General features: G+C 68.4%; 94 protein-coding genes and 3 pseudogenes. 39 read left to right on the top strand and 58 right to left on the bottom strand.

The features are described from left to right. Positions 1–217, bottom strand: a pseudogene (locus tag NLI01S_RS25710) (hypothetical protein); the annotation flags it as partial. A 98-nt stretch (positions 218–315) separates the two neighbouring features. On the opposite strand from NLI01S_RS25710, the gene NLI01S_RS12360 reads away from it, so the two are divergent. Further along, positions 316–1,077: a Scr1 family TA system antitoxin-like transcriptional regulator gene (locus tag NLI01S_RS12360; protein WP_084392528.1), complete on the top strand. Its 762-nt coding sequence runs from the start codon at positions 316–318 to the stop codon at positions 1,075–1,077. After that, positions 1,074–1,259 (top strand): DUF397 domain-containing protein, encoded by a 186-nt coding sequence (locus NLI01S_RS12355; protein ID WP_067603829.1) that lies wholly within the window; start codon positions 1,074–1,076, stop codon positions 1,257–1,259. Before NLI01S_RS12360 ends, NLI01S_RS12355 begins: the two co-directional genes overlap by 4 nt. A gap of 188 nt (positions 1,260–1,447) precedes the next feature. On the opposite strand, the pseudogene NLI01S_RS26375 reads toward NLI01S_RS12355, so the two are convergent. Beyond that, positions 1,448–1,666, bottom strand: a pseudogene (locus NLI01S_RS26375) (Uma2 family endonuclease); the annotation flags it as partial. A gap of 312 nt (positions 1,667–1,978) precedes the next feature. Beyond that, complete coding sequence (locus NLI01S_RS12345) at positions 1,979–3,268, bottom strand: ISL3 family transposase (RefSeq protein ID WP_067603827.1); 1,290 nt, start codon at positions 3,266–3,268, stop codon at positions 1,979–1,981. Between the two features lie 279 nt (positions 3,269–3,547). Here NLI01S_RS12345 and NLI01S_RS12340 point away from each other — a divergent pair, with 279 nt between their 5' ends. Then, positions 3,548–5,053 (top strand): hypothetical protein, encoded by a 1,506-nt coding sequence (locus NLI01S_RS12340; protein ID WP_067603825.1) that lies wholly within the window; start codon positions 3,548–3,550, stop codon positions 5,051–5,053. Between the two features lie 149 nt (positions 5,054–5,202). Here NLI01S_RS12340 and NLI01S_RS12335 read toward each other — a convergent pair whose 3' ends face one another. The 3 genes from NLI01S_RS12335 to NLI01S_RS12325 all read right to left on the bottom strand — a co-directional run bounded on the left by NLI01S_RS12335 (position 5,203) and on the right by NLI01S_RS12325 (position 9,520). Then, complete coding sequence (locus tag NLI01S_RS12335; protein WP_067603823.1) at positions 5,203–7,803, bottom strand: ABC transporter permease; 2,601 nt, start codon at positions 7,801–7,803, stop codon at positions 5,203–5,205. A gap of 6 nt (positions 7,804–7,809) precedes the next feature. Next, positions 7,810–8,568, bottom strand: a complete 759-nt coding sequence (locus NLI01S_RS12330; protein ID WP_067603849.1) for an ABC transporter ATP-binding protein — start codon at positions 8,566–8,568, stop codon at positions 7,810–7,812. 289 nt (positions 8,569–8,857) lie between these two features. After that, the gene (locus tag NLI01S_RS12325; RefSeq protein ID WP_067603821.1) at positions 8,858–9,520 is read right to left on the bottom strand and encodes a TetR/AcrR family transcriptional regulator; all 663 of its coding nucleotides are present in this window, start codon (positions 9,518–9,520) and stop codon (positions 8,858–8,860) included. Between the two features lie 212 nt (positions 9,521–9,732). Here NLI01S_RS12325 and NLI01S_RS12320 point away from each other — a divergent pair, with 212 nt between their 5' ends. Next, positions 9,733–10,188: a DUF6653 family protein gene (locus tag NLI01S_RS12320; protein ID WP_223809214.1), complete on the top strand. Its 456-nt coding sequence runs from the start codon at positions 9,733–9,735 to the stop codon at positions 10,186–10,188. Between the two features lie 21 nt (positions 10,189–10,209). Here the strand turns inward: NLI01S_RS12320 and NLI01S_RS12315 are convergent, their stop codons facing one another. After that, positions 10,210–10,836: a TetR/AcrR family transcriptional regulator gene (locus tag NLI01S_RS12315; protein ID WP_190318446.1), complete on the bottom strand. Its 627-nt coding sequence runs from the start codon at positions 10,834–10,836 to the stop codon at positions 10,210–10,212. Between the two features lie 62 nt (positions 10,837–10,898). On the opposite strand from NLI01S_RS12315, the gene NLI01S_RS12310 reads away from it, so the two are divergent. Then, positions 10,899–12,308, top strand: coding sequence for an aldehyde dehydrogenase family protein (locus NLI01S_RS12310; protein ID WP_190318445.1), 1,410 nt, complete (start codon positions 10,899–10,901; stop codon positions 12,306–12,308). Between the two features lie 101 nt (positions 12,309–12,409). Here the strand turns inward: NLI01S_RS12310 and NLI01S_RS12305 are convergent, their stop codons facing one another. The 3 genes from NLI01S_RS12305 to NLI01S_RS12295 form a co-directional block, all read right to left on the bottom strand. Further along, positions 12,410–13,132 carry a polysaccharide deacetylase family protein gene (locus tag NLI01S_RS12305; RefSeq protein ID WP_307601356.1) on the bottom strand — a complete coding sequence of 241 codons (723 nt, stop codon included), beginning with the start codon at positions 13,130–13,132 and terminating at the stop codon, positions 12,410–12,412. A 195-nt stretch (positions 13,133–13,327) separates the two neighbouring features. Further along, positions 13,328–14,953 carry a polysaccharide deacetylase family protein gene (locus tag NLI01S_RS12300; RefSeq protein ID WP_067603815.1) on the bottom strand — a complete coding sequence of 542 codons (1,626 nt, stop codon included), beginning with the start codon at positions 14,951–14,953 and terminating at the stop codon, positions 13,328–13,330. 150 nt (positions 14,954–15,103) lie between these two features. Then, a complete protein-coding gene (locus NLI01S_RS12295; protein ID WP_067603813.1) occupies positions 15,104–16,174 on the bottom strand; it encodes a pyroglutamyl peptidase in 1,071 nt (356 codons plus the stop codon). A 175-nt stretch (positions 16,175–16,349) separates the two neighbouring features. Between NLI01S_RS12295 and amaB the strand changes: the two genes are divergently transcribed. The 3 genes from amaB to NLI01S_RS12280 all read left to right on the top strand — a co-directional run bounded on the left by amaB (position 16,350) and on the right by NLI01S_RS12280 (position 19,001). Continuing rightward, a complete protein-coding gene (gene amaB, locus NLI01S_RS12290; protein ID WP_067603811.1) occupies positions 16,350–17,897 on the top strand; it encodes an L-piperidine-6-carboxylate dehydrogenase in 1,548 nt (515 codons plus the stop codon). A gap of 166 nt (positions 17,898–18,063) precedes the next feature. Further along, positions 18,064–18,561 (top strand): MarR family winged helix-turn-helix transcriptional regulator, encoded by a 498-nt coding sequence (locus tag NLI01S_RS12285; protein WP_067603809.1) that lies wholly within the window; start codon positions 18,064–18,066, stop codon positions 18,559–18,561. 14 nt (positions 18,562–18,575) lie between these two features. Next, positions 18,576–19,001, top strand: a complete 426-nt coding sequence (locus NLI01S_RS12280) for an organic hydroperoxide resistance protein (RefSeq protein ID WP_067603807.1) — start codon at positions 18,576–18,578, stop codon at positions 18,999–19,001. A 277-nt stretch (positions 19,002–19,278) separates the two neighbouring features. Here NLI01S_RS12280 and NLI01S_RS12275 read toward each other — a convergent pair whose 3' ends face one another. Further along, the gene (locus tag NLI01S_RS12275; RefSeq protein ID WP_067603805.1) at positions 19,279–19,875 is read right to left on the bottom strand and encodes a helix-turn-helix domain-containing protein; all 597 of its coding nucleotides are present in this window, start codon (positions 19,873–19,875) and stop codon (positions 19,279–19,281) included. 81 nt (positions 19,876–19,956) lie between these two features. On the opposite strand from NLI01S_RS12275, the gene NLI01S_RS12270 reads away from it, so the two are divergent. Further along, positions 19,957–20,961, top strand: a complete 1,005-nt coding sequence (locus NLI01S_RS12270; RefSeq protein ID WP_223809213.1) for an NAD(P)/FAD-dependent oxidoreductase — start codon at positions 19,957–19,959, stop codon at positions 20,959–20,961. Then, positions 20,958–21,632, top strand: a complete 675-nt coding sequence (locus NLI01S_RS12265) for a class I SAM-dependent methyltransferase (protein ID WP_223809212.1) — start codon at positions 20,958–20,960, stop codon at positions 21,630–21,632. The genes NLI01S_RS12270 and NLI01S_RS12265 overlap by 4 nt, the downstream gene beginning before the upstream one ends. A 54-nt stretch (positions 21,633–21,686) precedes the next feature. Here NLI01S_RS12265 and NLI01S_RS12260 read toward each other — a convergent pair whose 3' ends face one another. The 8 genes from NLI01S_RS12260 to NLI01S_RS12230 all read right to left on the bottom strand — a co-directional run bounded on the left by NLI01S_RS12260 (position 21,687) and on the right by NLI01S_RS12230 (position 27,552). Further along, positions 21,687–22,130 carry a DUF6292 family protein gene (locus NLI01S_RS12260; RefSeq protein WP_067603801.1) on the bottom strand — a complete coding sequence of 148 codons (444 nt, stop codon included), beginning with the start codon at positions 22,128–22,130 and terminating at the stop codon, positions 21,687–21,689. 2 nt (positions 22,131–22,132) lie between these two features. After that, positions 22,133–22,462: a hypothetical protein gene (locus NLI01S_RS12255; RefSeq protein WP_067603799.1), complete on the bottom strand. Its 330-nt coding sequence runs from the start codon at positions 22,460–22,462 to the stop codon at positions 22,133–22,135. Positions 22,463–22,572: 110 nt separating this feature from the next. Continuing rightward, on the bottom strand, positions 22,573–22,842 hold the full coding sequence (locus NLI01S_RS25240) for a helix-turn-helix domain-containing protein (RefSeq protein ID WP_084392524.1): 270 nt from the start codon (positions 22,840–22,842) through the stop codon (positions 22,573–22,575). Between the two features lie 283 nt (positions 22,843–23,125). Next, positions 23,126–23,389: a hypothetical protein gene (locus tag NLI01S_RS12250; RefSeq protein WP_067603797.1), complete on the bottom strand. Its 264-nt coding sequence runs from the start codon at positions 23,387–23,389 to the stop codon at positions 23,126–23,128. 180 nt (positions 23,390–23,569) lie between these two features. Further along, complete coding sequence (locus NLI01S_RS12245; protein ID WP_067603795.1) at positions 23,570–24,580, bottom strand: hemolysin family protein; 1,011 nt, start codon at positions 24,578–24,580, stop codon at positions 23,570–23,572. Then, positions 24,577–25,956 carry a hemolysin family protein gene (locus NLI01S_RS12240; RefSeq protein WP_067603794.1) on the bottom strand — a complete coding sequence of 460 codons (1,380 nt, stop codon included), beginning with the start codon at positions 25,954–25,956 and terminating at the stop codon, positions 24,577–24,579. Before NLI01S_RS12240 ends, NLI01S_RS12245 begins: the two co-directional genes overlap by 4 nt. 249 nt (positions 25,957–26,205) lie before the next feature. Beyond that, positions 26,206–26,766, bottom strand: a complete 561-nt coding sequence (locus tag NLI01S_RS12235) for a TrmH family RNA methyltransferase (RefSeq protein ID WP_067603792.1) — start codon at positions 26,764–26,766, stop codon at positions 26,206–26,208. A gap of 126 nt (positions 26,767–26,892) precedes the next feature. Continuing rightward, positions 26,893–27,552, bottom strand: a complete 660-nt coding sequence (locus tag NLI01S_RS12230; protein ID WP_067603790.1) for a class I SAM-dependent methyltransferase — start codon at positions 27,550–27,552, stop codon at positions 26,893–26,895. A 208-nt stretch (positions 27,553–27,760) separates the two neighbouring features. Here NLI01S_RS12230 and NLI01S_RS12225 point away from each other — a divergent pair, with 208 nt between their 5' ends. Continuing rightward, entirely contained in the window at positions 27,761–28,039 is a 279-nt protein-coding gene (locus NLI01S_RS12225; protein WP_067603788.1) for a DUF1876 domain-containing protein, read from the top strand. A gap of 221 nt (positions 28,040–28,260) precedes the next feature. Continuing rightward, entirely contained in the window at positions 28,261–29,526 is a 1,266-nt protein-coding gene (locus NLI01S_RS12220) for an APC family permease (protein WP_067603786.1), read from the top strand. A 60-nt stretch (positions 29,527–29,586) separates the two neighbouring features. On the opposite strand, the gene NLI01S_RS12215 is transcribed toward NLI01S_RS12220, so the two are convergent. The 5 genes from NLI01S_RS12215 to NLI01S_RS12195 form a co-directional block, all read right to left on the bottom strand. Continuing rightward, positions 29,587–30,363 carry an NUDIX hydrolase gene (locus tag NLI01S_RS12215; protein ID WP_067603784.1) on the bottom strand — a complete coding sequence of 259 codons (777 nt, stop codon included), beginning with the start codon at positions 30,361–30,363 and terminating at the stop codon, positions 29,587–29,589. Then, the gene (locus tag NLI01S_RS12210) at positions 30,363–31,088 is read right to left on the bottom strand and encodes an HAD family hydrolase (RefSeq protein ID WP_067603782.1); all 726 of its coding nucleotides are present in this window, start codon (positions 31,086–31,088) and stop codon (positions 30,363–30,365) included. Before NLI01S_RS12210 ends, NLI01S_RS12215 begins: the two co-directional genes overlap by 1 nt. Positions 31,089–31,216: 128 nt before the next feature. Then, complete coding sequence (locus NLI01S_RS12205; RefSeq protein ID WP_067603780.1) at positions 31,217–32,164, bottom strand: VWA domain-containing protein; 948 nt, start codon at positions 32,162–32,164, stop codon at positions 31,217–31,219. 69 nt (positions 32,165–32,233) lie between these two features. Continuing rightward, a complete protein-coding gene (locus NLI01S_RS12200; protein ID WP_067603778.1) occupies positions 32,234–33,202 on the bottom strand; it encodes a DUF58 domain-containing protein in 969 nt (322 codons plus the stop codon). Between the two features lie 13 nt (positions 33,203–33,215). Next, positions 33,216–34,280, bottom strand: a complete 1,065-nt coding sequence (locus NLI01S_RS12195; RefSeq protein ID WP_067603776.1) for an AAA family ATPase — start codon at positions 34,278–34,280, stop codon at positions 33,216–33,218. A gap of 172 nt (positions 34,281–34,452) precedes the next feature. Between NLI01S_RS12195 and NLI01S_RS12190 the strand changes: the two genes are divergently transcribed. The 5 genes from NLI01S_RS12190 to NLI01S_RS12170 all read left to right on the top strand — a co-directional run bounded on the left by NLI01S_RS12190 (position 34,453) and on the right by NLI01S_RS12170 (position 40,358). Further along, positions 34,453–35,157, top strand: a complete 705-nt coding sequence (locus NLI01S_RS12190) for a hypothetical protein (RefSeq protein WP_067603774.1) — start codon at positions 34,453–34,455, stop codon at positions 35,155–35,157. A gap of 466 nt (positions 35,158–35,623) precedes the next feature. Beyond that, complete coding sequence (locus NLI01S_RS12185) at positions 35,624–36,391, top strand: HipA family kinase (RefSeq protein WP_067603772.1); 768 nt, start codon at positions 35,624–35,626, stop codon at positions 36,389–36,391. After that, on the top strand, positions 36,388–36,834 hold the full coding sequence (locus NLI01S_RS12180; protein ID WP_067603770.1) for a DUF3037 domain-containing protein: 447 nt from the start codon (positions 36,388–36,390) through the stop codon (positions 36,832–36,834). The genes NLI01S_RS12185 and NLI01S_RS12180 overlap by 4 nt, the downstream gene beginning before the upstream one ends. 211 nt (positions 36,835–37,045) lie before the next feature. Then, positions 37,046–38,212, top strand: coding sequence for a multidrug effflux MFS transporter (locus NLI01S_RS12175; RefSeq protein WP_371850612.1), 1,167 nt, complete (start codon positions 37,046–37,048; stop codon positions 38,210–38,212). Between the two features lie 130 nt (positions 38,213–38,342). Beyond that, positions 38,343–40,358, top strand: a complete 2,016-nt coding sequence (locus NLI01S_RS12170) for an AMP-binding protein (protein ID WP_067603766.1) — start codon at positions 38,343–38,345, stop codon at positions 40,356–40,358. Between the two features lie 100 nt (positions 40,359–40,458). Here the strand turns inward: NLI01S_RS12170 and NLI01S_RS12165 are convergent, their stop codons facing one another. Both NLI01S_RS12165 and NLI01S_RS12160 read right to left on the bottom strand, forming a co-directional pair. Next, a complete protein-coding gene (locus NLI01S_RS12165) occupies positions 40,459–41,118 on the bottom strand; it encodes a LuxR C-terminal-related transcriptional regulator (protein ID WP_067603764.1) in 660 nt (219 codons plus the stop codon). Then, positions 41,067–42,335, bottom strand: a complete 1,269-nt coding sequence (locus NLI01S_RS12160; protein ID WP_067603762.1) for a sensor histidine kinase — start codon at positions 42,333–42,335, stop codon at positions 41,067–41,069. Before NLI01S_RS12160 ends, NLI01S_RS12165 begins: the two co-directional genes overlap by 52 nt. A gap of 226 nt (positions 42,336–42,561) precedes the next feature. On the opposite strand from NLI01S_RS12160, the gene NLI01S_RS12155 reads away from it, so the two are divergent. After that, the gene (locus tag NLI01S_RS12155) at positions 42,562–43,005 is read left to right on the top strand and encodes an SMI1/KNR4 family protein (protein WP_067603760.1); all 444 of its coding nucleotides are present in this window, start codon (positions 42,562–42,564) and stop codon (positions 43,003–43,005) included. Positions 43,006–43,110: 105 nt separating this feature from the next. Then, positions 43,111–43,776 carry a peptide deformylase gene (gene def, locus NLI01S_RS12150; RefSeq protein ID WP_067603758.1) on the top strand — a complete coding sequence of 222 codons (666 nt, stop codon included), beginning with the start codon at positions 43,111–43,113 and terminating at the stop codon, positions 43,774–43,776. 200 nt (positions 43,777–43,976) lie between these two features. Here the strand turns inward: def and NLI01S_RS12145 are convergent, their stop codons facing one another. Then, entirely contained in the window at positions 43,977–44,192 is a 216-nt protein-coding gene (locus NLI01S_RS12145; RefSeq protein ID WP_157091019.1) for a hypothetical protein, read from the bottom strand. Beyond that, complete coding sequence (locus tag NLI01S_RS12140; protein ID WP_067603754.1) at positions 44,189–44,785, bottom strand: short chain dehydrogenase; 597 nt, start codon at positions 44,783–44,785, stop codon at positions 44,189–44,191. Before NLI01S_RS12140 ends, NLI01S_RS12145 begins: the two co-directional genes overlap by 4 nt. Positions 44,786–44,854: 69 nt before the next feature. Between NLI01S_RS12140 and NLI01S_RS12135 the strand changes: the two genes are divergently transcribed. Together NLI01S_RS12135 and rnhA are read left to right on the top strand one after the other, a co-directional pair. Continuing rightward, a complete protein-coding gene (locus NLI01S_RS12135) occupies positions 44,855–45,763 on the top strand; it encodes a LysR family transcriptional regulator (RefSeq protein WP_067603752.1) in 909 nt (302 codons plus the stop codon). 628 nt (positions 45,764–46,391) lie between these two features. Next, positions 46,392–46,865, top strand: coding sequence for a ribonuclease HI (gene rnhA / locus NLI01S_RS12130; RefSeq protein ID WP_067603750.1), 474 nt, complete (start codon positions 46,392–46,394; stop codon positions 46,863–46,865). Between the two features lie 267 nt (positions 46,866–47,132). On the opposite strand, the gene soxR is transcribed toward rnhA, so the two are convergent. Both soxR and NLI01S_RS12120 read right to left on the bottom strand, forming a co-directional pair. Then, positions 47,133–47,600 carry a redox-sensitive transcriptional activator SoxR gene (soxR, locus tag NLI01S_RS12125; RefSeq protein WP_067603748.1) on the bottom strand — a complete coding sequence of 156 codons (468 nt, stop codon included), beginning with the start codon at positions 47,598–47,600 and terminating at the stop codon, positions 47,133–47,135. Between the two features lie 9 nt (positions 47,601–47,609). After that, on the bottom strand, positions 47,610–48,290 hold the full coding sequence (locus tag NLI01S_RS12120) for a bacteriocin/lantibiotic ABC transporter (protein ID WP_067603746.1): 681 nt from the start codon (positions 48,288–48,290) through the stop codon (positions 47,610–47,612). A gap of 203 nt (positions 48,291–48,493) precedes the next feature. On the opposite strand from NLI01S_RS12120, the gene NLI01S_RS12115 reads away from it, so the two are divergent. Together NLI01S_RS12115 and NLI01S_RS12110 are read left to right on the top strand one after the other, a co-directional pair. Then, positions 48,494–49,483 carry a GlxA family transcriptional regulator gene (locus tag NLI01S_RS12115; protein ID WP_067603842.1) on the top strand — a complete coding sequence of 330 codons (990 nt, stop codon included), beginning with the start codon at positions 48,494–48,496 and terminating at the stop codon, positions 49,481–49,483. Positions 49,484–49,564: 81 nt separating this feature from the next. Beyond that, a complete protein-coding gene (locus tag NLI01S_RS12110; RefSeq protein WP_067603840.1) occupies positions 49,565–50,482 on the top strand; it encodes a DUF2332 domain-containing protein in 918 nt (305 codons plus the stop codon). 60 nt (positions 50,483–50,542) lie between these two features. Here NLI01S_RS12110 and NLI01S_RS12105 read toward each other — a convergent pair whose 3' ends face one another. After that, entirely contained in the window at positions 50,543–51,529 is a 987-nt protein-coding gene (locus NLI01S_RS12105; protein ID WP_067603744.1) for an adenosine deaminase, read from the bottom strand. A 162-nt stretch (positions 51,530–51,691) separates the two neighbouring features. Beyond that, positions 51,692–51,994, bottom strand: a complete 303-nt coding sequence (locus NLI01S_RS12100) for an SHOCT domain-containing protein (protein ID WP_067603742.1) — start codon at positions 51,992–51,994, stop codon at positions 51,692–51,694. Positions 51,995–52,129: 135 nt separating this feature from the next. Here NLI01S_RS12100 and NLI01S_RS26595 point away from each other — a divergent pair, with 135 nt between their 5' ends. Both NLI01S_RS26595 and NLI01S_RS12090 read left to right on the top strand, forming a co-directional pair. Then, positions 52,130–53,323: a sensor histidine kinase gene (locus NLI01S_RS26595; protein WP_263363312.1), complete on the top strand. Its 1,194-nt coding sequence runs from the start codon at positions 52,130–52,132 to the stop codon at positions 53,321–53,323. Then, a complete protein-coding gene (locus NLI01S_RS12090) occupies positions 53,323–53,976 on the top strand; it encodes a response regulator (RefSeq protein ID WP_067603740.1) in 654 nt (217 codons plus the stop codon). Before NLI01S_RS26595 ends, NLI01S_RS12090 begins: the two co-directional genes overlap by 1 nt. A 30-nt stretch (positions 53,977–54,006) precedes the next feature. Here NLI01S_RS12090 and pip read toward each other — a convergent pair whose 3' ends face one another. The 6 genes from pip to NLI01S_RS26010 all read right to left on the bottom strand — a co-directional run bounded on the left by pip (position 54,007) and on the right by NLI01S_RS26010 (position 59,510). Then, entirely contained in the window at positions 54,007–54,957 is a 951-nt protein-coding gene (gene pip / locus NLI01S_RS12085; RefSeq protein WP_067603739.1) for a prolyl aminopeptidase, read from the bottom strand. 400 nt (positions 54,958–55,357) lie between these two features. Beyond that, complete coding sequence (locus NLI01S_RS26590) at positions 55,358–55,492, bottom strand: hypothetical protein (protein WP_263363310.1); 135 nt, start codon at positions 55,490–55,492, stop codon at positions 55,358–55,360. A gap of 100 nt (positions 55,493–55,592) precedes the next feature. Then, positions 55,593–56,351 (bottom strand): SAM-dependent methyltransferase, encoded by a 759-nt coding sequence (locus NLI01S_RS12075; RefSeq protein WP_067603736.1) that lies wholly within the window; start codon positions 56,349–56,351, stop codon positions 55,593–55,595. 840 nt (positions 56,352–57,191) lie between these two features. Then, positions 57,192–58,247: a DUF6924 domain-containing protein gene (locus tag NLI01S_RS12070; protein ID WP_067603734.1), complete on the bottom strand. Its 1,056-nt coding sequence runs from the start codon at positions 58,245–58,247 to the stop codon at positions 57,192–57,194. A gap of 500 nt (positions 58,248–58,747) precedes the next feature. Then, positions 58,748–59,290, bottom strand: a complete 543-nt coding sequence (locus NLI01S_RS12065; protein WP_067603732.1) for a GNAT family N-acetyltransferase — start codon at positions 59,288–59,290, stop codon at positions 58,748–58,750. A 76-nt stretch (positions 59,291–59,366) separates the two neighbouring features. Then, positions 59,367–59,510 (bottom strand): hypothetical protein, encoded by a 144-nt coding sequence (locus NLI01S_RS26010; RefSeq protein ID WP_190318447.1) that lies wholly within the window; start codon positions 59,508–59,510, stop codon positions 59,367–59,369. Between NLI01S_RS26010 and NLI01S_RS12055 the strand changes: the two genes are divergently transcribed. Next, positions 59,487–59,807 (top strand): tyrosine-type recombinase/integrase, encoded by a 321-nt coding sequence (locus NLI01S_RS12055; RefSeq protein WP_084392521.1) that lies wholly within the window; start codon positions 59,487–59,489, stop codon positions 59,805–59,807. The two genes, NLI01S_RS26010 and NLI01S_RS12055, sit on opposite strands and share 24 nt — an antisense overlap. A 555-nt stretch (positions 59,808–60,362) precedes the next feature. Further along, positions 60,363–60,626, top strand: a complete 264-nt coding sequence (locus NLI01S_RS26740) for a TIGR02391 family protein (RefSeq protein WP_223809215.1) — start codon at positions 60,363–60,365, stop codon at positions 60,624–60,626. A 148-nt stretch (positions 60,627–60,774) separates the two neighbouring features. On the opposite strand, the gene NLI01S_RS12050 is transcribed toward NLI01S_RS26740, so the two are convergent. Then, positions 60,775–61,149, bottom strand: a complete 375-nt coding sequence (locus NLI01S_RS12050; RefSeq protein WP_067603728.1) for a MerR family transcriptional regulator — start codon at positions 61,147–61,149, stop codon at positions 60,775–60,777. A 61-nt stretch (positions 61,150–61,210) separates the two neighbouring features. Here NLI01S_RS12050 and NLI01S_RS12045 point away from each other — a divergent pair, with 61 nt between their 5' ends. Next, the gene (locus tag NLI01S_RS12045; RefSeq protein WP_067603834.1) at positions 61,211–62,314 is read left to right on the top strand and encodes an oxidoreductase; all 1,104 of its coding nucleotides are present in this window, start codon (positions 61,211–61,213) and stop codon (positions 62,312–62,314) included. An 89-nt stretch (positions 62,315–62,403) separates the two neighbouring features. Here NLI01S_RS12045 and NLI01S_RS12040 read toward each other — a convergent pair whose 3' ends face one another. Both NLI01S_RS12040 and NLI01S_RS12035 read right to left on the bottom strand, forming a co-directional pair. Next, positions 62,404–63,180, bottom strand: coding sequence for a tyrosine-protein phosphatase (locus NLI01S_RS12040; protein WP_067603726.1), 777 nt, complete (start codon positions 63,178–63,180; stop codon positions 62,404–62,406). Between the two features lie 336 nt (positions 63,181–63,516). Then, positions 63,517–64,002: a MarR family winged helix-turn-helix transcriptional regulator gene (locus NLI01S_RS12035; protein WP_067603724.1), complete on the bottom strand. Its 486-nt coding sequence runs from the start codon at positions 64,000–64,002 to the stop codon at positions 63,517–63,519. A gap of 59 nt (positions 64,003–64,061) precedes the next feature. Here NLI01S_RS12035 and NLI01S_RS12030 point away from each other — a divergent pair, with 59 nt between their 5' ends. Beyond that, positions 64,062–65,666, top strand: coding sequence for an FUSC family protein (locus NLI01S_RS12030; RefSeq protein ID WP_223809211.1), 1,605 nt, complete (start codon positions 64,062–64,064; stop codon positions 65,664–65,666). 116 nt (positions 65,667–65,782) lie between these two features. Here the strand turns inward: NLI01S_RS12030 and NLI01S_RS12025 are convergent, their stop codons facing one another. From NLI01S_RS12025 to NLI01S_RS26355, 4 genes are all read right to left on the bottom strand, one after another. After that, on the bottom strand, positions 65,783–66,637 hold the full coding sequence (locus tag NLI01S_RS12025; protein WP_223809210.1) for an aminoglycoside phosphotransferase family protein: 855 nt from the start codon (positions 66,635–66,637) through the stop codon (positions 65,783–65,785). A 14-nt stretch (positions 66,638–66,651) separates the two neighbouring features. Next, complete coding sequence (locus NLI01S_RS12020; protein ID WP_067603718.1) at positions 66,652–67,167, bottom strand: GNAT family N-acetyltransferase; 516 nt, start codon at positions 67,165–67,167, stop codon at positions 66,652–66,654. Positions 67,168–67,254: 87 nt separating this feature from the next. Beyond that, positions 67,255–67,965 carry a class I SAM-dependent methyltransferase gene (locus tag NLI01S_RS12015; RefSeq protein WP_223809209.1) on the bottom strand — a complete coding sequence of 237 codons (711 nt, stop codon included), beginning with the start codon at positions 67,963–67,965 and terminating at the stop codon, positions 67,255–67,257. Positions 67,966–68,114: 149 nt separating this feature from the next. After that, on the bottom strand, positions 68,115–68,552 hold the full coding sequence (locus NLI01S_RS26355; protein WP_084392518.1) for a helix-turn-helix domain-containing protein: 438 nt from the start codon (positions 68,550–68,552) through the stop codon (positions 68,115–68,117). Between the two features lie 138 nt (positions 68,553–68,690). Here NLI01S_RS26355 and NLI01S_RS12010 point away from each other — a divergent pair, with 138 nt between their 5' ends. Then, positions 68,691–68,909 carry an SbtR family transcriptional regulator gene (locus NLI01S_RS12010; RefSeq protein ID WP_157091017.1) on the top strand — a complete coding sequence of 73 codons (219 nt, stop codon included), beginning with the start codon at positions 68,691–68,693 and terminating at the stop codon, positions 68,907–68,909. A 142-nt stretch (positions 68,910–69,051) separates the two neighbouring features. On the opposite strand, the gene NLI01S_RS12005 is transcribed toward NLI01S_RS12010, so the two are convergent. Beyond that, positions 69,052–70,059 (bottom strand): helix-turn-helix domain-containing protein, encoded by a 1,008-nt coding sequence (locus NLI01S_RS12005; RefSeq protein WP_067603712.1) that lies wholly within the window; start codon positions 70,057–70,059, stop codon positions 69,052–69,054. A gap of 174 nt (positions 70,060–70,233) precedes the next feature. On the opposite strand from NLI01S_RS12005, the gene NLI01S_RS12000 reads away from it, so the two are divergent. Further along, a complete protein-coding gene (locus tag NLI01S_RS12000) occupies positions 70,234–70,647 on the top strand; it encodes a GNAT family N-acetyltransferase (protein WP_223809208.1) in 414 nt (137 codons plus the stop codon). A 273-nt stretch (positions 70,648–70,920) separates the two neighbouring features. Then, a complete protein-coding gene (locus NLI01S_RS11995; RefSeq protein WP_067603708.1) occupies positions 70,921–71,460 on the top strand; it encodes an MOSC domain-containing protein in 540 nt (179 codons plus the stop codon). 180 nt (positions 71,461–71,640) lie between these two features. On the opposite strand, the gene NLI01S_RS11990 is transcribed toward NLI01S_RS11995, so the two are convergent. Continuing rightward, a complete protein-coding gene (locus NLI01S_RS11990; RefSeq protein WP_067603706.1) occupies positions 71,641–72,498 on the bottom strand; it encodes a hypothetical protein in 858 nt (285 codons plus the stop codon). 626 nt (positions 72,499–73,124) lie between these two features. Between NLI01S_RS11990 and NLI01S_RS11985 the strand changes: the two genes are divergently transcribed. Beyond that, positions 73,125–73,571 (top strand): hypothetical protein, encoded by a 447-nt coding sequence (locus NLI01S_RS11985; protein ID WP_067603704.1) that lies wholly within the window; start codon positions 73,125–73,127, stop codon positions 73,569–73,571. A 95-nt stretch (positions 73,572–73,666) separates the two neighbouring features. On the opposite strand, the gene NLI01S_RS11980 is transcribed toward NLI01S_RS11985, so the two are convergent. Together NLI01S_RS11980 and NLI01S_RS26350 are read right to left on the bottom strand one after the other, a co-directional pair. Next, complete coding sequence (locus NLI01S_RS11980; protein ID WP_067603702.1) at positions 73,667–74,077, bottom strand: VOC family protein; 411 nt, start codon at positions 74,075–74,077, stop codon at positions 73,667–73,669. Between the two features lie 9 nt (positions 74,078–74,086). After that, positions 74,087–74,353, bottom strand: a pseudogene (locus NLI01S_RS26350) (helix-turn-helix transcriptional regulator); the annotation flags it as partial. A gap of 177 nt (positions 74,354–74,530) precedes the next feature. Between NLI01S_RS26350 and NLI01S_RS11970 the strand changes: the two are divergent. Continuing rightward, positions 74,531–77,557 carry a Tn3 family transposase gene (locus tag NLI01S_RS11970; protein WP_067603701.1) on the top strand — a complete coding sequence of 1,009 codons (3,027 nt, stop codon included), beginning with the start codon at positions 74,531–74,533 and terminating at the stop codon, positions 77,555–77,557. A 13-nt stretch (positions 77,558–77,570) separates the two neighbouring features. On the opposite strand, the gene NLI01S_RS11965 is transcribed toward NLI01S_RS11970, so the two are convergent. Further along, positions 77,571–78,179 carry a methyltransferase family protein gene (locus NLI01S_RS11965; RefSeq protein ID WP_067603699.1) on the bottom strand — a complete coding sequence of 203 codons (609 nt, stop codon included), beginning with the start codon at positions 78,177–78,179 and terminating at the stop codon, positions 77,571–77,573. Between the two features lie 99 nt (positions 78,180–78,278). On the opposite strand from NLI01S_RS11965, the gene NLI01S_RS11960 reads away from it, so the two are divergent. Beyond that, on the top strand, positions 78,279–78,662 hold the full coding sequence (locus NLI01S_RS11960) for an ArsR/SmtB family transcription factor (protein ID WP_067603697.1): 384 nt from the start codon (positions 78,279–78,281) through the stop codon (positions 78,660–78,662). Beyond that, positions 78,655–80,622 (top strand): heavy metal translocating P-type ATPase, encoded by a 1,968-nt coding sequence (locus NLI01S_RS11955; protein ID WP_067603695.1) that lies wholly within the window; start codon positions 78,655–78,657, stop codon positions 80,620–80,622. The genes NLI01S_RS11960 and NLI01S_RS11955 overlap by 8 nt, the downstream gene beginning before the upstream one ends. Before the next feature lie 99 nt (positions 80,623–80,721). Here the strand turns inward: NLI01S_RS11955 and NLI01S_RS11950 are convergent, their stop codons facing one another. The 8 genes from NLI01S_RS11950 to NLI01S_RS11920 form a co-directional block, all read right to left on the bottom strand. Next, entirely contained in the window at positions 80,722–81,366 is a 645-nt protein-coding gene (locus NLI01S_RS11950; protein WP_067603693.1) for a recombinase family protein, read from the bottom strand. A 325-nt stretch (positions 81,367–81,691) separates the two neighbouring features. Beyond that, complete coding sequence (locus tag NLI01S_RS25700) at positions 81,692–82,270, bottom strand: hypothetical protein (protein ID WP_157091016.1); 579 nt, start codon at positions 82,268–82,270, stop codon at positions 81,692–81,694. A gap of 117 nt (positions 82,271–82,387) precedes the next feature. Then, positions 82,388–83,014 (bottom strand): recombinase family protein, encoded by a 627-nt coding sequence (locus tag NLI01S_RS11945; RefSeq protein WP_067603691.1) that lies wholly within the window; start codon positions 83,012–83,014, stop codon positions 82,388–82,390. Between the two features lie 156 nt (positions 83,015–83,170). Next, complete coding sequence (locus NLI01S_RS11940) at positions 83,171–84,376, bottom strand: TniQ family protein (RefSeq protein ID WP_067603689.1); 1,206 nt, start codon at positions 84,374–84,376, stop codon at positions 83,171–83,173. Beyond that, a complete protein-coding gene (locus tag NLI01S_RS11935; RefSeq protein ID WP_067603832.1) occupies positions 84,373–85,281 on the bottom strand; it encodes a TniB family NTP-binding protein in 909 nt (302 codons plus the stop codon). Before NLI01S_RS11935 ends, NLI01S_RS11940 begins: the two co-directional genes overlap by 4 nt. Continuing rightward, complete coding sequence (locus NLI01S_RS11930; protein WP_067603687.1) at positions 85,278–86,930, bottom strand: Mu transposase C-terminal domain-containing protein; 1,653 nt, start codon at positions 86,928–86,930, stop codon at positions 85,278–85,280. Before NLI01S_RS11930 ends, NLI01S_RS11935 begins: the two co-directional genes overlap by 4 nt. A 233-nt stretch (positions 86,931–87,163) precedes the next feature. Then, positions 87,164–87,427, bottom strand: coding sequence for a hypothetical protein (locus tag NLI01S_RS11925; RefSeq protein WP_157091013.1), 264 nt, complete (start codon positions 87,425–87,427; stop codon positions 87,164–87,166). 40 nt (positions 87,428–87,467) lie between these two features. Further along, complete coding sequence (locus tag NLI01S_RS11920) at positions 87,468–87,650, bottom strand: hypothetical protein (RefSeq protein WP_067603683.1); 183 nt, start codon at positions 87,648–87,650, stop codon at positions 87,468–87,470. 397 nt (positions 87,651–88,047) lie between these two features. Here NLI01S_RS11920 and NLI01S_RS11915 point away from each other — a divergent pair, with 397 nt between their 5' ends. The 3 genes from NLI01S_RS11915 to NLI01S_RS11905 are packed head-to-tail and all read left to right on the top strand — an operon-like array spanning position 88,048 to position 90,982. Continuing rightward, positions 88,048–89,202, top strand: coding sequence for a tyrosine-type recombinase/integrase (locus NLI01S_RS11915; protein ID WP_067603681.1), 1,155 nt, complete (start codon positions 88,048–88,050; stop codon positions 89,200–89,202). Further along, positions 89,199–89,534, top strand: coding sequence for a helix-turn-helix domain-containing protein (locus NLI01S_RS11910; protein ID WP_067603678.1), 336 nt, complete (start codon positions 89,199–89,201; stop codon positions 89,532–89,534). The genes NLI01S_RS11915 and NLI01S_RS11910 overlap by 4 nt, the downstream gene beginning before the upstream one ends. Continuing rightward, entirely contained in the window at positions 89,531–90,982 is a 1,452-nt protein-coding gene (locus tag NLI01S_RS11905; RefSeq protein WP_223809207.1) for a site-specific integrase, read from the top strand. The genes NLI01S_RS11910 and NLI01S_RS11905 overlap by 4 nt, the downstream gene beginning before the upstream one ends. Positions 90,983–91,048: the final 66 nt, after the last annotated feature.

The following is a 91,048-nucleotide window of genomic DNA, read 5'->3' as shown; positions in this document are numbered from 1 at the left end:
CCGCCAAGCGGACGGCGGAGCCGGGACGTTCGGGAAGGTGTCGCACCCAGCCGTCATCGGTGAGGTGGACGGTGACCCGGCGGTAGCCGAACTCCACGGTCACCGATCCGTCGTCGGGATTCTCCCAGGGTGCGAGCCCGCGTCGCCGCAAGGCGGAGAGCAGCGCACACAGCGCGATTTCTTCTGAGTCTGTTACGGGGTCTTTACGAGGAGTCATGGTCCGATGGTGTGCACTCCAAGAGGCATCTCACAGGGTTTCGATCAAACTTGGGATTTGCTGTGCGAGGTTGGAGTCTTGAGGGTAAAAATGAAGACGTGGCCCCCAATGATTTCGCCGAAGCCCTCGCTCGATTGCGTGAAGTCGCAGGTCTCACCCAGTTGCAGTTGGCCAAGAGATCTCAGACGGCGCACTCATCCGTGAACCGTTGGGAAAAGGGTGGCTCCCTCCCAAAACGGGACAACGTTGAAGCCTTGGATGAAGCCCTACAAGCAGACGGGACACTGCTGGCGGCTTGGCGTGCCGTGACCACGGGCAACGGATTGCCTGAGTGGGCCAGGAACCTTGACGCCATAGAGAGAGCGGCAAGACAGGTGACGATCGTGGCTCCCGCGCTCGTGCCCGGCCTGCTTCAGTGCTCCGAGGTGGCTCGGGGGGTGTTCCGGGCGGCGCATCCGCTCGCCACCTCGGACGACCTCGACCGATTGGTCGCGCTGCGTACCGGCAGGTTGAAGGAACTCCCCGAACTGGAAGTGACCGCTGTCTTTCCGGTGACGGCCGTCTCCGCTCTCACCGAGCCGCTCCGTCGGGCCCAGGCGCTTCATCTCATTGAGTGGGTCGAAACCGGGCGTGTGGGCGTCCATCTCGTACCAGAGGGGACAACGCTGCTGGCGCCTTCCGCTCCACTGATGCTGTTCCGTCTCGCTTCGGGGGAACTGGCGGTCGTGAGCGATCACGCTGACGGTAACGTGATCCACGAAGACGGTTCGCATGACAGGCTGTCCAGTCAGGCCACCGCAGCGCTGGCAGCGTCTTTGCCACTCACATTCTCACTCGAAGTACTGAGGACGCTCACATGAACACCACCTCCGAATGGCACAAGTCCAGCTACAGCGCTAATGGTGGAAACTGTGTCGAGCTGCGCGAGGGTGTTGACGGAGCGGACGTGCGTGACACCCAGAACCGCGAGGCCGGGCACCTGACCTTTGCCCGCGATGAATGGGTGGCATTGCTGTCCGGGGTGCGCTCCGACTTGCGCTGACTCATAAACCACAACGGCCCTTCGCTCCGGCGAGGGGCCGTTTCCGTGTTGGAGGTCCTCAATCCATTCCTGGATCCGGTGCTGTCTTCGTGGAGCCTCGCCTATCGCTGGTGGCCGGCCCGTGAGGAGTTGTCGAAGTGCCTCACTTAGCCGTCTCGCCGCAGGCCCCCGCAACGGCCCTTCGGTGATCAGCGGGCGAAACGCTTGAGAGACTCGGTGTCCAGGGCGACCCCGAGGCCCGGAATGGGGACGGCCTCGCCATGGAAATGGGTGCTGCGTTCCAGGTACTGACCGTGGGCGGGGCGGCTGTGGACTACGACGGTGTTGGTGTCGCGATCCACCAGCAGGTAGACGCCGATGCCTGTCGCCGCGTAAGCGGCCGGCTTCTCGACACGGTTCCGGTCGTGGGCCTGCCCTTCAGGGCAGGCGTATGCGAGGGGTCCCGCAGAACCTACCCGGGCCGATCGCCGGGCTCTGTGGAATGGCCTCGCCGAGCGTGTTACGCGAAGGGTCGAAGGTGGCCTTGAAGCGGGTCGGGGCTTTCCAAGGCCCATCTTGGAAAGGGGTTTGGGTAGGAATCCCAGCTCTCACTGCGGTCAATAAGCTGGCATATCGATCCAAATCGAACCAATCGGGAAATGCCGACATTGTGAACCGGTGGGGCCAAACTCCACTCTCGGGCAAGTGTGGATTTGAGGCTCTCCTGACTGTTCCGTGGGTCAGCTTCGGCCGGGCAGGTCGGGACGGTAACCACCGAGATTGAGCATGGCCAGAGCGATCAGAGGCTCGGGACCATGGAACCCGAACGCGACACGCGTCAGGAGCCGGATCTTGGTATTGACCGACTCCACCAATCCATTGGACAGCCCTTCCTCCAACGACGCATGGATCGCCCCGAGATGGCGACGGATCTTGCGCCCCAAAGCCACGAAGACATCCAACCGACTCCGACTCGCCCAGGCCAGCCACCGATCCAGCGCCCTCTTGCCTTCCTCACCCTTGACCCTGAAGACGAAACGCAGACCTTCCTTGAGTAGATAGGCCCGATACAGGTGAGGGCTGCTCGCCTCGATCCACGCAAGCTTGGTCCGCTGGTTCTCGGTCAGGTCCTCGGGGTTCTTCCACAGCGCGTAACGCGAGCGCTGGATCTTCCTGGCCTCGCCCTGGGAGAGGTTGTAGCGCAACCCCACATGACTGCCGGCTGCTTTCATCCCGCCCGGCTTACGGCGGGCCTGGTTCCACACCTGGCGACGGACCTCGTCCAGACACTGGGTAGCCCAGGCAACGATGTGGAAGGGGTCGGCGCAGACCACCGCTTGCGGGGCACGCACGGCAACGGTCTTACTGATCCAGCTGGCCGTGTCGGCCGAGACATGGGTGAGCTGGGCGCTACGCTCAGCGCCCAGCTCGTCGAAGAACGCGCTCAACGTGGCACGGTCCCGGCCGGGCCGGGCCCACACCAACCTGCCGGTGTCGTGATCGACGACCACGGTCAGGTACTTGTGTCCCTTGCGGTAGCTGACCTCGTCGATACCGATGCGGGTGAGCTGGGCCAACCGGTCCACACGCGCGTCGATATCGGCGCAGACCCGGGTGATGATGCCGCCCACGGTGCGCCAGGCGATGCGCATCAGCTGGGTGATGGCGCTCTTGGAGCACTGGGTGGCCAGCCAGGCCACCTGCTGATCGAAGGCATGGGTGTGTCCGGCGCTGTGGCGGGCCCAGGGCACCTGGCGCACGGTGGGGCCATGGGTGGGGCAGGCCACGCGTGGGGCGTCGGCTTCCAGAAAGACCTGGGTGGTTCCCAGGTCCAGGGCCCGCCACCGTCGACGGCCCTGGCCACGGTCGTACCAGGGCGCGCGGTGCGCGCACACTCCACAGCGTCCCTTGGTGGGTCGTCGTGGCCGGATATGAGCGACCACGGCGGTGGTGTCCTCGTTGAACTCGACGCTCTCGATGACGATGTTGTTCACGCCCAGCAGGGCACGCCATAGGGTGGTCTCACGCACGCCGTTTCTCCGCTTTGTGGTTCGGTTCTAGACAAGCCAGAACCTAAGCGGGAGACGGCGTGCGCTTGTTCAGGCGCGCTTGGCCACCCACACATCAGTCACAAGAGCCGGATTTGAGAGAAAGACCCACGAACTCGGTTTAGTTCGGCTAGCTTGAATGTCGACAAGAAAAAACCCGACCGGGTGCAATCAACACCAGGTCGGGTTTTGGTCGACGCCTGCGCAAACAGGTGTGTCGGCCGTGCCACCTACCTGTACGCACCAGGAAGGCGACTCGCCGTGAACTCTACCGCCTCGGCCCCCGCCACCACAGCCCAATCGCCGAATCCGCCCGGTCTTTCTCCGGCCCGCAAGCGTCGCAAGGGTGAGTTCGAGGGCATCGGCTTCATCCTCTCCCTGTGGGTTCAGCGGCTGTACCGCAAGGGGCGGCTGCCCACGGCCCGCTCGTTCCTGTTCCTGGTGGCCCTGGCCGAACTGGTGGACGTCGACGGCCGCTGGAGCTTCTGTTACCTGGAGAACCTGCCCGAACGCTGCAATGGGTTCCTCAGCGTCAGCAGCATCAAGCGGGCCATCGAGGACCTGATTGAGGCGGGTCTGATCCGCAAGTTGAGCCGTTCGGAGACGCTGGACTTCTTCGCCGCCGACATCGCCCGTGGCCGTTCCATCTACCGGCTGCCGTGCGTGCTGGAGGTCCTGGTCCCGGCCGAGGTCTACCCCGAGCCGGTTTTGGCCGAGATCAACGCCTGCCGGGAGAGCCTGGGGGAGGAGCCGCTCACCCCGCACAATCGTCCCCCTTTGAAGCGGATACCGAAGGCCGGGACCCGAGCTCAGAATGGGCTGGGCCCCAGCTCAGATCGAGCTACAGACTCTTTTGATGGCGACTGTTCGGGGAATGGGGTGGGTGGTTCCGTCCGTGGCAGCGAAACCACAGAGGAAGAAAATCGGCAAAGGCGGCAAAAGTCGGAAAACGGACCGCACGGAATCATCGATCGCATTCATGATCGGTTCCTGTCCGATCCGCAAGCCGACCGACAACAGCTCGGCGAAGCGGTGGACCACCTCCTGAGTCAAGGCCTGAGCGTGGGGCAGACGCGAGCCCTACTTTCGGGGCTCGACGGGGTGCGGCGGCCCTTCCCGGCCCTGATGATCCGAATGCGCAGTCTGCAAGCCGCCCACGCGTTCCTGGCCGGAACCCTGGGCAGGGGCATGGACGCTTCGGGGCCCTCGTGGGCGGGACCGCCCACGATTTGGCCGACCACCGGCGAGCCCGAACCCTTCGCCCTACCCGAACGGTTCCTGCTGGACAGCCAGGGCAAGGCCGACCAGACCTGCCCGGTGCACCAGAGCACCCGTAACGAACCCGGTGGCACCTGTGCGATCTGTGGCCGGCGGTGTCGGTCGGTGCCGAACGAACTCATGCACGATCCTCTGCCGGAAACGACCGCTCCATCCGAGGACCGGAGGTCCGCTCCCATCGCACTGAAAGCGGTACCGGAACTCCCCGCCGTCCCCGAGGAAGGGCTGGATCCGGCACTTCGAGCGCTCATCGCCGCCTCCTTGGAGAGGGCGGGCGGATCGGCTCCGCCGCCGCCCTCGGTACCCGACGCCGGCCCATGGAAGACCCTGGGCTCGGGCATCTCGCCCACGAGCCGGACCGTCCTCGACGGACTGCGCACGGAACTCGGCAAGGGGCGCGCCGAGGGCCTGGTCCCGCCACCACGAACGGCCCTGGATCTGACGACTGCGCGGGCGATGTGGGTTGTTCCGGAGTCGTCCGGGACATGATTGGTCCTCCACGATGACACCCGATGTAATCTACGAGGTAAAGGTGCCGGGTCGGTGGCGTCGCACGATCGTCCCCGGACATGCGAAGACCGGGGTGGCCACCTGGACGGTGGGGCCACCCCGGTCGGGTCACACGCTCCCGGTTCGGATCACTGCGAGGCGAGCGCCCCGGTGATGGAGGTACGCGCCGCCCGGCGAGCGGGCAGCAGGGAGGCGACCAAACCGGCCACGATCGCGATGGCCAAGAACGTGGCCACCTGACCGATGGGGAACCCGAAGACGATGTTGGGCAGGGTCGCGGAGATGGCAGCCCAACCGAATACCACGCCGAGCAGGACACCGATGCCGGCACCGATCAGGCACAGCAGCACCGCCTCGACCCCCAACATGCGGCGCATTTGTGCCTTGTTCAAGCCCAGGGCCCGCAGGATCGCGGACTCGCGGGTGCGCTCCAGCACCGACAGCGCCATGGTGTTGGAGATACCGAACACCGCGATGATGATGGCCAGACCGAGCATCGCCGCGATCGCGTAGAAGGCGATGTCCAACATGTCCTCGAACTGCTGGCGCATCTCGCCCATGGACATGACGTTCAGAGTCGGGTGGTCGTCCACCGCGGAGTAGACGGCCTCGCGCAGCTCCGAGGACGAAGCGGAGTCACTGCCCCGGACCATGACGCTGGAGTCACCCGTGATCTCGGGAACCACCTGCTCGTAGTCGGCCGGGTCCAGGTTGACGCCGTAGAACATCCCGGTGCCCGCGACCACGGCCGCGATCTCGAACTCGTGTTCGGGATCGCCCAGGGAGATGGTGTCGCCGGCTTCGAGGGACTCCGCGCGCCCCTCGGTGATCAGCACGCTGCCCGGGCCGAAGTCGGTGAGGTCGCCCTTGACCACGTCGACCTCGACCTCCTCGCCCACGGTGGCGCCCACGTAGGTCGATACCGGGACGGTTCCGTCGTCGTTGGCGATCCTGTCGTCACCGCTGTCCACGGAGTCGGAGCGCTGAGCGAAGACCTGATCGATCTCCGAGCGCGACGACAAGTCCGATCGCACCGACTCGGGGATGGTGCTCAGGTCGGTGCCGCCGACCTCCTCGGGGGTCTCCTCCGTGCCTTCCCCTTCGGCGTCCGGGCTCTCCAGGTCCAGCATCGGCGAGAGCTGGTAGTCCACGGGGTACTTACCGTCCAACTCCTGGGCGATGCTCTCCTGCATGGTCGCGTTGATCACCGAGTATCCGGTGATCAGGGTGGCGCCCACGGTCAGGGCGATCATGGCGGTGGCGGCGCGGCGCGGGCTGCGGGTGGAGTTGTCCACCGCCAGCCTGCTCGGCACACCGACGTGACGCAGCGGGACACCGATCAGACCCACGATGGCGCGCACCAGCAGGGGGCCGAGCACGACCACGCCCAGGAAGGCGACGATGGCGCCGACGGCCACGATCCACATCGCCGAGCTGTCGGGGTCGCCCTGCAGCCCCAGCACCACGATCCCGCCGGAGACCAGGAACAACAGGATCCCCATGACCGCGCGCAGCTTGCCGGTGCCCTTCTCCATGCCGGCCGCGGTGGCGCTGGTGCTCAGCGCGGCCAACGGGGGTACTCGGGTGGCGCGCATGGCCGGGACCATCGCGGAGAACACGGTGATGGTCACGCCCACGGTCAGACCGATGATCACGGCGGTCGGGCTGATCACGGTGGCGACGTCCATGTCCTCACCCATGAGTGGGCCGACGAAGCGGAACCCCACCATCCCGAGGCCGACTCCGGCCAGTACGCCCAAGGTCGAGGCCACCAGGCCGACCACGAAGGACTCGGTCAGCATGGAACGGAAGACCTGGCCGCGCTTGGCTCCTACGCAGCGCAGCAGGGCCATCTCTCGCTGGCGCTGGGCGACGAGGATCGCGAAGGTGTTGTAGATGACGATGCCCGCGACGAAGACGGCGATGAGCGCGAACAGCATCAGGCCGGTGCGGATCATATCGGCGCTCGCGCCGGCCTGAGCGGCCATCTCATCACCGAACTCGGTGGAGGTCTTCACGTCGGCGCCCTCGCCGAGCACCCCGGCCACGGCGGTAGCGAGGTCCTCTTCGGAGGTCCCGTCGGCGGCCAGGGCGTCGATCTCGTGGTAGCCCTCGGCGCCGGTCACCGACGCGAAGGCCTCGGGGGTCAGGATGAAGGCCCCACGGTAGCTCAGCTCGGAGCCCACCTCCACGTCGAGCAGGCCGGTGACGGTGAACTCCTGCTCCTGCTGCTCGGCGTCGAGCACGGTGACCGAATCGCCCACCTCGAAACCGGTCTGGTCACTGATGGTGGTGGCCAGAACCATCTCGTCGTAGCTGTCGGGAAGTTCCCCCTCGGTGATCTCGTAGCGGGTCACCTCTTCCACGGCCATGGCCTCGGGAGGAACATGACTGAAGGCGCGTCCCTCGGAGTCCAGAAGCAGGCCGGGGCCTTGCCGAACCCCGTCGGCATCGGCGACCTCGGGCAGGTCCCGGATCTGGTCGAGCTGTTCTTGGGTGAAGGGCTCCGGGTCCTCCCAGGTCCCGTCCTGGGGCTCCGGGATCTCGGGGGTGGCGATGGTGTCAACGCTGGAAGCCGAGCCCATCACGGACTTCTCGTAGCTGGCCTTGAGGGTGTCGGCGAAGACCATGGTGCCGGAGATGAACATGACTCCGAGCAGGATGGCCAGGGTGGTGGTGACGTAGCGGGCCTTGTGCAGTCGAAGGCCGGCCAGGGTGGTGCGCAACATGGTGGCTCAGGCCTCCAGCTTCAGCAGGCGCTCGGAGACCAGCTCGGCGGTGGGGTCGCTGACCTCGTCCACCAGACGCCCATCGCGCAGGAACACGACACGGTCGGCGTAGGAGGCGGCGACGGGGTCATGGGTGACCATGACGATGGTCTGGTTCAGATCACGAGCCGAATCGCGCAGGAAGGCGAGGATCTCGGCGCCGGAGCGGGAGTCGAGGTTACCGGTGGGCTCGTCGGCGTAGACCACCTCGGGGGCGTTGAGCAGGGCCCGGGCCACGGCCACGCGCTGTTGCTGACCACCGGAGAGCTTGGTGGGCAGGTGCCCGAGGCGATCGCGCAGCCCCACCACGTCGACGATGTGGTCGAAACGGGCGGGGTCGACCTTGCGCTTGGCGATCTGCGAGGGCAACAGGATGTTCTGCTCGGCGGTCAGCATCGGCAGCAGGTTGAAGGACTGGAAGATGAACCCGATCCGGTCCCGACGCAGCAGGGTGAGGTCGCCGTCTCGCATGCCGGTGATCTGGGTACGACCCAGGTGCACGCTGCCTGAGGTGGGCACGTCCAGTCCGGCCAGACAGTGCATGAGGGTGGATTTACCGGACCCGGAGGGGCCCATGATCGCGGTGAAGGCACCGCGGTGGAAGTCGACGTCGACGCCGGCCAGGGCGTGGACCTGGGTGCCGCCGGTGTCGTAGGTCTTGGTCAGGGCCCGGGCCACCACGACCGGAGGGGCCTGGATGGGGGACTGGGATCGTGCTGACGGCATGCTCACGGCGGGTGACTCCTGGATGGGGCGGTGACTGGTCGGCGCCGGTCGGGAGATGCCTCGACCGGGCGTGTCCACCACGCTAGGTCCGTGAGGGCGCCCGACACCTCCGCCCACGGGTCGAATCGGGGGGCGGCCAAAGGCATGGTGCCGGGCGGGTTCGCGACGCCTAAGTGGGGGAGCACCCCCTACTTTCGTCGGGGGTTCCACCGAGGATGCGTGCCGGCATGGGTGTGCACGGGAGCGAGGAGCCGGTTACCTCAGGTTCTTCGATTGTGAATCTACGTCGTCAAGGTGCCGGTTCGAATGTATGCGAATCTTCGACCGCAACGTGCCGTCGAGTCAGTCCGGCCAGGAGTTCGGCGAACCGTTCGAGGTTGGCGTGGGTGGCCGCGTCGTCACGGTGGGCGAGCCACGACCACGCCACACCGTCGAGGTGGGTGGTCACGAGTTCGGCGATCGCGCGTTCCTCGCACAGGTACTCCAGGCCGGCTTCGTCCCTCAGGCGCGTGATGTACTCGGTGGCCCTGTGGAGGGAGGCCCGGTGCTGCCACGCGGGTAGTTCCTGGAGTTCGGGGTCGCGGAGCACGAAGCTTCCGAGGTCGTACAGGACCAACTGTGCGTCGGGGTCGGATTCGATTTGGGCCCAGTAGGCGAGCAGCAGTTCGCGGATGTTCTCTCGTGGACTCGCCGCAGGGGAGATCTTCGGCCAGGTGTCGTCCAGGTCGATCTCCATGTCGCCGGCGAGCAGGGCCGCGTAGAGCTCTCTTTTGGAACGGAAGCAGTAGTGGAAGGCCCCGTGCGGCATGCCTGCCTCCGCGCAGATGGCGCGGGTGCTCGTGCCGGCGATCCCCTCCCGTTTCATCACGTTCAGCGAAGCGGTGAGTAGTCGCCGACGGCGTTCCTCCGCGCTGAGTCGCCGGTGGGGTTTGTGCTTCTCCTGCTCACTCATGGGTCGAGAATATCAGTTGGCCACGTGACTTGGTCAAGTGGCCAAGTCGCGTGGGTCCGGTTGGTCGCTCCGATGGGCGGCGCACGGGAGGGGATGGTGCTCGACGGGGCTCGCGGCTCGGTCGTGCTCGTGCGGGGGCGGTGCCCTCGAACGTGGAACCACATCCGCTTCGGGGGTAGCGTCCGGGGTTCGCGACAAGGAGCGGAGCACACATGACCAAGACTTCCCCGGGTGGCGGGTTCGCTCGGATCAGGCGGGCGGTGTTCGTCCGCCACTCGAATCCGTGGAGCGCATGGAGCAGGTGGGCCACCATTCCGCTGGTCCTGCTCCCCGTTTGGACGCGTGGTCGAAGGCAGGCCGTCGCGGTGGCCGTCTGGTTCGTTCTCAACCCGGTGATGTTTCCTCGACCCGCCCATGAGCGGGCGTGGTCGACGCGGGCGATGCTCGGTGAGGAGCGGTGGATGCTGGAGCGGCCCAGGGACGCGGCCCTGGCCGTCAACGTCGCGGCCACGGCCGCCGCCGTGGTCGCGTTGATCGGGGCGAGGTACCGTCGCCCGTTGCCCACTGCGGTGGCCTGTGCGGCGCAGATGGCGCTCACGCTCGTGTACTGGGAGCAGATGGCCCGCTACCACGATCGTTGCCTGGAACGGGGAGAGCCCGCGCGGTGACGACCTCGAAGAGTCCTCGACTCAGGGGCGGTGGCCCAGGGCGCGCAGGAGATAGGGCAGCAGGCGGTCGGCTATGTCGTCGCCGTGGTCGCGGCCGCCGTCGTCCGGTAGGAGGAAGGTGTGGCTGACCATGGGGCCGATGACCATCTCGGCCACGACCAGGGGATCCTCCACCGGCGGGATCTCCTCGCGCAGCACACCGCGCTCCAACAGGGACAGGACCCGTCCCTGTAGGGGCAGGACGAACGCGTCGAACAGGACGTCGGCCAGGGCCCGGTTGTGGGCGGCCTCGCCCAGGATGGCGCGCAACAGCAGCCCGGAGGGGCCCTGGAGCGCGGCGGCCTTGTCGTGCAGCAGGGCGCCGAGGTCGCCGGGCAGGGTGCCGGTGTCGTGGTCGGGCCCCAGGTTCTCGGCCCAGGCCTGTGCGGCCCCCACGACCAGGTCCTGTTTGGAACTCCAGCGCCGGTAGAGGGTGGCGGTGGAGACACCGGCGCGTCGTGCGACGGCGGCGGTGGTCAGTCCGCTGTAGCCGTTGAGGCGGAGTTCGGTGAGGGTGGCGTCCATCAGCGCGCGGTCCCGGCCGGCGTCGCGGGGTCTTCCTCGTGGGGCGGCCGGTGCGGTCGTGCCGGGCGGATGGTCCGTCGTCATGGGATGAATCCTAGCGGCCGACACCTGGTGAAAACGAAACGTTTTCGTTTAGTATCCGTGGCATGGTTAACACCGACTCCTCCCAACCCCTGACATTGGCCACCGAGATCCCGCCCGTGGTCGCGCGTCTTCGGTCCACCTTCGACAACGGCCGGACAAAGCCGATCTCCTGGCGAAGGGCCCAGCTGCGGGCGTTGCGCCGGATGCTCACCGAGGAACGTCCCGCCTGGGACAAGGCCTTGAAGGACGACTTGGGCAAGCCCTCCCTGGAAGCCCACATCACCGAGATCGGGTACGTGGTCAACGAGATCGACCACATGCTGAAGAACCTGGCATCGTGGCTGCGGCCCAAGCGGGTGGGGGTGCCGATGGCACTGGCACCGGCCAAGGCGCGATGGGTGCGCGAGCCGTTGGGCACGGTGCTGATCATCAGCCCGTGGAACTACCCGCTGAACCTGGCGTTGGCGCCGTTGGCCGGCGCCATCGCGGCGGGTAACAGCGCGGTGATCAAACCCAGCGAGCTGGCCCCGGCCATCTCCAGCGCGCTGGCCGAGTTGGTGCCGCGCTACCTGGACACCGAGGCCGTGGCCGTGGTCGAGGGCGGGGTGCCCGAGAGCACCGCCCTGCTGGAGGAGCGGTTCGACCACATCTTCTACACCGGCAACGCGGCGGTGGCACGGATCGTGATGGCGGCCGCGGTCAAGCACCTGACACCGGTGACGTTGGAGCTCGGCGGCAAGAGCCCGGCGGTGGTGGAGCCGGGCGTGGACCTGACCACCACGGCTCGGCGCCTGGTCTGGGGCAAGTTCACCAACGCGGGACAGACCTGTGTGGCCCCGGACTACGTGTTGGCCATCGGCGACACCGCTCGGGGGCTCCAGCGTGAGTTGGCGAGGGCGATCACCGAGATGTTCGGGTCCGACCCCAAGACGAGCCCCGACTACGGGCGCATCGTCAACGAGCGGCACTTCGACCGGCTCAGCGCGTTGTTGGAGAGCGGCGAGGTCGTCGCCGGTGGGCGCACCGATCGTGGGTCGCTGTACATGGAACCCACGGTGTTGGGTGGAGTGGACCCCGACAGCCCGGTGATGGCCGAGGAGATCTTCGGTCCGATCCTGCCGGTGATCACGGTCCCGGACCTGGACGCGGCGATCCGGTTCGTCAATGAGCGGGACAAGCCCTTGGCGCTGTACGGGTTCACCGACTCAGAGGCCACCAAGCGACGGTTGACCACCGAAACGTCCTCGGGCGGGCTCGCGTTCGGGCTGCCGATCGCGCACCTGGCGGTGCCGGACCTGCCCTTCGGTGGCGTGGGCGAGAGCGGGATGGGCGCCTACCACGCGGAGACCTCCATCGACACGTTCTCACACGTCAAGTCGGTGTTGGACAAGTCGTTGGCGCTGGACACGATGAAGCCGGCCTACGCCCCGATCACGGCGTTCAAGGAGAAGCTGATGCGTCGGATGGTGTGAGGCGCCGCTCTCGCAAAGGGCGGCCGGGCGGTCCGAACGCCAGGGGGATCCCCGCGTGCTCGGACCGCCGTGCGTTACCCCGACCGTTCGGCCCCGCTCGGTCAGTCCAGGGAACGGGCGTCGGAGTAGGCGGTGCCGGCCTCGACCTCGGAGCCCATCATCTCGTCGACGGTCACGAACTCGTAGCCGTCCTCGGTGAGGGTCTCCAACACGTCGGGGATGGCCTCGACGGTGGTCTCGTGGATGTCGTGGAAGAGCAGGACGCTGCCCTCGTCGGTCTCCTCGGCGGCGATGTCCACGGTGGTCTCGGGGTCGCGGTGCTGCCAATCCAGGGTGTCGACGTCCCACAGGAGCATGGGCTTGTCGATGGTCTCGCGGGCGGTGTCGCTGAGGGAACCGTAGGGCGGACGCATGGTGGTGGGCATCCGACCGGTGACGTCCTTGATGGCCATGTCGGTGCGCTGGAGGTCGTCCTTGATCTCGCTCGCCGACAGGGTGGCCAGGTCGGCGTGGTCCCAGGTGTGGTTGCCGACCTGGTGCTCCTCCTCGACCATGCGCTCGACCTCCTCGGGGTGGGAGGCGAGCTTGGAGCCCAGGACGTAGAAGGTGGCCTTGGCGTCGTTCTCGTGGAGGACGTCGAGGAGTTCGTCGGTGTGCTCACCGGGGCCGTCGTCGAAGGTCAGGGCCACGCACTTGACGTCGGCGCAGTCGGGTCGGGTGCGTTCGGTGTCCGCGACCGCGGGAAGGGTGGTCAGGGTCAAGAGCCCGGTCGTGGCCAATACCCCGCCAGTGGCGGCCTTACGCATCAAAGAGGTAACGTTCACGCGTCGAAATGTATGTGAAGTTTCGCGTGGGGGCAAAGGTAAGCCCAGCTCAGAGCATCGAAGTGAGCAAGGACTCCCCGCCCCGCCGGGGAAATGGGACGAAGATCCCGCCGTGTCCCCAGAGGCGCGGGATCCGGACGGCGCACGAAGAAGGGGCCGGGGCGTGGTCCACGCCCCGGCCCCTTCGACCCCCGGTCAATTCAGTCGGGCGTCGGTGACGACCTCGCCCGCCTCCATACCGTCCAACCCGAACAGGTCCTTGACCGTCACGAAGTGGTAGCCCTCCTCGTGCAGGCCCGCCAGGACCTTCGGGATGGCGTCCACGCTGGACTTGTGGATGTCGTGGAAGAGCACCACGCTGCCCGCCCGGGTCTCGGCCAGGGCGTGCTCGGACACGGCCTTGGTGTCGCGGCTCTGCCAGTCCAGGGTGTCCACGTCCCACAGGATGAGCGGATGGCCGGTGGCGCTGCGCACGGTGGCGTTGAGTGAGCCATAGGGCGGGCGCATGGTCACCGGTGCCTCACCGGTGATCTCCTCGATGGCGTCGTCGGTGCGCTGTAGGTCCTTTCGGATGGCGTCGTCGGACATGGTGGCCAGATCGTCGTGCTTCCAGGTGTGGTTGGCGACCTCGTGCCCCTCGGCGGCGGTGCGCTCGACCACGTCGGGGAACTCGCCCACCAATGAGCCCAGGACGTAGAAGGTGGCCTTGGCCTGGTAGTCGTCCAGGCTGTCCAGTAGCGCCTCGGTGTGCTCACCGGGGCCGTCGTCGAAGGTCAGGGCCACACATTTGGCCTGGGCACAGTCCAAGGTGGTGCCTTCGGTGGTGGCCTCGGGCCCCAGATCCAGGCTCTCGGCCGAGGCGTTGCCGTGGACGGCGGCGTCACGGGCCTGGTAGCCCAGTTCGGACAGTGTCTCCTCGGCCATCTCGGGTTCGATGGGAACCAAGGCCTCGTCGTCGTTGTCGGACCCGGGCACCTGGTCGGGGTCCATGCGTACGGCCAGGCCGCCGGCGGTGCTGAAGGCCAGGTCGGCCAGTGGCGAGTCGGCCCAGGCATCGGCCACTTCTTGGGCCTGTTCGGGGTCGGTGAGGTCGGCCTCTCCCGGAGGCAGGGCCGCACGTTCGTCCCCGTCGGAATCGTCGGAGCCGTCGTCCTCGGAGTCCTTGGAATCGTTGGAGGAGTCGGCCGGGGCCGGCTGCTTCTTGGTGTCGCGTCCCTCTTCCTCTTGGGTCTGCTCTTCGGCGGCCAGGGACTCGGCGTAGGCGGCGACCTCGCCGAGCGGGTCGGGCAGTTCCTCGTCGGTCAGTTCGTATTCGTCCCGCAGGACATCGACCAGGTTCACGTGTGCCTGGGCCAGGGCCTGTTCGTCACGGAACAGGGAGGTCCAGGGCAGCACCTGCTCGCCATGGGCGTCGTACCACAGCGTGGAGGACCGGGGGCCCTGAGCGGTGGAGTCGACGACGTTGAGGCGTAGGCCGATGACGTCGGCGGAAGCGGCCAACAGTTCGGTGTCCTGGGTCAGTTCGGGGGAGCCCCCCTCGGGTGCCTCTTCCAGGAAGGCGGTCTGGCGTTCGGCCATGGTGGTGCGCACCTGGATCGAAAGCGGGTGCGACTCACCCAGGACCGGATACCGGTAGCTCACCGTGTTGTGGTCGGTTTCCACGGACACGGTGCGCGTGTGCAGGTCCGGTAGGTCGGCGGAGATGAATCCGATGGCTTCGGCGTAGGGCTCGGTCGTGTCCGCCGCCTGGCAGCCGGGGAGTAGAAGCAGCCCCAGGGCGCTACAGACGGTGACTTTTCGTTGCAGTGAGGTGGCAATCACGGGTGGACCATATCGAAGGAGAGGGTCCCCGAGTGGGACGCAGAGCAACCTTACTGTTTCAAAGAGTAATAAATCGCCCCATCGCGGGTGGAATGCGAAGTTCGGTGGCCCGACACGCGACCGGGCGTGTCGGGCCACCGGCGGTACGCCCTACTCCGCCACCGCCGCGGCCACGAGCAGGCGCAGCTGTTCCACCATCGGCACGTGCTCCTCCGGTCGTGTGGTCAGCGGCAGGTGCACGTGGCCCGAGCGCGCACCGGCGCCGGTCCGATCACGCAACACGGTGTTGCGGTAGGCGATCTCGTTGGACAGGTAGTCCCCGCCACCTCCGGCCCGGGCCCGAGAGCCCTCGCTCGGGCCCCGGGGGCTCCTCACCTCTTGGTCCTCGTGGGCCGGTACCTCGACGACCTCGGTGTTGGCCACCACGGTGAAGGGACCGGAGGCCGCCTCCACCATGCGCTCCACCGGCAGGGACGAACGCGTCCACTGGGGACCCGGGCCATCGGGCAGCGGGATCTCTCCGCTGCGACCCACACCGACGTTGTCCGGGCCGCCCCCACGCCAGGCGCCGTTGAACACCTCCAGGTCGAAGCGGCCGGGGCGACCACGGCTCAGGGTCAGCGCGGCGTCGACGACACCGTGCCGGGTGGCCAGGGCGTCCTCCACCAGGCCGTGGGCGAAGTCGTCCCAACGCACCGGGAACAGCGCCGAGCGCACCACCGCGGTGCGCTCTCCCACGGGGAAGGTCCAGCCGTGCAGGGCCAGGGCGGCGGCACCGGAGGGGTTGGAACACTCCAGGTCCTCCTCCAACCCGAAGGGGTCGAAGCCGGTCACGACCACGCGCACCCACCGGTCTCCCGGTGGGAACTCCAGGTCGGTGATACCGCGGGAGGCGCGTTCCCACAGGCGCAGGAGTGCGGCGTGCTCGTTCGGGTCGAGCTCGAAGGTCGGGTTCCATGCGCGCAGACGCGCCGAGAGGGTGAGCCTGGCCCAGTACAGGGGGCGGTCGTCCACGGGGCCGTTGGCGGAGGTGCGGGTGGCCTCGGTCCACAGGCGGGAGGCGTGGGAGGTGACCACCTCCCGAGCCTGTTCGTAGGTGGTGGAGTCGCGCAGGTCGGCGTTGAAGAGAGGATCGGCGGCGTCGAATCCGGACCGGGCCAGCGACCTTCGGGGGAAGGGCAGGTGGGCACGGTCCTCTTCGAGGGTGGTGGCAGGGTGCACGGGGTGGTCTGTCTGAGTCGGGGACGGGCCCGCCGAGTCTAACGTTCACCGGTGACGAAAAAACCGTGAAGGCCCGTGGGGTGGGGCGAGAGTGACGATGGGTCTGGTTTGTGGGGCGTGGAGTTGGCAAGGTGTGAGGTGTCCGTCGTCCCTCTCAACGGAGAGAGCAAAACTGATGACCAACGGTTCTCTACCCGACACGCAGGTCCTCGCCGAACGCGCGCGGACCGCTTTGGAACGGTGCGGTGTGACCCATCTGCCCGAGCCGGTCGGGGCGAGCGGGCGTGCCCGCACACCGATCACCGGGCAGGATCTGTTCGACGTGGAGTTCGATACCCGCGAAAGCGCCGAACGGGCCGTGACCGAGGCCGCCGAGACCTTCACCTCCACCTGGCGTGAGACCCCCGCGCCCGAACGCGGAAAACTGGTGCACCGTCTGGGCGAGTTGCTGCGCGAACACAAGGAGGACCTGGCCGAGCTGGTGACCATCGAGGCGGGCAAGATCCGCTCCGAGGCGCTGGGCGAGGTGCAGGAGATGATCGACATCTGCGACTTCGCGGTGGGGTTGTCGCGCCAGTTGTACGGGCGGACCATGCCCTCGGAGCGTCCCGGACACCGGCTGATGGAGACCTGGCACCCCTTGGGGGTGGTCGGGGTGATCACCGCCTTCAACTTCCCGGTGGCGGTGTGGTCGTGGAACACCTGTGTGGCCCTGGTGTGTGGTGACACGGTGGTGTGGAAGCCCTCGGAGACGACTCCGCTGACGGGGTCGGCCTGCCACGGGTTGTTGATGCGCGCGGCCGCGGACGTGGGCGCCCCGGCGGGGGTGCACCGGGTGGTGTTGGGCGGAGCCGAGGTGGGTTCGGTACTGGTGGAGGATGCCCGGGTGGCGTTGGTGTCGGCGACCGGCTCCACGGCGATGGGTCGTGCGGTGGCACCGAAGGTGGCGGCTCGGATGGGCCGGTACCTGCTGGAACTGGGTGGTAACAATGCCGCGGTGGTGGCGCCCTCGGCCGACCTGGACCTGGTGGTGCGCGGCAGTGTGTTCTCCGCCGCGGGTACGGCCGGTCAAAGGTGTACGACGCTGCGCCGGTTGATCGTGCACGAGGACGTGGTGGAGGCGGTGTGCGAGCGGGTGGTGGACGCCTACGCCCAGCTGCGTGATCGGATCGGTGACCCGTATCAGGATTCGACCCTGGTGGGGCCGTTGGTGGGTGAGCACGGCCACAAGGCGATGGTCTCGGCGTTGGAGCGGGCCCGGGGCGATGGTGGGCGGGTGTTGGTGGGTGGTGGACGCCGGCTGGAGGAGGAGGCCGGTGACGCCTTCTATGTGGAGCCTGCCGTGGTGCGTATGCCGGCCCAGACCGAGGTGGTGCGGGAGGAGACCTTCGCGCCGATCCTGTACGTGATGTCCTACCGCACCTTCGAGGAGGCGGTGGAGTTGCACAACGGGGTGCCGCAAGGGTTGAGCTCGGCGATCTTCACCCAGGACCAGGCCGAGGCCGAGCGTTTCCTGTCGGCGGCCGGATCGGACTGCGGGATCGTCAACGTCAACATCGGTACCTCGGGGGCCGAGATCGGTGGGGCCTTCGGTGGGGAGAAGGACACCGGCGGGGGACGAGAGTCGGGTTCGGACTCGTGGAAGGCGTACATGAGGCGGGCCACCAACACCGTCAACTACGGCGGTGAGCTGCCCTTGGCCCAGGGTGTGGAGTTCTTGTGAGGTGATCGGCGGGGCCCGTCCCCGAGGGGCGCGGGCCCGGTCGGGTCGCTCGTTCTCGGCCGGGCGACGACACCGACCAAAATAGACGTGCCCAATAGTGTTGCGCACAATCGAATTCTGTTAGCGTGGCCGAAGAACACCGAGACGCGCACCGTGGGGAGGGAACATGGCGGGCACCGAGGAGGGGGACCCCCTCGCTCTGGACAACCAGCTGTGCTTCGCCCTCTACACCGCATCCCGGGCCCTGACCGGGCTCTACCGGGAGATCCTGACCGACCTGGAACTGACCTACCCGCAGTACCTGGTGATGCTGGTGCTGTGGGAACGGGGAACGTTGCCGGTCAAGGAACTGGGGCTGGCGTTGAGCCTGGACACCGGTACGCTCTCGCCCCTGCTGCGCAGGATGGAGAGGGCGGGGCTGCTCACCCGCAGACGCGGACCCGAGGACGAGCGCATCGTCCACGTGGCCCTCACCGATGAGGGCGAGCGCCTACGAGAGCGCGCCGAGGGGATTCCTCCCCGTGTCCTGTGCGCCACGGACCTGCCCGAGGGCAAGGTCGAGGACCTGCGTGCGCTGCTCGAGCACGTCACCCGTTCGGTGACCGCCCGGGCGGGACACCGAACCACACCGCGAACGGGGCCGGGCGAGCGGCTCGACCCCTGAGGAAGGGACAAGTCATGGCTTTCCAGAAGATGTACACCGCCAAGGCCACCGTCACCGGCGAAGGCCGCAAGGGCTCGGGCAAGACCGACGACGGCCGCCTGTCGGTGGACCTGTCGGTGCCCAAGGGCATGGGCGGCGACGACGGCCCGGGCACCAACCCCGAGCAGCTCTTCGCGATCGGTTACGCGGCCTGCTTCCACGGTGCCCTGAAGAAGGTCGCCGGTCAGAGCAAGGCCGACGTGTCCGGATCCAGCATCGACTCCCAGGTCACCCTGGGCAAGGACGAGGGTCTGGACCTGGTGGTCGACCTGACCGTGACCCTGCCGAACCTGTCGCAGGAGGAGGCCGACAAGCTGGTCGAGGACGCTCACCAGGTGTGCCCCTACTCGCGCGCCACGCGCGGCAACATCGAGGTCAACCTGACCGCGAAGACCGCCTGAGCGTAGCCGCTCGACCGCGGGGCCGTACCCACCATCGGTGGGTGCGGCCCCGCTCGTGCGTATCGGGTTCCAGGCGTGGCCGTACCGCCGGGGAAGGCACAGGCCGGCACGGCCGCGCCACCGGCCAGGACGGGCCCGCTCGGGAGGGGGCTCGCCCGGCAGCAGGGCGGCCCGTGTGATGGCCATGACCGGTCGGGCGGGTCGGACCTGACCGACGCGGGCGGTCTCGTCGAGGGCGCCCGTCTGCTGGACCGGATGCCGCCCCTGGGGCGGGTCTTCAGACGGTCCGGTCACCCTGCTTGGGACGGGCACGCAGGTGGGCCTTCTCCCCCTGGGCACCGAAGAGGCTGAGGAACTCCACGGTCTGTTCGTCGGCGGCGCCGAACCAGTGGGGGACCCGGGTGTCGAATTCGGCCGCCTCACCGGCGCCCAGGACGAGATCGTGCTCACCCAGGAGCACGCGCAGGCGTCCGTTGAGGACGTAGAGCCACTCGTAGCCCTCGTGGGCCTGGGGGTCGGGTTCCTGGCGTCCGGGGCCCGCGGACAGGACGATCTTGTAGGCCTGGATGCCGCCGGGGCGACGGGTCAGGGGGATCATCGTCATCCCGCCACGGGTGGTGGGGCGCAGGTGCACGCGCGGGTCGCCGGTGGGTGGCGCGTCGACGAGTTCGTCGAGGGTGACCCCATAGGCGCGTGCCAGGGGCAGGAGGAGTTCGAGGGTGGGTCTGCGCTCGCCGGTCTCCAACCGTGACAGGGTGCTGACCGAGATGGCGGTGGTGGTGGCCAGGTCGGACAGGGTGATGTCGCGTTGGGTGCGCAGGGTGCGCAGGCGTGGCCCGACGGAGTTCAGGGCCTGGTCGAGGTCGTGGTCCATCCCCACATTTTGCCATAGCGGCAACAGGACTTGTCGTATTTCGGGGGTGGGATGCATCGTGGTCCGTGGAGGTGGTCCACAGTGGACGATCAGGTCGAGGACTTCTACGAGGTGTTGGTGATCGGCGGCGGTGCGGCGGGGCTGAGCGGGGCGCTCACCCTGGCCAGGGCCCGACGGTCGGTGCTGGTGGTGGACGCGGGTGAGCCGCGCAACGCCCCGGCGGCCGGGGTGCACGGTCTGCTGGGTCTGGAGGGAACACCCCCGGGTGAACTGTTGGAGAGGGGTCGTGCCGAGGTCCGCTCCTACGGGGCCCACGTCACGCGGGGCCGGGTGCGTTCGGTCGAGGGTGAGGCGGGCGCGTTCGTGGCCTCGTTGGAGGACGGGCGCGCGGTGAGAGCGGCCCGGGTGCTGGTGGCCACCGGGCTGGTCGACGAACTGCCCGACATCCCCGGACTGGCCGAGCGCTGGGGCCGGGACGTGCTGCACTGCCCCTACTGCCACGGATGGGAGGTACGTGACGAACCCATCGGTGTGCTGGCCACCGGGCCGATGTCGGTGCACCAGGCGCTGATGTTCAGCCAGTGGAGCGCGGACGTGCTCTTCTTCGCGAACGGGACGACGGTGGAGGCCGAACAGGCCGAGCGGCTGGCCGTGCGCGGCATCAAGGTGATCGAGGGCCGGGTGGTCGGGGTGGAGACGGTCGCGGACGCCTTGGCGGGGGTACGTCTGACCGGGGGAGAACTGGTGGAGCGCGGAGTACTGGTCGTGGCCGGCCGGATGGTGGCCAGGGTGGACTTCCTGGCCCCACTGGGCCTGACTCCGGTGCCCCATCCCATGGGAGTGGGTGAGCACCTGGCGGTGGAGGCCATGGGCCGCAGCGCGGTGGAGGGGGTGTGGGTGGCGGGTAACGCCACCGACGTGTCCGCCCAGGTGGGGGCCGCCGGGGCGGCCGGAACCCTCGTCGCGGCGCAGATCAACGCCGACCTCGTCAACGCCGAGATCGACCGGGCCCTGGCCGCGCCGCGCGCCTTCTCGGCCGAGGCCGAGCGTGAGGTGGCCGCGCGTGCGGAGCAAGGGAAGTTGTGAGCAACGACGACGGGGGGACGCACGTGAGGGGCGAATTCGACCGGGAGTTCTGGGAGGAGCGCTACCGGGACGGCCACGGGCACGGCGAACATGGGCAGAACGGGCCGGGGGAGCCCAACCCGCAGCTGGTGGCCGCCGCCCGCGACCTGGCTCCGGGTCGGGTGTTGGAGGTCGGTGCGGGGCTGGGCGCCGACAGCCTGTGGCTGGCCCGGCACGGCTGGGAGGTCACCGCGGTGGATATCTCCGCCAACGCGTTGGATCGGGCCCGGGCATCGGTGGGGCGGGTCGACGCCGAGGCGGCCGCACGTATCCGGTGGGTGCGGGCCGACGCCACCGCACTCGAGCCGCACTTGAGCGGATTCGACCTGGTCACCAGCCACTACGCCCACCCCGAGGGCCCCTTCGCGAAGCTGGTGGAGCACCTGGCCGATCGGGTCGCGCCGGACGGGCGGCTGCTCATCGTGGGCCACGACCCCTCCGACGCCCACGGGCACGCCCCGCACGCCGGCCACGGACGCGCCCACGTGGCGCCCGAGGAGGTGACGGCGGTACTGGGAACCGACCGGTGGCGGGTGCTGGCGGCGGAGCCGCGCTCGCGCACGCGCCGTCGTGGTGACGGCACCGAGGTGACCATGACCGACGCGGTGGTGCTGGCCCACAGGGTCCGCTGAGGGGTGTGGGGTCCTCCTTCCCTCCCGTTTCGAAGGAGGACTCCCCCCAAGGGGTCACAGGTCCCGGTAGGCCGCCAGCCGGCGTTCGAAGACCACGTCCACCGGATGGGCGAACAGGCGGGAACGGTCCAGGACCATCACCAGCTGTCGGGTCCCCGGCCTCAACAGGGCGGTGACGGCGTGGGCGAAGGACTCCGGTTCCAGTAGGGGATCGGCGCCGAGGACCAAGGGACGACGGACGGACTGCTCCAGCCGGGCCCAGCCGCGCTGTTCGTCCCAGGTCAGCAGGACGTCGTCGTGGTCGGGTCCGTCCAGACGCACCAGCGCTCCGCGGGTGTCGTTTCGTTGCAGGTGGCTCTCGGGGAAGTGGACCCGCGGGGCGTGGTCGACCTCCTTGCGCAACCGTTCGGCGCACGCGTGCACGTAGGCGTGGTGGTTGAGCGGCCAAGGAGTGGTGTTGACGTCCACGTACAGCAGACGGGACGAGGATGGGGGCATGCTCACCTGTCGGACTCCTGTTCGGGAGTATCCCCGTCGGGGGCACGGGTGCCGGACAGGACGGTGAAGAGTACCGTGACGGCGTATCCGGAGTGGTGGCCGCGCAGGGTCACCACACGTTCGCGGCCCTGGGAGCGTTCGCGCCTGGCCTCGGTGGGCGCGTGCAGGCGGGCGCGCCAGCGGGAGACGACCCCATCGGGGCCGAACAGCGAAGAGGCCGGACCGCCGCCGTGCACGGCGGCGTAGTGGACAGTGGTCAACCCGTTGGTGTCGGTGACACACGTGGTCAGGGCCGGCCACAGCCCGGGGTCCCCCTCGATCAGGGCGGCCACGTCGCGAGCGCACGCGGTCAGTCTGCGAGGTCCGGAGACGCAGGGCTCGATCGGTCGGGTCGGTTCGCGTCCGGGAAGGGCCGGAATTTTTTCGGTTATGGGTAGTGTATTCACGGGGCACCACCTTTCAACGGTGTCTGTGATCCGTGCTCGTGGTCGATTCGGGATTCGCGTACGGCGTTGTCGACGTACTTGTTGAGTGATTCGCACGTGATTCTACGAATCCATTTCTTGGGTCCGATCTTCACCGACTCGAGTTCTTCGCTGTAGCAGAGGTCATAGACCACACGCTCTGATACATCGAGTATTTGGGCGGCTTTGCGGACACTGACCAGGAGCTTTTTCTGCTCGATGACGCGGAGTTCCCGCGGTGGGGTCATAACGTGAACCTAGCAATCGCAGTGAAGCGTGTACAGGGGCGGGTCTTGAGTGAACAGGGCCTGGTAATTCCAAAATGTCAGGGATCGGGACCAGGGTCCCTACGGTTCTTCCCTCCCGAAGACCTCTTCATACTCTGCGAGCCCTTGCACCCTTCGAGTAGGGGGTTGACACGACCGGAGTTTAAAATGGAGGAAGATTTTTTCGGTCGACGAACGCACGATGATGACGGCCGGGCGAGTATGACACGAGCGGGGGCGCACGTCCGAAGACGCTCGCCCCCGCTCACGGTGTGGTTCGGGCTGCCTTGCGCAGAGGAAGCAGCCGATCCAGCAGGTCCTCCAACGTCACCGGACCCACCAAGACGCCTTGCCGGTCGCGGACCGGGCACAGGTGGGAGCGGCCCTCGCGTCCGTGCGGTTCGCCCACGGGTTCACCGTGGTCGGTGATCACCGGGCGCGGATGCCCGCTCTCTCGACCCACCACGATGATCCGCCTCAGCACGGTGTCCAGGGTCGACAGCACCACCCACGGCACCGTCCAGGGCATCGGTCACGAGTACGTGGGTGTGCTCCAACGAGCGGACGGCCACGACCACACCTGGAAGGGGAGGGGCGTTTCCTCCCGGACCTGAAGGACCGGGTTCCCGGGCCCGACGAACAGATGAAACGGGGAGGGCCCAAGAGCCCTCCCCGTGGTGCCCGTGCGCGCCGCGCGACGGCGCGCACGTCAGGCGGCGGTGTCCAGCAGCAACAACCGCTCCAGGATGTCCTGCAGGGTCACCAGCCCCACCAGGCCGTCCTCGTTCTCGACCAGGGCCAGGTGGTTGCGGCTCTCCCGCATGATGCCCATGGCCGCGTACATGGGTGTGGTCGGATCCAGGGTCAGGACCGGACGCATCAGGTCCTCGGCGGTGGTGTCGGCAGCGCCGGTCAGGGCCTCGCGTACGTGCACGACCCCTATGGGCTGCTCGTCCTCCATCACGACCAGGCGCAGGTGCGTGGTCTGTCGGGAGACGCGCTTGATCTCCTCCACACCGGCGTCGGGTCCCACCCAGGCGATGTCCTCGCGCGGGGTGATGTGCTCGCTGATGGGCTGGGAGTTGACCTCCAAAGCGGTGGCCAGCTGGTCACGACGCTCGGAGTCCAAGGCACCGGCCTTGGCCGAGTGCTCGACCAACTCGCGCACGTCCTCGGGGTTGTGCCCGCTGGCCATCTCGTCCACGGCCTCCACACCGAAACGGTGCAGCACGGCGTTGGCCATGGCGTTGAGCATGACGATGATCGGGCGGGTCAGCCACATGAACGCCCGCATGGGGACGGCCAACATGGTGGCGGACTTCTCCGGGTGGGAGATCGCCCAGGACTTGGGCGCCATCTCACCCACGATCAGGTGCAGGAACGTCACGATGATCAGGGAGAAGACGAAGGAGAGCACGTATCCCACCGATCCCGGCAGGGAACCGAAGAGCGGCTCCAGCAGGTGGTGGAAGGCCGGCTTGGAGATGGCACCCAGGGCCAGGGTGGCCAGGGTGATGCCCAGCTGAGAACCGGCCAACAGCAGCGACAGGTCGCGGGCGCTCTTGAGAGCGGCCCGGGCCGAGGCACTGGTGTGCGCGGCTTCCTCCAACCGGTAACGACGAGCCGCCACCAAAGCGAACTCGATCGCCACGAAGAACGCGCTCAACGCGATGAAGACCACGGTCAGCGCCATGGCCAACCACACGTTCATCTCACTCATGCCCGCACCTCCCGTGCGTCCTCGCCCTGGATCTCACGCAACCTGACCTCGATGCTGGAGGGCACGTGCCGTTGGACCGCGTGGACGGTCATGGTCAGCGCCATGTCGGGATCGTCGTCATGGGCGCTGGAGGGCCGGGGCAGTGACAGGTCGACACGGTCGCCGGCCTTGGGCAGTCGGTGCAGCTCGTGGATGACCAGACCGCCCAGGGTTTCGTAGTCGCCATCGGGCAGGTCGTGGCCGATGAGCCGCTCGACCTCGTCGATGTGCAACCCACCAGGGACCAAGTAGCCGTTGTCCCCACCGAGCCGGGCGGGCGACTCCTCCTCGGGGGTGTGCTCGTCGGCGATCTCGCCCACGAGTTCCTCGGCCAGGTCCTCTGTGGTGATGACACCGGCCAGACCGCCGTACTCGTCGACCACGCAGGCGAACTCCTCGTCGACCTCGCGCAGTTGGCCGAGCACCCCGGGCAGGGGCAGGGACGCCGGGACCATCACGGTGGGCCGGGCGATTTCGCTGACGCGCACGCCGGCCAGGTCACGGTCGCCCAGGGCGAGCACGTCGCGCAGGCAGATGACACCGACGATGTCGTCCACGCCCTCTCCCAGGACGGGGAAACGCGAGTGTCCGGAGGACATGTGCTCCACGACCAGGCTGACCGGGTCGTTCTCCTCCACCGTGGTGACCTCCGGACGGGGGATCATCGCGTGCTCGGCGGTCTGGTCGTGGAAGTCCAGGGTGCGGTCCAACAGGGTGGACACCTCGGCGGGCAGGTCCCCGCTCTCCCTGGACTCGGCGATGATGCGTTCCAGGTCGCGCGGGGTCGCCGCGTGCTGGACGTCCTCGACCGGAGTGATGCCGACAGCCTTGAGCAGCAGGTTGGAGGCCTGGTCGAACAACCAGATGACGGGCCCGAAGACCTTGAGGTAGATACCGGTGGACATCGCCAACCAGCGGGCCACGGGTTCGGGTCGGGCGATGGCCAGGTTCTTGGCGAACAATTCACCGAAGACCATCTGCACGACGGTGGAGAAGATCAGGGCCAGGGCGGTGCCGATGGCCAGGCCGGTGCCGTTCGGTACGCCGGCCTCACCGAGCAGCTCTCCGACCCCGGTGCCGATCATCGGTTCGGCCACGTAACCGACCAACAGAGTGGTCACCGTGATGCCCAGCTGGGCGCCGGAGAGCATGAACGAAGTGCGATTGGTGATCGCCAGGGCCCGTTTGGCCCCGTTGTCACCGGCCGAGGCCCGCGCCTTCAGGCGTGAGCGGTCCACGGCCATGTAGCCGAATTCCTGGGCGACGAAGTATCCGGTCGCCACGGTGATCAAGAAGACCACCAGCGCACCGAAGGCGATACTGAGGACGGTGCTCATCGGGCACACACCGCCTGGGTCCGTCTAAGGGCCGAGTTCTTTCGAAGGTGCGTGCCCCGCCAAGAAGGGGGCTCGTCTGTGTCGGAGTCACAGCATCCACGGGGGATGCTGCTGGTACTTCGGGACGAATCCACTGTTCCTCTCTCCGCGCCGTAGCGCCTCGGATGATGTGATGGTTGTGGAATTTGGGGTCGAAGAGGATACGTCCGGGGACGGTGAAAGATTCCCGCCCCGTGACGCTTCTTCGTTTCAGGAACCGATGGGGTCGTCGACTTCGTCGCCGAAGCCGACCCACTCCCTGCGGCGGGCCTCGGTCAGGGCGATGGCGGTGGCCACGGCCACGTTGAGCGAGCCGACCCGACCGATCTGGGGAATGTAGGTGATGGCGTCGGCGCCGTTGAGCAGTGCGGGAGAGCACCCGTGGTCCTCGGCGCCCACGGCCAGACACACGTCGGGTTCAAGGGGCGCTGCGTGCAGGGGGACTGCGCCCTTGGCCAGCTCCAGGGCCACGACCTTGTAGCCGTCGGCGCGGGCGGCGGCCAGGGCATCCGCGGTGGTGGACAGGCGCTCGTGGGGGACCTTGGCTCCGGTGCCCAGGGCGGTCTTGCCGACCTTGGGATCATCGGGGTCGGCGCTGTTGCCGGTGAGCCAGAGCCGGTCCACGCCCAGGGTGGCGCAGGTGCGCAGGATCGAACCCAGGTTGAAGGGTTGGGTGACCGACTCGACCATCAGGGACAGGCGTCCTTCGGTGCGCCTGCGCCACTGGCGGTTCAGGCGTTTGACGTCCGTGGGACGCAACTGCGTGCTCAACTGCGGTGTGTTCCTCGTCGATGGGGGCCGGGTGGTCCGGCGCTGGCCGCTCAAGCGTACCGTTCCGTGCGCCGACCTGCACGTGTGGGGACGGGCATGGTGTCCGAAAGGGGGATTTTCCCGGGTTCAGATGGTGGGCGCGGGGTGCACGGTCAGGACCCGGAAGCCGGCGCGCGAGGTGAGCCGTTCGGTGGGGTGGCCCTGGGCCTCCAGCCACCTCTGTAGGGAGTCCGAACCCAGGTGGCGCTGGACGACCAGGTGGGCGACCCCGTCGGGGGCCAGGCGGGACAGCCAGGTGAGCAGCAGACCGTGCAGGACGTCCTTGCCCACACGGATGGGCGGGTTGGACCAGATGACGTCGAAGGGCCCCTGAAGGTCGCCGGCCCCGGGCGGGGTGTCGGTGCCCTTCCCCTGTTCCAGGGCCAGGCCGCCCTCGGGGGTGACCGTGGCGAAGCGCGTGTGGTCCATCCCGTGTTCGGCGGCGTTGCGGCGGGCCAGGGACACCGCGCGGGAGTTGACGTCCACGCCCAGGACGCGGGCGTTCGGCGCCCGGTGGGCCAGGGTCAGGGCGATGGGACCGTAGCCGCACCCCACGTCGAGCAGGTCGCCCTGGGGTGGCGGCGCGGGAACGCTCTCCAGCAGGACCCGGGTGCCCAGGTCGATCTTGTCCGGGGAGAAGACGCCGCGGTCGGTGTGCAGACGCAGGTGCATGTCGGGCAGGACCAGGTCGGCCGTGGAGGGCCGGCTGGCGGCGTCGGGATCGGAGTCGAAGTAGTGCTGGGCCACGCCGTGACGTTACCAGGGGTGGAGAGATGGTCCGGTGGCCAAAAACCTCGCCAACGGGCGGGAACGAAAAGGTCAACCCTCGACGGGGTCGCGGGTCCGGGCGCGATGATGGAGGTGGGCGAGTTTCGTGGGGGACCCGGCCGGCCCTGGTCGGCTCAAGGGTTCGACGCGAACATCGAACACTCACCGCACACGAGGGGAGATCGCCATGCAGACGACGAAGCGGTGGAACGTCGACGTGGTCGTGGCCGAGGAGAGCGAGGGGGAGACCGCTCGTACCTGGGCCGAGGTGGGGCTGGAGGCACAGGACGGTACCGCTTTGCGCGGTCACGGCATGGCCCGCAAACACCCTTGGGACGTGGACATGCCCGAGATCGGCGAGGAGTTGGCGGTCTCGCGCGCCCTGTCGGACCTGTCCCGACAGCTGCGACAGGTGGCCGCCGAGGACATCAACGACAACACCGGTTCGCCCTGGCGACCCACGTGAGCGGACTCCCATCGGTCGGCGCCCATAGCGGCCGACCGGCGGGGGATGGTGTGAGCAGGCCCTCGGCGTGTGCCGGGGGCCTCCTCCTGTGTCCGCCTCCGTGACCGGATCGGGCCCCTCACCGATCTGGAACGGTCCAAGGTCCAGAGCGTGCCCGGGCCCAAAGGTCGGTCACATCATGCACACTCGAAAAGTCGGATCAGTCGACCAAGGAGAGCTTGTTGGCCACCTCTTCCGGACCGCAGGCCGGACCGGCCCGGGTTTTGAGCACTGTCGACGCGGCCGCCATCGGCGTCGCGGCGATGCTCGGTGCCGGTGTTTTCGCGGTCTTCGCACCGGCGGCACTGGGCGCCGGTGCCTGGCTTCCGGTCGCCATCGTCATCGCCGGGGCGGTCGCCTATTGCAACGCCATCTCCTCGGCCCGGTTGGCCGCCCGTCACCCCGAGAACGGCGGCACCTATGTGTACGGGCGCGAACGCCTCGGTGAAATGTGGGGGTACCTGGCCGGTTGGTCCTTCGTGGTCGGCAAGGTCGCCTCCTGCGCGGCGATGGCGTTGACGTTGGCCACCTACGTGTTGCCCGGGTGGGAGAAACCCCTGGCGGTGGCCGTGGTGGTGGCGTTGGCCACGCTGAACCTCCAAGGGGTGCGGCGTTCGACGGTGGTGGTCAAGACCCTGGTGGTCCTGGTACTGGCGGTGCTCGCCGCGGTGTTCGTGGCGATGGTGCTCAGCGGACGCCTCGCCGCGGTCGCCGAGGTCGACGGCATGGGCCCTTGGCCCGGGTCCTTCGGCGTTCTGGGCTCGGCCGGGATGATCTTCTTCGCGTTCGCGGGATACGCGCGCATCACCACGCTCGGCGGGGAGGTGCGCGATCCGCGTACCACCATCCCGCGGGCCGTCACCTTGGCGCTGGGCGGGGTTTCGGTGCTGTACCTGGCCATCGGCACGGGGCTGCTGATCGTGCTGGGGCGCGAGCGCTTGACCACCTCGACCGCGCCGATGGTGGACGCGGTACGGGTGGCCGGGTTCCCGATGTTGGTGCCGTTCGTGGTGGCCGGCGCGGTGCTGGCGTGTACCGGGGCCCTGCTGTCGTTGTTGTTGGGGGTCTCACGCACCGTGGCGGCCATGGCCTCGGACGGCCATCTGCCCCGCTGGTTGGGGGCCTCCCACACCCGGTTGGGGGTCCCCCACCGTGCGGAGATCACCGTGGCGGCGGTCGTGATCGTCCTGGTGATGGTGGTCGATCTGGCCGGGGCGATCGCCTTCTCGGCCTTCGGTGTACTGGTCTACTACGCCATAGCCAACGCCTCGGCGCTGCGGTTGGGCCCGCACGAGGACCGGCCGCCGTTGATCGCCCCGGTGGGTGGCCTGGCGGGGTGCGTGGTGCTGGCCACCAGCCTGCCGTTGCCGGTGGTGGCCATCGGTATGGCGGTATTGGGCGCGGGCGCCGGCGTGTGGTGGCTGCTCCACCGGACGTCCTCCTGCTGAGGAGCGTCCGGCGGTGACCCGCCCGCGAGCGGGCCGGAGTGCGAGGAGTGTCGAGGTGGGTCAGCGGTCCGGACGGGAGACCAGGAGGCCCATCCCGACCCGGGCGGTGGTGGACAGGCGCAGACCGGGGAGTTCCTCGGGGGTGAACCAAGCGCAGTCGCAGGTGGAGCCGTTCTCCTCGGTGACGTGGGCCCGGGTCGGCGCGCCCACGTGCACGTGGGAGAAGACCCAGACCGCGTAGATGTCCAGGGCCGCGGCGGGTGGCCTGCGGTGGTGGGCGCGGACCGAGACGAGTTCGCCGACCACCCCGTGTTGTCCTGTCTCCTCCAACACCTCGCGGCGCAGCGCCGCGCGCACGTCCTCGCCGGGGTCCACGCCACCGCCGGGCAGGTGCCAGGTGCCGGCGCCGGGGAAGCCCTCGGCGATCTTGCTGAGCAGGATGCGCCCGGCCGGGTCGGTGACGATGCCGTAGGAGGCGAATCGGCGTAGCCGGGGCAGGTCGTTCGGCCCGGGACCGGGTTCGTCCTCGGCCAGCTCGGGCGCGGTGGGCGTCAGACCCTGGACGGGCACCACCGAGGGCCAGGCCGAGCGCAGCTCGGGTCTGGTGTAGACGATGCGGTCCACGTGCAGGGCCCGGCTGCGGGAGAGGCTGACGGTCTCGGTGACCACGTCCAGGGCCACCAAGGGGACGTCGGCGGCCAACGCGCCCAGTTCTCGAGCGAGCTCCTCGGGATCTTGACCGAAGCGTACGCGCGCGCCCCGAAGCTCCGGGCCGTGAGGCCCGGAGGTGATCAGGTGGACGGTGACCCGACGGGCCAACACGTCGTCGGGAAGCATCAGATGCCGCCGGCGGGAGCGGCCAGTCCGAGCATGCGCGGCAGGCTGTCCAGGTCGGTGATGGTGGTCAGACCCTCCAAGGGCGGGCGCCCGGTGCGGTCGATGATGACCGGGTGCATGCGCGCGGCGGTGGCGCCCACGGCGTCGGCCTGGATCTGGTCGCCCACGTGCCAGCAGGCGGAAGGGTCCACGCCCAACCGCTGGGCGGCGAAGTGGAAGATGCGCGGGTCGGGCTTTCCCGCCCCGGCGGTGTCGGCGCACACCACGGTGTGGAAGTAGCCGGTCAGTTCCAGGGCTTGGAGCTTGGCGTGCTGGAGGACCTCGATGCCGTTGGTGACCACGGCCAGTCGGTAGCCGGCCCGGCCCAGCGCGGCCAGGGTGGTGTGGGTGTCGGGGTAGACCTGCCAGGCGGAGCGGTGGGCGTCCAGGTAGAGGCGGTAGAGCTCGTCGCAGTGTTGGTCGGCGATGTCGCCGTGGCCGGCCTGGACCGCCAGGGCGCGGATGCGTTGGCGTCGCTGTTCGTCCAGGGACAGGTGCCCACGCAGGTAGGCGCCGAAGGAGATCTCGGTCTGGGTGTCCCACAGGGCGCGGGCGGAGCCGAAGTGGGTGTGTCCGATCCGCTCCATGACCGTGCGCAATCCGGTGGAGGATGCGGCGACGTCGTCGATGAGGGTGTCGTCCAGATCGAAACAGAGCGCGGTCGGGGGTGCGGGTGTGTTCGGCATCGTTCCTCGTTGTGGCTGGGCATGGCAAACATGCCAACGCTAACCGGTTACATCAGAGGAATTGGTGTAAAGGGCGCCTAAAGGGATGTGACCAAAGTCACCATCCCTTCGGGTGGGTCTCGGATCGATCAGGGAAGGCGCTGGAACCACAGCAGGGACGTCAAAGCGGTGGCCATCGACAACAGGAGCGCGACCATGACGAAGCGCGTGACGATCTCCTCATGGACGTACTCGGTGCCCAACGAGGAGCCGATGTCCTCGTAGACCTCGTCCAGCTCGGTCTCGCTCTCGGCCTCGTAGAAGTGACCGTCGGTGTCCTGGGCCAGACCCCGCAGGGCCTCCTTGTCGATGTCGGCAGGCACCTGGTAGCCGTCGATCTCGATCATCGCCGCACCACTGCCGAAGGCGATCGTGGAGACGGGCACCTCCTGCTCGGCGGCGGCCGCGGAGGCCTGGGCGATGTCGCGGCCGCTGGTGTTCTCGCCGTCGGAGAGCAGCACGATGGCCGAGGGCGGAGGGTCCTCCTGCGCCTCCTCGTCGAAACCGCGGATGGCCTCCATCGAGGCGAAGACCCCCTCGCCGATCGCGGTGCCCGGGCCCAGCCGCAACCCCTCGATGGAACCGGTGACCGCGGAGTGGTCCTGGGTGGGCGGGGAGACCACTGTGGCGGTGGAGGAGAAGGAGACCAACCCGACGTTGAACCGGTCGGGCAGGGTCTCCACGAACCCGCGCGCCGACTCCTTCGCCGCGTGCAACCGGTCGGGTTCGATGTCGGTGGCGGCCATGGACAACGACACGTCCACCGCCACGATGATCGTGGCCCGCTCACGCGGGGCCTCCACCGGCATCGCCGGGACCGCCATGGCCGCGATCAGGACCGCGACCGTCATGGCGAACAGACCGGCCGGGACGTGCCGACGGACGTCGGGCCGGTGCGGGGCGACCTGGTCCAGCAGTTCCAGGTTGGTGAAGCGCAACGTGTAGTCGCGCCGCTGACGTTGGGCGAACACGTAGGCGGCCACCAACACCACGATGAGCAGCAGCCACCAGAGCCGCTGGGGTTCCAGGAAGGTCATGGCGGCCTCAGTCCCCCGTCAACGTCGGCGGCGTGGGGCCCTCCCACGCCTTGTGCGCGTCGGCGCGCCTCACCGGGGAACCCCCGGGGTGTGGCGGGCCATGTGGTGCGCGGTACGTCGTTGTCCGATCACGAACCGCGCGATGTCCAATACCCAGTCCCGGTCGGTGCGCAACACCAGGTGCTGAACGCCGCAGCGGCGCAGTGCCGCGCGGATGGCCTCACGTTGGGTCGTGGCGGCCTCACGGTACCGCTCGCGCACTGCCCGGGTCAGACGCACGTCGCGTACCCGACCGGTGGTCGGATCGCGCAGGGCCACGTCGCCCACCTCGGGCACGTCCAGTTCACGGGGGTCCAGGACCTCGACCACCAGTACCTGGTGGCGCGCGGACAACTGACGTAGAGGACGTTCCCAGGTGACGGTGCCACCGAAGGCGGGGGTGTCCAGGAAGTCGGAGACGACCACGCGCAGGCCGCGTCTGCGCCGGGTGTGCACCAGATCGGTGACGGCGTCGGCCAGGGTGGCGCCCTCGGGGTCGATGGCGCGCTGGTCGCCGGTCGGGGCGGCCGCGATGGTGGCCAGCAACGCCAAGAGGGCCTCCTTGCCCGAGCGGGCGGGCCAACGGCGCACTCGACCCTGGTGCAGGAAGTGGGCACCGAAGCGGTCGCCCACTCGTTGGGTGAGCAGGTTGGCGGCCACCAGCGCACCCACGGCCACCTCGCGTTTGGAGTACATACCGGTGCCGAAGTCCATGCTGGGGGACATGTCCAGCAGGGTCCAGCTCTCCAGTTCGCGGTCGGCGACCAGGTCGCGCACGTGAGGGACGTCGGTCCGGGCGGTGACGGCCCAGTCCATGTGACGCACGTCGTCCTCGCCGGGCTGGTACAGGCGCGCCTCGGCGGCCTCCGAACCCGGCCCCAGGCGCAGCCCCAGGTGTTCGCCGTGCAGCAGGCCGTCCAGGCGTTGCACGATACGCAGGTCCAGGCGGCGCAGGGCGGCCCGGAGCCGGGGGTCGGTGCCGATGGCGGGTGCGTTCACGGTCGGCCTCCCCTCATCGGTGCGAGGCGAAGGACGCGGTCTCGCCGGAGGGCGGTTCGTCCCAGATGACCCTGGGCGCCGGGACGGTGGACAGGATGCGGTCCACGACCTGGCCGGTGGTGATGCCGTCGGCCAGGGCGTCGAAGGTCAGTACCAGACGGTGGGCGATGACGTCGCGGGCCAATACGCGCACGTCGTCGGGCAGCACGTAGTCGCGTCCGCGCAGCAGCGCCAGGGCGCGTGCGGCGGCCACCAACCCCAGGGTGGCGCGTGGGCTGGCGCCCACCTCCAGGGCCTGGCGCAGGTCGGGCATCTGGTGGTTCTCGGGTTCGCGGGTGGCCATGACCAGGCGCACGACGTAGTCGGCGATGAGCTGGTGAACGTGCACGCGTTCGGCGTCGGCCTGGAGCTCGCTCAGGGTGACCGGGTCCAGGACCTGGTGCGCGGTGGGCGGCTCGGAGCTCATCCGCCGTAGGATCTCCATCTCCTCATGGGCCTTGGGGTGGTACACGTCGACCTTCATCAGGAACCGGTCGCGCTGGGCCTCGGGCAACGGGTAGACGCCCTCGGACTCCACGGGGTTCTGGGTGGCGATGACGATGAAGGGCGAGGGCAGCGGGTAGGTGGTGCCACCGATGGAGACCTGGCGTTCGGCCATCACCTCCAGCAGGGCCGACTGGACCTTGGCGGGCGCGCGGTTGATCTCGTCGGCCAGCACGAAGTTGGCGAAGACCGGACCCAGTTCGACGTCGAAGCTCTCGGTGGAGGGATGGTAGATGCGGGTGCCGACGATGTCGGAGGGCACCAGGTCGGGGGTGAACTGCAGGCGGGAGAACGAACCACCGGTGACCTTGGCCAGGGTGGACACCGCCAGGGTCTTGGCGATGCCGGGGACGCCCTCGATGAGGCAGTGTCCACGAGCGACCAGGGCGATGAGGGAGCGTTCCACCATGCGTTCCTGGCCGACGATGACGGTGGAGACCTCGTGCAGCGCCGCGCGCAGCAGTCGGGTGGGTTCCCCCGGAGCGTTGTCCGGTTTCGGAGCGGAGGAACCGTTCCCGGGTGAGGTTTCTGCCATGTCCCGCCTTCCCAGTACGTCGGTGCCGACCGTGAGGGCACCATGAGGAGTAGGTTTTGGATCACCTGTGGGCGACACTACCTGTTTCCGGGGCCGTGGTTCGGTTCACGGCACGGGTGGTGGGAACGATGGCCGTCGCTCGTGGGGCAGGTCGATGGAAGGGGGTACGTCGATGTCGGTTCCCACGATGGGGCTGCACGAGGGGGATCCGCGTCAACTGGGCGGGTATCGGTTGTCGGGTCGGTTGCGCGAGTCGCGGCTGGGCGTGGTCTACCTGGGCAGGGACAAGGCCGGGCGCCAGGTGAGCGTGGCCATGCTCAACGATGCCGCCGGGATCGACGAGCCCACCCGTGAGCGTTTCGCCCGGGAGGTGGAGCGCGGTGACCAGGTGGTGGCGGCTCGCACCAAGGGTCGTTCGGCCCTGTGGGTGGCCTGTCCCCATCAGGAGGGTTCGGAGGAGGACGCGGGGGCGTTCTTGGAGCGTGCCGGTCGGGGTGGTCCGGTGGTGCGCAGTGGCCCGATGGTGATGCCGCACTGGGCGGGGGAGCGGGGCGTGTCGGCGGTGCGCTGGAGCGGCCTGACCGGTGCGCGCGACAGCAGGGTGGCCCGTGGTGAGGCCAACTGGTGGCTCATCGGTGCCCTGGGGGCGCTGTTGTTGTTGTTGTTGCTGTTGGTGTTCGCGCTGTACCTGTGGTTGATGCAGTTCCCTCAGCCGGAACCGCCCCCGCAGCCCGAGCAGGAGCAGGCCGAGGAGTCCGACCCTGAGCAGGAGCCCTCACCGGGGGAGGAGACCGAGCCCACCCCGGTGCCGACGTTGCCCGGTCCGGGGCAGGACGGCGAAGAGGAGTGGGGAGAGCAGCCCGAGGACAACCTCTGAGCCCGATGGAGCCGGGCGTGGGTGGGGTGGGGGGAGGCCGAGGTGGTCGAGGGCGGGTCTTCCCGGGGGAGGGCTCGGGTCCTCCCCGCCGGTTTCGGGATGAGCGGCCGAGATCCATGGGAAGCATGCGCGGGTTCTCTGTCCCACCGGTATAGATCTACGTCATAAAGGTGGAGTAGCTTTTATGTAAAAGCTACTCTGAAAAAATGAATTCGAGCGGCTACGCCGCCCACCTCTAATTATTTTGCTCAGAGGGTTGTTGGGCGTGTCGTGGTCGAGGTGGAATGGTTCTAGAACGTGTTCAGGGGTGGATAGAAGACGCTGTCGTGACGATCGGTGGATGGTGGCGAAGGTCGACCGGCTCGATCCGGCAGTGGGCCGCTGACGCGTTCCTCGCCCCGCTGGTCCTACTCGCGATCGGTCGGTCGGCACCGCGGCCCACGCCGCGCGCGTGATCACCGGAACTATGCTGGCCGCTGTGCTGAAGAAAGTGATCGCGACGCGGTACGTGCTACCGCTCCGCGAAGGAGGTTCGCTCCCCGGTCTGGTCGAGGCCGACGACCTGGGGATGTACGTGGTCAAGTTCATCGGGGCCGGGCAAGGGCGCAAGACCCTGATCGCGGAGGTCATCACCGGTGAGTTGGGGCGTGCCCTGGGGTTGCCGGTTCCCGAGCTGGCCTTGGTGGAGTTCGATGCCGTCATCGGTCGCGGTGAACCCGACCCGGAGGTCCAAGAGCTGCTCAAGGCCAGTGAGGGGCTGAACCTGGGGATGGACTTCCTGCCGGGTTCGTTGGGCTTCGATCCACTGACCTTCGAGGTCGACCCGGTCTTCGCCGGGCGGGTGCTGTGGCTCGACGCCCTGACCGGCAACGTGGACCGTTCCTGGCGCAATCCGAACATGCTGATGTGGCACGGTGCGCCCTACCTGATCGACCACGGTGCCACGCTGATCTTCCATCACTCCTGGGCCAACGCCGACCGGTTCGTCTCCCGCCCCTACGACGCCTCCGACCACGTGCTGTCGAGTTTCTCCCCGGCGTTGGCCGCGGCCGACGCCGCGCTCGCGCCGTTGGTGGACGAGGAGCTGTTGCGCGGTGTGGTGGAGCTGGTGCCCGACGTGTGGCTGGAGGAAGAACCCGGGTTCGATACGCCCGAGGCCGTGCGTGAGGCCTACGTTCGCCATCTGCTGGCCCGTATGGCCGATCGTTCCTGGCTTCCGGAGGTGGGCTCATGAGTGAGCGCTACAGCGTGGTGACCACCGGTCAGGTGGGCATCGAACGTGATCGGGCGGTGTTCGAGTACGCGCTGCTGCGTGTGGTGCCGTGCCTGGAACGTGGTGAGTGCGTCAACGCCGGGGTGATCCTCTACAGCCAGGAGCGCGCGTTCCTGGCCGCGCGTTGGGACCTGGACGAGGACCGGCTTCGTGCGTTGGATCCGGGTGTGGACGTGGTGGGTGTGCGTCGGGCCCTGGATGCGGTGGAGCGGATGTGCCGCGGTGGGGAGGAGGCCGGGCAGGCCGCGGGGGAGCGTCCCGGGCCGCGGTTCCGGTGGCTCACCGCTCCGCGGAGCACGATCGTGCAGGCCGGGCCGGTGCATGGTGGTCTGACGTTGGATCCGGAGACCGAGGTGGAGAGGTTGTTGGACCGTCTGGTGCGGTCGAATATCTCCTCCGGGTAAGGGACATCACAGGTTTCGGTGTGGTCGGGTGGGGAGCGAATCGCGTCCCTTCGGTGTTGCTATGGAGTGGTTAGCACCATCTGGTGCGCTTCCCCCGTCCCGTCCCCGTTCCTGAAGTGGAGTTCCCGTGCAGACCTCGACCACCCCCACCCCCTCGGAAGAGGTGGCCCGGCCCAAGGTGCGATCGCGTCGTTCCATCGCGTTGTTGGTGATGGTGCTGGGTGTGCTGACGGCCACGGGCCCGTTGGCGACCGACATGTACCTGCCGGCGTTCCCGCAGATCACCCGGGACCTGGGCACCTCCGAGGCGCAGATCGGGTTGACCCTGACGGCGATCATGCTGGGGTTGGCCGCGGGGCAGCTGGTGATCGGGCCGATGAGCGATGCCTGGGGTCGGCGGCGGCCGTTGCTGGTGGGGGTGGCCCTGTTCACGGTCACCTCGGTGTTGTGCGTGTTCGTGCCGAACGTGACGGCGTTCATCGTGCTGCGGTTCGCGCAGGGTGTGGCCGGTGCCGCGGGCGCGGTGATCGCGCGTGCGGTGGTGCGCGACATGTTCCAGGGCGATGACGCGGTGCGGTTCTTCTCGCGGCTGGCGCTGGTGATGATGTTGGCGCCGTTGCTGGCTCCGATGGTGGGGGCGCAGCTGCTGCTGGTGGGACCCTGGCAGTTGAGTTTTTGGGTGCTGGCGGTGATGGCGGCGCTGAGTTTCGTGCTGGTGTTGTTCTGGCTGCCGGAGTCGTTGCCCGCCTCGGAGCGTCGGGCGCAGGGGCCGCGGGTGTTGGCGGCGACGGTGGGTTCGTTGGTGCGGGATCGGCGGTTCGTGGCGCCGGTGCTGTCGCTGGGGCTGAGCTTCGGGATGTTGTTCACGTACGTGTCGGCGTTCTCGTTCGTGTCGCAGAACGAGTTCGGGGTCTCGCCGCAGACGTACGGATGGTTGTTCGCGGTGAACGCGTTGGCGTCGATGTTGGGCACGCAGGGCAACGGCCTGTTGGTTGGTCGGGTGGATACCAAGCGTCGGCTGCTGATGGGGCTTCTGTTGGCGTTGGTCGCGGTGCTGGCGCTGTTGGTGTTGGCGTTGACCGGGGCGGCCCAGCTGTGGATGGTGTCGGCGCTGTTGGCGATGATGATGCTCAGTGTCGGGTTCATCATGCCGAACGCGACGGTGTCGGCTCTGGACGGTCAGCCGGTGGCGGTGGCCGGTACGGCTTCTGCGTTGATGGGTTCGTTGCAGTTCGCGTTGGGTGGTGCGATCGCGGCTTTGGCGGGGTTGACGCCTTCGGGTGAGGCTTCGTTGGTGAGCATGTCCGTGGTCATGGCGTCTGTGGCGGTGTTGTCGTTGCTTTCTTTCGTGTGGGGTGCGCGAGTAAAGGTGGGATGAGCCGGCGATCGGGGGTTTCTCCTAGGTTGCCGTTCGGTGGAGAAATGGGCACAGTAGGGCTCGATTCCCCGAATGAGGCGGGTGGGGACGGTGCGGCCCGCCTTCCGACGTGGCAGAGGATGAGTTGGTTATGGGCGAGACCCCCGGTTCGTTGGCGCGAGAACAGTCCGGGTTGGGCGACCACGTCTATGACGTGGCGACCTCTGACGCGCACTCCCAGGTGTTCTCGGTTCTGGTGGAGGACCGTTGGGAGCGTCTGACGGCGGGGGAGTTCGCGACCGAGGTGACGTCGGTGGCCAAGGGGCTGGTGGCCGCCGGGGTTTCCGATGGCGATCGGGTGCTGGTGGTGGCGCCTTCGAACCACGACTGGGTGCGTTTGGCGTACGCGGTGTGGTCGGTGCGCGGGGTGTTGGTGCCGTTGCCGGTGGAGGCTTCCTCGGAGCGGTTGGCGCATGTGGTGCGTCAGGTGCGTCCGGCGGTGGCGGTGGTCGCCGGTGAGCGGGCGCATCGTGTCGTGGTGGGTCTGCAGCGGGAGATGCCGGATCTGGGGCGGGTGTGGCGGTACCAGGAGGCCTTGCCGGATGTGGTGGGTCTGGGTGCGTACATGGACGCCACGGCGGTGCGTTTTCGGCGGGATGAGGTGGTGCCGGAGGATCCGGCGGTGGTGTTGTACCCGGTGAGCACGGAGTCGCGTTCGATGCGTGGTGTGGTGCTCTCGCACGGGGCGTTGTTGTCGTCGGCGGCGGATCTGGTGGATCGGATGTGGCCGCGGCTGTCGGAGTTGGCCGCGGGGCGGGCGAGCGCGGTGATGGATCTGCCGTTGTCGCAGTTGCCGGGGTTGTCGACGATGGTGGCGTGTGTGGTGGCCGGGGTCCGGTTGGGTGTGGCGGCGCCCGGGCGGTTGCGTGCGGAGTTGGTGCGCTTCAAGCCGACGGTGTTGGTGTGCACGGCCAGGGATCTGGAGGGTGTGCACGGGGCCGAGCGGGCCACGGCGCATTCGACGGACTGGGACTCGGTGGGGACGTTCAACGCGGCCATGGACGCCGCGGTGCAGTTCGACCAGGCGAAGAAGAAGGGTGCCTGGGCCCGGTTGTCGCGGTCGATGTACGACTGGTCGTTCTCCAAGATCCGGGATGTGTTGGGCGGTCGGGTGCATCTGGCGGTGTGCTGGGGTGGTGGGTTGCCGGAGCGGTTGGACAGTTACTTCGGTGGTGTGGGTGTTCCGGTGATGCAGGTGTACGGCATCGCGGAGGCGGGTGGGGTGTTCAGCGCCAACGCGGTGGGGGATCGTGTGCCGGGGACGGTGGGTCGGGTGTTGTCCGATCGTCGTTGGTGGGTTTCGCCCGAGGGTGAGTTGCACCTGCGTGGTGGTGCGGTGTTCTTGGGGTATTGGGCCGATGTGGAGGGGACGCGGGCGGCGTTCCGTGAGGGTTGGTTGGCCACGGGTGTGTTGGCCGATGTGGACGAGGCCGGGTTCGTGAGGGTGCGGGGCCGGGTGCGGGCGCAGGCTTCGTTGGAGCCGGTGCCGGGGCGGTTCGTGCCGGGGCGGGGCGATGGGCCCGGGATGGAGCCGGAGCGTGCCCTGAGCGCTGTGCCGGAGGTCGTGGAGCCGGTGGTTTCGGTGGAGGAGCCCGGGGGGTTCGAGGAGCCTTGGGTGTCGCAGGCGCGTGTGGTGCGGGCCGAGCCGGAGCCGGAGTCGGTGGAGTCGGGTGTGGTGGCGCGTGCCGATGAGGTGGAGCGGTCCTCGGACGCGGAGTTGGTGGCCGGGTTCGAGGAGCGGTTGCGGGCGCATCCGTTGATCAGCCAGGTGTTGGTGATAGTGGAGGGGCGTCCGTTCGCCAGTGCGTTGGTGACGTTGGTGCGTGATCAGTTGGAGTACTGGCGGTTGGTGAACGGGCGGCCGTTGTCGATGGCGCCGGAGGAGATCGCGGGGGATCGGGATCTTCTGCGTGAGGTGCAGGGGTTGGTGTACGAGGCCAATCGGAGTGTGCCGCGGCATTTGGCGGTGCGGTCGTTCCATGTGTTGGCCGAGGAGTTCACGGTGCAGTCGGGGTTGGTGCGTCCGTCGGGTGAGTTGCGGCGGGAGGCGGTGTTGCGTGCGTTCTCGGAGGAGATCGACGGGTTGTATCGGGTGCGTCGTGATTAGTGGTTGTTGAGTGTGGGTGGTTGCGGCCGCGGTCCCTTGGGGCGCGGCCGCTTCGTTGTGTTCGGGGTGGGTTCTGGTGGAGGCGCGGGGCGAAGGTCGTCTATTGGTGTGGGTCTTGGCCGTTGAGGTAGGCGAGGACGGCCAGGACGCGGCGGCTGTCGTCGGAGGAGGGTGGTAGGTCGAGTTTGGTGAAGATGTTGTTGATGTGTTTGCTGACGGCTTTTTCGGTGATGTAGAGGCGTCCTGCGATGGCGGAGTTGGAGCGTCCTTCGGCCATTTCGGAGAGGACTTCGCGTTCGCGGGGGGTGAGTTGGGCCAGGGGGCCGCTCTGGTCTTGTCGGGCCAGGAGTTGGGAGATGACGGCGGGGTCCATGGCGGTTCCGCCGGAGGCGACGCGGCGGACGGCTTCGATGAACTGGTTGACGTCGAAGACGCGGTCCTTGAGGAGGTAGCCGACGCCTCCGGTGTCGTCGGAGAGGAGTTCGCGGGCGTAGAGCTGTTCGACGTGCTGGGAGAGCACGAGGATGGGCAGGCCGGGGATGTGGGCGCGGGCGGCTATGGCGGCTTGGAGGCCTTCGTCGGTGAAGGTGGGGGGTAGGCGTACGTCGACGACGGCGACGTCGGGTTTGTGTTCGGTGAGGGCCGTTTGGAGGTCGGGGCCGTTGTCGAGGGCGGCGACGACGGTGAATTCGTGGGCTTGGAGGAGTCTTATGAGTCCGTCGCGGAGGAGGGCAAGGTCTTCGGCGATGACAACGCGCACGGGATCTCCAGGGTGATGATGGTCGGTCCGCCTGTGGGGCTGGTGATGTTCATGGTGCCATCGAAGGCGTCGAGTCGGCGTGCGATGCCGTTGAGTCCGCTTTCGGGGGTGGGGGTGGCTCCGCCGTGGCCGTTGTCGGTGACGGTGATGATGAGGCGTTGTCGGCCGTGGTTGATGTGGATCCAGGCGTGGGTGGCGTTTGCGTGTTTTGCGGTGTTGGTGAGGAGTTCGGCGATGGCGAAGTAGGCGGCTGATTCGACGGGGTCGGCGGGGCGGCCGTGGAGGTGGGTGGTGACGGTGATGGGGAGGTTGTGGGTGAGGGCGAGGGCTTGGACGGCGCCGGGGAGTCCGCGTTCGACGAGGACGGGTGGGTGGATGCCGCGGACGAGGTCGCGGAGTTCGGTGAGGGCTTGGCGGGTGGTTTCGCGGGCTTCGGTGAGCATGGTGCGGGCGGCTTGTGGGTTGGTTTGGACGAGGTTTTCGGCCATGCCGAGGGTCATGCCGAGGGCGACGAGGCGGGCTTGGGCGCCGTCGTGGAGGTCGCGTTCGATGCGGCGGATTTCGAAGGCTTGGGTGTCGATGGTGTCGGCGCGGCTGGTGGCGAGGTGGGCGACGCGTGCGGTGAGTCGGGCTTTTTCGGAGGGGGCGAGGATGAGGCGGGAGAGGCGGGTGCAGGCGTTGGTGGTGTGGGGGGTGAGGGTGTGGGCGAGGGTGGCGAGCAGGGCTGCGGGGATGAGGGCGAGGAGGGCTTGGGGTTGGGTGGTGGCGGTGAGGCCGTAGAGCTCGTGTGTGTGGTGCCAGAGGAGGAGTGCGTAGAGGGTTTGGTAGGTGGCGTGGGCGTAGAGGAGGGCGGGGATGAGGGCGAGGGTGGTGAGGAGGGGTGAGGCGGTGAGCCAGAGGAGGTCTCTCCAGGTGGCGGGGTCGGTGATGATGATGCGGACTCGGGTGATGATGCCGGTGGGTGGGAGGGGGCGGTAGGCGGCGGGGACGGGGGTTTGGAGGATTTTGGTGAGGGTGGTGCGTTGGGCGTTGGCGATGGTGCGGAGGGTGAGGGCGGTGAGGATGATGAAGGGGAGGCCGACCCAGAGGAGGGTGAGGAGGGCGGAGGCGAGGACGAGGGGGAGTAGGAGGAGGGCGGCTGTGTTGTGGGAGATGAGGAGGAAGAGGTAGGCCCAGGTGGTGGTGTGGGGTCCGCGGGGTGTGCGGGTGGTGGGCATGGTGGGTGTCTCTTCCTGGGTGGGTGGGTTGTTGGTTTCTATTGTGCGTGGTCGGGGTGGGGTGGGTCGGTGGTGGTGGCTCCCTTGGTTGGTGTGGTGGATGGTGGGGCTTTGGTGGGTTTTTGGGGGTGGTTGGGGTGTTGGGGGTGGTGGTGTGCGGGGTGGTGTGGTGGATTTTCGGGGCAACTCGCCGGGTGCGATTTCTCGTGTGTTGCCGCGACCTGTGATGATCGTGGGTGTGTGGCGTGAACTGATCTTGGAGATGTATCCGGAGGCCGATCTGAGTGATGCGGCCGATGAGGTGATGCTGGCCGAGGTGGAGAAGCATTTGATGCTGCCTTTGCCGTTCGAGTTGGCGTCGTTGTTGCGTGAGACGGATGGGGTGGTGAACGAGTACGGGGATGAGGTGGTGTGGGGTGCGCGTCGGTTGGTGGAGGACAATCTGGCGATGCGTGGGGAGCCGGATTATCTGGAGTTGTACGCGCCGTTCGATGAGATGATCTTCTTCGGTGATTCGGATATGGGTCCGCAGTTCGCGTATGTGCATACGGACTATGGGCCGGGGATCGTGGTGTGGGATCATGAGAGTGATCGGCGTCGGTTGGTGGTGGTGTCGTTGCGGGACTATCTGGCGCGGTGTTTCATTCAGGGCAATGCGTGGTTCCGGTAGTGGTGGATGGTTGTGGGTGGCGGGGGTGACCTGCCGGTTCATGCTAGTTTTTCGGGTGTGGCGGTGTTTGTACCGTCTGTTGTCGCCTGTCCGGAGAGTAGAGCCATGTCGGAGCAGTCTGTGCCCGTGCCCGTGACCGTCGTCCAGGGGCGGGAGGTGGCGGATTTCCCTGATCTTGCTCCGGAGGCGGCGCGTGGTCGGGTGTTGCGGGTGACGGTGACCGGTGAGGATGTGTTGCATCGGGCCGGTCGTGATGTGCCCGAGGAGATGTTGGGTGGCGCGGAGTTGTCGCGGTTGGTCGATGACATGTTCGTGACGATGTACGCGGCCGAGGGTGTGGGGTTGGCGGGTAGTCAGGTGGGTGTGGACTGGCGGGTGTTCGTCTATGACTGTCCTGATGATGATGGTGTGCGGCATGTGGGTCATGTGATCAATCCGGTGTTGGATGAGCGTGATGTGGCCGATGCCGTGGTGGTGGACAACGAGGGGTGTTTGTCGGTTCCGGGGCCGCATGCGGAGTTGGGGCGGGCGGAGTCGGCGACGGTGCGTGGGGTGGACAGGGATGGTGCTGAGGTGGTGCTGTCCGGGAGTGGGTATTTCGCACGGTGTTTGCAGCACGAGACCGATCACACGTGGGGGCGGTTGTACATCGATCGGTTGTCCAAGCGTGAGCGTAAGCGGGTGTTGAAGAAGATGAACGAGATGGCCGACAGTGTGTTCGCGCGGCGCCAGGAGCGGGCGCGGGAGTTGGAGGCGTACTCGGCCGGTTAGGTCTGGTGGTGTGTGCGGCGGGCCGCGAACCCTGTGGAGGGGTTCGCGGCCCGCCGCGTGTGGGGGTGGTCGTCGGGGGTCGAGGAGGATTACCACAGGATTTATATGGGCCCCGAACACGAAGGAGAGCCCATGCCCCGTCCGAAGATCCGTCTTACCTGCTGCTTGTGCGGTAAGACCATCGCCCAGAGCGGTCCTGCTCACCCTCTGGACTCCGAGTGGCGGTGCCACCAGGCCCGCGCGCGGGTGAGGGGCGCCAACAGCGCGACCGGCACCAGTGCGAACACCACGCGCAACAGCGGGGTTCGAGCCGGTGAGATCAGGTCGGTGGACCAGGACATGAACAAGAACGAGGTGCCCCAGAACAGTCCCAAGAGCACATAGGCCGCCGTGGCGGCCGAACGTGACACGCTCACGGCACCAGCACTTGCCCGCTGGCCGCGCCCTCGACCGACTTCACATAGGCCCGGGCCACCTCGGACAGGTCCACCGGCACAAAGCCGGGGAAGAAGTCGCCGTAGTCGTCCAGGCTCTCGGTGAACACCGAGGGGCTGACGGCGTTGATACGCTGCGGGGCGATCTCCAAGGCGGCGGCGCGCACGAAGGCTTCCACCGCGCCCCCGGCCATCGCCGCCGCGGCCCCGGTCACGATGGGCTCGCGGGCCGGGATCCCGCTGATCAGGGTGAACGAGCCGCGCGGATTCACGTGCTCTGAGCCGGTGCGTACCAGGTTGATCTGGCTGAGGACCTTGCCGTGAAAGGCCGACAGGTAGTCGCCGGGTTCCAGGTCGGCCAGGGGCCGGTAGGGCACATCTCCGGCGGCGCTGACGACCGCGTCGACTTCGCCCGCGCGCTGCCACAGTTGTTCGAGGTTGTCGGGGTCGGTGATGTCGCAGCGGATATCGCCCGAGGTGCGCCCGACGCTGATCAGTTCGTGTCCGCGTTCGGTCAGGGTGTGGTGGACGGCGGCCCCGGCCTTGCCGGAGGCTCCGATGATGAGGATGCGCATATGTCCAGGCTAGAAACGTCTGGCCTGGTGAGAGAAATACACACGCGCACGGATTCATACAGTGGACGTATGAGTGTGGAGTTGCGTCACCTGCGCGCCCTGGAGGCGCTCGACCGGGCCGAGACGTTCACCGGCGCGGCGGCCGAACTCGCCACCACCCAGCCGACCCTGTCGCGCACCATCGCCCGACTGGAGCAGATCACCGGCGTCCGCCTGGTCGAGCGCACCACCCGCCAGGTGGCGCTGACCGAGGCCGGGCACCGCTTGGTCGGCCAGATACGCCCGTTGCTGGACGGCATCGACCGGGCCATAGAGACCGCCCGATCGGGGGAAGCGTCCGCGTTGCGGTTGGGATGGGCCTGGGCCGGGCTGGGGCAGCACACCGTGCCCTTGATCCGGCGGTGGCGAGAACGTTCGGCCACCCCCGTGCACATCAGCCGCCCCGCCGATCCCGAAGCCTCCTTGGCCGCGGGGGAGTTGGACGCGGTGATCGTGCGCCGGGTCTTGCCCGATCAGGTCGCAGACCCCGCCCTGACCAGCGCTCACCTGTTCACCGAAACCCTGGTGGCTGCCGTGGCCGCCGCGAGCCCGCTCGCTACAGCCGACAAGCTGGGTTTGGAGGAGCTCGCCACCCACCGTGTGGCGCTGTGCGCGACCGCGCCCACCGCGACCGTGCGCCTGTGGGAGCACATCGCCCCGACACCGGCCACGGTGACAGTGGCCAACACCGATGAGTGGCTGGCCCGTATCGCTATCGGCGACGCCGTCGGGGTGACGGCCGCTGCCACCCGCTACGGGCACACCTGGCCCGACGTGGTCTACCGTCCCGTCTGGGACTCCCCGCGGGTCGAGGTCAGCCTGATCTGGCCCTCAACGCGCCCCCACCCCGAGATCGAGAGCTTGGCCGACCTGGCGCGGAGCTACCTGCGCGAGGTCACCGAACAGAGCACCCCACCCTCGGTGTTCGCCCTGAGTTAGGTCGTGGTTTTTGAACGGGTGAGGTCGCGTAGCCGGATCCGGATCGAGGCCACCTGCACGGTCCCGTCATAGACCACGGCCTTCTTACCCCGTGGGCCCGGCTTATCCGCGCCGCTACGGCCGCCTTCGGCGAGGTGCTAGGGCCCGCTGTGGTTACTCATGGGCCTGCCTTACCGCCCAGCCGAGTTGAGTGGCGGGTGTGTGCTTGCTCGCGGCCAGGGTGAAGGCCTTGGGGGCCGTAGTGGGCGATCTGGTCTTGGGAGAGGTACTCATGCGGCATGGCCACGAACGTAGGGGCTGAGAACTGGGCAAATCGGTCCCGTCATCGAACCGTCGCCCAGGTCATGGCTCTACCGCCAAATCCTGTAGCAATCCTCCTCGACCCCTTGTTCGGGTCGTGGTTCTGTGGGTGTTCTTCCACGGCGGGTGCGGGTATGGGTGCGGTGGGTAGTGGTTCGTGGCCGTGGGGAGTGGACGGTGGGTCGGTCGCGGAGGGTGCCATTGGTCTTCTGTCTGGACCTTTTCGGGTGCCTATGGGGCTCCATTGGGGGTGGGTGGCTCTGGTGGTGGCCCTTTTTGTGGGGTGTGTGGCCTTTTCGTGATCTTTGAGGGCGGTAGATTGCCCGGCATGCACAACGGGGATCAGGTCGAACAGACCTCGACACGAAGCGTGGTCATCTACACCGACGGGGCATGCAGCGGCAACCCTGGACCAGGGGGTTGGGGTGTGTGGCTGCGTTATGGGGAGCACGAGCGTGAGCTGTACGGGGGCGAGGCCCAGACCACCAACAATCGGATGGAGTTGATGGCGGCCATCCAGGCTTTGGAGAGCCTGACCCGGCCGGTGCCGGCGATCGTGCACACCGACTCCTCCTACGTGCGCAACGGCATCACCTCTTGGGTGCACGGGTGGAAGAAGCGTGGCTGGACCACCGCGAGCAAGAAACCGGTCAAGAACGTGGACCTGTGGCGGCGTCTGGACGAGTTGGCCGCACGTCACGAGGTCGAGTGGCGTTGGGTACGCGGCCACAGCGGGGACGAGGGCAACGAATACGCCGATGAGCTGGCCCGGCGCGGGCGCGATGAGGCCGCCGCGGGGTGAGGCGGTGACGAGGAGGGGCGGGTGGGCCGTTGTGGCCGGCTCGCCCCCCTTTTTTGTTCAGCGTGGGTGGTGGCGGCCAGGAGCAGGCCCATGGTGGGTGCGGCCAGGCGTGTGGTGAAGGCCAAGGGGATGCAGGGGGATGTCGAAGGTGCCCAGGAGGGGAGAGCACGTCCAGCAGGAGTGGGACGCCGGTGGCCGCGATGGCGGCGACGATGAAGTGGCGGGGCGGGGTGGTGTGGTGTTCCCCGGTGGGGTGGGTGTTGGGGGTCAGGTGTCGGGTTCGATGAGGCGTTCGACCATGAGGCGGCGGGGTCCGGGGCCGGCGGCGGCGAGTTCGTCGTCGGGGTTGGACAGGGTGCAGGAGTTCAGGGACAGGCAGCCGCAGCCGATGCATCCGGTCAGGTCATCGCGTAGGCGGGTGAGTTGGGCGATGCGGGTGTCGAGTTCGTCGCGCCATTGGGCCGAGACCGAGGCCCAGTCGGCGCGGGTGGGGGTGCGGTTCTCGGGGAGTTGTTCCAGGGCTTGGCGGATGCGGGCCAGGGGCAGACCCACGCGTTGGGAGATGCGGATGAAGGCCACGCGGCGCAGGGTGTCGCGGTGGTAGCGGCGTTGGTTGCCGGTGGTGCGGCGGCTGTGGATGAGGCCTTGGCGTTCGTAGAAGTGCAGGGCGGAGATGGCCACTCCGGAGCGTTGGGCGACCTGGCCGACGGTGAGTTCCTTGGTTAGGGGTGCCACGGGTCCAGTTTAGGGGGCCGGTGGTGTGGGGGTGCGGATGCTTTGGAGGGCGTACAGGCGTGCGTAGGCGCCGCCGCGGAGCAGGAGTTGGTGGTGGTCGCCGGTTTCGGTGAGGTGGTCTTGGTGGAAGAGCAGGATGCGGTCGGCGGTGCGGGTCAGGGTGGGGTGGTCGGTGAGGGTGAGGTGGGCGGTGGTGGGTGTGGGGGCCGGTGTGGGGGTGGTGGGGTGGTCGATCAGGAGTAGGTGGGCGCCCATGGTGTGGGCGTAGAGGGTGCGGGCCTGGTGGATGTGGGCGGCCAGGTGGGGTGGGAGTTGGCTTGTGGGTGTGGTGTGGGGGTGGTGGGCGAGCCCTGAGGTGGCCAGGACCTGGTGTAGGCGGGGGTCGTGGGGGTCGGGGTGGGTGTGGCCGGTGATGGTTTGGGCCAGGGTGGGTCGGGCGGGTGTGGTGTGGATGCGGGTGTGGGTGGTGATGTGGCCGTGGGTGGGGTGGATCTGGGCGGTGAGTAGGTGGATCAGGGCGTGGCGGGCCGGGGTGCTCAGGTTCAGCAGGGCGATGTGGTGGCCGGGGTGGATGGCCAGGTCCAGGCGTGGCAGGTGGGGGTGGGACACGTCGTGCAGGTGCACCAGGGGCCCGATGGTGGCGGGTGCGGATGTGGTGTGGTGCAGGCGGGTGCGGTCGGAGAGCCTCACGGGTGTCCGTTCGTGTGGGTGGTGTTCTCCTGGGTGGGACTGCTCGGGGTGGTGTGGAGTTCGGATGGTTTTCGTGTGTCGGGTCGTGTTCACAGCGTAAGGGTGGGGTGGTCGAGAAGGGGGTGAGGTGGCGCGCGGGTGTGTCCGGATGGTTGGGGTGGGTGACCTTGTGGTCGTTTTCGAGGTGCGGTGGGGTGGTGCGTATGGGAAACGGTGTGTGGCACGAGGTGGTCATCGTGCTTTTCGATGGGATGCAGAGCTTGGACGCGACGGGGCCGTTGGAGGTGTTCGCGGGGGCGGCGCGGGCGCCGGGGGCGCGGTATCGGGTGCGGACCGTCTCGGTGGGCGGCAAGACGGTGGTGTGTTCGTCCGGTTTGGGGTTGGTGCCCTCGATGGCGGTGGAGGAGGTGGGGCGGGTGGACACGTTGGTGGTGCCCGGTGGGGAGGGTGCTCATGATCCGGATGCGTTGTTGGTGGGTGTGGTGCGGGAGTTGGCGGGGCGGGCCGCTCGGGTGACGTCGGTGTGTTCGGGGGCGTTCGTCTTGGCGCGTGCGGGGTTGTTGGAGGGGTTGCGGGTGACCACGCACTGGCGGCACTGTGCCCGGCTGGCCGCTGAGTTTCCGGGGTTGGTGGTGGAAGAGGACGCGGTGTTCGTGCGGTCGGGGCGGGTGTGGACGTCGGCGGGGGTGACTTCGGGGATCGATTTGGCGTTGGCGGTGGTGGAGGAGGATCTGGGGCGGGCGGTGGCTTTGGAGCTGGCGCGGACGTTGGTGGTTTTTCTGGTGCGTCCGGGTGGGCAGTCGCAGTTTTCGACCCAGTTGGCGGTGCAGGTGGCCGAGCGGGTGGAGGTGCGGCAGGTGCGGTATCTGGTGGATGCCGATCCGGGGGCGGATTGGTCGGTGGCCAAGATGGCGGCTCGGGCGGGGTTGTCGGTGCGGCAGTTCTCGCGGGTCTTCACCGCTGGGGTGGGGTGTGGTCCGGGTCGGTACGTGGAGCGGGTGCGTTTGGAGTGGGCACGGCGGCGGTTGGAGGAGGGGTCGACGTCGGTGGAGGAGATCGCGCGGGGGTGTGGGTTCGGTACGGGTGAGGCGTTGCGTAAGGCTTTCGTGCGGCGTCTTGGATGTTCGCCTTCGCGGTATCGGGAGCGGTTCTGGTCGGGGGCGGTCGAAGACGTGAATGGGGGTGCGGGTTAGGGTGCGCGGCGTCGGGTGAGTCTTGGTGGAAGCGGGTGTGCGGTGCGGGGCGCGGAGCGGGTGGCTCGGGTGTGGGCGCACATGGCGGTCAACTTCGAGCAGGGTGATTCGCCTGGTTATGCGGAGATCGCGCGTGGGGTGGCCTGGGACGCGGAGTTGGTGGCAGCGGTGTCGTCGCTGCCGGAGGGCAAGTGGCAACCGAACCTGTGGTTGGGGGCGGTGCGTTACCTGGGTGGGCCGGTGAGCTCTTTCGCGGCGTGGCGGGCGTTCGTGATGGAGCACTGGGAGAGGGTGGTGCGGGTGGTGCTGGAGCGTTCGACCCAGACCAACGAGGTGGGGCGGTGCGCCACCCTGTTGCCGGTGTTGGCGCAACTACCGGGGCCGTTGGCGTTGATCGAGGTGGGGGCGTCGGCGGGGTTGTGTCTGTACCCGGACCGGTACCGGTATTCCTTCGATGGGGCGCCGCCGTTGGGTGCGGGGCCCGGGCCGGTGTTGGAGTGCGTCACCGAGGGTGGGGTTCCTGTTCCGGATCGGTTGCCGCAGGTGGTCTGGCGTGGGGGGATCGACCTGAATCCGTTGGATGCGGGGGATGAGGGTGATGTGGGGTGGTTGGAGGCGTTGATCTGGCCGGGTGGGCAGGAGGCGGGGCGTTTGGAGCGGTTGCGGGGTGCGGCGGGGGTGGTGGCGGCCGATCCGCCGGTGATGGTGGCGGGGGATTTGTTGGAGGGGTTGCCCGCTCTGGTGGCGCGGGCGCCGGAGGGGGCCACGGTGGTGGTGTTGCACAGTGCGGTGTTGGCGTATCTGGGGCGTGAGGAGCGGGAGGAGTTCGCGTCGTTGGTGGGTGGGTTGGGTGTGCGGTGGGTGAGTAACGAGGGGTGGCGGGTCTTCGCGGAGTGGGAGGGTGCGCGGCCGGCGCAGGAGGGCCTTTTCACGTTGGCGTTGGATGGGCGTGTGGTGGGTCATGCGGGTGAGCATGGTCGGCGTTTGGTGTGGGTGTGAGGTGATGGGCCGGGGGCTCCACACGTGCGTGTGGAGCCCCCGGCCTTTTTGTGGTGTGGGTCAGTCGAAGTGGTAGGCGTCGACCTCGGCGATGAGGGCCTCGCGGCGTTGGGGGGTGAGGAAGGAGGCGGTGAAGGAGTTGCGGGCCAGGGTGCGTAGGTCTTCGTTGGTCAGGTTCAGGTGTTGTTGGATGCCCAGATAGTTGTCGTGGACGTAGCCGCCGAAGTAGGAGGGGTCGTCGGAGTTGACGGTGACCAGGAGGCCGGCGTCCATCAGGGCGGGTAGGGGGTGCACGTCCAGGGTGGGTACGGCGCGCAGGCGCACGTTGGAGAAGGGGCACACGGTCAGGGGTGTGCGGGTGGTGGCCAGGTGGGTGAGGAGGGCGGGGTCGTCCAGGGCGCGGATGCCGTGGTCGATGCGTTCGGCGCCCAGGTGGTTCAGGGCCTGCCAGATGTAGTCGGCGGGGCCTTCTTCGCCGGCGTGGGCGACGCGGCGCAGGCCCAGGTCGGCGGCGGCTTGGAAGACTTCGGTGAATTTGGTGGGCGGGTGGCCGATCTCGGCGGAGTCCAGGCCTACGCCGGTGATGTGGTGTAGGTGGGGGCGGGCGGCTTGGAGGGTGTCCATGGCTTCGGTGGCGGGGCGGTCGCGAAGGAAGCACAGGATGAGTTCGGTGGAGATGTCGTGGCGGGTGTGGGCTTGGTCCAGGGCCGAGACCAGGCCTTGGATGACGGTGCCTAGGGGGATGCCGCGGTTGGTGTGGGCTTGGGGGTCGAAGAAGATCTCGGCGTGGCGTACGCCTTGGGTGGCGGCGCGGTCCAGGTAGGCGGTGGCCAGGTCGTGGAAGTCCTGTTGGGTGCGTAGGACGTCCATGAGTCGGTAGTACAGGTCGAGGAAGGATTGCAGGTCGGTGAAGTCGTAGGCGGTGCGTAGGTGGTCGACGTCGGTGTAGGGCAGGGTGATGTTGTTGCGCCTGGCGAGGTGGAAGGCGAGTTCGGGTTCGAGGGTGCCTTCGATGTGCAGGTGGAGTTCGGCTTTGGGGATGGCCATGTGAGCCCGCGATCCTTGTGGTGTGTTTGTCAGGGTTTTGGTCATTGTGGCTGATAGTGGGGTGTGCCTGGGCCGGGTGGGGGAGCGGCGTGGGACACACCCCCGCGACGAAGAGGTGGGGCGCCCCCGTGGTGGGGGCGCCCCTTGCTCGTGTGTTGTGGGTCAGTGTTTGTCGTCGTTGTGGCCGGGTGTCCAGTTCAGGGCGCTGGCGCGTTCCATGAACTCCTCGACGGTGATGTCGCCCTTGGCGAAGCGTTCGGCCAGGACGGTGCGGGCTGTTTCCTCCGGGCGTGGGGTGCGCGGGTGGGCCCAGGGCGGGGTGTGGCCCTTGCGGCGGGCGATGGTGAAGACCAGGGCGCCCAGGATGAGCAGGGTGAGCACACAGAACATGAGGACTCCCGGAACGAAGGGTGGTGGCCCGCCCTGCCAGTGCGGGGCGGCGGCGATGAGTGTTGCGGCGTTCATGGGCACCACCTTGGGTGGTGGGGTCTGTCGCGCGCATCGGTCTGGGGGCGGCTGTGTTCCTACGTTGGTGGGCGTAGGTGAAGATGCGTCCGCCGCACCAGGCGTGAGGAGGGGGTGGGTGTTTAGGGTCGGGGTGTGGCAGAACGTGTGAGCAGGGGCGCCGTGGTCGTGGATGTGGCCTTGGGTGTGGTGCTGGGGGCGTTGGTGTTGGTGTGGTCCCGGGGGTCTTTGGCCTGGGATCGGGCCGGGGGTGGTGTGGGGGGACCGCCTTGGGGTCGGCAAGGCCCCGGGTGGGAGCAGGTGGAGCAGGTGGCCTTGCCCTGGGGTGTGTGGGCGGGGGTGGTGGTGTTGGTGGTGGCGGTGGCGGTGCGACGGTTGTGGCCGGGGCCCGCGGTGGCGGTGGCCGGGGTGGGTGCGGCGCTGGTGATGGCCGCCGGTGTGGGGATGGGGCCGGGGGTGCTGATGTGCGCCCTGGTGGTGTTCTCGGCGGGGCTTCGTTTGCCGCCGGGGGTGTTCTTGGGTTGGGCGGGGCCGGTGGTGGTGGGTGCGGCTCTGTTCTCGCAGGTGGGGCGGCCCTGGTGGGGGTGGGGCGATGGTTCGGCGCCGGCGGCGGTGGTGTTCGCGTTGGGGTCGATGGCGGTACCGGCCGGGGCGGGGGTGTTCGCCAGGGCGCGGCGGGCCGGGCGTGAGCGTGAACGCTCCCAGGAGTTGGCGCGTTCGCGTTATGAGGAGCGGTTGACGATCGCGCGGGAGGTGCACGATGTGGTCGGGCACAGCCTGTCGGTGATCAGTATGCAGGCGTCGGTGGCGTTGCATGTGGTGGATCGGCGCCCTGAGCAGGCTCCGGTGGCGTTGGCGGCCATTCGTGATGCGAGCCGGGAGGCGTTGGAGGAGTTGCGTGGCACGTTGGCGGTGTTTCGGGATGGGGGTGGGGCGGGTCGGGGGCCGGTGGCCGGGTTGGATCGGGTGGAGGGGTTGGCCGAGTCGGTGCGCCGGGCCGGGCATCGGGTGGAGGTGGTCTGGGAGGGTGAGCGGACCTGGCCGGGTTCGGGGGTGGAGGTGGCGGCGTTTCGGATCGTGCAGGAGGCGTTGACCAATGTGGTGCGCCACGCGCCTGGTGCGGGTGTGGTGGTGCGCGTCGGGTGCGGGGTGGATCGGGTGGTGGTGGAGGTGGTCGATGAGGGATCTGGTGGGGTGGTCGTTGAGGGGATGGGGATCGCTGGGATGCGTGAGCGGGCTCGGGCGGTGCGGGGAACGGTGTCGGTGGGGGTGGCCGAGGGTGGTGGTGTGCGGGTGCGGGCGGATCTTCCGGTGCGGGGGAGGCGGTGATGGTTCGGGTGGTGGTGGCCGATGACCAGGCGTTGGTGCGGATGGGGTTGCGGGTGCTGTTGGAGGCCGAGTCCGACATGGAGTTGGTGGGTGAGGCCGCCGATGGGGTGCGGGCGGTGGAGTTGGTACGTGAGTTGCGTCCCGATGTGGTGTTGATGGACGTGCGTATGCCGCGGCTGGACGGGTTGGCGGCGTTGCGGATCATCGGCGCTGACCCGGATCTGGTGGCGACCCGGGTGGTGGTGCTGACCACCTTCGAGTTGGACGAGTACGTGTTCGAGGCGTTGCGGGGCGGCGCCAGCGGGTTTTTGATCAAGGATGGGGAGCCGGAGGAGATGTTGGCGGCGGTGCGGGTGGCCGCCAGGGGGGAGGCGTTGTTGTCGCCCTCGGTCACACGGCGGGTGGTGGCCGCCTTCACCGAACGTGGGGGCGGGGTGGGCGGGGTGGTCCCCGACGTTGGGGTGTTGACCGAACGTGAACGTGAGGTGGTGGGGTTGGTGGGTGAGGGGTTGAGTAACGAGGAGATCGCGCAACGGCTGGTGGTCTCCCCCGCCACCGCCCGCACTCATGTGTCCAGGGCGATGGTCAAGCTGGGGGCCAGGGATCGGGCCCAGTTGGTGGTGTTCGCCTTCCGGGCCGGGCTGGCGCGCTGACCCGCGCCCGGGTGTGGTGGGGCTGTGGTGTCACAGGGTGCGGAAGTGATCCATGGCCTGGGCGACGATCTGTCCCAGGCCGGCGACGTTGGTGGTGTGGGCGGCCTCTTCGACGATGTGCAGCTTCGCGGCCGGCCAGTGTGCGGCCAGGTCGTGGGCGGTGTCGGCGGGTCCGCTGATGTCCAGGCGGCCGTGGGCCAGGACCGCGGGCAGGTGGGCGATGCGCTCCACACCGTTCAGGAGCTGTCGGGGGGTGAGGAAGCAGTCGTTGGCCCAGTAGTGGGTGACCAGGCGGGCGAAGGTGGCGCGAAAGGTCGGGTCGTGGAAGCGGGGGTGGGGTGTGTGGCCGGGGGCGGTGGCCACGTGGGTGTCCTCCCACTTGCACCAGGCTCGGGCGGCCTTGAACCGGACTTGCGGGTCGGGGTCGGCCAGAAGGCGTGCGTAGGCGGCCGGGAGGTGGTGGGGGTCGGCGTCTGGGCCCGCGGCCGCGCGGAAGCGTTCCCATTGGTGGGGGAAGACACGGCGCATGGTGTGGGTGATCCAGGTGATCTCATCGCGGGTGCCGGTGGTGATGGCGAACAGCACCAGGGCGCGCACGACCTGGGGGTGGGTTTGGGCGTAGGCCAGGGCCAGGGTGGATCCCCAGGAGGCGCCCAGTAGGTGCCAGCGGTCGATGTTCAGGTGGGTGCGCAGGGCTTCGAAGTCGTCGATGAGGTGGGCGGTGGTGTTGGTGGTCAGGTCGGTGGTGGGGTCTGCGGCGTTGGGTGTGCTGTGTCCGCTGCCGCGTTGGTCGAGCAGGATGAGTCGGTAGTGGTGGGGGTCGGTGAAGCAGGACCATTTGTGGGAGGCGCCGGAGCCGGGGCCGCCGTGGATGGCCAGGACGGGTACTCCGTGGGGGTTGCCGGTTTCTTGCCAGAACAGGTGGTGGCCGCCGGGGCGGGGGAGGTGGCCGTTGGTGTGGGGTGTGGTGGTGGGGTGCACGTGGGGGGTCCTTTCGGGGCTGGGTGGGTGTGGTGGTGGGGTGGCCGGTCCGTTCTTGTCGTTCTGGTCGGAGTATCACTTGTGCGGGTGGGCCTCGCCGTGTTCTGGGGGTGGGATCCGCCAGGTGCCCGGGGTTGAGGAACATCGGAACAGGATCCGGCGCTAAGCATGTCGCCCCTGCTCATACCTTCTGTGGGCGTGCCCGTTGAATTCCTTACCGATGAACAGGCGGCCCGCTACGGCCGCTACATCGAACCGCCCTCGCGCACGCAGCTGGACCGGTTCTTCTTCCTCGACGACGCCGGCTGGGAGCTGATCGCCCCCATGCCCGCTGACGCAGGGGTCGAGGAACGTCCGAACAGGATCCGGCGCTTAGCGCGGGTCTTCGTTCCGATGTTCCTCACCCCCCGGCACGTCGCTCTCGGTGCCTGCGCGCCTCGATGCCGGTGCCCTTGAGCGCGGTGGCCACGTCGGCGTCGAAGTCCTCAGGTTTGACCTGGTCGACCAAGGCCAGCAGGAAGCAAGGAATAGTCAAAACCTGTGGATCGGCGTGTCGTGCGACTTGCCTTTCTGACTTCTTATCGGATCACTCGACGAGCTGGCCGCCGTAACGTTGGCAGCAACGTGAACGCCGATCAGTCGCGCGCGCCAGCGGCCGCGGCGTCGTGCAGGACGAAGGTGGCGAACCCTAGCTCGCGTCGGGCGCCGCTCAGCCAGGCGTCGCGATTCTCACGTGCAGCGGCGAATGCCTGGTCACGATCCTCGATCGTCGAGGCCTCCCGCACGGCCCAGTCGACGAGCGACCCGGTCCAGCTGAACTGGTAGTCGTCCCACTCGGCCAACGTGCTGACGTGCCCGTACGACGGCTCCAACCCGTGCTCATGGATGGCTCGCACGAGGCCGGCGAGGTCGGGATAGGCGTCGGCGGAAACCTCAAGCGCTGCCAGCGCAGAAGCCGACGGGGCGCCCTCCCAGATGCTGTCGCCAATGAGCGCTTGGCCACCGGGGCGTAGGTGCCGCCGGACAGCGCCCAGCATGTCCTCCAGCCGGCCGAAGGCGTGGCTCGCACCGACGCACAGCACCACGTCGAAGACCCCGTCGTTCCAGGTGGCGGCATCCATCTCGATCCAGTGCACCCGGTCGCTCAGTTTCCGCTCGTTGGCACGCCGCGCGGCAGTGGTTGGGAGCATGTGGTCGATCCCTACGCCAGTGATTCCGGGGTGGGCGAGCAGCAGCTCTTGCAGCCACTCGCCCTCGCCGCACCCGAGGTCAACGGCGCGGGCACCGTCGCTTGGGCTCAGCCAGCCGACCAGTTCGCGTAACCGCTCGGGCGCCACCGGCGCCGCGATCGGATGGCGCAGGTGGGCAATGTCGAAGATCTCAGAGCGCTCCATCTCAGCGACGCTACAGTAGGATTCAGCCGAGGCTGAGACGCCCCAGAGCGAGGAGCGTGGTTCCCGCCGCACCGGCAGCGGGCGTGGTAGCGGCGCCACTTGGAGTCCAGGGCCGCGTAGACCAGCCGGTCGCCGTAGTGCTTGGTATCGCGCGTGAATCCAGACCCCCGGCGACCTCGCCGGGCGGGCGCCGAGCCTGCACCTGCCCGCCCAGCAGACGAGGCGCGGGCAGGTGCTGACGCAGCGCCGTCGGCTCGAACTCGTGCGCAAGGTCCTCAACAGCGACTATCCCGCCCGGTTGCAGATGGCGGCCTGCCTGATGCTGCTCTACGCGCAACCGGCCAGCTGAATCGTCCGCCTCACCCTCGACGACATCACCCGTGACACCGACGGGGAGGTCGTCATCCGTCTGGGCGAGCCGCCCACACCCGTCCCCGAACCGTTCGATGAGCTGTTCCTCCAGGCCAAGGAAGAGAGGACCAGTTCGGCCACGGGCACCGACCTTGACAGCCGCTGGCTCTTCCCCGGCCGCCGGGCCGGGCAGCCCATCACCCAGCGGACGCTGGCCAACCACATCCGCGACCTCGGCATCCCGGCGCAGGCCGCACGAACCGCGGCCCTGCGACAACGCGTCCTCCAGGCACCCGCCCCCGTCATCGCCCGCTCGCTGGGTTTCCATAACGTGACCACCACCCGGATCGCCGCAGACGCGGGTGGCCCCTGGAGCCGTTACGCCCCTGACCACGACTCTCCGTGATCACTCAGCAGGAGCCCGGTCTCGAATAGGCGCTACTCGGATACGCGAGCATGCCAGTCTCAACCCCCATACCGGTGACCCGATCACCAGCCCCGCACGGATCGCATCTCCTTCTCCGTGATGACCGCCGGCCCGTCCGGCAAGTGATTCATCCAGTCCTCGATGCCCGTGTTGGCGAGAAAGAGGTTGACCGCCATGCTCCCCACATTCTCCACGGACAGACGGAAGGACCACCCGACGTCGTCCTCCAGGGGCACGGCCAGGACGCTGCGGTCGGAGTCGCCCATGGACGCTCGGTCGGCGATCACCACCACGTCCGTGCCCCCATTCTCTTCGTCCTCGTTCTGGCGGACGATCGCCATCACCTGCTCAGGCGTGGCCCCCGCGAAAGCCGGATCGTCCACGATCTGCACGCAGCTCTGGTGGTCCTCGGGGGTCTCGATCCAGGGGTCGGGACGGTCCGCGTCCGCCACGAGCGCGGCCCAGGCGTGGTCGTCGCTGAAGTCGGTGCGCACGAGCAGCCCCCAGTCGTTCTGGGTGATCACGGGCAGGGGTGCGGCGGGCGGCTGGTAGAGGGGCGGGGACGCCGCGGTCTCCAGGACATCGCCCATCGGCTCGGGCAAGCTGTCCACCCAGTCCTCGTAGGACTCGCCGGGGTCGAGTTCGATCTCGGCGGCACCGCTCTTCGCGTGGTGATCCAGGGTGTGCTCGATGCTGGGGCGGTGTACAACCAGGTAGGTCATGGCCGCCTGACGGGGCGTGACGCGGAAACGGTAGAGCTCATCGTCGCTGGGCCGGAAGGCCATGAGCGGGCGCAGGTCGGAATCGCGGGTGGTGCCGCGGTCGGCGATCAGCACCAGGTCGGGAACCCAGGCACCCGTGCCGTCCAGGGCCTGGGCCACCTCTGCGGGGTCGGCGCCCCGCCAAGCGGGGTCCTGGACCACGAGCAGACGCCGGGTCATGGGCCCCTGAGCCAGGGGCAGGGGCTGTCCGGAGGTGTGGGCGACCATACCGGGCAGTTCGCCCATACGGGCGAGCACGTCGTTCCAGGCGTGGTCGTCGCAGTCGCCGCGAACCAGCAGGGCGCCGGGCACGCGCCCGGTCTCACCGTCGGGCAGCGGGGGCAGGGTGGGGTACATCAGGGGGGCCTCTTCACGGGGGCGGTACAGGTCCGTTCCGTTGTACCGGGCGACCCCGACAAACCGGCGGGGCCGGCCGTGGGGGCATCGACGAAGGTCCGCATTCTCCGCCCCGGACAGCACGAAGCCCCCGCCCCGGGACAGGTGTCCTGGGGCGGGGTTCCAAAAAACGGTGCGTTGGGGGTCTACCGCCACGTCCTGGAGCGGTCCTCCTCAACCCGGGGGTTGAGGAGGACCGGAACGAAAACCCGTGCTATGGGCTCACCGGGTTACTCGTCGGCGGGGCGGCTGCTGACCGCGGCTTCGATGTCGGCAGTGATGGGCAGGGTGTAGCGGCGGGTGGTCTCGGGGGTCGAGACTGGCGGGAGTCGTCGACCAAGTGTTCTGTATTCTCCGTAGCTCCTACTGATCTAGGCACCGTGCGTCATGGTTGCCGAAGACGAAAAGGACTGGGTTGCACTCGCCTGCGTGTGCTTTGTCGCGGAGGTCCGCTGTCAGGACTATGGGGCTTGCGATCCCTGTGAGCCTGGGGATGTCAGTGCCAGGTGGAACCGGGTGTAGTTAGGGAAATCCGCTACAGGAGTGAATCCGAGTCGGCGCAGCAAGGCGATGCTGGAGTCGTTGCCGTGGGTGACGCCGGCGAACATGTCCGTGGCGCCCAGGACAGTGGAGGAACTCTCGATGAGCGCGGTGCAAGCTGCGCTTGCCCGTCCTTGCCCGGTGGCGGTTTGGGCGAGCCAGTAGCCCAGGCTGTAGTGGGGTGGAGCGACGGCGATGATGCTGGCCTGGCCCACCAAGGTGTCGTGTAGCCGTATGCCGTAGGCGCGCTCCTTCTTGCCGGGGTGGGCCAGTGCCTGCTCGATCTCCCCTGCGGGTGCCCTGACCTGGTCGGTGAAATCTCCATGGCGGGTCAGATGAGTGCGGTTGGCTCGCAGAAGAGCCTGGTAGTCGACCGAGTCAGCGGGGGTGAGCACGCGCAGGGACACCCTGGGAATCCGAGTGGGCAGCGTTTTCGGTAGGGCGTCGAGGGAGAGGTGAACCATGGCGGTCACGGTAGACAGACCAGGGCTCCCAGACCACGGAATATCGCGTTGACCCCGCACGTCTGCTGGTGGGTGCTCATCCGCTGGGGGCGTAGCGGTTCCAGGTCCCGCTGGCCTCGGCAACGACTCGGGTGGTGGTCTTGGTGTGGAACCCCAGTGCCTGGGCGATGACCGGTGCGGGGGCCTGGAGCACGAGTTGACGCAGTGCGGAGGTGCGCACCGCTGTTCCGGGGATACCGATAACCGGCGTGGCGGACGGCTGACCGACCGGGCGGTGAACCTGCTCCTGGACCAGCTCGCCGCCGACGCCGACCTGGTCGGCGAGAACGGCCGCCCCGCGCTGTCGGCACACGTCCTGCGTCACACTTTCGGCACCAACCTGACCCGCAGCAGGGTGGACGTGGTGACCGTGGCCCAGCTCATGGGCCACAAGAGGTTGGAGACCACCCGCCGCTACACCCTTCCCACCCAGGCCGACATGGAAGCCGCCGTGGCCCACCTGCCCACTGACGAGTGATCACCGCCTTGAGGGCATTTCTTCCACCTTTCCACTGAGCAGCCGCCAAGATGGCCCCCATGGCGAGCATCCGGCACCCCATGTGGCAGAACTCCGCGGTTGAATCGGTCTGCGCAGTCCTGGCCGGCACGGATCATCCGGGCCTGTCCGGCTCGGAGATCACCACGCTTCTGAGCGTGTCACGGGTTTCCGACGTGGACCCCAGCACGAGCAAGAGGAAGCGGCTCTGGGCGGCATTGATGACCCAGCAACAACGGGACCAGGCTGCGAACTGCATCATCAAGTTCATCACCGAAGCCATGGCTCCAGGGCGCTACGTCCAGAACCGTGCTCGCTTCGAAGCACTCAAAGACGCGCTCAACGAACCACTGGCGTTGATGGGGCTGCGCGTCAATGAGGTGGGGAAGCCGGCGCGCGGGGCCAGAGCGGCCAACTTTGACGAGGTCGCCAGGTTGGCAGGTCGGCTCCAGAGCGAACTCCGGCGCCGTGGGGTCCATCCCCAGGTGATCAAGTACTGCGAGGAGGAGATCCTGCGCCAGAAGGAGACAGCCTCCCCTGGTCCGCATCAACGACTTCGTCACCGAAAGCAAGATCAGCGAGCACAAGGGGTTCGCCAACCTCCTCAAGGGCGTATTCGGTGCCTTCCGCAACCCGCCGGCGCACACCCCTCGGGCCACCGCAGGATGGCGCATCCCCGAACCGGACGCCCTTGACCTGTTCTCCACCCTGTCGTTCATGCACCGACGCCTTGACGCAGCCACCGTCATCCGCCTCGCCTCACAGGTCATTCCTGCTGCTGACCAAGGGCGAAACACTTAGCGCCGGATCCTGTTCCGATGTTCCTCAACCCCGGTGCCGGTGGGGGTGACCTATGGGCCGGAGCGGTATCTGGTGCGGGTGTTCACCTTCGCCTCCCGTTGCAAGGTGCGTGACGTGGCCGCTCGCCCGGGGTGCGGGTGTGGGTGTTTCAGGTGTGGTCGGTGGGGGAGCCTTGGGCGGAGGCGATGACCTCGTCCAACAGTTCTCGGGAACGTTGCAGGTCGGCGATCATGTGGTCGATGCGTTCGCGCTCCACCCTCAGTTCTCGCACCAGGTGGTGGTCGGCGGTGGTGGAGGGTGCGCCGTCGGCGTCGCGCATGCACGGCAGCAATGTCGCGATTTTGGAGCTGCATAGTCCGGCCGCGTACAACTCTTGGATGCGCACCACCCGGTCCAGGGCGGTTTCGGTGTATTCGCGGTGCCCGCCGGGGGTGCGCTGGGAGGTCAACAGGTTCTGTTGTTCGTAGTAGCGCAGTGACCTGGGGCTCACCCCGCTGCGTCGGGCCAGTTCACCGATGCCCATGAGGCACCTCACATTTCGCCGCATTGAATCTGACATTGATGTCAACTCCTACGGTATGGGCATGAGCACCCAGAACGCCGCATCCGCGCTGTTGAGTCCCGCCCGCTTGGCCGATATCGACCTGCCCAACCGTTTGGTCATCGCGCCCATGACCCGTAACCGTGCCGAGCCCTCGGGTGCCGCGAGCGAGCTCATGGCCCGGTATTACGCCCAGCGGGCCTCGGCCGGCCTCATCATCGCCGAGGCCTCCACCCCCAGTGCGGTCGGGCGCACCTACCCTGGCATCGCCGCTTTGTACGAGGATGAGCACACCCGGGGCTGGCGCCGGGTCAACCGGTGTGTGGGTGCCGCGGGTGGGCGCATGTTCGCCCAGATTCAGCACGGTGGGCGGGTCGGGCACCCCGATACCAGTGGTCTCATCCCGTTGGCGCCCTCGCCCATCGCGCTGCCCGAGCCCATCCACACCCCCAACGGTCGCCGACCGGCCGTGAGGCCCCGGCAGATGGGTCAGGGCGATATCGACGCCACCATCGCCGACTTCGCCGCCGCGGCCCGCCGGGCGGTGGCGGCCGGGTTCGCGGGGGTGGAGGTCCACGCCGCCAACGGTTATCTGCTGCACCAGTTCCTGGCCCCCAACACCAACCGGCGCACCGACGTCCACGGTGGCACCCCCGCCGCGCGGATGCGGTTGGTTCTGGAGGTGGTGGACGCCGTCATCGCTCAGATCGGCCCCGATCGTGTGGGGGTGCGTATCTCTCCGGGTAACACCACCAACGGCATCATCGAATCCGCTCGGGACGTGGAGGACCTCTACCCGGAGTTGATCTCGCGTTTGGATGAGCGGGGTCCGGTCTATTTGCATGTGGCCTTCGCCGACCCCGACAGTGGGCTTTGGAAGCGGATCCGTGCGAGTTGGTCGCGCACCCTGATCGGTAATCCGGTGTTGCCCGTCGAAGGGATCCCTGAGGATGGTGGTCGGGTCGCGGGTGAGCGCATGCTCGAGGCCGGGGCCGATCTGGTGGCGTTGGGTCGGCCCTTCCTGGCCAACCCCGACCTGGTCGAGCGCATCCGGATCGGTGCCCCCGTCAATGCGGTGCGGGAGAAGTATTTGATGTATGTGGGAGGGGCCACCGGTTACACCGATTACCCGACCTTGGCCGGGTGAAGCGTGAACATCGGCGGGGTGGGCCGAGTACGCCGGAAAAGAGCTTCGGGGGTTTTGGGTGTGTACCCCTTCAGAGTCAGGGATTCGTTTCAGTCCAGGAGTCGGGCCCGGATTCGGGTGAGGTCTTCGTGGGTGACCCCTGCCTTCAGTAGGTAGGCCCGCGCGTTCAGGTCCTTGAGGATGTCGAGGACGCTGTCGCGTAGCGTCAGTCCGTGGTCGGCCATCAAGGACTTGATCACCGGCCCCTGGTCGTCCTGGCCCATCGCGGCGAAGAGAGGTGTGAGTGCGGGGGTGGAGAGTTCGTAGTCATCGGCTATCGCCTCAGCCTCGACCTGTGCCAGGTGGAGCAGCAGCAGGGTGACCAGTCCGGTGCGGTCGCGGCCGGCTCCGCAGTGGAACAGGACGCCGCCGGTACCGGCCTGTGCCAGAGCGGTGATCGCCGCGGCGCATCGTTGGGCCTGGCGGGCCAGGAAGGGGCGGAAGTAGAGCGGGCTCCCGTTCAGCCGCTTACGGTTGATGTCCTTCCAGAACTCGACGTCTTGGACGTGGTCCAAGGGCACCTCCAGGCGCCTCGTCTCGGGCGGGAGGGGTGTTTGGGTCGTGACCGCGGGGAAGGCGGCGGACCCGCTCTGGCTTGTGGGGCCTTGGTCTTGGGTCGGTCGGATCTCGTCGGGGTTGCGCAGGTCCACGACGGTGCGCACGTTGGCGTCGTGGGCGGCCTGCCACCCCTTGGCGGTGACGAAACGCAGGTCAGCGGATCTGATGAAGGCTCCGTGGCGGGTGGTGCGGCCGTGGCGGGTGGGGAGGCCGCCGAGGTCACGGGTGTTGAAGAACCCTTCCCAGGTGATGTGTCTGTTCTTGTTCATCAACGTCAGGGATACCTTTCCCGCCGGAAGAAGAAAAGTTCCTTGGTCGCTTTCCGGTCGATTCACCGGTTCGTTGATGGTCGGGTCACCGGAGCCGCATCATCGAACCGGAGCGGTGAGGGGGCGGGTAGGACGGCCAGGGTCGAGGGCGAAAGCCAGAGCCGTTCGGTACCGGCACGAACCACACCGGATCGCAGCACCATTCGAAAACTGCGGGTTGCTCTACCTCTTGGCCTGCGCGAACCCGAGCCCATTGCCGCTTTCTGGGGTACTTGGTCCATCCCCTACCGGGCCGGTGTGGGTTCTTGTGCCGGGCGGGGGCCTGCGGTGCGGGGGTCAGGTGCTGTCGATGGGGGTGAGCACACGGGCCAGCAGGGCGGCCAGGTGGGTGCGCTCGTCCTGGTTCAGTGGGGCGAGCAGGTCGGTGTCGATGCCCAGTTGGCGGGCGAAGAGGGTGTCGGCGAGGGTTCGACCTTCGGGGGTCAGGCGCACCAGGGTTTCGCGGCGGTCGCGTTCGATGCGGGTGCGGGTGAGCAGTCCGGCTTCTTCGAGGCGTTGGAGGCGTTTGGTGGTGGCTGCGCCCGAGGAGATGGTCTCGCGGGTCAGGTGGCGCGGGCGCAGGCCGGTGGGGGAGCGGCGTAGGGCGGCCAGGATCTCGAACTCGGGTCGGGAGACGCCGGTGTCGGTGAGGGCGTCGTCGGTGCGGTTGTTGGCCAGGGCGGCCAGGCGGCGGACGCGGCCGATGGCTTCCATGCCGGTCAGGTCCATGTCGGGGTGGAGGTGGGACCAGTGTTCTCGGAAGCGGGCCACGGCGTCGCTCATGGTGAGGTGTCTTTCACTGGGTGGCGTACGGGTTGGATCCACCCTATAATAATTTACTTGTGAACTACTTTTCTTCTTTTTGGGGGCGGTCGAGCACCCTCTTCGACTCCAGGGGCGCCCTCTCGCCCCGCCGCGTGCGCGGCAACGTCATCGTCACCGCCGCCCGAGTGGGCCTGTGTCTGCTGGCGGTGTTGATCACCCTGCACCTGGCCCAACGCATGGACCTGGCCCCCTACGCCGCCATGGGTTGCTTCACCGCCCTGTACGCACGCGATGACACCTACCGTCGCCGCGCACCGATCCTGGCCCTGGTGGCCGTCGGGCTGACCCTGGCGGTGGGCGCCGGCGCGCTGGTCTCGGCCCTTTCGACCTCCATGGTGGGACCCATCGTGGTGGTGGCCCTGGTGGCGGCCGCGGCCAAGTACACCTCCGACACCGTCGACCTGGGCGCCCCGGCCGGGCTGATGTTCGTCTTCGCCGCCGGAGTGGCCGCCTACGCCCCCCAGACCCTGGCCGGTGTGCCGGTCAACACGCTGACCATCGCCGCCTCCAGCGCCCTGTGCTGGGTGATGGCCATGGTGGGGGTGTTCTTCCACCCCCGTGCCGGCCACCGCCTGGTCGTGGCCCGGGCCCTGCACGCGGTCGCCGACCACCTGCACGCCCCCGACCCCGCACGAGGTCAGGGCGCCCAAGCGGCCCTGCATCGGGCCCACCGGCTGTTGGGCACCACCCCGCGCACCGACACCGTGCTGGCCCTTGAGTTGATGATCGCCCGCGCCCACACCCTGCTGGTCGCCGGCGGGGACCGGGTGTCGCGGGGGCGCCGGGCCGCCGAACTACGCGAGCTGGCCCGGCGCGTGCGCACTCGTCGCCACCTGGACCCGCTGGTCACCGACGAGGAACTGTGCACCTTCAGTGCCCACGCCGACCAGATCCGGCTGGTGCGACACGCTGCGCCCGGACCGCGCCCGCGCGTGCTCTGGGCGCTGCGCGTGGCGCTGGCCTCCCTGGCCGCCGGCGTGTTGGCCTGGTCCTTGGGCATGGGTCACGGCTACTGGGCGACCGTTTCGGCGGCCTCGGTGTTGCAGGCCACCAGCGTCACCGTCACTTGGCACCGCACCCTGCAACGAGCCCTGGGCACCGTGGCCGGGACGGTCGCGGCCGCCGCACTGTTCGCGGTGGTGGACACCTCCTCGGTGTGGACGCTGATCGCGGTGGTGGTGCTGTGCCAGGTGGGCGCGGAGTTGTTGGTGACCACCAACTACGCGTACGCGATCGTGTGCGTGACCCCGTTGACGTTGGCGCTGTCGGCGTTGGCAGACCCCGGGGCGGGAGCCTCGGACCTGGTGGGTGAGCGGTTGGCCGCCACCGTGTTGGGAGCGGTGGTGGGCGTGGTGGTGCCCCTGCTGGTGCGTGACAGGTCGCTGAACGAGCGCCTGGAATGGGCGCTGGCCGAATGTGAACGCGCGTGCGTGGCCGCCGAGAAGGCGGGGATGCGGGTCGGGGCGCGCCACCGGTTGGTGGAGGCCCACACCCGGGCGCGCGAGGCGTTGGCGGTGGCCGCTGGTGAGGTCGGTGGGCCGGATTCGCTGGAGCGCGCCGAGGCGGTGTGCGCCCGCGCCCGGGCGCTGTTGGACAAGGACCGCTCCCACGCGAGGGTGTGAGAGGGAGGGTGGGGCCGGTGTGGGTGGGGCACATCCGCGCATGTGCCCTGTCCCCGGGCCCGGGGGGAAGTGGTCCTTGCCAGGGGATCATGGGGGTGCACGCCGACGCTGTCGCTTTAGGTGGGGGCCCAGTGGGGGTGGGTGCTCAACAGGCGCATCAGGGCGAGCAGGCGGGATGCGGGCGGGGCGCTCCAGTGGCGCCGGCCCGGTCGGGGGCGGGGCCGGCTCAGTCGGGCCAGGGCCCAGGTCAGGTGGTGCAACAGGACTCGGGAACGCCAGGCGTGTTCTGTTTCGGGTGGGTGGGGGTAGCCGACCAAAACCTCGGGCAGCCAATGGGGTGGGAGTTTGGCGAAGTCCACCGCGGCCTCGGCCACAGCCGCCTCCCCCAGGTCCACGATCCCCGACAGGGCGCCGTCGGGGGTGGCGAGCAGGTTGGTGGGAGACAGATCGCCGTGGATCAACACCGACCCAGGGGCGGGGTGGGCGTCGTTCAGGCGGTGCAGCAGGTCCTGGCACCAGGCGGTGGTGTCGGTGTCGAGCATGCCGGTGTGGTGCAGGTGTTGGAGTAGATCGGTCGGATCGGTGGACTCGGTCTGTTGTGGTGGAGTGCGAAGGTTCGCGGTGGGCAGGTGGTGCAGGCGTCCCATCCTTGTGCCCAGCTCTCGCAGCAGAGCGGGTGTGGGGGTGCGGGTGGCCAGGTCGGTGCCGGGCAGGCGAGTCTGTAGCAGGTAGGGCACGGGGGTGGTGGCGTATTCGACCAGGGCCGGGGTGCCCACCCGGGCGGTGTGGGCCAGGGGCAGGAGTTCGGCCTCCTTGGCCAGGTCCCGGGCGTGTTCGTGCAGGCGGGGAATGCGCAGGACCAGATCGGAGCCCAGTGCCAGGACGTGGTTGGCCTCCCCCACCGGCAGGGTTCGGATGCGGTGGTGGGTGATGCGGTGGCGGGCGGCCACCGCGCGCACGAGTTCTTCCACTTGTGGGCGGGTACTCATCGGCGTGCTCGGGCGGGGGCATGATCCAGGGCGCGGTACATGATGTGCAATCCCACGTGGCCTTGGGTCGGGTGGCGAAACCCTCGCTCCAAGGTGCCCACCACAGCGAAGCCCAGTGACTCGTACAGCCCGACCGCACGGGTGTTGGTCGCCACCACCGCGTTGAACTGCATCGCGGTGCAACCGCTTCGGTGTGCCCAATCCAGGGTGTACTCGCACAGAGCACGGCCCACACCGCGGCCACGGTGGGCGGGGTCGACCATGTAGCTGGCACTGGCGATGTGGTCGGCGTTGCCCATGTGGTTGCGGTTCATCTTCGCGGTACCCAGGACCGTGCCGTGTTCGTCCAGAGCGACCACCGTGTGGTCGGGTTCGGGCAACAACCACCCCTGGCGGGCCTGGCCCTGGTCCATGTCGGTGGGGTAGGTGAAGGTCTCACCCGCGGCGGTGATGGGTTGGAAGAAGGCCCAGATGGCCGGCCAGTCCGCGTCGGTGGCTTCTGTGATCCGCATGGGATGAGCATGTCGGGTGGGCGGTGGGATCGCCATGGATTTTCCGGCGAGGGCGGGGCCGATCCGCAGGTGCGGTCCGGAGCGGGGTCAGTCCTTGTGCAGGACGAAGAACAGGAAGCTCAGGAAGGAGGTGCGTCCCTGCAACTGAGCGGGGATGAGTTCTGCGGGGGTGTGGGGGGAGAAGGGCGGTTCGCTGATGCGGGTGATGCGAAAACCGGCCTGGGTGAAGGCGTCGGTCATCGCGTGCAGGGGCCGGTGCCAGTAGGTGAGGGTGGTGGGCCGTCCGTCGAAGGTGTGGGTTTGCGACCACTGGGCGGTGGCGAAGTAGTCGGCCTCGGGGTCGATCATCTTGTGGATGATGGGGTGGTTGACCGAGGCGATGAGACGCCCGCCCGGCCTGAGCATGCGGTGGAGTTCGGTCAGGGCACCGCTCCAGTCCTGGAGGTAGTGCAGGACCAGGGAGCAGACCACGTCGTCGAAGGCGCCGGCGTCGAAGGGGAGAGGGCCGCCCAGGTCGGCCACGTGCAGTTCGGTGCCCGGCCCCAGGCGTTGGCGGGCCAGTTCGATCATCTTGGTGCTGGCGTCGAAGCCGGCCACGGTGGCGCCTTGGTCGCGTAGGGCCGCGGACAGGGGCCCGGATCCGCAGCCGGCGTCCAGGATGTGTTTGCCCCGCACGTTTCCTGCGAGGTCGATCATGGCCGGGCGTTCGTAGTGGCCGTTGGTGAGGTTGTTCTCGTTGTCGATGGAGTAGGCGTGGGCGAAGTCGTCGTAGTCGTTCACCGCGTTTTGGGTGGGCAAGCCCGGTCCCTTCAAAGTCGGGAGGAAACATCCCCGCCCACCCTTCCCGACCATCGAAGACCGGAAAAAGGCGGAGGGGTCCTCTGATTCGGCCCCATGCCCGGGTCGGGTGTGAGGAGCGTATTAGACCATGAGGTTGATGGTGAGGGTCAAGTTGTTGCCTTCGCCGGAACAGGCAAAGGCTCTCCAAGCGATCCTGCACGCCTGTAATGATGCCGCCGACCGCGCCTGCCGCATCGCTCAAGCCACCGGAGTTCGCGACAAGTACACCCTGCAAAGGGGCCGTCCACCACGATCTGGAAACCGGGTTCGGGTCGTCGGCGCAGCCGACCGTGCGGGTGCTGGGCAAGGTCGCGGATGCCTACACCACTCGACAGGGGCGGTCCAGGATCTGCTTGGAGAGGGGAGGCGAGCTTGTGCATCAGGTCGGCTCGGGCGATGGCGTCGATGGTGTACAGGCGATGGCCTGCGCTGTTGTGGCCGGCGGGTGAAATGAGTCCTTCGTTGGAGTAGAAGCGCACGGCGCTGACGCTGAGGCCGCAGCCGTGGGCGGCGTCTGCGATGGGGTGGAGTCGGTCGTCGTTCATGGGCCCCTGTGGCGGTTGAAGCCACTTGAGTCGCAACCCGTTCGCTTTTCGGTTCTAGGTGGGCAGGTTCTGTCGTGTCCAGGTGGCGAAGGAGGTGAGGGGGCTCCCCAGGTCCGTGGCGTAGTGGGGGCGTGCGGGTTGGCGGCGGTGCTGGTCTACGACGGTGCCGCCTCGCGCTCGGTGCACGAGAACAGCTGTTCGGCCGCGCTGGAAGAGGCTGGCGGACCTTTGCTCGACCGTGCCGTCCGAAGCGGTCAGGTGAGGGCGACCGTCACCGTCCACGACCTGGTCGCGCTGGCCGTGGGTGTCCCCCTGGCCACGGAGGGCCATTCCGACCCGGGTGAGCGGGCCCGGTGACTGTTCGAGATCGTGGTGGAGGGGATCAGCCCGAACCCCGGCCCACCGCACGCGTGAGCGTGTTCGCCGCCGGCAGGCCGGGCGGCCGATGCCCCGCTGCCGGCGCGTCACCGGGAGCGCATCGGGCGCGTGGGCGGGTCCCTCAGGTGTGGTCGGTCGGGGCGCGCATGGCCTCGGCGATCCAGTCGTAGGGCGTTGTGTCCACCTCGGGTGCGGTCCCGTTGACCGCGGCCACCAGGGACAGGTATCTGCCGTGGGTCGTGTCATAGACGGGACCTTCGGAGGCGGCGTCCTCCTCGGCGACCTGGAGCTTGATATCGGGGATCTGCCGGTAGGCGTCGGCCAGACGGTTACGGATGTGATGGGTCAGGGGGGTGTTGGACACCCCGGCGGCCGCCTCCATGAAGCGGGTGATGGTCTTTTGTGCCCAGGGGGAGCGGGGAGACTCACCGGCGCGGTGTGCGGCCAGGACCTCCTCGAAGAGCCCGACCCCGCTCTCGTACATGAAGTCCTGGAAGGATGGGCTCGCGATGTCCCGGCCCACGTCCGTGGAGTAGGTCTGGTGCAGGTAGGTGCGGACCTCGTCGCGAAAGGCCGGGTCCCGAACCAGGTCGGCCAGTTCGATCCATGCCTGGAGCTGAGCGGCCGTGGGGTCGGCGGGCAGGACCGGCCGCATCGTGCGCAGACGGTCGAGGAAACCATCGGGGACGTCGAGGCCCTCGCCGATGTCGTTCCAGAAGTCGTCGATGACCTGCTCGCGTTCCTCGTCGCTCATCGAGACGAGTTTGTGCATCAGGTCGGCCTGCGCGGTCGTGGCTCCCTGCTTGATGAGGGTCCGCAGCACCGCCCTCCTGGCTCGTAGGGTGCGTTCTTGGCGCTCGACGATGGCCAGGTGGGTGGTGAGCAGCTCGTGCAGGGTCGTGCCGCCTTCGAGCAGACGGCGGATCTCGTTCAGGTCGGTGTCCAACTCGCGCAGGGTGCGCACCAGTTCCAGGCGGGCGATGGTGTCGACGTCGTACAGGCGGTGCCCGGCCTGCGACAGGTATGCGGGCTCGACGATTCCGGCGTCGGCGTAGAAGCGCACGGCGCTGACGCTCAGGCCGCTGCGGCGGGCGGCGTCTCCGATGGGGTAGGGCTGTTGGTCGTTCATGGGGTAACTGTGCTCTCTCAAGCCACTTGAGATGCAAGGCCTCGGGGAGAAGAGGGGCGGCCGTGGGATTCGGCCAGGGCCCTGCTGCGTCGGGGGTCGGGGGTGGGGTGGTTTACTCGGCCTGTGAGTAGGAGTGTCGCCCTGAGCAGGGTGGGCCCGAGTGATGCCCGGGCGTTGGCCGATTTCCTGAAGGTCGTCGATCTGACCCTGAGCGGTTTGGATGCACCGACCGTGCGCCTTTGGGTCGAGCGTGGTGATGAGGGGGAGGTCGTCGCGAGCACCGGCTATGAGATCAGTGCCGATCGTGAGCACGCGCTCATCAGGAGTGTGGCGGTCGATCCCTCACTGCGCTCGGCGGGCAGGGGAGGCGATCTCGCCCGGTTCGCGTTCGAGCGGGCCGCGGAGGAGGGCGCGTGCACGGCGTGGCTCTTCAGTCGTCGCTCTGGACCGTTCTGGCGGGGCTTGGGTTGCGTACCGGCGGACAGGTACGAGCTCGCGAACGTCTTGGGTGAGACCTGTCAGGTTCGGTTGTTCAAGGAAACAGGACAGTTGGACCGCGAAGTGGCATGGTCTCGTCCGCTGACATAGTCGAGTGTGGGGGCCTTCGGTGGTCTTGAAGATGTCGAATCGAGTAAGCCGGAAGGGGAGGACGAGTGCGCCCGGGTCGGCGCTGTTGCTCCGGCCCACCGCCATATTCGTTCCCGTTGACAGGTACCCCGGAGAGCAGAGCGGAACGGGCGTGTTCCTCGGTGGGTGCCGTGAGTCGACCCGGCCGGATCGGGCTGGGGCGGGTGATGAGCGGTCGGTGCGGGGTGTCTAGGCTGAGGGGCCCGTTGGAACACATGCCAGAGGAGTGTGGCCATGGCCCCCGTCGTGGAGTCGGTCGGTAGCAGCCCCGAGCACACCTTCGGTAAACCCGTTCGGACACGAATCCGTCTTCTGGCCGGGTTGGGGGTGCAGGGCGACGCACACCTGGGCAGGACCGTCAAACATCGATCACGAGTTGCGGTCGACCCCACCCGCCCCAACTTGCGCCAGGTGCACCTGATCCACGTCGAACTCCTGGAGGAGGTCGCCCTGGCCGGGTTCTATGTCGCGCCCGGGCAGATGGGCGAGAACATCACCACTCGCGGGCTCGACCTGCTGGGACTGTCCCGGGGTACCGTGCTCGGGTTCGGGACGGCGCGGGTGGAGATCACCGGGTTGCGCAATCCGTGCGCGCAGATCAACGGGTTCTCGCCGGGTCTGCTCAAACAGATGGTGTACCGGGACGATCAGGGTGTGCTGGTGCTTCGGGCCGGGGTGATGGGTGTGGTGCTGCAGGGGGGCGTCGTCGAGCCCGGGATGACGGTGGGGGTGCGCGAACCGGAGGGAGCGCACGTGCCCCTGGAACGGGTCTGACACGGGTACGGTCCCACAACGTCGGTATCTGGTTGAGGACTCACCCCTTGCTGTGCCCGCCTGTGCCAGGCGCGAAGATTTGTCAGGGGCGCGCACCGTGCTGTCTCAAGCCACTTGGGATGCAATCCTCCGAGGGGTTGTGGTCCTCGGGTTCGGTGCCGAGGTCGGGGCCCGGTGCGCTCAGGGGCGGGGGCTGCGGTATCGCCAGAACCTGGAGTCGTCCTCTTGTTCGTGCGGGTCGTGGTCGCGGGTCAGGGTCCGCCCTATCAGCACGGTCTGGGTGAAGCAGAGCATCATGCCGAGGAAACAGCCGATCATGCCGGTGGCCACCAGCAGAAAGAATCTTTCTTGGGCGGGGTGGTAGTCGGTGGAGGTTTCGGTGTTGTTCAAGAACAGGTAGCTGCGCACGATGCCGGACGCGAGGACCAGGCCGCAGATCGGTAGGGTCGCGACCATGGTCCGCCGAAACGCTGCCGAGCGGTACCGGACCAGCACGTCGGGCCGGTACGTGAGCAGGGCCTGGACGATCATTTGGCCATTGGTGGTGTGGCCGTCGATGCTGATCTTGGCTCCGTCGGTGAACCGGACCAGGCAACGATATTCCTGGCCCAGGAGCCGGCTGAGGCGCTGGGAGATGGCGAGTGGTTCTTCGTCCATGGTGCTGGTGGAGTTGACCCGTAGGAGCCAGATCTCCTCCCAGGTCCAGCTTTGTGCGCCCTTGGGTGTGTGGCGCGCGAGTCCGTGGTCGTAGAGCAGGAAGGTCTCTTCCTTGCCGCTTTGTAGTTTCCTGGTCAATTGCCCTACGGCGATGGGCAGGGGGAGGATCAGGGTGGTGAGTACGCTGGCGAAGATCCAGTCGAAACCGAAATAGTCTTCGTAGATGAAGATGGGGTGGGCGAGCATCAGGCTCAGCAGGATGGCACCGCCGAGTGCTATCGCGAGCGCGATGCCGCCGGTGTTCCGGTAACGGTGGACTTGGACCGGGTGGGTGCTGCGCAAAGGGCCGAGTCGATCATCGATCGGGTCGGGGGTGAGCACTGTGTCTCCTTCTGTGCCGGGAGTGGGGCGCAGATCGCACGGGTCGGCGGATTTGCTCGCCCACACAACGTGCTCGTACGAACACACGCATTCTGGCAGGCGGTCGCCTCGCATCGGAGTTGTGCGAGTGATCCGTCCCCTCTGAGAGCCTTCGTGCCTCCATGCGCTCCCATGGAGGCTTTTTCCATGCTCATGAGGTGAGCGGCCCCGCCTTGTGGGCCGTCGCGGCCTTCCCAAGGCCGGACCTGGGGGTGGGCTTGATGTTCGTCGGTGGAGCGAACCCTGTTGGTACAGCGGTGGGTGTATCCATCGCGTTTTCGCTGCTCTGAGTCTTGCGCTGAATAACGTTGGCGGACCCCTGTGGGGTGGCGGGTGGGCTCTGAGACCCCCTGAGGCCCTGACTTCCTAGAACATTGACTTATCGGGGGTCAGGATTCGAGGCTTTCCGGAGGTCTGTTTCGTCGCCATGAGTGCATAACGTTATTGAGTAACGTTACAAACCCAACGTTTCAAAAAGGGGGGAGGTGAACCTCGCTCGAACCCCTCGCCGGGACCGGTACGGGGTCGGGAAAAGTAGGCCTGTGGATAACCCGATCGGAGGCCTCCCGGCGGCGCATACTGCCCCTATGTGCCACCATCAGGCCTTCCTGGCTCCCCTTTTGGTCCCCACGCCCGGCGATCTGCACCTGCTCACCCTCAGAATCCGCCCCAGGGTGAGCACCGTGCTGCGGCGCCTGAGCACACGCGTGGTGATCGAGGACCCCACCGTGATCACCGAACTACGACGGGCGGTGTCCGGTCACGAACGCGTGGGAGTACTACTGCGCACCTTCACCACCGCCACCGGACACGTTCGGCCCGACGGGCGACTCGTTGCCCGCAAACACCTGTGCGGCTGGTGGGTGCACGCCGGCCGATTCCACCCCTTGGAACGGGCCGAACCGGTGCGGTCGGTGTGCGTGGACGCGCGCACCGACCGACCACTGCCACCCGAACAAGGGGTGGAGTACGCGCCCGCCTGGCCCGTGCGCCCACCCGCGATGCTCAAGGACGATCCACCATCCACCGGATGAGGACCCATGCCGGGTCCACCGCCTCGACCTTCTGATGCGCGGTGTGGGTTCGGCGTCTTCGCCCCGCGTCCGGGGGTGGTGGGGCCGGGACGCCGCTACCCGGCCTGGTCGAAGCGGAGCATGTTGCCGGCCGGGTCACGGAAGGCACAGTCGCGTACCCCATAGGGCTGGTCCATGGGCTCTTGCAGGACCTCGCCGCCGGCGGAGCTGATGCGTTCGAAGGTGGCGTCGACGTCGTCGGTGGTGAAGATGACCCCGCGCAGTAGCCCTTTGGCCAGGAGTTCGGCCATGGCTTGTCGGTCCTGCTCGCAGGCTCCCGGGTCGGCCAGGGGTGGCTCGAGCACGATGCTGGTCTCGGGTTGGTCGGGAGAGCCGACCGTGACCCAGCGCATCCCTTCGAAGGAGACGTCGTTGCGTACCTGTAGGCCCAGGACGTCGCGGTAGAAGGCCAGGGCCTTGTCGTGGTCGTCCACGGCGATGAAGCAGGTGGAGAGTGTGATGTTCATGGACCGATGCTAGGTGTCGGGGTCGGTTCGGGCTTCTCTTTTCCTGATCGGTCGTGTGCCGGTCTTGGCCAGGCAGGCGGGGATGGACGCGCCGCTTTCGTGGTCCCGGGCGCGGTAGGCGCTGGGGCTGAGTCCGACCAGTTCGGTGAAGCGGGTGCTGAAGGTACCCAGGGAGGTGCAGCCCACGGCGAAGCACACGTCGGTGACCGACATGTCACCGCGGCGCAGGAGTGCTTTGGCGCGTTCGATGCGTCGGGTCATCAGGTGGCTGTAGGGGGGCGGACAAGATAAGCCGGAAAGCGGCAATGGGCTGGTCAGCGACCTCGATCCCCGCTGAGACGTGAGGGTCTGCGCTCGCCCCGGTTGCGATTCGGTGAAGTACCGGGCGTGCTCCGATCTCCCGTCATACCGTGTGCGGCGTTCGATGACCCCCTGGCCGGAAGAGGACTACCGGTGACCTCGATCGAGCGCACGGCCTACCCGCAGTTCAAGAGGTTGACCTCTGCGCGGATGCTGCACGTGTCCTTCACCCCCAACGCCGATGAGATCTCATGGGCGCGCGAGCGCATCAGCACCCCCGAGGCGTTGTTCGCGGTCGTGCTCGCGCTGAAGTGCTACCAGAAGATGGCGCGCTTCCCCCGGGCCCATGAGATCCCCGACGTGGTGGTCGACCACGTGCGGCGCTGCCTGGACCTGGGCCCTGATGTCGAGCCCGACCACGGGGCGGGCCGCACCACCCGGTGGCACCGCAAGCAGATCCGCGCCCGCCAAGGCGTGACCAACGATCCGCCGCGGGCGCGCACGATCGCCGCCGAGGCGATTCGCGAGGCCGCCCGGGTCAAGAACCACCCCTCCGACCTGATCAACGTCGCGCTGGACCGCCTGGTGGAGGCGTCGCTGGAGCTGCCGGGGTTCACCACGTTGGACGAGATGGCCACGCGTATCCGCGCGGAGGTCAACTCTGAGATCTTCGCCGGGATCTGCGAACGGGCCGGGGAGGAGGGCCAGGCCCGGCTCCAGGCGCTGTTGAGCGTGGCGGAACAGGACACGTTCTCGATGTTCAACCGGCTCAAGAAGCCCGCACAGCGGGCGTCCTGGTCGCGGTTCAAGGCCCAGGCCGCCTACATGGCCGAGGTGGACGCGATCGGTGACACCGACACCTGGCTGGAGGGGGTCGCGCCGACCAAGGTCGCCGACTTCGCCGGGGAGGCCGACTCCCTGGACGCGGCGGCGATGGGCGACTACGCCCCCTTCAAGCGGCTGGCGTTGGTGGCGTGCCTGGTGCACACCGCCAGGATGCGCTCGCGCGATGACCTGGCCGAGATGCTGTGCAAGCGGGTGGCGGCCAACACCAAGAAGGCCAAGGCCGAACTGGAGGAGATCCGTGAACGCCAGCGGGTGGTGAACGAGCGGCTGATCGGCACCTACCGCGGCGTGCTGGAGCACCTGGACCCCGATGGCCCGGACGCCGGCGGGGAGACCGAGCGGGCCCAGCGCGCCGCGCAGATCGTGGAGGCGGCGGGCGGGTTCGCCGCCCAGTTGGCCGATATCGAGGAGGTGTCGGCCTTCCACGGCGACAACTACGAGGTGCTGGTGCACCGGTTCTTCAAGAAGGACCGGGCGGTGATGTTCGACCTGGTGGGCCACTTGGAACTGAAGGCGACCTCCTCGGACGACTCGGTGCTGGCCGCGTTGGAGCACGCCCGGGAATACGCGGGCAAGCGGCGCGACTTCATCCCGCTGCCGCCCCCGGTCGAGGAGGAGGATCCGGAGTCGGGGATCGGCTTCGCCTCGGGCAACTGGCGGCGCGTGGTGTGCGATCGGCGCCGGCCGGGGATGGTGGAGCAGCGCCACTTCGAGGCGATGGTGTTCTGCTACCTGGCCGAGGAGCTGCGCACCGGCGACATCGCCGTCATCGGCTCCAACGAGTACGCCGACTGGTCGGCGCACCTGCTCACCTGGGAAGAGTGCGAGCAGCACCTGGCCGCGTTCTGCGCCGAGGTCGGCCTGCCGGAGACCGCCGAAGGGTTCGTCGCCCACCTCAAGCACCGGCACCTGGACGCCTCCATGGAGCTGGAGTCGGGTTATGAGGACAACGCCGACCTGTTCATCGACGACGGGGTGCCCCGGCTGAAGAAGCGCCGCAGCCCCGGATCGCCGAAGGCCGCGGAGAAGCTGTTCGAGGCGATCGAGGCGCGCATGCCAGAGCGCTCCCTGCTGGGGATCGTGGCGCGCACCGCCTACTGGCTGGGCTGGCACCACTGCTTCGGCCCCGCTTCGGGGTCGGACCCCAAGATCCGGGACGTGCTGGGCCGCTACTCGCTGGCGGTGTTCACCGGCGGCATCAACATCGGCCCCACCGAGGCCGCCCGCCACATCGCCGGGATCACCGCCCGGGAGCTGTCGATGGTGCGCAACCGCCACATCGACCTGACCAAGCTCAACGCCGCGATCGCGGTCGTGGTCAACGCCTTCAACGACCTGGACGTGGTCAAGGCGTGGGGCGACGGCACCAGCGTGGCCGCGGACGGCACGCAGGTGGAGACCTACATCGACAACCTCCTGGCGGAGACCTCGATCCGCTACGGCGGGGTGGGCGGGATCGCCTACCACTACGTCTCCGACACCTACGTGGCCTTGTTCTCGCGGTTCATCCCGTGCGGGGTGTGGGAGGCGGTCCACCTGATCGAGGGGCTGCTGGAGAACACCTCCGACGTCAAGCCCTCCACCGTCCATGCGGACACGCAAGGCCAGTCGGCGCCGGTGTTCACTCTCGCCACGTTGTTCGGGTTCGACCTGATGCCCCGGATCCGCAACTTCGCCGACCTCACCTTCTTCCGCGCCTCGGACAAAGTGCTCTACCCCAGCACGGACGAGCTCTACGGGGAGCGCGGCCGCAACGTCATCGACTGGCGACTGATCGAGCGGCACTGGCGCGACCTGATACAGGTGGCGATCTCCATCAGCCAGGGGCGGCTGTCCTCGGCCACGCTGATGCGCCGGCTGCGCTCCAACTCGCGCAAGAACCGCATCTACAAGGTGTTCCGCGAGGTCGGCCGGTCGGTGCGCACGGTGGCGCTGCTGCGCTTCCTGTCGGATCCGCAGCTGCGGGCGCGGATCACCGCGGCCACGAACAAGGTCGAGTCCTACAACGGCTTCTCGGCGTGGCTGCGGTTCGGCAACAACGGGGTGCTGGCCGATAACGACCCCGTCGAGCAGGAGAAGCTGATCAAGCTCAACACCCTGCTGGCCAACCTGGTCATCTTCCATAACGCCCTGGACATCGCCGAGGTGGTGCGCGGCCTGGTCGCCGAAGGGTGGACGATCACCGCCGAGGAGCTCGCGGCGCTCTCGCCGTACCTGCGCACCCACATCTCCCGGTTCGGCGCCTACGCCACCGACGTGCTCGGGATCGAACCGGAGGCGTTCAATCCGGCCTTGGACGAGATCGACTTCACCATCATGAACCTGGCAGCCTGAGGCGCTGGTGCCCTCACACGTCCTTCGGTCGCTGCCTGCCCACGAGCGGCACGAAGCGGCCGGTCCGGGTGGTGTAGGAACGGTAGGCGGCGCCGTGTGTGCGCACCAGGTAGGGCTCCTCGATGGCGCGAACCTGTACCTGTACGGCGGCGACGAAGACCGCCAGGGCCGCCACGGAGATCGCCGAGGGAACCACGAGCGCCTGCCCGGCCAGCAGCACCCCCATGCCGGTGAAGACCGGGTTGCGCACGAGCGCGAAGATCCCGCGGGTGACCAGCTCCGTGCGCTCCTCTTCGTCCACGCCGATGCGCCAGGAGGTGCCCATCGCGGTCTGGGAGACGAGCACCAGGACCAGGCCGAGCAACATCAGGGCCAGCCCGGTGACACCCATGCTCCGGGGCGGATGCGCCGTGGCCGGGTCGAACAGGGCGGCCACGGGCGCGGCCAGACCCAAGGCGAGTGCGCCGGCGAAGAGCACGCTCCCCCACCAGGGGGCGGTGAAGGCGGTGGTGTCCGGGCGGCGGAACCCGGTGTCGCCGGTGCGCCGCCATGCGGCCAGGGTGCGCACACCGAAGGCCAGGGCCAGGCCGAGCAGGTAGAGGGCGAGTGCGGCCAGTGCCACGGGGGTCTCCGTTCAAGTGGGGCGGTCAGGGCTCAGGTGCGGGTGGCGACGCCCATGCCCACACCTTCCATCATCGCCGAAATGGGATATGATCGTCATATGACGATGAATAGCACGGATGGATGCCAAGCCACAACCGCGGGCGTGGGCGCAGCCGAGGCCCTCTTCCACAGCCTCTCCGACGGCACCCGCCTGGCCATCGTGCGCCGACTGGCCCAGGGCGAGGCACGCGTGGCCGACCTGGTGGAACAGCTCGGTCTGGCCCAGTCCACGGTCTCCAAGCACGTGGCGTGCCTGCGCGACTGCCACCTGGTCGACGGCCGCCCCGAGGGGCGCCAGGTGTTCTACTCCCTGGCCCGCCCCGAACTGCTGGACCTGCTGGCCTCGGCCGAGGTCCTGCTGGCCGCGACCGGCAGCGCGGTCGCACTGTGCCCCAACTACGGAACCGACAGCACGACGGCGATGGAGGTGCGCGGTGAGTGAGGCCTGCGGATGCAGCGGGGACGAGCCCCACACAGCAGAAGAAGCCGAAGAGCACGAGCCCCAGACGCTGTGGCAGGTGAGCGAGATCCGCTTCGCCGCCCTGGCCGCGGCGCTGCTGCTGGCCGGGTACGGCACCGGCTGGGCGGGAGCCCCCGAACTGGTGGGCCTGGTCCTCAAGGCCGCCGCCCTGGCCGTCGCCGGATGGACGTTCGTCCCCTCCACCGTGCGCCGCTTGGCCAAGGGCAAGATCGGCGTGGGCACGCTGATGACCATCGCCGCCGTCGGCGCGGTGCTGCTGGGCGAGGTGGGCGAGGCCGCGATGCTCGCGGTGCTCTACACCATCGCCGAAGGCCTGGAGGAGTACTCCGTGGCCCGCACCCGGCGCGGCCTGCGCGCCCTGCTGGACCTGGTCCCCGACCAGGCCCGAGTGCTCCGCGATGGAGCCGAGCAGGACATCGACCCGGCCGACCTGGTCGTGGGCGACACGCTGGTGGTGCGCCCCGGCGAGCGCCTGGCCACCGACGGCCGTATCGCCTCAGGGCACACCAGCCTGGACACCTCCGCCATCACCGGCGAGTCGGTGCCCGTGGAGGCCGGCCCCGGCAGCGAGGTGTTCGCCGGGTCCATCAACGGCACCGCAGCCCTGGAGGTCACCGTCACCTCCACTGCGGCCGACAACTCCCTGGCCCGCATCGTGTCCATCGTGGAGGCCGAGCAGTCCCGCAAGGGCGCCGGACAGCGCCTGGCCGACAAGATCGCCAAACCCCTGGTGCCCGGGGTGATGATCGCCGCCGCCCTCATCGCCGCCCTGGGGTCGCTGCTGGGCGACCCGCTGATGTGGATCGAACGCGCCCTGGTCGTGCTGGTGGCCGCCTCCCCGTGCGCGCTGGCCATCTCCGTGCCCGTCACCGTGGTGGCCGCGATCGGCGCCGCCTCCAAGCACGGCACCCTGGTCAAGGGCGGAGCAGCCCTGGAGGCCATGGGCCGGATCCGCACCGTGGCCCTGGACAAGACCGGCACCCTGACCCGTAACCGCCCCGCCGTCATCGAGACCCTGCCCGCCCCCGGCCGCACCGCCGAGCAGGTCCTCGCGGTGGCCGCCGCGCTGGAGGAGCGCAGCGAACACCCGCTCGCGGCCGCGATCCTGGCCGCCGCCCCCGCCCCGGAGCGCGCCGAGGGAGTGGAAGCGGTCACCGGCACCGGCCTCACCGGCACCCTGGGAGGCCGCAGCGTGCGGTTGGGTCGCCCGGGCTGGATCGAGCCCGGCCCGCTGGCCCAGGACGTGGCGCGGATGCAGCACGCCGGAGCCACCGCCGTGCTGGTCGAGGACGACGGTGTACTGCTGGGCGCCATCGCGGTCCGCGACGAACTGCGCCCCGAAGCCGGCGAGGTCGTCGCCTCCCTGCATGCTGCGGGCTACCGGGTGGTGATGCTCACCGGCGACAACCCGGCCACCGCCGCCGCCCTGGCCGCCCAGGCGGGCATCGAAGCGGGCGACGTGCACGCCGACCTGCGCCCCGAGGACAAGTCCCGCCTCGTCGGCGAGCTGCGCGGCCACGGCCCGGTGGCGATGGTCGGCGACGGCGTCAACGACGCCCCCGCCCTGGCCACCGCCGACCTCGGTGTCGCGATGGGCGCGATGGGCACCGACGTGGCCATCGAGACCGCCGACGTCGCGCTGATGGGCGAGGACCTGCGCCACCTGCCCCGCGTCCTGGCACACGCCCGCCGTTCCCGGGCGATCATGTGGCAGAGCGTGGGCCTGTCGCTGGCCATCATCGTCGGCCTGATGCCGCTGGCGCTGTTCGGTGTCCTGGGCCTGGCCGCGGTCGTGCTGGTGCACGAGGTGGCCGAGGTCGTGGTCATCGGCAACGGCATCCGCGCCGGACGCACCCGCGGGCTGAGCGTGGTCTCCTCCGCGACCTCGCCCGTGCGCGAGTCGCAGTCTTCGACGGTGTGAGAGTGGTGGGTGGTCGCGCGCCCACAGCACGAGACCACCCACCACAACGTCCCGACCGGGGACCAGGGCCGGGCAGTGAAGTGCTGGGGCACTGCCGGTTCAGTTGCCGCCCGTGCCCAGCCTGCGCTGGGCACGCAGTTCCTTCAGATCGGGGATGTGGTTGTACAGCGTCCCCGGGCTGATCCCGAGCAGCTTGGCGATGGAGGTCACCGAGTACTCGGGGTGGGGCAACATGTCGCGGGCGGCGCGGATCAGGTCGGCGTTGACCACGCTGGGGCGGCCGCCCACACGGCCGCGGGCCCGAGCGGCGGCCAGCCCTTCGTGGGTGCCGGCCACGATGAGCTCTCGGATCAACTCGGCCAAGGCGGCGAAGACGTGGAAGACCAGGCGCCCGCCGGGGGTGGTGGTGTCGAGCTTCTCGTGCAGGGAGGTGAACCCGATCTCGCGGGTGCGCAGGTCGGCGACCATGGTCACCAGGTCCTGGAGGGAACGGCCGTAGCGGTCCAGGGAGGGCACGACCAGGGTGTCGCCGGGGTTGAGGAAGGCGTGGCACGCCTTCAGCTCGGGGCGCTCGTCGGTGCGCCCGGACTTGGTGTCGGCGAAGATGCGGCGGCATCCGGCCGCGGTGAGCGCGTCCATCTGGCGGTCCAGCTTCTGCTCGCGGGTGGAGATGCGGGCATAGCCGATGCGGATCTCGGTGAGCACGACCGGTTCGGCCGCGAGCGGGTCCGGGAACGTGTCCATGTCCCCGATCCTTTCAGAAAACGGCTGGTGGGGGTTCTTGAACACCACAGGTTTCTGAAGGGGTTCTTGAAGGCTCCGGGCGGGGCCCAGGCCCCGCCCGCCAGGACCTTCAGAAAACGAAGGTTTGTTGAAGGACCGGCGGCACCCGGCCACCGTGAAAGGTAGGACGACTCCGCCGCCACCCTCACCCCCTGTCGGTTTTTGAAGTCGTCTGCGCTGATGTCCGAAGTCTCCTGCACACAGCCATTAGTCGGCTCCGCGGTGCTCAACGACCGCCCCACCAGGGAGGTGTCCATGGTGTACGAGTGAGGTCCGGCTCAGTTGTTCATTCGACAATGAAAGGCGTATCTGGTCTCCCCGAGCAGGCGCCACTGCTCGCCGGGTCAAAGGCTTTGATGCTCCACGTCCCAGGCGCGAGGTCCCTCGGCACTTCAAGTTGAACCGAGAATTCACCAGATTCATCGGTGTCGAGATCCCGTAGCGCGTTGCCGCTACCGCAGTGAGCCCATGCGATCCTGACGCGGGAGTTGGGCTCGAATCCTTCGCCGGTCACAGTGAAGGATGACCCGGGAGGCCCGCTGGCCGGGTCGGCGATGATGTAGGGATCAGCCGGCGCCTGGGGGGTGTCCGTCGTTGCCGGAGGAGCCGAGTCACTGGGAGTACTGGGTGGTGCGGTGGACGCTATAGACGTTTCCTCGTCAGTGGGCGGATCCTCACCGCCCCCTGGAAGGCCAAAGAAAAATGACCATCCGCCAAGAAGCAGAATGATCAATACTAGCCCTACGCCGGTGGCGCACCCAGCTTCTTCCACATCCCAATCGACCGCCAGTGCACCAAAAAATATGCCAGCCAGTACGGCGATAATACCAGCAATCCACGCGGCGGCTTCAATAAGACTCCACATGAGGAAATCCTAGTCCAGGTATTGTGAGGTTGGGGGGTGTCGAGGTTCGGAACCGTAATTTCTGGGGTGCGGGCTCTTGTGTCCGGTCGGCTTTCGGGGGCGGTGGCGCTTTTGCCGTCAAAGGGTGTGGTTCAACGTTGCGCCGGTGCTCGGCGCTGCGAGGTAGCGGTGTAGGGAGGTCTTGGGGATCCCGGTCTTGGCGGCGATCTCGCCGAGACTGCTGCCTTGCTGTTTGAGCAGGCGCGCGTACTCGATCTTGTCAGCAGGGTGGGCGATGGGGCGGCCGATACGGCGGCCTGCAGCTTCGGCGACGGCGCGGGCGTGGGCGGCCCGTTCGGCGGTGAAGGTGCGCTCCATCTCGGCGAACAGGGCCAGCAGCAGGAAGGCGATACGGCCCATGCCCTCGTCGGCGGTGTTGATCGGCAGCGGGTCGGCCAGCGAGCGCACCCCGATGTGCTTCTCGCTCAGGTCGTGGACGAGGTTGAGGACCTCGCGCAGGTTGCGGCCCAGCCGGTCCAGGGTGTGCACGACAACGGTGTCCCCGGGGCGGGCGTAGGCGAGCAGGTCGGCCAGGCCGGGCCGGTCGACCGTGGCCCCGCTCTTCTTGTCCACGTAGATGCGCTCGACGGGGATACTGGCCTCGGCCAGGGCGTCGAGTTGGCGCTCCAGGTGCTGCTTGGTGGTGGAGACCCGCGCGTAGCCGAGTTCGAGCCCTGCGGCGGGGCGGTGGTCGTCGGTTCCCATAGCCGAACCGTACCGCAAGTCAGTTCCGTACGGGGATTCTGGAACACTTCTTGTGGAACGAGTTGTGGAACGATCGGCGGGGTGATCTGCCCAGGACGCGCCCGCCGGGCCTCGCGCCACCCGAGCCGTTCCACTTCCAAGGATGTGGAACGCTTCTCATGTCAGGTCCTCGCGGCCGAGTTCCCAGGCGCCGGGCAAGAACTCGGCGGGGACCCCGGCGCCGAACAGGTAGGCACGCTCCTGTTCGAACCGGTCCAGCGTGCGACAGCCGAGGGTGAGCAGGGCCAAGAGTTGCCGGGCTGTGTCACGGTCGGTGCGCGCCAGGGTGAGTGCCGCTTCCAACTCGGTAACGGCCTCCTGCCAGGCGGTGCGGTGCGGGGAGGGCCGATCGCCGTCGTAGACGTGTCGCCCTGCCGGGGGCCGCAGGGCAGAGGCGAATCTGCCGCGGGCGGTGATCGCCCCGTCGGCGGCCAGGTGCAACGCGGTGCCGGCGGCATGCAGCATCTCTTCCTGGATCTCCGGTTTCAGGTGCTCGTAGGGCCGCCAGACCTTCAGCCCGGCGCGCTCCTCACGGCCGGTCGCCTGCCAGATCCGCTCCAGCACAGCCCGACTGTGGACGCTGCGGCTGGTCAAGGCGAGGCTGACCTCGTCCAGCAGGCCGCGCAGCAGCCGGAACCACACCCCGGCGTGCACGCTGCGGCCCGGCAGTGCGACCCGGCCGGTGGTGAGCGCTTCGTAGGTGTAGCCGTCCACGGTGAACAGCGGCGCCGCTGGAAGTACCGGCCCCGGCCCCGGGCGTCCCAGGGTGATCGACACGGCAACCTCACCGGCGTCTTCCAGCCGGCACCTGTGCTCGACACAACTGGTCATCAACGGCAGCCGCCACACCAGGGCGCGGCCACACTCGGAATCAACAGCGCACAGCGGGCAGGTCCGGCGCAACGTCCGATATGGGTACCACGGCCCTGCCCAGCGCTTCCCGTGGTGGAGGACGTTGTTGACGCCGGCCTCGCCGGGGGCCAGGAGCACGGAGCTGTCGCGGACGTAGGTGTCGAACACCGGTTGGACGGCCTGGAGCGGTACGGGAAGCATGTCGAAGAGCCACGGCTGCCAGCCGACCCACGTCATCGCCTGCAGCCGGGCCAGATCCACGCCGGTGCGCTCGGCCAGCGCGGCGAGCATTGCCTGGGGCGGGTCGTAATCGAGGTCGTCGGGGACCCGCAGGTCGACCAGGCCGAGGTTTCGGGTCAGCAGGTCCCGCACCGGCATCTCGTAGAGCTCGGCGAGCCGTTCCAGCCAGGACGACAACGACTCCAGTGGGCCGGGCCGGGGGTGCAGCGGCCAGCGCCGCGGTGAGCTCACGTGAGCTCGCGCTCGAACAGTCGGCGCCGCTCGCTCGGCCCGGCGTACGGCGCCAGCCCCAGGGTGCGCTGGTTGATGGCCTCCTCTCCGGATTCGATCGCGGCCACGGCTGCGTCGGTGAGCAGGTGGGTCAGCTCGCCGATCGTGCCCTCGCTGCGGGTGAGCAGGTAGGTGGCCATCTCGGCGGACGCGATCGGTGAGGGCCTGCGCAGCGGGAACGATGCGGCGAAGCTGGCCAGCAACGAGCGGGCGTCGGCGTCGGCCTCCCACCGGGGCAGGGTCAGCGGGGCGAACCGGTTCTCCAACTGGTCGTCGGAGCGGATCGCCAGGTAGGCATCCCGGGTGCCGACACCGACCAGCGGGATGCGCAGCTCGTTGCCCAGGTACCGCAGCAGGTTCAAGAACTCCCGGCGGGTATCGCCCCGGCCGCCGAGCACGTTGTGCAGCTCGTCGATGACCAGCATCCGCACCCCGGCCGAGCGCAGCAGCCGCAGCACCAGCTGTTCCAGCTCCGCCACTCGGTAGCGTGCCCGCAGCGGCGCGCCGAGCGCGGCCAACAGCGCCGTATAGAACCGGCCCACCGACGGCTCGGAGGGCATCTGCACCACCAGAACCGGGAACTCCTCTCGATCGGGGTGGGACACCGGCGGGTGGGAGCGGCGGAACTTCTCCACGATCATCGACTTGCCGTTGTTGGTCGGACCGATCAGCAACAGGTTCGGCATCCGCTGCTTGGACGGCCAAGCCAGCAGGGTCTCCAGCCGCTCCAGCGCCGCGACGGCGCGGGGATAGCCGATCCACCGGTCCGAGCGCACGTACCGCAGCCTCTCGGCGTCCGGTAGCCGCGCGATCTGCTGGGCGGCCGGGTGCAGGTGCGACAGGTCCACCGGCTCATCGGCGCTCACCACTGCTCGATCACCTCGAACGGTCTGGCCGCGGCTTCGTCGGCCGGGGCAGAGGGCGGTACCGCCGGATTCGTCGGCTGCGGCCGGGACGGTACCTCGGTGCGGCGTTGGCGATCGCGGCGGGCCTTGCGGGTGGAGGCCGACGCGGCATCGGTGATCTCGCGCATCTGCTCCACCATGGCGAACAGCGCATTCTCATCCACCTCGGCCCGCCCGAGGCCGCGCAGCCGCGCGATGGCGGCTTTCTGCTCCCAGGCGGTGATCGGCGGCCGCGACAGCGTCCGGTAGCCGACCTCCACGTAGGTGAAGCCGTCGGGGGCCAGGGCCCAGATCCGGCTGATGTCGCGCGGGTCGCGGCGCAGGACGAACCGGCCCAGCCTCTCGCGGCGGGCGATCCACGGTTTCAACGCGTCGCTGTAGTACTGCACGTGGTCGATGACGAACCCCGACCGCGACAGGACCCGGCGGATCACCGGCAGGAAGTCCACCAGGAACGCCGTCTGGCTGGTCACCGTCACCGGCGGGGCCGCTGCGGCCTTGTCCGCCCAGACCCCGGCCGGGGTGCGGCCCAGCGTCTCGTGCACCTGGCCGTGGTAGGAGGCGACCGCCAACGCCAGCCAGCGTTGCAGCTCCGCCAGCGTCAGTGCGGCCGTGCCGTCGCTGTCATAGGCTCCGCGCTCGGCGGTGCTGGAGAAGGTGGTGCCGGGCAGCTCGTGCACCATCTGCATCGTCGTGCCGATCAGCCGCTCGACGATCCCGCCGAAGTGCGGCCTGCCGGGCGGACGGTAGCCCACCTTGATGCCGTGCTGGTCGCAGCCGCGGCGCAGGGCCTCGCTCTTGAACTCCGCGGCGTTGTCCACGTACAGCTCGCACGGCTTGCCGCTCATCGGCCACTGCGCCTCCACCCCGAGCCGCTCCAGCCAGGGCCGCTTGTCGGTCGCCGTGTGCGCCAGGCACAACCCGACCGAGGTCGCCGATGGCGCTTCCAGGGTCACCACCAGGCCCACCACGCACCGGCTGGCCACGTCGATCGCCGCGGTCAGGTACGGTCGGCCGATCGGCAGCCGGTGCTGTTCGTCGACCACGATCACGTCCACCGGCGTATGGTCGACCTGCACCTGCTCCAACAGTCCAGTGACCACGGGCGGGGCACCGCCTGCCGAATGCAGCGGGCGGGCCGCCTCGCTTCCCTGCCGCGCGGTGGTGACCGTCAGCGGGTCCAGCCGGGCGATCCGGCGCAGCACCGTACCCCGTGAGGGAACCCGCAGACCACGGGACCGGCACCGGCGCGCGATCTCCTTGCAGATCGATACGACCGGGCGGCGCTGCCGCGTCAGGTACCGCTCCCGCAGCACCTCCTGAACGATCGCCTCGACCTCCTGCGGCAACCGCCCGCCCCCACGACCGCCGCTGGAGCGGCCCGGCAACAGATCCGATACCACTTTCTCGCCAGCGCGCCACCGCCTGAGCAGCACGTACACCTGGCGTCGGGAGATCCGCAGCGTCGCCGCGGCCTCATCGGCCTCTGCCAGGCCCACCGTGTCCTTCTCCGCGAGCGGGCCGATCACCTCGGCCTGCCTCACTGCGGTCTCCCACGCCTGGGCGGGAGCGGTCAGGACGCCGCGTTCGGTCACCGGTTCGTCCGCCATCGCCAAGCCCTCCGCCGTGCGCGCGACTACGGCCGATTCGACCGTAGTGCAGGCGGGTCCGGGATGTCCGGGGAACCCGCATTTCCCTGCACTCAGCGGCGAACCTCCAGCTCACCCGTGCACGCGACTACGGACATTCACACCGCCCGCCAGGACCTTCAGAAAACGAAGGTTTGTTGAAGGACCGGCGGCACCCGGCCACCGTGAAAGGTAGGACGACTCCGCCGCCACCCTCACCCCCGGCTGGCGGCCAGGAGCTCGATGACCGCGCGAGTGAGCGCCTGGTGCAGCAGCCGTTCGTGCTCCGAGGCGTCCTCGCCCGGCGGATCCAACAGGTCGATGACCGCCCGCAGCACTTCGGCCGAACTCAGACGGGGACGGCCGATCTGCACCCCGACGAGCGCGGCCCACCGGGCCAGCACCGCCCGCTGGGCGGTGTCCAGGTCCAACGTCATCCGCGTCCGGTCCCCGCTCATGATCAGGACGTACCCGGGCACGGAAGGCACTGCACCCACGGCGCGCACGCAAAACCCGTGGTCAGCGCCCCGCCGGGGGCGCGCCCTCGTCTTCGTCGTGGTCCTGCTCGTCCTGGCGGCGGTCGGCCGCCGACCGGGCGCGGGCATCGAACCCGGAGCGGGCCGAGAAACTGTCGGGTTCCCTGGCCGCGGCGGACTGGATGCGCGCGGCGGCGTCCTTGTCCATCTCGGTGTGCCTGCTCATGACCTCTACCTACCCTCTGACCAGCCCATTGCCCCGGCCGATCCGCCCCGTTTGAAGATGTTGAGCCGTCGGTGTCAACGGATGTGACAGTTGGCGGGACTCACCGTTCCGTTCCTACTCGGACCCCGACCTCTACCTACCCGCTGACCAACTCGTTGCCGCTTTCCGGCTTATCTTGTGAGCGGCCGCTATTGCATCTGATGAAGTCTGCGACTGGTCAGCACACCCGATCGAAGGGCCCACCAGGCAAGAGATCCCGTGACGACCGCAGTCGGGGATCGTGAGCCTATCGCGCATGGAGTTCTCGAAAACCCCCTTCTCACCAGGGCTTTCCCGCTACCGTTTCATCAGATGAAGGATTCCTTCGTTTGATGTAAGCGACGGAGAGTGAGAACGGATGAGTCGAGACGCACCCGCTCCGGGGGCCGCGGGCCTGCACCTGGTGGGCGGGCTGTCCCTGTTGCGCCCCGAGGAGCAGGTCTTCGAGGCGATGCTGGACGGCTGGCGCAACCAGCAGCTCGCCCGCAACCTCGCCTTCTCCACCATCGAGGGCCGCCAGAAGGCGGTGAAGGCGTTCACCCGCCACGCCGACACCTTCCCCTGGACCTGGTCGGCCCAGATGCTCGACGAATGGCTCGGCGACCTGCGGGCCCTGCGCGACCTGAAGCGCTCCACCCTGCGCGGCTACTCCGAGGCCGTCCGCTCGTTCTGCGCCTACCTCACCGACCCCGCCTACGGCTGGCCCACCGAGTGCGAGAGCAGGTTCGGCACCCACCCGATCCAGATCGCCCACGAGTGGAACACCGCCGTCCACCTGCAAGAAGCCGAATCCGACCCGGCCAAGCGCGCCTTCACCCGCGCCGAGCTGGTGGCGTTCTTCGACCACGCCGACGACCAGGTCGACCGCATCCGCGGCCACGGCCGCAAAGGGTGGCTGCCTGCCTTCCGGGACGCCACCCTGTTCAAGACCGCCTACGCCTTCGGCCTGCGCCGCAACGAGACCCGCATGCTCGACCTGGTCGACTTCTCCCGCAACCCCCACGCCCCGGCCTTCGGCGACTTCGGCGTCTGCCAGGTGCGTCACGGCAAGGCCAAGAAGGGCTCCCCGCCCAAACGCCGCGGGGTCTTGACGGTCGGCCCTCGCCACGGGACCGGCGGGATGGACTGGATCGTGGACGTCCTTCAGCAGTGGACCCAGGAGGTCCGCCCGGCCTTCGCCCACGCCCACTCGCCCGCGCTCTGGCCCTCCGAACGCGGGCCCCGGATCGGGTTCACCCAGATGAACACCCGCTTCGCCGCCTACCGCGACGCCATCGGCCTGGACCCGGCGCTGGACCTGCACTCCTTCCGGCGCTCCTACGTCACCCACCTCATCGAGGACGGCTGGGACGCCCGCTTCGTCCAAGAGCAGGTCGGCCACGAGCACGCGAGCACCACCGCGCTCTACACCTGCGTCTCCTCCGACTTTCGGATCCGCACCCTGCTCAAGGCCCTCGACCAGACCACCCGCGCCGCCCTCAACAGCACCGGAAAGAAGGGGAACGCCCGATGAAACGCCAGGTCAGCTACCAGTGGCGGCTGCGCGAGGTCATGGCCGCCCACGGCCTGTTCAACGCCAGCGACCTCGAACCCCTGCTACACGAACGCGGCGTCAAGCTCTCCTCGGTTCAGGTCTGGCGGCTGGTCACCCAGACCCCTGAACGCCTCTCCCTCCCAGTCCTGGCCGCGCTCTGCGACATTCTGACCTGCACCCCGGCCGAGCTGATCGCCACCCGCGCCGAGAACGCCGCACCCCGGCGCGCCGCCACCGGCGAGACGAACGCGAACGTGACCGAGATGGCGCCCATCCGGCCCAAGCGCGCCCGCATCCTTCCCGAGTCGTGACCGCACCGGACTTCCCGCCCTGCACCCGCTGCGGGCGCGTCCTGCGCTGGAGCCCCGTGACCTGGCCCGAGGGGCCGATCTGCGTGACCTGCCGGACCTGGGCCCTGGAGACCTACGGCACCTGCGCCGGCTGCGGAACTGAACGGATGGTCCCGGGCATCGCCGACGACGGCGGGCGGTTCTGCACCGACTGCGCGGGCATCCCGGGCTGCTACATCTGCGCCCGGTGCGGGCAGGAGGGCTGGATCCAGCGCAAGGGCACCTGCTCGCGCTGCGTGCTGACCGAACGGCTCGACGACCTCCTCAACGACGGCACCGGCCGCATCCGGCCTGAGCTGGTGCCCCTCTATGACGGGCTGCGCCAGGCCGAACGCCCCCGAACCCTGTTCACCTGGACAGGCAGGGACCACGTCCAGCGGCTCCTTCGCCTGCTCGCCCGAGGCCAGAGCCCTCTCACCCACGAAGGGCTGAACCGGCTCACCCCGCCGCGCTCGGTGGCCTACCTGCGCGACCTGCTCATGCACTACAGAGTCCTGCCCCACCGCGACCGGCACCTGGTCTTCTTCGAGCTCTGGCTGGAGCAGTGGCTCGCCGCCATCGACGACCAGGACCAGCGGGAGCTGCTGGAGCGCTTCGCTTCCTGGGACATCCTGCGCACTCTTCGGGCAGCGGCTGACCGGACAGGAGTGGGCGCCAGCCGGGATCGTAGCGCCCGGCGCATGCTCCGCAAGGCCAAGGAGTTCCTGACCTGGATCGACGATCGCGGCACGAACCTCCCCTCCTGCACACAGCCCGACCTGGACGCCTGGCACGCCGAGGCGTTCCTCGCCCGCCGCCCCGCCCAGAAGTTCCTGCGCTGGGCCATGGCCTCACACCTGATGCCGCGGCTGGCCATCCCGCACCGCAACACGGCGAACCCGGCCCCCATCGGCCACGACAAGCGGATCATGTTGCTGCGCCGGGCGGTCGAGGACGAGGAGCTGGACCTGCTGGACCGGGTGGTCGTGGTGCTGGCGCTGCTGTTCGCCCAACCCTTCAGCCGGATCTGTCGGCTCACTCTTGACGACCTGGTCGAGGAGGACGGGCGGCTCAGCATCCGGTTCGGTGACCCGCCGACCCCGGTCCCCGAACCGTTCGCCGAGCTGCTTCGGGTCTTCGCCACCCGACGACCGAACCTGACCACAGCGACCAACCCCGAGGCTCGCTGGCTCTTCCCCGGGCGCCGGGCTGGCCAGCCGATGGACACCAGCACGCTCGCCGGCCGGATGCGCAAGAACGGGCTCCCGACTTTCCACGGCCGCACTGCGGCCATCCGCCAGCTCGTGCTCCAAGCCCCGGCACCGGTCATCGCCCGGATGCTCAGCTACCACCCCGAACACATCACCGCGCTGGCCGCCGAGGCGGGAAGCCCGTGGTCCCACTATGCCCCTGACGACCACGCAGAGTGATTACACGGGGCGGGCAGAGGCGAATACCGACTACTCGATCACCGGCCTCCACCAGAACCGCCCCCC

Origin of the sequence: Nocardiopsis listeri NBRC 13360 (assembly GCF_001570765.1) — a bacterium.
Taxonomy (GTDB): Bacteria; Actinomycetota; Actinomycetes; order Streptosporangiales; family Streptosporangiaceae; genus Nocardiopsis; species Nocardiopsis listeri.
Note: the sequence above shows the minus strand (reverse complement) of the source record. Positions and strands in the feature narration are given on the sequence as shown.

What these genes read in the sequence shown, in the direction of transcription:
- NLI01S_RS12355 (WP_067603829.1), top strand. Translation starts at nt 1,074, where the DNA reads ATGAACACCACCTCCGAATGGCACAAGTCCAGCTACAGCGCTAATGGT.
- NLI01S_RS12335 (WP_067603823.1), bottom strand. Translation starts at nt 7,803, where the DNA reads ATGTTGCGCACCACCCTGGCCGGCCTTCGACTGCACAAGGCCCGCTAC.
- NLI01S_RS12330 (WP_067603849.1), bottom strand. Translation starts at nt 8,568, where the DNA reads ATGCCGTCAGCACGATCCCAGTCCCCCATCCAGGCCCCTCCGGTCGTG.
- NLI01S_RS12325 (WP_067603821.1), bottom strand. Translation starts at nt 9,520, where the DNA reads ATGAGTGAGCAGGAGAAGCACAAACCCCACCGGCGACTCAGCGCGGAG.
- NLI01S_RS12320 (WP_223809214.1), top strand. Translation starts at nt 9,733, where the DNA reads ATGACCAAGACTTCCCCGGGTGGCGGGTTCGCTCGGATCAGGCGGGCG.
- NLI01S_RS12315 (WP_190318446.1), bottom strand. Translation starts at nt 10,836, where the DNA reads ATGACGACGGACCATCCGCCCGGCACGACCGCACCGGCCGCCCCACGA.
- NLI01S_RS12310 (WP_190318445.1), top strand. Translation starts at nt 10,899, where the DNA reads ATGGTTAACACCGACTCCTCCCAACCCCTGACATTGGCCACCGAGATC.
- amaB (WP_067603811.1), top strand. Translation starts at nt 16,350, where the DNA reads ATGACCAACGGTTCTCTACCCGACACGCAGGTCCTCGCCGAACGCGCG.
- NLI01S_RS12285 (WP_067603809.1), top strand. Translation starts at nt 18,064, where the DNA reads ATGGCGGGCACCGAGGAGGGGGACCCCCTCGCTCTGGACAACCAGCTG.
- NLI01S_RS12280 (WP_067603807.1), top strand. Translation starts at nt 18,576, where the DNA reads ATGGCTTTCCAGAAGATGTACACCGCCAAGGCCACCGTCACCGGCGAA.
- NLI01S_RS12275 (WP_067603805.1), bottom strand. Translation starts at nt 19,875, where the DNA reads ATGGACCACGACCTCGACCAGGCCCTGAACTCCGTCGGGCCACGCCTG.
- NLI01S_RS12260 (WP_067603801.1), bottom strand. Translation starts at nt 22,130, where the DNA reads ATGCCCCCATCCTCGTCCCGTCTGCTGTACGTGGACGTCAACACCACT.
- NLI01S_RS25240 (WP_084392524.1), bottom strand. Translation starts at nt 22,842, where the DNA reads ATGACCCCACCGCGGGAACTCCGCGTCATCGAGCAGAAAAAGCTCCTG.
- NLI01S_RS12250 (WP_067603797.1), bottom strand. Translation starts at nt 23,389, where the DNA reads ATGCCCTGGACGGTGCCGTGGGTGGTGCTGTCGACCCTGGACACCGTG.
- NLI01S_RS12245 (WP_067603795.1), bottom strand. Translation starts at nt 24,580, where the DNA reads ATGAGTGAGATGAACGTGTGGTTGGCCATGGCGCTGACCGTGGTCTTC.
- NLI01S_RS12240 (WP_067603794.1), bottom strand. Translation starts at nt 25,956, where the DNA reads ATGAGCACCGTCCTCAGTATCGCCTTCGGTGCGCTGGTGGTCTTCTTG.
- NLI01S_RS12225 (WP_067603788.1), top strand. Translation starts at nt 27,761, where the DNA reads ATGCAGACGACGAAGCGGTGGAACGTCGACGTGGTCGTGGCCGAGGAG.
- NLI01S_RS12215 (WP_067603784.1), bottom strand. Translation starts at nt 30,363, where the DNA reads ATGCTTCCCGACGACGTGTTGGCCCGTCGGGTCACCGTCCACCTGATC.
- NLI01S_RS12210 (WP_067603782.1), bottom strand. Translation starts at nt 31,088, where the DNA reads ATGCCGAACACACCCGCACCCCCGACCGCGCTCTGTTTCGATCTGGAC.
- NLI01S_RS12205 (WP_067603780.1), bottom strand. Translation starts at nt 32,164, where the DNA reads ATGACCTTCCTGGAACCCCAGCGGCTCTGGTGGCTGCTGCTCATCGTG.
- NLI01S_RS12195 (WP_067603776.1), bottom strand. Translation starts at nt 34,280, where the DNA reads ATGGCAGAAACCTCACCCGGGAACGGTTCCTCCGCTCCGAAACCGGAC.
- NLI01S_RS12190 (WP_067603774.1), top strand. Translation starts at nt 34,453, where the DNA reads ATGTCGGTTCCCACGATGGGGCTGCACGAGGGGGATCCGCGTCAACTG.
- NLI01S_RS12185 (WP_067603772.1), top strand. Translation starts at nt 35,624, where the DNA reads ATGCTGGCCGCTGTGCTGAAGAAAGTGATCGCGACGCGGTACGTGCTA.
- NLI01S_RS12180 (WP_067603770.1), top strand. Translation starts at nt 36,388, where the DNA reads ATGAGTGAGCGCTACAGCGTGGTGACCACCGGTCAGGTGGGCATCGAA.
- NLI01S_RS12175 (WP_371850612.1), top strand. Translation starts at nt 37,046, where the DNA reads ATGGTGCTGGGTGTGCTGACGGCCACGGGCCCGTTGGCGACCGACATG.
- NLI01S_RS12170 (WP_067603766.1), top strand. Translation starts at nt 38,343, where the DNA reads ATGGGCGAGACCCCCGGTTCGTTGGCGCGAGAACAGTCCGGGTTGGGC.
- NLI01S_RS12160 (WP_067603762.1), bottom strand. Translation starts at nt 42,335, where the DNA reads ATGCCCACCACCCGCACACCCCGCGGACCCCACACCACCACCTGGGCC.
- NLI01S_RS12155 (WP_067603760.1), top strand. Translation starts at nt 42,562, where the DNA reads ATGATCGTGGGTGTGTGGCGTGAACTGATCTTGGAGATGTATCCGGAG.
- def (WP_067603758.1), top strand. Translation starts at nt 43,111, where the DNA reads ATGTCGGAGCAGTCTGTGCCCGTGCCCGTGACCGTCGTCCAGGGGCGG.
- NLI01S_RS12140 (WP_067603754.1), bottom strand. Translation starts at nt 44,785, where the DNA reads ATGCGCATCCTCATCATCGGAGCCTCCGGCAAGGCCGGGGCCGCCGTC.
- NLI01S_RS12135 (WP_067603752.1), top strand. Translation starts at nt 44,855, where the DNA reads ATGAGTGTGGAGTTGCGTCACCTGCGCGCCCTGGAGGCGCTCGACCGG.
- rnhA (WP_067603750.1), top strand. Translation starts at nt 46,392, where the DNA reads ATGCACAACGGGGATCAGGTCGAACAGACCTCGACACGAAGCGTGGTC.
- NLI01S_RS12115 (WP_067603842.1), top strand. Translation starts at nt 48,494, where the DNA reads ATGGGAAACGGTGTGTGGCACGAGGTGGTCATCGTGCTTTTCGATGGG.
- NLI01S_RS12110 (WP_067603840.1), top strand. Translation starts at nt 49,565, where the DNA reads ATGGCGGTCAACTTCGAGCAGGGTGATTCGCCTGGTTATGCGGAGATC.
- NLI01S_RS12105 (WP_067603744.1), bottom strand. Translation starts at nt 51,529, where the DNA reads ATGGCCATCCCCAAAGCCGAACTCCACCTGCACATCGAAGGCACCCTC.
- NLI01S_RS12100 (WP_067603742.1), bottom strand. Translation starts at nt 51,994, where the DNA reads ATGAACGCCGCAACACTCATCGCCGCCGCCCCGCACTGGCAGGGCGGG.
- NLI01S_RS12090 (WP_067603740.1), top strand. Translation starts at nt 53,323, where the DNA reads ATGGTTCGGGTGGTGGTGGCCGATGACCAGGCGTTGGTGCGGATGGGG.
- NLI01S_RS12075 (WP_067603736.1), bottom strand. Translation starts at nt 56,351, where the DNA reads ATGGAGCGCTCTGAGATCTTCGACATTGCCCACCTGCGCCATCCGATC.
- NLI01S_RS12070 (WP_067603734.1), bottom strand. Translation starts at nt 58,247, where the DNA reads ATGTACCCCACCCTGCCCCCGCTGCCCGACGGTGAGACCGGGCGCGTG.
- NLI01S_RS12065 (WP_067603732.1), bottom strand. Translation starts at nt 59,290, where the DNA reads ATGGTTCACCTCTCCCTCGACGCCCTACCGAAAACGCTGCCCACTCGG.
- NLI01S_RS12050 (WP_067603728.1), bottom strand. Translation starts at nt 61,149, where the DNA reads ATGGGCATCGGTGAACTGGCCCGACGCAGCGGGGTGAGCCCCAGGTCA.
- NLI01S_RS12045 (WP_067603834.1), top strand. Translation starts at nt 61,211, where the DNA reads ATGAGCACCCAGAACGCCGCATCCGCGCTGTTGAGTCCCGCCCGCTTG.
- NLI01S_RS12040 (WP_067603726.1), bottom strand. Translation starts at nt 63,180, where the DNA reads ATGAACAAGAACAGACACATCACCTGGGAAGGGTTCTTCAACACCCGT.
- NLI01S_RS12035 (WP_067603724.1), bottom strand. Translation starts at nt 64,002, where the DNA reads ATGAGCGACGCCGTGGCCCGCTTCCGAGAACACTGGTCCCACCTCCAC.
- NLI01S_RS12020 (WP_067603718.1), bottom strand. Translation starts at nt 67,167, where the DNA reads ATGCGGATCACAGAAGCCACCGACGCGGACTGGCCGGCCATCTGGGCC.
- NLI01S_RS26355 (WP_084392518.1), bottom strand. Translation starts at nt 68,552, where the DNA reads ATGAACGACGACCGACTCCACCCCATCGCAGACGCCGCCCACGGCTGC.
- NLI01S_RS12005 (WP_067603712.1), bottom strand. Translation starts at nt 70,059, where the DNA reads ATGAACGACCAACAGCCCTACCCCATCGGAGACGCCGCCCGCCGCAGC.
- NLI01S_RS11995 (WP_067603708.1), top strand. Translation starts at nt 70,921, where the DNA reads ATGGCCCCCGTCGTGGAGTCGGTCGGTAGCAGCCCCGAGCACACCTTC.
- NLI01S_RS11985 (WP_067603704.1), top strand. Translation starts at nt 73,125, where the DNA reads ATGTGCCACCATCAGGCCTTCCTGGCTCCCCTTTTGGTCCCCACGCCC.
- NLI01S_RS11980 (WP_067603702.1), bottom strand. Translation starts at nt 74,077, where the DNA reads ATGAACATCACACTCTCCACCTGCTTCATCGCCGTGGACGACCACGAC.
- NLI01S_RS11960 (WP_067603697.1), top strand. Translation starts at nt 78,279, where the DNA reads ATGACGATGAATAGCACGGATGGATGCCAAGCCACAACCGCGGGCGTG.
- NLI01S_RS11950 (WP_067603693.1), bottom strand. Translation starts at nt 81,366, where the DNA reads ATGGACACGTTCCCGGACCCGCTCGCGGCCGAACCGGTCGTGCTCACC.
- NLI01S_RS25700 (WP_157091016.1), bottom strand. Translation starts at nt 82,270, where the DNA reads ATGTGGAGTCTTATTGAAGCCGCCGCGTGGATTGCTGGTATTATCGCC.
- NLI01S_RS11945 (WP_067603691.1), bottom strand. Translation starts at nt 83,014, where the DNA reads ATGGGAACCGACGACCACCGCCCCGCCGCAGGGCTCGAACTCGGCTAC.
- NLI01S_RS11930 (WP_067603687.1), bottom strand. Translation starts at nt 86,930, where the DNA reads ATGGCGGACGAACCGGTGACCGAACGCGGCGTCCTGACCGCTCCCGCC.
- NLI01S_RS11920 (WP_067603683.1), bottom strand. Translation starts at nt 87,650, where the DNA reads ATGAGCAGGCACACCGAGATGGACAAGGACGCCGCCGCGCGCATCCAG.
- NLI01S_RS11915 (WP_067603681.1), top strand. Translation starts at nt 88,048, where the DNA reads ATGAGTCGAGACGCACCCGCTCCGGGGGCCGCGGGCCTGCACCTGGTG.
- NLI01S_RS11910 (WP_067603678.1), top strand. Translation starts at nt 89,199, where the DNA reads ATGAAACGCCAGGTCAGCTACCAGTGGCGGCTGCGCGAGGTCATGGCC.